The organism is Alcaligenes sp., from assembly GCF_050255915.1.
GTDB lineage: Bacteria > Pseudomonadota > Gammaproteobacteria > Burkholderiales > Burkholderiaceae_B > Alcaligenes > Alcaligenes aquatilis.
The window spans coordinates 169,966-285,308 of sequence record NZ_JBFWIQ010000005.1 but is presented as its reverse complement, the minus strand read 5'-3'; the positions used below and the strand labels follow the sequence as shown (position 1 = coordinate 285,308).

General features: G+C 56.2%; 92 protein-coding genes and 1 tRNA gene (2 of these 93 only partly in view). 33 read left to right on the top strand and 60 right to left on the bottom strand.

Going from position 1 to position 115,343, the window contains the following annotated elements:
• Both AB7E06_RS08785 and AB7E06_RS08780 read right to left on the bottom strand, forming a co-directional pair.
• Positions 1-1,223, bottom strand: partial view of a sensor domain-containing diguanylate cyclase gene (locus AB7E06_RS08785; protein ID WP_427956375.1) — the 5' portion only. The gene continues 226 nt to the left of window position 1, outside the view; only the first 1,223 of its 1,449 coding nucleotides appear in the window; the start codon lies at positions 1,221-1,223; its stop codon lies off the left edge, out of view.
• A 266-nt stretch (positions 1,224-1,489) separates the two neighbouring features.
• Entirely contained in the window at positions 1,490-2,233 is a 744-nt protein-coding gene (locus AB7E06_RS08780) for a class I SAM-dependent methyltransferase (protein WP_094198447.1), read from the bottom strand.
• 120 nt (positions 2,234-2,353) lie between these two features.
• On the opposite strand from AB7E06_RS08780, the gene AB7E06_RS08775 reads away from it, so the two are divergent.
• The 3 genes from AB7E06_RS08775 to AB7E06_RS08765 all read left to right on the top strand — a co-directional run bounded on the left by AB7E06_RS08775 (position 2,354) and on the right by AB7E06_RS08765 (position 4,390).
• Positions 2,354-3,118: a class I SAM-dependent methyltransferase gene (locus AB7E06_RS08775; protein WP_427956372.1), complete on the top strand. Its 765-nt coding sequence runs from the start codon at positions 2,354-2,356 to the stop codon at positions 3,116-3,118.
• A gap of 147 nt (positions 3,119-3,265) precedes the next feature.
• A complete protein-coding gene (gene sodC, locus AB7E06_RS08770; RefSeq protein WP_108728443.1) occupies positions 3,266-3,814 on the top strand; it encodes a superoxide dismutase family protein in 549 nt (182 codons plus the stop codon).
• A gap of 36 nt (positions 3,815-3,850) precedes the next feature.
• A complete protein-coding gene (locus tag AB7E06_RS08765) occupies positions 3,851-4,390 on the top strand; it encodes a pyridoxamine 5'-phosphate oxidase family protein (RefSeq protein WP_264672139.1) in 540 nt (179 codons plus the stop codon).
• A gap of 89 nt (positions 4,391-4,479) precedes the next feature.
• Here the strand turns inward: AB7E06_RS08765 and AB7E06_RS08760 are convergent, their stop codons facing one another.
• The 7 genes from AB7E06_RS08760 to AB7E06_RS08730 form a co-directional block, all read right to left on the bottom strand.
• The gene (locus AB7E06_RS08760) at positions 4,480-5,520 is read right to left on the bottom strand and encodes an AbrB family transcriptional regulator (protein WP_094197920.1); all 1,041 of its coding nucleotides are present in this window, start codon (positions 5,518-5,520) and stop codon (positions 4,480-4,482) included.
• Positions 5,521-5,597: 77 nt separating this feature from the next.
• A complete protein-coding gene (locus tag AB7E06_RS08755) occupies positions 5,598-7,121 on the bottom strand; it encodes a tripartite tricarboxylate transporter permease (RefSeq protein ID WP_108728442.1) in 1,524 nt (507 codons plus the stop codon).
• Complete coding sequence (locus AB7E06_RS08750; protein ID WP_094197922.1) at positions 7,118-7,561, bottom strand: tripartite tricarboxylate transporter TctB family protein; 444 nt, start codon at positions 7,559-7,561, stop codon at positions 7,118-7,120. Before AB7E06_RS08750 ends, AB7E06_RS08755 begins: the two co-directional genes overlap by 4 nt.
• An 86-nt stretch (positions 7,562-7,647) precedes the next feature.
• Complete coding sequence (locus tag AB7E06_RS08745) at positions 7,648-8,640, bottom strand: Bug family tripartite tricarboxylate transporter substrate binding protein (protein ID WP_427956367.1); 993 nt, start codon at positions 8,638-8,640, stop codon at positions 7,648-7,650.
• Positions 8,641-8,764: 124 nt separating this feature from the next.
• On the bottom strand, positions 8,765-10,171 hold the full coding sequence (locus AB7E06_RS08740; RefSeq protein ID WP_230019351.1) for a sensor histidine kinase: 1,407 nt from the start codon (positions 10,169-10,171) through the stop codon (positions 8,765-8,767).
• Between the two features lie 24 nt (positions 10,172-10,195).
• Positions 10,196-10,879 carry a response regulator gene (locus tag AB7E06_RS08735; RefSeq protein WP_108728440.1) on the bottom strand — a complete coding sequence of 228 codons (684 nt, stop codon included), beginning with the start codon at positions 10,877-10,879 and terminating at the stop codon, positions 10,196-10,198.
• Positions 10,880-10,945: 66 nt separating this feature from the next.
• The gene (locus AB7E06_RS08730) at positions 10,946-11,845 is read right to left on the bottom strand and encodes a LysR family transcriptional regulator (protein WP_249494441.1); all 900 of its coding nucleotides are present in this window, start codon (positions 11,843-11,845) and stop codon (positions 10,946-10,948) included.
• A gap of 136 nt (positions 11,846-11,981) precedes the next feature.
• On the opposite strand from AB7E06_RS08730, the gene AB7E06_RS08725 reads away from it, so the two are divergent.
• Together AB7E06_RS08725 and AB7E06_RS08720 are read left to right on the top strand one after the other, a co-directional pair.
• Entirely contained in the window at positions 11,982-13,304 is a 1,323-nt protein-coding gene (locus tag AB7E06_RS08725) for an MFS transporter (RefSeq protein WP_321268644.1), read from the top strand.
• Positions 13,305-13,324: 20 nt separating this feature from the next.
• On the top strand, positions 13,325-14,275 hold the full coding sequence (locus AB7E06_RS08720) for a carbon-nitrogen hydrolase family protein (RefSeq protein WP_108728439.1): 951 nt from the start codon (positions 13,325-13,327) through the stop codon (positions 14,273-14,275).
• Between the two features lie 142 nt (positions 14,276-14,417).
• Here AB7E06_RS08720 and AB7E06_RS08715 read toward each other — a convergent pair whose 3' ends face one another.
• The 7 genes from AB7E06_RS08715 to AB7E06_RS08685 all read right to left on the bottom strand — a co-directional run bounded on the left by AB7E06_RS08715 (position 14,418) and on the right by AB7E06_RS08685 (position 20,715).
• Positions 14,418-14,837 carry a helix-turn-helix domain-containing protein gene (locus tag AB7E06_RS08715; RefSeq protein WP_159063959.1) on the bottom strand — a complete coding sequence of 140 codons (420 nt, stop codon included), beginning with the start codon at positions 14,835-14,837 and terminating at the stop codon, positions 14,418-14,420.
• A gap of 69 nt (positions 14,838-14,906) precedes the next feature.
• Positions 14,907-15,119, bottom strand: a complete 213-nt coding sequence (locus tag AB7E06_RS08710) for a hypothetical protein (protein ID WP_427956361.1) — start codon at positions 15,117-15,119, stop codon at positions 14,907-14,909.
• Positions 15,120-15,560: 441 nt separating this feature from the next.
• Positions 15,561-17,669, bottom strand: coding sequence for a TonB-dependent receptor family protein (locus AB7E06_RS08705; RefSeq protein ID WP_427956358.1), 2,109 nt, complete (start codon positions 17,667-17,669; stop codon positions 15,561-15,563).
• A gap of 23 nt (positions 17,670-17,692) precedes the next feature.
• Complete coding sequence (locus AB7E06_RS08700; protein WP_094197930.1) at positions 17,693-18,136, bottom strand: CopD family copper resistance protein; 444 nt, start codon at positions 18,134-18,136, stop codon at positions 17,693-17,695.
• Positions 18,133-18,834 carry an ABC transporter ATP-binding protein gene (locus AB7E06_RS08695; RefSeq protein WP_427956355.1) on the bottom strand — a complete coding sequence of 234 codons (702 nt, stop codon included), beginning with the start codon at positions 18,832-18,834 and terminating at the stop codon, positions 18,133-18,135. The genes AB7E06_RS08700 and AB7E06_RS08695 overlap by 4 nt, the downstream gene beginning before the upstream one ends.
• Positions 18,827-19,606: an ABC transporter permease gene (locus AB7E06_RS08690; protein ID WP_427956352.1), complete on the bottom strand. Its 780-nt coding sequence runs from the start codon at positions 19,604-19,606 to the stop codon at positions 18,827-18,829. Before AB7E06_RS08690 ends, AB7E06_RS08695 begins: the two co-directional genes overlap by 8 nt.
• Positions 19,603-20,715, bottom strand: a complete 1,113-nt coding sequence (locus AB7E06_RS08685; protein WP_427956349.1) for an ABC transporter substrate-binding protein — start codon at positions 20,713-20,715, stop codon at positions 19,603-19,605. Before AB7E06_RS08685 ends, AB7E06_RS08690 begins: the two co-directional genes overlap by 4 nt.
• 229 nt (positions 20,716-20,944) lie before the next feature.
• Between AB7E06_RS08685 and AB7E06_RS08680 the strand changes: the two genes are divergently transcribed.
• The 9 genes from AB7E06_RS08680 (at position 20,945) to AB7E06_RS08640 (ending at position 32,041) form a co-directional block, all read left to right on the top strand.
• A complete protein-coding gene (locus AB7E06_RS08680) occupies positions 20,945-21,658 on the top strand; it encodes a Crp/Fnr family transcriptional regulator (protein WP_108728434.1) in 714 nt (237 codons plus the stop codon).
• Positions 21,659-21,889: 231 nt separating this feature from the next.
• Positions 21,890-22,564 (top strand): DUF1971 domain-containing protein, encoded by a 675-nt coding sequence (locus AB7E06_RS08675; protein WP_427956346.1) that lies wholly within the window; start codon positions 21,890-21,892, stop codon positions 22,562-22,564.
• A 234-nt stretch (positions 22,565-22,798) separates the two neighbouring features.
• Positions 22,799-25,873 carry a formate dehydrogenase-N subunit alpha gene (gene fdnG, locus AB7E06_RS08670; RefSeq protein WP_159063960.1) on the top strand — a complete coding sequence of 1,025 codons (3,075 nt, stop codon included), beginning with the start codon at positions 22,799-22,801 and terminating at the stop codon, positions 25,871-25,873.
• A gap of 3 nt (positions 25,874-25,876) precedes the next feature.
• Positions 25,877-26,794: a formate dehydrogenase subunit beta gene (gene fdxH / locus AB7E06_RS08665; protein WP_123050420.1), complete on the top strand. Its 918-nt coding sequence runs from the start codon at positions 25,877-25,879 to the stop codon at positions 26,792-26,794.
• Positions 26,787-27,440 (top strand): formate dehydrogenase subunit gamma, encoded by a 654-nt coding sequence (locus tag AB7E06_RS08660; protein ID WP_427956342.1) that lies wholly within the window; start codon positions 26,787-26,789, stop codon positions 27,438-27,440. Before fdxH ends, AB7E06_RS08660 begins: the two co-directional genes overlap by 8 nt.
• Before the next feature lie 77 nt (positions 27,441-27,517).
• Complete coding sequence (fdhE, locus tag AB7E06_RS08655; RefSeq protein ID WP_230019359.1) at positions 27,518-28,444, top strand: formate dehydrogenase accessory protein FdhE; 927 nt, start codon at positions 27,518-27,520, stop codon at positions 28,442-28,444.
• 79 nt (positions 28,445-28,523) lie between these two features.
• Positions 28,524-29,942 (top strand): L-seryl-tRNA(Sec) selenium transferase, encoded by a 1,419-nt coding sequence (gene selA, locus AB7E06_RS08650; protein WP_427956423.1) that lies wholly within the window; start codon positions 28,524-28,526, stop codon positions 29,940-29,942.
• On the top strand, positions 29,939-31,858 hold the full coding sequence (gene selB, locus AB7E06_RS08645) for a selenocysteine-specific translation elongation factor (protein ID WP_427956338.1): 1,920 nt from the start codon (positions 29,939-29,941) through the stop codon (positions 31,856-31,858). The genes selA and selB overlap by 4 nt, the downstream gene beginning before the upstream one ends.
• 87 nt (positions 31,859-31,945) lie before the next feature.
• Positions 31,946-32,041 (top strand) — tRNA-Sec (locus AB7E06_RS08640).
• Positions 32,042-32,080: 39 nt separating this feature from the next.
• Here the strand turns inward: AB7E06_RS08640 and AB7E06_RS08635 are convergent.
• The 4 genes from AB7E06_RS08635 to AB7E06_RS08620 all read right to left on the bottom strand — a co-directional run bounded on the left by AB7E06_RS08635 (position 32,081) and on the right by AB7E06_RS08620 (position 35,179).
• A complete protein-coding gene (locus AB7E06_RS08635) occupies positions 32,081-32,704 on the bottom strand; it encodes a helix-turn-helix domain-containing protein (protein WP_094197942.1) in 624 nt (207 codons plus the stop codon).
• A gap of 68 nt (positions 32,705-32,772) precedes the next feature.
• A complete protein-coding gene (locus tag AB7E06_RS08630; RefSeq protein WP_427956334.1) occupies positions 32,773-33,555 on the bottom strand; it encodes an aldolase in 783 nt (260 codons plus the stop codon).
• 30 nt (positions 33,556-33,585) lie between these two features.
• Complete coding sequence (locus tag AB7E06_RS08625; protein WP_108728429.1) at positions 33,586-34,197, bottom strand: glutathione S-transferase family protein; 612 nt, start codon at positions 34,195-34,197, stop codon at positions 33,586-33,588.
• A 10-nt stretch (positions 34,198-34,207) separates the two neighbouring features.
• The gene (locus AB7E06_RS08620) at positions 34,208-35,179 is read right to left on the bottom strand and encodes a Bug family tripartite tricarboxylate transporter substrate binding protein (RefSeq protein ID WP_427956331.1); all 972 of its coding nucleotides are present in this window, start codon (positions 35,177-35,179) and stop codon (positions 34,208-34,210) included.
• Between the two features lie 359 nt (positions 35,180-35,538).
• On the opposite strand from AB7E06_RS08620, the gene AB7E06_RS08615 reads away from it, so the two are divergent.
• Positions 35,539-37,797, top strand: coding sequence for a FepA family TonB-dependent siderophore receptor (locus AB7E06_RS08615; RefSeq protein ID WP_108728428.1), 2,259 nt, complete (start codon positions 35,539-35,541; stop codon positions 37,795-37,797).
• 208 nt (positions 37,798-38,005) lie between these two features.
• Positions 38,006-39,094 (top strand): hypothetical protein, encoded by a 1,089-nt coding sequence (locus tag AB7E06_RS08610; RefSeq protein WP_427956328.1) that lies wholly within the window; start codon positions 38,006-38,008, stop codon positions 39,092-39,094.
• Between the two features lie 33 nt (positions 39,095-39,127).
• Here AB7E06_RS08610 and AB7E06_RS08605 read toward each other — a convergent pair whose 3' ends face one another.
• Entirely contained in the window at positions 39,128-41,248 is a 2,121-nt protein-coding gene (locus AB7E06_RS08605) for a TonB-dependent siderophore receptor (protein ID WP_108728426.1), read from the bottom strand.
• Between the two features lie 240 nt (positions 41,249-41,488).
• Here AB7E06_RS08605 and selD point away from each other — a divergent pair, with 240 nt between their 5' ends.
• The 12 genes from selD to AB7E06_RS08545 all read left to right on the top strand — a co-directional run bounded on the left by selD (position 41,489) and on the right by AB7E06_RS08545 (position 55,120).
• Positions 41,489-42,523 (top strand): selenide, water dikinase SelD, encoded by a 1,035-nt coding sequence (gene selD / locus AB7E06_RS08600; RefSeq protein ID WP_094197948.1) that lies wholly within the window; start codon positions 41,489-41,491, stop codon positions 42,521-42,523.
• Positions 42,523-43,617: a tRNA 2-selenouridine(34) synthase MnmH gene (gene mnmH / locus AB7E06_RS08595; RefSeq protein ID WP_427956324.1), complete on the top strand. Its 1,095-nt coding sequence runs from the start codon at positions 42,523-42,525 to the stop codon at positions 43,615-43,617. The genes selD and mnmH overlap by 1 nt, the downstream gene beginning before the upstream one ends.
• Positions 43,618-43,788: 171 nt before the next feature.
• Positions 43,789-46,044 carry a NosR/NirI family protein gene (locus tag AB7E06_RS08590; protein WP_094197950.1) on the top strand — a complete coding sequence of 752 codons (2,256 nt, stop codon included), beginning with the start codon at positions 43,789-43,791 and terminating at the stop codon, positions 46,042-46,044.
• A gap of 62 nt (positions 46,045-46,106) precedes the next feature.
• Positions 46,107-48,011 (top strand): TAT-dependent nitrous-oxide reductase, encoded by a 1,905-nt coding sequence (gene nosZ / locus AB7E06_RS08585; RefSeq protein ID WP_230019367.1) that lies wholly within the window; start codon positions 46,107-46,109, stop codon positions 48,009-48,011.
• A 7-nt stretch (positions 48,012-48,018) separates the two neighbouring features.
• Entirely contained in the window at positions 48,019-49,362 is a 1,344-nt protein-coding gene (locus AB7E06_RS08580; RefSeq protein ID WP_238988606.1) for a nitrous oxide reductase family maturation protein NosD, read from the top strand.
• Positions 49,346-50,257: an ABC transporter ATP-binding protein gene (locus AB7E06_RS08575; RefSeq protein ID WP_427956319.1), complete on the top strand. Its 912-nt coding sequence runs from the start codon at positions 49,346-49,348 to the stop codon at positions 50,255-50,257. Before AB7E06_RS08580 ends, AB7E06_RS08575 begins: the two co-directional genes overlap by 17 nt.
• Before the next feature lie 3 nt (positions 50,258-50,260).
• A complete protein-coding gene (locus AB7E06_RS08570; RefSeq protein ID WP_108728422.1) occupies positions 50,261-51,091 on the top strand; it encodes an ABC transporter permease in 831 nt (276 codons plus the stop codon).
• Positions 51,088-51,603, top strand: a complete 516-nt coding sequence (locus AB7E06_RS08565) for a nitrous oxide reductase accessory protein NosL (protein ID WP_230019369.1) — start codon at positions 51,088-51,090, stop codon at positions 51,601-51,603. Before AB7E06_RS08570 ends, AB7E06_RS08565 begins: the two co-directional genes overlap by 4 nt.
• A gap of 32 nt (positions 51,604-51,635) precedes the next feature.
• Positions 51,636-52,643, top strand: a complete 1,008-nt coding sequence (locus tag AB7E06_RS08560; protein ID WP_427956313.1) for an FAD:protein FMN transferase — start codon at positions 51,636-51,638, stop codon at positions 52,641-52,643.
• A gap of 89 nt (positions 52,644-52,732) precedes the next feature.
• Positions 52,733-54,304, top strand: a complete 1,572-nt coding sequence (gene pgi / locus AB7E06_RS08555; protein WP_427956311.1) for a glucose-6-phosphate isomerase — start codon at positions 52,733-52,735, stop codon at positions 54,302-54,304.
• A 118-nt stretch (positions 54,305-54,422) separates the two neighbouring features.
• Entirely contained in the window at positions 54,423-54,734 is a 312-nt protein-coding gene (locus tag AB7E06_RS08550; RefSeq protein ID WP_094197957.1) for an antitoxin, read from the top strand.
• A gap of 5 nt (positions 54,735-54,739) precedes the next feature.
• Positions 54,740-55,120 carry a PIN domain-containing protein gene (locus AB7E06_RS08545; protein ID WP_157664317.1) on the top strand — a complete coding sequence of 127 codons (381 nt, stop codon included), beginning with the start codon at positions 54,740-54,742 and terminating at the stop codon, positions 55,118-55,120.
• A 40-nt stretch (positions 55,121-55,160) separates the two neighbouring features.
• Here AB7E06_RS08545 and AB7E06_RS08540 read toward each other — a convergent pair whose 3' ends face one another.
• The 19 genes from AB7E06_RS08540 to AB7E06_RS08450 form a co-directional block, all read right to left on the bottom strand.
• Positions 55,161-56,708 (bottom strand): LTA synthase family protein, encoded by a 1,548-nt coding sequence (locus tag AB7E06_RS08540; RefSeq protein WP_427956306.1) that lies wholly within the window; start codon positions 56,706-56,708, stop codon positions 55,161-55,163.
• On the bottom strand, positions 56,698-57,471 hold the full coding sequence (locus tag AB7E06_RS08535; RefSeq protein WP_108728417.1) for an SDR family NAD(P)-dependent oxidoreductase: 774 nt from the start codon (positions 57,469-57,471) through the stop codon (positions 56,698-56,700). The genes AB7E06_RS08540 and AB7E06_RS08535 overlap by 11 nt, the downstream gene beginning before the upstream one ends.
• Entirely contained in the window at positions 57,458-58,936 is a 1,479-nt protein-coding gene (locus AB7E06_RS08530; protein WP_427956301.1) for a glycosyltransferase, read from the bottom strand. Before AB7E06_RS08530 ends, AB7E06_RS08535 begins: the two co-directional genes overlap by 14 nt.
• 15 nt (positions 58,937-58,951) lie before the next feature.
• Positions 58,952-60,037 (bottom strand): CgeB family protein, encoded by a 1,086-nt coding sequence (locus AB7E06_RS08525; RefSeq protein ID WP_219235257.1) that lies wholly within the window; start codon positions 60,035-60,037, stop codon positions 58,952-58,954.
• On the bottom strand, positions 60,034-61,350 hold the full coding sequence (locus AB7E06_RS08520) for a glycosyltransferase (protein ID WP_427956298.1): 1,317 nt from the start codon (positions 61,348-61,350) through the stop codon (positions 60,034-60,036). The genes AB7E06_RS08525 and AB7E06_RS08520 overlap by 4 nt, the downstream gene beginning before the upstream one ends.
• Positions 61,351-61,354: 4 nt before the next feature.
• Positions 61,355-62,335, bottom strand: a complete 981-nt coding sequence (locus AB7E06_RS08515) for a polysaccharide deacetylase (RefSeq protein ID WP_427956296.1) — start codon at positions 62,333-62,335, stop codon at positions 61,355-61,357.
• Positions 62,332-63,291 carry a polysaccharide deacetylase gene (locus AB7E06_RS08510; protein WP_427956293.1) on the bottom strand — a complete coding sequence of 320 codons (960 nt, stop codon included), beginning with the start codon at positions 63,289-63,291 and terminating at the stop codon, positions 62,332-62,334. Before AB7E06_RS08510 ends, AB7E06_RS08515 begins: the two co-directional genes overlap by 4 nt.
• 76 nt (positions 63,292-63,367) lie before the next feature.
• On the bottom strand, positions 63,368-64,594 hold the full coding sequence (locus AB7E06_RS08505; protein ID WP_427956291.1) for a glycosyltransferase: 1,227 nt from the start codon (positions 64,592-64,594) through the stop codon (positions 63,368-63,370).
• A gap of 73 nt (positions 64,595-64,667) precedes the next feature.
• Complete coding sequence (locus AB7E06_RS08500; protein ID WP_427956288.1) at positions 64,668-66,806, bottom strand: glycosyltransferase family protein; 2,139 nt, start codon at positions 66,804-66,806, stop codon at positions 64,668-64,670.
• Between the two features lie 3 nt (positions 66,807-66,809).
• Complete coding sequence (locus AB7E06_RS08495; RefSeq protein ID WP_427956285.1) at positions 66,810-69,017, bottom strand: CgeB family protein; 2,208 nt, start codon at positions 69,015-69,017, stop codon at positions 66,810-66,812.
• A 94-nt stretch (positions 69,018-69,111) separates the two neighbouring features.
• On the bottom strand, positions 69,112-70,374 hold the full coding sequence (gene wecC / locus AB7E06_RS08490) for a UDP-N-acetyl-D-mannosamine dehydrogenase (protein WP_427956282.1): 1,263 nt from the start codon (positions 70,372-70,374) through the stop codon (positions 69,112-69,114).
• Positions 70,375-70,388: 14 nt separating this feature from the next.
• Positions 70,389-71,510 carry a non-hydrolyzing UDP-N-acetylglucosamine 2-epimerase gene (gene wecB, locus AB7E06_RS08485; protein WP_346548889.1) on the bottom strand — a complete coding sequence of 374 codons (1,122 nt, stop codon included), beginning with the start codon at positions 71,508-71,510 and terminating at the stop codon, positions 70,389-70,391.
• Between the two features lie 117 nt (positions 71,511-71,627).
• Positions 71,628-72,866, bottom strand: coding sequence for a hypothetical protein (locus AB7E06_RS08480; protein WP_427956277.1), 1,239 nt, complete (start codon positions 72,864-72,866; stop codon positions 71,628-71,630).
• Positions 72,867-72,890: 24 nt separating this feature from the next.
• Positions 72,891-74,081, bottom strand: coding sequence for a chain-length determining protein (locus AB7E06_RS08475; RefSeq protein WP_203226723.1), 1,191 nt, complete (start codon positions 74,079-74,081; stop codon positions 72,891-72,893).
• Positions 74,078-74,740, bottom strand: a complete 663-nt coding sequence (locus AB7E06_RS08470) for an ABC transporter ATP-binding protein (protein WP_108728406.1) — start codon at positions 74,738-74,740, stop codon at positions 74,078-74,080. The genes AB7E06_RS08475 and AB7E06_RS08470 overlap by 4 nt, the downstream gene beginning before the upstream one ends.
• Positions 74,737-75,525 carry an ABC transporter permease gene (locus AB7E06_RS08465; RefSeq protein WP_427956273.1) on the bottom strand — a complete coding sequence of 263 codons (789 nt, stop codon included), beginning with the start codon at positions 75,523-75,525 and terminating at the stop codon, positions 74,737-74,739. The genes AB7E06_RS08470 and AB7E06_RS08465 overlap by 4 nt, the downstream gene beginning before the upstream one ends.
• A 42-nt stretch (positions 75,526-75,567) precedes the next feature.
• Positions 75,568-76,767, bottom strand: a complete 1,200-nt coding sequence (locus AB7E06_RS08460; protein ID WP_427956270.1) for a polysaccharide biosynthesis/export family protein — start codon at positions 76,765-76,767, stop codon at positions 75,568-75,570.
• A 2-nt stretch (positions 76,768-76,769) separates the two neighbouring features.
• Complete coding sequence (locus AB7E06_RS08455) at positions 76,770-78,110, bottom strand: aminotransferase class I/II-fold pyridoxal phosphate-dependent enzyme (RefSeq protein WP_427956268.1); 1,341 nt, start codon at positions 78,108-78,110, stop codon at positions 76,770-76,772.
• On the bottom strand, positions 78,103-85,677 hold the full coding sequence (locus AB7E06_RS08450; RefSeq protein WP_427956265.1) for an SDR family NAD(P)-dependent oxidoreductase: 7,575 nt from the start codon (positions 85,675-85,677) through the stop codon (positions 78,103-78,105). The genes AB7E06_RS08455 and AB7E06_RS08450 overlap by 8 nt, the downstream gene beginning before the upstream one ends.
• 1,002 nt (positions 85,678-86,679) lie before the next feature.
• Here AB7E06_RS08450 and AB7E06_RS08445 point away from each other — a divergent pair.
• Positions 86,680-88,170 (top strand): nucleobase:cation symporter-2 family protein, encoded by a 1,491-nt coding sequence (locus AB7E06_RS08445; RefSeq protein WP_094197974.1) that lies wholly within the window; start codon positions 86,680-86,682, stop codon positions 88,168-88,170.
• Between the two features lie 216 nt (positions 88,171-88,386).
• Here the strand turns inward: AB7E06_RS08445 and AB7E06_RS08440 are convergent, their stop codons facing one another.
• On the bottom strand, positions 88,387-89,250 hold the full coding sequence (locus tag AB7E06_RS08440; protein WP_094197975.1) for a DMT family transporter: 864 nt from the start codon (positions 89,248-89,250) through the stop codon (positions 88,387-88,389).
• Between the two features lie 126 nt (positions 89,251-89,376).
• Here AB7E06_RS08440 and AB7E06_RS08435 point away from each other — a divergent pair, with 126 nt between their 5' ends.
• Together AB7E06_RS08435 and AB7E06_RS08430 are read left to right on the top strand one after the other, a co-directional pair.
• The gene (locus AB7E06_RS08435; RefSeq protein WP_427956261.1) at positions 89,377-90,768 is read left to right on the top strand and encodes a PLP-dependent aminotransferase family protein; all 1,392 of its coding nucleotides are present in this window, start codon (positions 89,377-89,379) and stop codon (positions 90,766-90,768) included.
• A 92-nt stretch (positions 90,769-90,860) separates the two neighbouring features.
• Complete coding sequence (locus AB7E06_RS08430; RefSeq protein WP_427956258.1) at positions 90,861-91,766, top strand: DMT family transporter; 906 nt, start codon at positions 90,861-90,863, stop codon at positions 91,764-91,766.
• A 52-nt stretch (positions 91,767-91,818) separates the two neighbouring features.
• On the opposite strand, the gene AB7E06_RS08425 is transcribed toward AB7E06_RS08430, so the two are convergent.
• Genes AB7E06_RS08425 through tssJ form a run of 6 tightly spaced genes read right to left on the bottom strand, consistent with a single transcriptional unit; the run spans position 91,819 to position 100,912 of the window.
• On the bottom strand, positions 91,819-93,441 hold the full coding sequence (locus AB7E06_RS08425) for a PEGA domain-containing protein (RefSeq protein ID WP_427956255.1): 1,623 nt from the start codon (positions 93,439-93,441) through the stop codon (positions 91,819-91,821).
• 8 nt (positions 93,442-93,449) lie between these two features.
• Positions 93,450-94,193, bottom strand: coding sequence for a type VI secretion system-associated protein TagF (tagF, locus tag AB7E06_RS08420; RefSeq protein ID WP_042485810.1), 744 nt, complete (start codon positions 94,191-94,193; stop codon positions 93,450-93,452).
• 1 nt (position 94,194) lies between these two features.
• Complete coding sequence (tssM, locus tag AB7E06_RS08415; protein ID WP_376912546.1) at positions 94,195-97,794, bottom strand: type VI secretion system membrane subunit TssM; 3,600 nt, start codon at positions 97,792-97,794, stop codon at positions 94,195-94,197.
• Complete coding sequence (locus AB7E06_RS08410; protein ID WP_042485803.1) at positions 97,791-99,047, bottom strand: DotU family type VI secretion system protein; 1,257 nt, start codon at positions 99,045-99,047, stop codon at positions 97,791-97,793. The genes tssM and AB7E06_RS08410 overlap by 4 nt, the downstream gene beginning before the upstream one ends.
• A gap of 14 nt (positions 99,048-99,061) precedes the next feature.
• Positions 99,062-100,384: a type VI secretion system baseplate subunit TssK gene (gene tssK / locus AB7E06_RS08405; protein WP_376912544.1), complete on the bottom strand. Its 1,323-nt coding sequence runs from the start codon at positions 100,382-100,384 to the stop codon at positions 99,062-99,064.
• 24 nt (positions 100,385-100,408) lie between these two features.
• Positions 100,409-100,912, bottom strand: coding sequence for a type VI secretion system lipoprotein TssJ (gene tssJ / locus AB7E06_RS08400; RefSeq protein WP_223253981.1), 504 nt, complete (start codon positions 100,910-100,912; stop codon positions 100,409-100,411).
• A 186-nt stretch (positions 100,913-101,098) separates the two neighbouring features.
• Here tssJ and AB7E06_RS08395 point away from each other — a divergent pair, with 186 nt between their 5' ends.
• Both AB7E06_RS08395 and AB7E06_RS08390 read left to right on the top strand, forming a co-directional pair.
• A complete protein-coding gene (locus AB7E06_RS08395) occupies positions 101,099-101,488 on the top strand; it encodes a TssQ family T6SS-associated lipoprotein (RefSeq protein WP_086061195.1) in 390 nt (129 codons plus the stop codon).
• Positions 101,485-102,075, top strand: coding sequence for a hypothetical protein (locus tag AB7E06_RS08390; protein ID WP_376912543.1), 591 nt, complete (start codon positions 101,485-101,487; stop codon positions 102,073-102,075). The genes AB7E06_RS08395 and AB7E06_RS08390 overlap by 4 nt, the downstream gene beginning before the upstream one ends.
• 3 nt (positions 102,076-102,078) lie before the next feature.
• Here the strand turns inward: AB7E06_RS08390 and tssG are convergent, their stop codons facing one another.
• The 13 genes from tssG to AB7E06_RS08325 form a co-directional block, all read right to left on the bottom strand.
• The gene (gene tssG, locus AB7E06_RS08385) at positions 102,079-103,122 is read right to left on the bottom strand and encodes a type VI secretion system baseplate subunit TssG (RefSeq protein WP_376912542.1); all 1,044 of its coding nucleotides are present in this window, start codon (positions 103,120-103,122) and stop codon (positions 102,079-102,081) included.
• Positions 103,119-105,005, bottom strand: a complete 1,887-nt coding sequence (gene tssF / locus AB7E06_RS08380) for a type VI secretion system baseplate subunit TssF (protein ID WP_372407820.1) — start codon at positions 105,003-105,005, stop codon at positions 103,119-103,121. Before tssF ends, tssG begins: the two co-directional genes overlap by 4 nt.
• Positions 105,002-105,544, bottom strand: coding sequence for a type VI secretion system baseplate subunit TssE (gene tssE, locus AB7E06_RS08375; RefSeq protein WP_045929477.1), 543 nt, complete (start codon positions 105,542-105,544; stop codon positions 105,002-105,004). Before tssE ends, tssF begins: the two co-directional genes overlap by 4 nt.
• A 29-nt stretch (positions 105,545-105,573) precedes the next feature.
• Positions 105,574-106,056, bottom strand: a complete 483-nt coding sequence (locus tag AB7E06_RS08370; protein WP_035270090.1) for an Hcp family type VI secretion system effector — start codon at positions 106,054-106,056, stop codon at positions 105,574-105,576.
• Positions 106,057-106,106: 50 nt separating this feature from the next.
• Entirely contained in the window at positions 106,107-107,600 is a 1,494-nt protein-coding gene (gene tssC, locus AB7E06_RS08365) for a type VI secretion system contractile sheath large subunit (RefSeq protein WP_009455530.1), read from the bottom strand.
• A 12-nt stretch (positions 107,601-107,612) separates the two neighbouring features.
• Complete coding sequence (gene tssB / locus AB7E06_RS08360) at positions 107,613-108,170, bottom strand: type VI secretion system contractile sheath small subunit (protein WP_427956242.1); 558 nt, start codon at positions 108,168-108,170, stop codon at positions 107,613-107,615.
• A 27-nt stretch (positions 108,171-108,197) separates the two neighbouring features.
• Positions 108,198-109,268, bottom strand: a complete 1,071-nt coding sequence (gene tssA, locus AB7E06_RS08355) for a type VI secretion system protein TssA (protein WP_427956239.1) — start codon at positions 109,266-109,268, stop codon at positions 108,198-108,200.
• A 187-nt stretch (positions 109,269-109,455) separates the two neighbouring features.
• Positions 109,456-109,908, bottom strand: coding sequence for a hypothetical protein (locus AB7E06_RS08350; RefSeq protein WP_247966304.1), 453 nt, complete (start codon positions 109,906-109,908; stop codon positions 109,456-109,458).
• On the bottom strand, positions 109,905-110,714 hold the full coding sequence (locus tag AB7E06_RS08345) for a DUF4150 domain-containing protein (protein WP_009455523.1): 810 nt from the start codon (positions 110,712-110,714) through the stop codon (positions 109,905-109,907). The genes AB7E06_RS08350 and AB7E06_RS08345 overlap by 4 nt, the downstream gene beginning before the upstream one ends.
• 9 nt (positions 110,715-110,723) lie before the next feature.
• Positions 110,724-111,785, bottom strand: a complete 1,062-nt coding sequence (locus AB7E06_RS08340; RefSeq protein ID WP_427956234.1) for a pentapeptide repeat-containing protein — start codon at positions 111,783-111,785, stop codon at positions 110,724-110,726.
• On the bottom strand, positions 111,785-114,307 hold the full coding sequence (locus AB7E06_RS08335) for a DUF2169 family type VI secretion system accessory protein (RefSeq protein ID WP_121739821.1): 2,523 nt from the start codon (positions 114,305-114,307) through the stop codon (positions 111,785-111,787). Before AB7E06_RS08335 ends, AB7E06_RS08340 begins: the two co-directional genes overlap by 1 nt.
• A gap of 119 nt (positions 114,308-114,426) precedes the next feature.
• Positions 114,427-114,915, bottom strand: a complete 489-nt coding sequence (locus AB7E06_RS08330; RefSeq protein WP_121739822.1) for a hypothetical protein — start codon at positions 114,913-114,915, stop codon at positions 114,427-114,429.
• Between the two features lie 14 nt (positions 114,916-114,929).
• A protein-coding gene (locus AB7E06_RS08325) for a type VI secretion system Vgr family protein (protein WP_121739823.1) crosses the window boundary here: on the bottom strand, positions 114,930-115,343 show its 3' portion. 1,938 nt of this gene lie beyond the right edge of the window; only the last 414 of its 2,352 coding nucleotides appear in the window; its start codon lies beyond the right edge, outside the window; the stop codon is at positions 114,930-114,932.

Below are 115,343 nucleotides of genomic sequence, written 5' to 3'. Positions count from 1 at the left end.
ACCACAAACTCTTCGCCTCCCAGGCGAGCCACGACGTCTTCCCGACGCGCTTGGGTCATAATCAACTCTGCAATCGCTTTAAGCACCTCGTCCCCAAGCGCATGGCCAAACCGATCATTGACCGCTTTGAAATGATCAACATCAATCATCACCACCGCTACGGACTGCTCGGCATCTGTCATTTCTTCCAAAGCGGCATCCAGACCGCGCCGATTCATCGTCCCAGTCAAGGGATCTGTTGCCCCCTGCTGGTACAGTTTGCGAATTCGACTGCCTATCGCAGAAAAGCTTTGCATCAAGCCCTGCCGAATCAGGGCAGCCTCAACATACCAACCCTTAACAAAGCGAATGCGTCGAAAATCAGCGTGATTATCCAGATTGGCCGCCGCAGTGGCCAACTGGCGCAATGGGCTGGCAATAAGCCCAGATAAATACCAAATTGCCAGCAGACTCAATGCAAATACTGGCAAAGCAAGCAAGAGCGTGCGCAACAACAGCTCACTCGTATTCGCGAACACACGCTCTGTGGGACGCTGTGCAATGACGAGCCAACCAGCGGCCGGAATCGCTGCCACACTGACCAGCTCCTGATCCGGATTGATCTCATCAGGCTCGGGCAATGACTGTCTGCCGGTGATCTGTGGCTGCTCGGTCACTGTCGCCACGTCCTGGGCCGTAGTTCCTATCTGACTTTGCTCCGGATGATAAATAATCGTCTGCGAGCCATCAACGATGCGAAAGTAAGTTCCTTCCTCATAGCTCAATTTATCAAGCGACTCTTGCAATGCACTGCGGCTTTGCAAGTACATACCCCCACCAATAAACCCCGCGTAGGCTCCATCAGGTGCGAAAACCGGAGTAGCAACCATCGTCATCCACCGCCCTTCCCCTCCCTGAAATGCGCTTGCAACCATTGGCTCTGGCACGGCCTTGCCCTGGAACAGTTCCGGCCACAAGGGCAATGCCACATTCCGAAATACAGCGCCTGGGCTGGCGGCCAGCACTGAGCCTGACACATCAACCAAGACAAGCGCATCGAACGCCTTGGTGACCTCCATCACTTGCTTGAACTCTTCCCGTATAACGGCTGCATCGAGTTGTCCTGCCGTGATATCCAAAGCAGCGCTTTTCAGTACCGCAGCCGATGAGCGAAGAAAATCATCACTGGCGTGCGCCAGCCTTTCCGCATAAGCCTGATTGACTCGTACACTTTGCTCGAGCAATAGCCCCTGCTGCACCCGATAAGCGGCATGCAAACTGCTAAACAAAACCAAAAAAACGAAAGACAGGCACAACCACAAGATCAGACTTCGCAAATTAACCGACCTGCGTAGTGTGAACATTCGTCTAAAGCGCGGGATTTTTATCATTGAGAATAGCGGCAGGGCGGTGGTGGATATCCATACTATTTTACGTAAGACCATCTGAAACATGCAGATTCCGACGTCAGTCCGCATTCACAAGTAACCCAGAACGCTTTACTCAGTGCCTAGCCCCGCTGATACTGCAAGCAGCGCCCCTTGTAAGGCAACTCCTTGCCCTCGGGCGTGAAGATAGGCCGGTCACGCAAACACACTTGCCGTACCAGCTCAAAGCCGTAGTGCTCCATTTCCTGGGTGAACTTATTGCGATGCCCCCGGTCCGGATCCACCAGCCAGACTTCGGCCTGCTCTTTCGCACGTTGATTGACCAGCTCTGCCAATTGAACGGGTGTATTGCCTTCATAAAGCAGGTCGCTACCCACGATCAGATCGTAACGCTGCTTGGCAGGTATCAGGCCCAAGGAAGCCAGCAAATCGGGGCAGGACTGCTCACCCCACTGCGCATGAACATACGGCAAATCGGACAAACCGTTCAACGCCTGATTCAACTTCAAGAAATGAGGCACCATAGGATGACAATCGCTGGCGTGAATGTTTGCGCCACGTTTATGCATCATCAAACTGGTCAGACCCAAACCGCAGCCCAACTCCAGAATGCTTTCACCCTCCCGAACCGGACGGTTTTTCAGTTTGCGCGCCAGTTGAATGCTGGATGGCCATAGCAAGCCGAACAAGGGCCAGACAGCCGAGCCTATCCCCAAAGATTGTGCGTGTCCCAACGGGTCGGCGTATTGCATGTGATCGGCCAAGGAACGAATACGTAACGATTCTCTGGACGAGATTCGTATATGCTGGATACGGGTTGTTAACTTGGCGGGCGTGGATGAGGTCGAGCCATATGAGTTTGACATAGACTCATAATCGTCCATATTCACGCAAAAAGCGAATTTTTAATTATTTTGTCGTCGTTTAAACTATAGATAGCAGAATTTAAACGAATTTCCGCTTAACGCCGCTGATAAGGACCGCTATTGTTCAAAGAACTGATTAACGACCTCAACGACCATTCCATCGTGGAACCTGACATCTTTCTGGACGTCCCCTTCGTCCCCAGCGATGACCAAGTCATCGACACCCTGCTGCAACTGGCTCAGACCGGGCACAAGGACATCTTGTATGACCTGGGCTGTGGCGATGGGCGTATTGTCATTGCCGCCGCCAAAAAATACCGCTGCACCAGCATCGGCATAGAACTGGACCCGCTGCGCGTTGCCGACGCCATGGAGCATGCTGGCCATGCAGGTGTGGAGTATCTGGTGGACTTTGTGGAAGAGGATCTGTTTACCGCAGACTTCAGCCAGGCCACCATCGTGACCTTGTACTTGATGGACACTATCAACGCCATCCTGCGCCCGCGCTTATTGCAAGAGCTGCGGCCCGGTGCGCGCATTGTGTCGCACGCCTTTGATATGGGCGATTGGGAAGCTGATGAGATCCTGCATGTGGGCGGCATCAAAATCTACAAATGGATTGTGCCGGCACAGGTTGCGGGTGAATGGGAGTGGGAAGGTCTGGACGGGACGGACTACCGCTTGCAGCTCAAGCAGCGTTATCAAAATGTCAGCGGGAAAATCTGGATGAATGGCAAGCCCGCGCTGCTGACCGATCTTTATCTGTCCGGCGATTGTCTGGAACTAAGCGCACAGGCCGGTGCGGCCTCCCCCGTCATCAGCTCCAACCTGTACTTCGACCATCAGGAACTGCTGTCCGTAGAAGAGGCACAAGAAGAAGCCTGATCCCGCAGGCCCCCTGCCGATGGCTCGTCCACTGCCTGCGCAGGCACTCACAGATTACTGACAAAGAGAAACGTCTCTTAACGGCATATCGCGCTGACAATGCTAGGCTGTTCTAACCCTTGTTTATCAAGCAAAGGAATCAGCCTTATGCGTTTTTCTTCCCTCAAAGCGCGATGCGCAATGGCCTTGGCCACCGTCAGCGCCACCCTTGCCTTGTCGGCCCCGTCACTGGCGGACGTCATTATTCCCATGAACCTGGCTACCGAAAGCGGTGCTGGCGAGCAAATCGGCCAGGTCAGCGTTCGGCAGACTGAACACGGTCTGGTTTTCACGCCAGATCTGAAAAATCTCAAACCCGGTGTACATGGTTTCCATATACATGAGAACGCCAGCTGCGCGCCCAGCGAGAAAGACGGCAAGGTAACGCCTGCCGGGGCAGCCGGTGGCCATCTGGACCCTAACAAGACCGGCAAGCACGGTTTCCCATGGGGCAATGGACACCTGGGTGATTTGCCCGCCCTGTATGTTCAGGCCGACGGCAGTGCCAGCACTCCCGTTCTGGCTCCGCGCCTGAAGTCCCTGGATCAGATCAAGGGCCGAGCCCTGATGATCCACGAAGGCGGTGACAACCACTCCGATCACCCTGCACCACTGGGCGGCGGTGCCGGACGTTTTGCTTGCGGAGTGATCAAGTAAGCGCCTTCATCCCTTTAACTTTTTCAAGGAGAGACCATGAACGAAACGATTGAATCTTCCTTTGAACAACTGCAAGAGATGATCAAGGACATTCGCTTTGCGATGTTCGTTACCCATTCGGAGGGCGGCCAGCTTCATGCCTGGCCCATGACCACGCAACAGGCCAAGATGGGTTCAAGACAGGAGGACGTTGAGCACGACAAGCTCTGGTTCTTCATGGCCAGGTCCAGCCAGGTGGTTCACAATCTGGTGGTCAACCCTCATGTCAACGTCAGCTACGCCGACCCCAAAACTGACACCTATGTGTCGGTTTCGGGCATGGCCAGCGTTGTGGACTCCATGAATCAAAAGGAGCGCTTCTGGAACACGCTGGTCGAGGCCTGGTTTGAAGAAGGCATTACCGATCCGGATGTTGCTTTGGTCTGCGTACAGATAGACAGTGCCGAGTACTGGAGCGTGCGTGAAGGCAAGCTGGCCCAGGCAGGCAAGATGCTCAAAGCAACCCTGATGGGTGAGCAACTGACAGAAATGGGGGAGCACGGCAAAATCAGCCCTGCCACCCAACCAGATCGTTGAATGTAGCCTGCTTGTTCACTGAAACCTGACGCCCGGCCTTGCGCCGGGCTTTTGCTGGCAGTCTGGGGGATGCAGGCGTTCCCCCTCGGTCAACGTCCTTCCAGAAGCCGGGCAATGCGCGTGTACAAAGGCCCGGTCAGCACCAGCACACATACCATGCGAGCAACTTGGAAAGAGGTCACCATAGGCGCGCCCAACTGCAGGACTTTGGCGGTGATGGCCATCTCTGCAATGCCGCCAGGGCTGACACCCAGCACCAAAGTCGGGTAGGCAATATCAGACAGCCGATACAGGCCGTAGGCAAAGCCAAATGCCAAGGCCAGGTTGATTATATTGCTGACGGCGGCAACGCCCAGATAACGGGGTGCCCGACGGAAAAAATCCGGGCCGAACTTATCACCCAAAGCCCAGCCAATGCACAACTGCCCCAGGTTGGAAATTTCTACCGGCAAGCCCGACAAAACAATATCCTTGTACGTCAGGATGGCCACCACCAGCAACGGCCCTAACACCCAGGGATTGGGCAGGCGCAACACTTGAAAGATAAACCCTGCGGCACTGCTCAAGAGCACCAAAAGAGCCAGACCGGGCAAGTTCAGAAAGTCGGGTCTGACCACCGCCCCGGCCTGCTCACCCGAAAAACCCAAGGCCTCGAATGCAAAGGGAATAATCACCACCACCATCAACACCCGCAGGCCATGTGCAGAGGCAACCAGATCCGGGCGTGCGCCGTAACGCTCCGCCAGCCCTGTCATCTCGCTGGCCCCCCCTACCGCGCTGGCAAACCAGGCCGTACGCAGGTCCGTACCGGCAAAGCGAGTCAACATGAAGGCACCCATACAGCACAAGATCAGCGCAAACACCATGCCCATCACAATGAACACGGCATTGCTGCCAATCAGGTGAACCATGGCGGGGGTGAAATAAAGCCCTAGAGAGGCCCCAATAACCCACTGCCCTGCGTTACGCGCCAGCGGCATGCAGGCGGCCGGACTACCGGCCATTTTTGTGGCCGCCGTCAGGATCAAGGCACCCAACATCCAGGGCAAGGGCATACTCAGCCAAGCAGCCACCCAGGCCCCTATCAAGGCCACGCCAAAACCTAGGGCAATTCGAAACCAGTTAGCCATAACAAACACGACAAGACCAGGCCGCAGCCTGGTTCTCCCTCCCAATATCCCCCACCCAACCGGTGGGGGCCACCTCATTATATTTTGTCGTGTCCTTGCTTGCGGGCCGTAATACGACGCAACACGATCGGACCTACGCTAACTAAAACAGCAGCGATCCACAAGCCAATGGAAATGTTGCTCTCGAACAGAATACCGATTTCGCCATTCGTAATAGAGAGCGCACGACGCAAATTCTGCTCCATCATATTGCCCAGAACCACGCCCAGCACCATGGGCGCCATAGGCACATTCATCTTACGCAGGAAATAGCCCAGGACACCGATACCGACGACCAACAGCAGATCAAACGTCGTGCCGTTGATGGCATAAACACCGATATAGCTAATCGCCAAAATACCCGGCACCAACAAGCGCGGAGGAATCGCCAGCATGGAAGCAAATACCCGCACCATAGGCACGTTCATCAGAAACAGCATGACGTTGGCGACCATCAAGGAGGCAATCAAGCCCCAGACAATCTGTGGCTGCGACTCAAACAGCGCTGGCCCCGGCGTGATGTTGTAAAGCGTCAAAGCCCCCATCATGACCGCTGTCGTGCCCGAGCCGGGCACACCCAGCGTCAACATGGGAATAAAGGAGCCGGTTGCCGCACTGTTATTGGCCGCTTCGGGCGCAGCCAGGCCTCGCAAATCGCCCTGCCCAAACATGGCATTGGGGTCCTTGCCTTCGATGTATTTTTTCTCGTTAGCATAGGTTACTGCTGAAGCCACACTGGCCCCGGCACCGGGCAAGATACCGATAAAAAAGCCCATCACGCCCCCGCGTATGGTGCTCCACCACGTCATGCGCAACTCTCGCCAATTAAAGAGCTTGCGTTTGCTTTTAGGCACCTCAATCGACACACCGCCCAGCAGGTTCTCCAGCATCTGCAGCATCTCGGCCACAGCAAACAAACCGATCACAACAACGACAAAATCAATACCGTCTGCCAGGTTCGGAATGTCAAAACTGTATCGGTACACCCCCGAGTTCGCATCCACCCCAATCGTAGAGATGAACAGGCCCACCATGGCTGCCAGGATACCTTTGACAGGCTCATCCCCCAACAAGCTGGTCAAGGCACAAAAGGCAAAGACCATCAGTACAAAATACTCGGCAGGACCGAATGCAACGGCCCAACCCGCCAGCATGGGGGCCAGCAGCACAATCCCGCAAATGGCAATCGTGGAACCGATAAAAGACGCAAAAGCGGACAAGGACAAGGCCACACTGGCCATGCCTTTACGTGCCAGCGGATAACCATCCAATGTCGTCATGACCGCGGCTGCTTCGCCCGGCACATTGATCAAGATGGATGTAATACGTCCACCGTATTCAGCACCCACGTACACGGCCGCCAATAAAATCAAGGCAGACTCGGGCGGCAATTTCATTGCAAACGCAATAGGCACCAGCATGGCGACACCGTTGATAGGCCCCAGCCCCGGCAAAACGCCCACAATGGTGCCAATAAAAGCACCAATAGCGGCCACCAGCAGATTCTGGGCAGAGAACGCAACACCAAAACCGACACTTAAATAGTCAAGAATAGAGCTCATAACCACTCTCCCAGGATGCCGTACGGCAGAACCACATCCAGGCCCAGGTCAAACAACAGAAACAAGCCCACGCCCATCGCCAGCCCGCCAATAAGGGCCTGCTTCCAGGAGCCGCCAAACAAACGCCCAACCAGTGTCGCCATAATCGTGGTGGCGACAATAAAGCCCAACCATTGAAAGAGCCAGGCATAGGCCGCCAGATACGCCACCATCATCAAAATGCGGCCGTTGGCACCCGGTGGATTGGCAGCCACTTGCCCTCCGCCCTTGATCATCAAGCGCAAGCCACACAGGGCGATAATCAGCGCCAGCAGCAAGGGAAAGGCTTTGGGCCCGACGGGCTCATAGGAAAAAGGGGGTTCTAGGTCGTAGCCAAAGGCGGTGATCAAGGCGGCAAGCACCAACGCACCCACGCCTAACACGCGATCATTTAGCGTCATGATGGAATCTCCGGATTCACCCGCCATGGACGGCGGGGCAAAAGGCGGTGTTCCCGATCCAAAAAACGGGGGAACACCGTACAGATTTACTTCTTGATCAGGCCGAAAGAATCAGCCAACTCGCGATACTGAACCACGCGTTGTTTGACATAGGCGTCCAGTTCGGAACCGGTCATGTTGAACGGGAACAAACCTTGCTGTGTTTGCAAGCGGGTAAATTCAGGCGTTTTCATCAGACGATCAAAGGCTTGAACCCACCATTGATACTGCTCGTCAGAGACTTTGGGACCAACGTAAAAACCGCGAATAATCGGCCATTCAATATCAAAGCCTTGCTCTTTGGCAGTAGGAACATCAGCCAAGGCACCCTCCAGTCGCTTGTCATTGAACACGGCCAATACGCGGATGGGAGCCCCCCCTTCCAACATCGTGTGTGCCTCGGCAGCGTCACCCATATAGGCCTGAACGTGACCACCTCGCAACGCTGTGATGGCTTCGCCACCGCCTTCAAACGCTACAAAACGCATTTTGCGAAAATCCACATCGGCGGCACGCGCTGTCAAGGCGGCTTTCATCCAATCCTGGCCGCCAACAGACCCGCCCGCCCCCAACACGATTTTGCTCGGGTCAGCCTTGAAGGCCTCCATCAAGGACTTCAGATCCTGATAGGGTGAGTCATTACGTACGATAGCAACACCGTAATCACTACCTATCGATGCCAGCCAGCGCACATCTTCTACCGAATACTTGCCAAACTTGCCCTGCGCCAGATTAAGCAAGGAGCCGCCGGAGAAGGCAGCAATCGCATTGCCGTCGCCTGGGCGCTGAGCCACGATGTGGTTATACGCGACCGCTCCCACACCACCGGGCATGTAAACGGTGCGCATGGCATTTTCCAGCAACTTGGTTTCCAGAAAACCGTTGACGGCCACGCGGCAGGTCAAATCAAAGCCGCCACCGGGTTGGGCCGGAGCAATACACTCAGGTTTGGACGGTTGCTGGGCATGTACACCGCTCAAACTGCTCAGGCCCAAAATGCTGCTCGCAAGCAGCACCCGTAGTTTCGTGTGAATAGTCATTGGATCGCCTCCTGGATGATCGTCGTCGTTGTAATGGTTGCGACCTTACCGGAGCGAAGCTTTCGCCTAGCTTTCAATTACCCTGAAAACCGCCAATCTCAAGGGTATACCCTAGATTAAAAGATCAATGCTTGAGCGTCTCAAACGCCAAACGCACGATCAAGCCGCGCTGCTGTGGCCCAGCCTGCAAGCTCATGCGAGCACCATGAATTTGAGCGATAGCCTGCACAATCGCCAAACCCAGCCCCGAACCCTGCAAAGCCTTGCCCGCCTCTCCCCGCCGAAAGCGATGGCCCGCCTTGGCCATATCGTCTGCACTCATGCCCGGGCCGTCATCCTCCACTTGCAGATAACACATTCCGCCCTCTTGCCTGACAGACACGGTAATGCGAGCACCCCGTGGGCAGTACTTGATGGCATTGCTGACGATATTGCTCAAGGCCTGCTGCAACAGCCAAGCCTCTCCCGCCACTCGCACCGGCTTTGAAGGGACATCCAGCCCCAGATCCTGACGACGCGATCGAGCCAGGCTCCACAGCTCGTCAACCACCAACCCTGCCTGCTGACACAGATCCACTGTTCCCAGGGCAGCACGGCTGCGCAACTGATCAGCCGCATCACGCACCCGCGACAGGGCCACCATTTGATGCGTCATCTGGGCCGTATTATTCAAACGCGACTGAATCGCCTCCAGCACCTCTTTCATTTCTTCTGTCTTGGCCAGGGTCAGGGCAAAATCCACCTGAGTCAGCAAAACGGCCAAAGGCGTTTTCAACTGGTGAGAAGCATCATCCAGAAATTGCTGCTGCTCGCGTGACTTACGCGCATAGCGATCCATATGCAAATTAATGGTCTGCACCAAGGGACGCACTTCTCGGGGCAGGCTGGCCTCGCTGATGGGCTCCAGATTATCGGGAGAGCGATACCGTACCTCTGCGCTCAGCTTGCGCAAAGGGCGCAACGCCAGCAAGGTCCCCACCAAAATCAGCACAGTAAAAAGGCTGAGAACCGCCACATCCTGAATCAGATTCTGAATAATGACTTTACGGATGAACTCGTCACGCTCGCTCAAATTCTCGCCCGCCTGGATCAAGACACGACTGTCCTGATACGTCTGCAGCCGCCCATCCGACTCCAGCGCCACCGCCGCAATACGTAAAGGCTCTCCCAAATAGTGCGCGTCATAAAAAACAGGCTGATTGCTCACCAGCCTGCCCGGCGGCAAAGGCATGCCAGTAAACCCTATTTCCGACAAACCATCTTCGGTGGCCACCCGGAAATACACCTGACTGCTGATGGTGTATTCCATGAACTCCATCATGTAGTAGGACTGCTCCATGGCCAGCCCACCACTAATCGTCATCAAATTGGCCGACATGGATTTCAACGCCCCCGCCAAGGCCCGATCAAACGCCGCATTGACCTGATCTTTCAGTGTCATGCTGGAAATGAACAGGGACACTGCCGAAGTCAGCAAGGCCGCCGGAATCAGCATGACCAACAAAGTGCGACGCAGACTGCTCAAGGCCATAGAGGCTCCTGCAAAGACATGAACTTACGGTTCATCTTCGCTGACCGGCTCCAGGCAATAGCCTATGCCGCGCAAGGTAATGATGTGGACATCCGAGGCCTGCAGCTTTTTGCGCAAACGATGCACCAGCACCTCGATAGCCTCGATATTGATTTCATCTTCATCTTTCTCATTGAGCCGGTCCAAAATGAACTGCTTGTTCACAGGCTCACCACTACGCTGCACCAGAATGCGCAATACCTCGGCCTCACGCGGTGACACGGACAAGAGCGCACCGTCCAGCGTAAAACGCTGTGTGGACAAGTCATAGACCAGGCTGGCACACGCCATACGGGGCTTGTCCTTGCCACGGCTACGACGAATCAAGGCGTTGACGCGGGCCACCAGCTCTTCAATACGAAACGGCTTGGGCAGAAAATCGTCGGCACCACACTCCAGCGCTTCTACCCGCTCCTGCAAAGAATCACGCGCCGTGAGAATCAACACAGGAGTACGGTTATCCTCCGAGCGCAAGCGGGCCAGCAAGGTGCGCCCATCCATGCCCGGCAAACCCAAGTCCAGAACCAGCGCATCAAATTCCTCGACCTGCAGACGGTGATAGGCCACCATCCCGTCGTTGGACCACTCAACCGAAAACCCTTTCTTTTGCAAGCTGCGGGTCAGCCACAGGGCCAAGTCAGGCTCGTCTTCAATCAATAAAATTCGCATGGCGGATAGTAAAAAAGAAAACAGAACAGAAGCAATAGTACGCCGCTGGACCTTATTGACCGCGCTTTACGCGCTAATGGGTTCGGTCAGCTCCAGTACAAAACGACGTAACCAGCGACTTTGCTCATCGTGCTCTTTGTTGATATCCCAAATCATGGACACCACAAACGACGGGACACGCAACGGGACGGGCGAGACAGCCAGGCGGCTATTGCACTCGGCAAAAGAGCGGGCGGCGTAATCAGGCATGGTCAGCACCAAAGGGCTGCCAATAATCGCGTTGATCGCGCCGGAAAAGTGAGTGAACGAGGCCTTGACCTTGCGCTGCAGACGCTCGGCATCAAATAGCTCATCCACAAAACCCCGCAAGCCATCAAAAGACACACGTCCATGATGGGCATGCAGATACTCCTGCTTGCTAATAGGCGTCGAAAACTGGATGGACTCCTTATCGTATATGCAGATATATGAGGCAGGAAACAGCACTTGAGACTTGTGCATGGTGCTCAGGAATTTGGGGCTGGAACAGATCGCCAGATCCGCCCCATGCTCTTGCATGCTTTGCGGCCATAAATAGCTGTTGGTTTGATAGAAAGAAAAGCCGATCGTCCAGCCCTGCTCGTCAGCCATGCGAATCATGCGTTTGGCCAGCATATTTTCCAGATCGTCAGACAAGGCAATACGAAAAACCCGACTGGAGCGTCGTGGATCAAACTCTTGATCGGAGGTGACCAGCGCCGAAATGCTTTTCAAGGCTTCGGATATCTGCGGGGCAATCTCCAAGGCACGATGCGTAGGCGTCATTCCGTGCGAGCCACGCGTGAACAACTCGTCGTTAAAGACCACCCGCAACTTGCGCAAGGACGCACTGACCGCACCCTGGGTCAGAAACAAGGCATTGGCGGCTTTGGTGACGCTGCGCTCGTTCATCAAGCACTGAAACACCAACAGCAGGTTCAAATCCACGCGCCTGATATTAGCAATATTAATTGAAGCCATTTTTCTAATTAGTTTGAATAATTATTTGGCTTGATTAGACTAAAAATCACTCACAACCACAATAAGGGTCAGGTATTTATCTGCCCCGCTCGAGGAGACCTCTATGGGCACTGCTACCATCGCCCCTTCACATGCCAATTCGGCCCCCCCAGGCCAGCCGGCCCTAAGTCGAAAACAAGTGCTTGCCGTGGGTATCGGCAACTTTATGGAATGGTTTGATTTCGCAATTTACGGCTACTTTGCAGCCGTTATCGGCAGCATTTACTTTCCCTCTGACGCCACGGGCGTCTCCCTCTTGTCGTCCTTGGCCGTGTTCGCGGTGGGCTTTGTCTCGCGTCCCTTTGGTGCCCTGATTCTGGGGCCCATTGGCGACCGTTTTGGCCGCAAGACCGTGCTGATGATTACCGTTTTTGGCATGGGCGTCTTTACCACCTTGATTGGTCTGCTGCCCGGCTATGCCACCATCGGCATTGCCGCTCCCATCCTGTTGATCATTCTGCGCTTTCTACAAGGGATGATGGTGGGCGGTGAGTGGTCGGCCGCCGGTATTTTCCTGGTGGAAAGCGCCCCCGCCAATCGTCGCGCCAGCGCCGCCAGCGTGGTGACCTTCACGGCCGGTATCGCCTTTCTGGTGGGAACTGCCACGGCCGCCGCCATCAACGCCAACCTGAGCCAAGAACAGGTCTACAACTGGGGCTGGCGTGTACCTTTCGTGTTGTCCATTGTGATGACCTTCATTGCGGTGTTTATTCGTCGCAAACTGAACGACACCCCTATCTACCACGAGCTGCAGGAAAAGAAAGCCAACAACACCCTGGAGCGCGTCTCGCCCAAGGACAAGTTCAACGCCTTTGTACTGTCCTTTGCTTTCTCCGCGCTGTTTCTGGTGTCGCTGTACTACTTCATCACCTACGCCAATAACCATCTGGTTTCCGTTCTGGGCATGAGCAAGACAAACGCTCTGTGGCTGTGCAGCGCCGCGTTAGTGGTGTATTGCATTTTGCACCCGCTGGTTGGCCGTTTCTCGGACCACTACGGTCGTCGCAAACTGGCCTTGTTCGCCGCCGCTGGCCTGACCATCATGGCCTACCCGATTTTTCTCATGATGAATACCGGCAAACCGGCTCTGATCCTGTTGAGCCTGACTATCCTGGCTTTTCTAGTCGCCATTTCCGCCGTCATGAACGTGGTGCTGCTGGTAGAGGTATTCCCGGCCTCGATCCGCTCCACAGGCGCTGCCCTGGGTCACAACGTCTCGTCGGCACTGCTGGCCGGCCCAGGCCCCTTCATTGCCGCTGCCCTGATCCAGTACACCGGTAACCCGAACGTACCGGCCTGGTACCTGGCTGCCGTATCCCTGGTGTGCTTCCTGATCCTGTATACCCGCCTGCCCGAAACCAAAAACGTGGACTTGTCCGCAGGCTGACTTTTAAAGGAGAGCTAGTTATGAGCAAAGTTGCTGTTATACAAGCGGCGTCCATCCCGTTTGACTCTGCCAGCAGTGTCGAAAAAGCCGCTGCCATCTTGCAGCGCGTGGCTGCCAACGGCGCCACCCTGGCTGTCTTTCCTGAAGCCTTTCTGGGGGGATACCCCAAAGGCATCAGCTTTGGCAGCGTCATCGGCAACCGTCGTCCCGAGGGCCGGGCCCTCTACCAGATGTATGTAGAAGGCGCCGTCACCCTGGGCGGCCCTGAGCTGGAAGCACTGGCCGATGCCGTCACTCAAACCGGTGTGTACACCGTGATGGGTGTGATCGAAAAAATGGGCCGTACCCTGTACTGCACCGCGCTGACACTGGCTCCCGGCCAAGGCGTGGTGGGTATCCACCGCAAACTGATGCCGACAGGCCAGGAGCGTCTGGTCTGGGGCTTTGGCGATGGCTCCACCCTGGGTACCGTCGATACTCCCATGGGTCGCATCGGCAAGGTGATCTGCTGGGAAAACTACATGCCGGCCCTGCGTCAGACCATGTATGCCCAAGGCACCGAGCTGTACTGCACTCCCACGGCAGACGACCGCCCCACCTGGGCCTCTTCCATGATTCACATCGCCGTTGAAGGCCGTGTATTTGTGCTGTCCGCCTGCCAGGCTATCCGCCTGAACAACTACCCCGAATCCTTCCAGAAAGAGTTTGCTCTACCCGGCGAATTTGCGCCAGACAGCTACGTCATGCACGGCGGCAGCATGATCGTCAGCCCCACCGGCGAAGTGCTGGCCGGCCCGGTGTTTGACGAAGAAACCGAACTGTACGCCGAGCTGGATATGGACCTACTCAAACAGGCCAATCTGGACTTTGACGTCTACGGCCACTACTCGCGCCCTGACATCTTCTCCCTGCATGTCGACACCCGCGCCAAACAGGTTGTGAAACTGCAAACCGAAGACTCGGGCGAATAAAACCACTGCATCTCGCCCCTCAAAAAAACCGGCCCCATCGCGCTTTTGACGTGATGGGGCCAGACCTGCTTCAGAGCCAAGTACAGCCTGCTCTCTGTGCCTACTCTTTCCTGTGACAGCTTTCTTCTTTATCCCGTTGGCTCTAGCTCAAGGCCAACGGGTCCAGCACGGGCTGATACGTAGACACCTGCAACTGCGTCTCGTCCAGACCCATTCCCTGCGCCAGAAGAGCCAACATAGCCTGGCTCAACGGAACAAGACCTTTCTCGATCACGTTATATTCCGCCACACTGATCCCCAGCCGGCCGGCCAGGCGTTCGCGCTTGATCTCCAGATACTCGCGCCAGGCTCGAATCAAAGTCCAGCGATGCGTGCGCATATCCTTGAGCACCGCATACGGAATCCCTTTATCCGAACGCACAAAACGCGGTGCGGCCACCAGCTTGCGCACACACTCGTCTTTCATGGCATCGCGTGTCAACAGATGGGCATACAACACAGCCTGCTCGGGCAATGTGCGAGGATCGGTATCTTCAGTGGTCAATAAATACGTGTTCATCATGGCTGACAAATCTAGGGATGTAAGGTGACGGTGAACCATGAACTTACCGACCCGCTCCAGCCCAGTCTGTCAGATAATTCTGAAAGTGCCCCCTGCCAGCCCTCCCGACTGACCCTGATCAACAAAATACGCCCACACAAACCATAAAAAATGCCCCTGAACACGTTCAGAGGCACTCGTCCAAAACACAGCACGGCGCATATCAACAACAACAACAACAACAACAACAACAACAACAACAACAACAACAACCAAACCACACGACACCACGTCTAGATACATGAAGGCCTAGGGCCACCCAAGCACAGCGCCATAAAGTCGTGAAGTCGTGAAGTCGTGAAGTCGTGAAGTCTCCAAAGCATCGCGCAATGAAAGCCCAAATCAAAAGCCCAGAGTCAGCCCTCCTAAGGCATGAATTCCCTGAGAGCCCCTCTGGCCTGCGCCGGGGCCTTGGGGCGATTCAGAGCGCTTGCCGCAGGCGGGAGATCAGGCAGGGGTACAAGCACCCAGTTGTTTGAACCCGACGCTTGCACTTGGTCCGGGGGACCAAGTACCGGGTGAGTTCTGGGTGCGCCCTGCCTGATCTCTGGCCAAGGGGACCGGTGCGCAGCACCGGCAAGTGCTCAAGCCCCCAGGCCCCGGCGCAGGCCAGAGGGGCGTCTTCACTGAGACAATTCCTACCTAATCGTTAAGCAATCCCCAAAAACCAAAACATCAAAACGATCAGAAGTTATATTTCACGCCACCAAAGAAACTCCTGCCATTGCCCGCCAGATACGTGGGCATCGCCTCCGAAGCCGAGCGACGAATCACATAACTGCTGGCGTAAGTCTTATCAAAAATGTTATCTGCCATCAGATACGCACTCCAATGCTTGTCATGCTGATAGGCAACTTTGAATCCCCAAATGGCATACGCATTTTGATGCGTGCCTTGCACATTCTGATGATTGGTCGGCGTATCCGAAGCCAGCCAGCGCACGTTCGGTCCGACACGCCAACCACCCCGTCGATACATCAGCTCTGCCCCCAGCAAATGCTTGGGCACCCCGGCAATGCGATTGCCCTCATACTCGCCCCCACGGAAACGGAAATCGCTGTAGGTATAGGACAGGCGATAGTCCCAACGTCCTGCCGCCGGAGCAGGCAAAGAACCGCTCAAACCCGCTTCCACCCCCTGGTGCCGTGTGCGATCGCCATAGTTGAACGTCACTGACGACGCCCCCGTCGCATCACTGACAGCCATCAGCTCATCTTTCACATTGCTGCGATACACGGCCAAGGACCAATCCACCGCCGATTCACCGCTGCCAAACCGCCCTGCCCCACCCAACTCAAAAGTCGTGGCCTTTTGCACATTCAATTCCGTCAGCCCCGTCACTGCCGAACGCACATTCATGGGCTGGGGCACTTGCGCACTGATGATCTCCCAATACGTAGGCGCCTCATGACTGCGGCTGACATTGGCAAACACCCGCAAATCCTCGGACGGCTGCCACACCACGCCCAGTTTCGGGCTGGCATACGACCATTTCTGATCCAAGGTCTCGCCACCCAAACGATTGCGCGCGTCACGAATCGCCTGGCTGTACTTCACATCCCCCACCACCGTCCACTGGGGTGCCACATTCCAGCTCAAGCCCAAGAGCGCATTGCGGTTTTCAGCACGCAGGCGATAGTCCCCAAAAAACAAGGCGCGGCTGCCATTGGCGGGATTAACCGCGTACAGCTCACGATCCATATCACTGCGCGCCCAGTCCAGCGCAAAGCGATAATCCAGGCTACCTTCACGGCCCGCTACCTGCCATTGCGCCCCATAGGTATGCCCTTTGGTGGGCGAGGACACCTGCGGATTCGTAAAAGTATCGTCCACGGTCTGCCAGTACAGGCCCACGGTCTGGTTGAACTCCTCCGTTCCCCAATAGCTGCGGTTAGCCAAGCGGAACTGCGTGGCTTTGCGATTCGGGTCACGCTTATAGACATTCGCCGCCCTGTCCTGCGGCGTGTCGTAATCACCCATCACACTGCGCGGATCGCTGTAGAGACGTTCACGCGGGACCACATTGGGAATATCAAACTTCAAATCCACATAAGACAGGTAGGTGCGGTTCTCGAGCTGCCCGCGTTTGAAGCCAATATTGCCCTGCACATTCGTACGCTCGGAGTCCGAGTGATGGCGATAGCCATCGGCCTTGTCATGGCTGACAGCCAAGCGCCCGTCGAATTCGTCCGTCTGAAAACCCTTGGCCGCATACAAACCCAGACGCCCAAAGCTGCCGCCTTCCACGCTGATGGTGTCGCCTTGCGTGCCGCTCATGGAGCGGAAATCCAGCTCACCACCCAAGGTGGTCGCACTGGCCGACAAGGCATTTGCACCTCGGCGCACACTGATCAGGGAACTGTTACGCGGTTCCAGAAAACCAATCACAAACGAGCCATCCGCCTCGTTCAAAGGCAGGCCATCTTGCAACAACAAAACACCTCGATTGACCGGATTACTTTGAATGCCCGAACCCCGGATATTGAGCCGTGGCTGATCAATGCCACCAAAAAAATCCTGCACCACCAGACCGGGCTGATAGTCCAGAGCATCGCGCAAGGTCACCAGACGCACTTCGTGCTGCGGCAGAATCAAGTTGGTGCCACCGGGCACGGCATCCAGACGGGCTTTCTCTTGTCGCAGATCAGCCTGCAGCACGCTTTGCCCAACAGGCGCCTTGATGACAATGGGAGACAAGGTGGAGGTAGACGGCTCGGCCCAGGCGGCGCCCGACCACAGCCCTCCCAGCGCCAGGCTGACCGTCAGCCGACGCAATACAGGAACGTGTGACATCGTATTCTCGATAGAAAGTGAAATTACCAGTGCAGATAAAACATGGTCTTGGCCAGGATCACGATCCCGACCATGTGACAGAACACGCTTAGGTGAATGCGCTTGAAATGGATGGACTTCATGCGTCCGGTGCGTCGCAAGGTCATAGCGGTCAGAAAGTGAGCAAAAACGCTCAACGCCAACAGAATCTTGATGGTCAGGAACAGACCCAAAGTGTTATCAAAAGGATGGGCCAGCGCCGCGCGGTGATGCCAGGCCAAACCTATCCCGGCGCTGTACAGAACCAACAGAACCCAGGGCATGATGCGGCGGGCGCGATCACCAATCGCAATCTCCAATGTACGCATGGCCTCTCGCGGAACGTGCTTGCGTATGCCTTCCAGCATCAGGACTTCAAAAAACACCGTGCCGATGAAAAACAAAGCGGCAAACAGATGGAACAGCAAAATCACGGGATAGGCAGTCATGGCGTTAAAGCCTCCTGAGACAAGAGTTGGGCATACAAAGAATCGGCCAGATGCTCACGGGCAGCGGCATCGCCAGGGCTGGCAGGCTCAAACAGTTGGCCCTGCCCTTTTTGCAGTAGCAGGCAAGAGTCGGCCACCCGCATCAGTTCGCGAGGTTGATGGCTGACATACAGCAGTGCCGCTCCGGTTTCTTCCAGACAACGCAGGCAGACTTGGGCCAGACTATGGCGCAAGGCCGGGTCCAGGGCACTGAACGGTTCGTCCAGCAGCAGAAGATCCGGCTGCAAGGCAAAGGCGCGGGCCAGTGCCACCCGCTGCGCCATGCCACCAGACAACTCCCCCGGCCAGCACTGGGCAACACTGGCCAGCTCTACCTGAGCCAACCAATACATGGCACGCTCGCGGGCTTGTACCGCCGACAGGCCCTGCGCCCGCAACGGAATCTGCACGTTGTCCAGCACGCTGCGCCAAGGCAGTAAACGAGGCTGCTGAAACACCAGCACGGGGTGACGAAACGGGTTCCAGATCTGGCCGCTATCGGGTTTGATCAGCCCCGCCACCAAACGCAGCAAGGTACTTTTGCCTTCACCACTAGGCCCCAGAACGCCCAGGCGCTGCCCGGCTTTCAAAGTGAAACTTAAATCCTGCAAAACCGGCTTTTGTCCAAACAGGACCTGGACATGGCGTAGCTCAAGCATGGCTGTCCTCCCGCCACTGTCCCAAGCGACACTGCAAGGGTTGCAGCAGAACAAATTCAATCGCGGCCACCAATCCCAGAATCAACACCACCCAGGCATACAGCTCGGCACTGTCAAAGGTGCTGCGCGCATTGGCCAAGGCATAGCCTGCACCACTTTCTGCGCCCAGCACTTCGGCCATCACCACCAGACGCACACCGCCGCAGCAGGCAATCAACAAGGCAGCCGTCAAGGGAGCCGTTAAAGAAGGCAGATACAGGTGACGCAGACGACGCCACCAGCCAAAGCGATAAACGTGGCTCATCTCGATCAAGTCGCGGTCCACCTGCAACATGCCTTTGACCGTGTTGACGTACATGCCCGGCACCATCATCAGCACCGTCATGAAAATCACCATGCCCGAGCCCAGACCAAACCACAGCATGGCCAGCACAACGACCACCACAGGCGGGATCGCCATCAGCAGCCAGCGCAAAGGCTCCAGCAGGCCACGCAGGCGCGGGCTATGTGCCGCCAGAATCCCCAGCGTAAAACCGATGGAGCAACCCACACTGACGCCGACTGCCACGCGCAAGAGGCTGGCTCCAGCGTCATTCAGAAAGTGGCCGGACATCATCAAACGCGGAATCGCGCGGGCGGTTTCTATAGGCGAGGCCATCAACAAAGGCCCCAGAAACAGGGCGCTGATCTGCCAGCACAGCAAGATCAGCAACACACCCACAACACCCCAGACGCGTGAGCTACGGGCCGTCAAATGAGGCTTGACCTTCATGGCCCATAAAACCCGGCAGCAGGCAGACCACCCCCCAAGGCTTGGGGGTGCTGATCCGCCAGCAATTGATACAGCGCTTCCAGTTGAGGGCGGATTTCACTGGCTGGATGACTATCCAGACGGGTCTTTTCAATCGCAGTTTGAATTGCCGGAACAGGGAACTGAGGCAAATAGCCATGAACCATTTGGGCGCACGCTTGCGGTTGCTGACTGCACCAACGGGCCGACTCGGCATACGCCCGCTCCACAGCCTGATTCAGCTCGGTGTCCTGAGCCACGGTGACGTTAGCCATGACACCGGCTTGGGGCAGTGCCTGTTGCGAAGGGAAAACCTCCGCCCAGGCTTGCTCCAGGCTTTGGCCGCGATGCAGATCTACCTTCTTCTGCTCTGCCTGCCACAAGAGCAAAGAAGCGGTAGGCTCCACCAGCAAGGCTTGATCCCCCTGCCCGGTCAGCATCAAAGCAATGGCATCCTGAGCATCGCGGGTACGGCGCAAGCGCACGGCATCCTTGCCCGGCTCGGCTTGCTTGGCCAGCAAGGTATCCAGCAGAACAGCAGGCAGATCACGCTGGAATGGCACCAGCAGCTCTTTACCAGCCAGATCGCTAAAGTCCTTGACCGCCGGATCTCGGCTGACCAGCCACAAAATCCCCCAGACCGAGATATTCAATTGCTTGACGGCTTGCCCCTTGTTGAACATCAAGGCGGACAAATTGCTGGGTGCGGCGCTGTAATCCACTTCTTTTTTGGCCAGCAAAACACGCAACTGATCCGGGTTTTGCCACAGACGAAATTCCAGCTTGTCCGTGTATTGGCTCAAGGCCTGGGTTTGCGCCATATGCATCAAGGGATAGGACACCACCGCAGCGGGGCCAGCCAGAGTCAGGGACTCGTAGCGGGGCGCGGCCTGGGCACCTGCGACACACAAGGCCAAGAGCAAACCAGCCCAAACACGCCCCGAGATGCGGCGGATGACTATGCCACGGCCATCTCTTTTGGAAATACCCAGCACCGTAGCGCTAAACCGCGCCAGAACCCGCTCCTTAACTGCATCAAAAACGTGAGGCTGTGCCCCGGTTTTTAGATCAGGTTCATCCAGACGGGGCATGGCAGCATGCTTACCCGATACGCCAGCATCGATTGCCCTGGGAACAGCCTGGTTTAAAGTCAGCCCACCCGCGTGGCAGGCTATCGCCTGCTGCCCTCTGTCTGAACGGGCATTTTTTGCCTGAGGAGCAGCCCAGCGGCAAAACCCTTGATAGCTATATGGCATGAAGATTCGTATAATGAGAACTATTATCAAATGGAAATTCTCCCATCTTCATCTCAGCGCCCAAATGACAAAAGTCAACATGCCCGGCCTGTGCCCCGCTTTGTTTGAATTACTGGCCCGCCACCGCCTCCTTCAAGGTTTGCCCATCGAGGCCATCGAACATTTGTGCCGTGACGCCTTGGCTCAACACGCCTATCCGGGACAGATCCTGTTCGATGAAGGAGACGAGGCCCGCTATTGCTTGCTGGTCGATAGCGGCCAGGTAGAAATCCTGCGCTATAGCCAAAATGGCGACGAACGTGTTTTTCACGTGTTCGATCCCGGTCAACTGGTGGCGGAAGCGGCCATGTTCATGCCCCACGGCCGCTACCCCATGTGCGCACGAGCAAGGGGGCCCGTGCATGTTTACAAGCTCTCACGCAGCAGTTTGCAAGAAGCCTGCCGTCGCTGGCCCGACCTGGCCATGAACATGATGGCCGGCCTGAGCAGTGCCTTATATGCACAGGTCAATAAAGTGGACTGGATTTCCGCCAGCTCAGCGGCCGAGCGCCTAGCCAACTACTTGCTGAATCTGCAAGCCCGCCAAGGGGAAAATATCCAGCTTCCCTTGAACCAGCGGCAACTGGCCTCCCATTTGGGCATACGGGCAGAAACCTTGAGCCGTTTGTTTACCGACTGGCAGGCGCGCGGCTATGTCAGTGGCAAACGCAGCGACTGGCAAGTACGCGACCAGGCGCATCTACGACGTTTAGCCAGCCCTGCACAACGCTCCTTTTAAGTAGCCTCAGGCCTATCAACGCAACATCGTCCAACTGAATCCATCAGCCCCTGACGCAGGGCCACAGGCCCCCTCTTTTTTAGTCGCTGCCTTAAAAACGGAGCAAGTGTTCATCGCTGCCTCAAACCAGAAGCAAATTCGCGCCGCCGCCATACCGTCATGACTTTTGTCATTGGAGGACCTTTCAAGCAGACCGAGAATGCCGGCTTTTAGCCCCTTTGCTTGATATCCATGACACACGCGCTGCCGCAGGCCGATTACACCGAAGCCGACATCCGCCAATTGGTGACCCAGTTCTACGCCCAGGTACGGCAAGATGCACAGCTAGGCCCGATTTTTGAACACACGGTGAAAAACTGGGACGAGCACCTGGATATGCTGTGCGATTTCTGGTCGGCCATTTTGCTGGGCACACGCCGCTTCAAGGGCGCCCCCATTGCGCGCCATGCGGCCCTGCCCACCTTATCCTGGCCCTTGTTTGAGCGCTGGCTGGCAATTTTCCACCAAACCACAGCGACGCTGGGCAAACCCGCCCTGCAAGAAAAGGCAGACGCCATGGCAGACCGCATTGCCGCCAAACTTTGGCAAACCTATCAGGCGCAAAGCAATCAAACACGCCTGCCCGACACCCTGCCCGAAGGGCTGGAACGCTACAGCCAATCCCCCGTTTTCACGCCAGACAATTTGCCCGAGGCCCTACGCCGCGCTCACAACACCAAAGTCGGCACCTGGGGGCTATTACGGGTCCAAACCGGCGTGCTGCGTTTTGCGCTGGACCAGGAGCCCTTTACCGAAGTGGTCCTGACCGCCGGGCAATGCGTGGCGATTGAGCCCCAGGTCCTGCATCACGTGGAATTCGAGCTGCCCGGCAGCTTCCAGATCGAGTTCTTCAAACAAGCCCGCTGAATTGAAAAAATCCCTTACAAATAGTAGGTGAATACCCGCATCACCGACTACACTTGCGGCTCTGGCGTGAAAACCTCAATAGAATCAAGATTATTCTTGGTCAATTAGACACGCCCATCAGGCCGGACCCTTACGTTCAACGCTTATACTGTTCAACTATAAACCAGGGGCACCGCTCACAAGGCGCCCCCTTCAGATTTCAAACACGAAAACACAATCCTATTGGAGAGCCGCATGGTGAACATGAATCGGCGTCAGTTCTTCAAAGTGACGGGGGCCTCGCTGGCCAGTTCCAGCATGGTTTTGCTGGGCGCTGCGCCCACCCCCGCCATGGCGGAAGTCAGGCAGTACAAACTGACCCGCATGACAGAGACGCGAAATACCTGTCCTTACTGTTCTGTAGCCTGTGGGGTGCTGCTGTACTCCCGTGGTGACGGTGCCATGAATGCCGAGCCCAGTGTGGTTCACATCGAAGGCGACGCGGATCACCCGGTCAACCGCGGCACACTCTGTCCCAAGGGCGCAGGCTTGGTGGATTTCATCAAGAGCCCTAACCGACTCAAATACCCCGAATACCGCGCCGCTGGCTCGGACAAATGGGAACGCATCTCCTGGGAAGACGCTTTCACGCGTATTGCCAAGCTGATGAAAGAAGACCGCGACGCCAACTTCCAGACCACGGCTGAAGACGGCACCGTCGTCAACCGTTGGCTGACCACGGGCATGCTGGCGGCGTCGGCAAGCAGTAACGAAGTGGGCTATATCACCCATAAAGTCATCCGCAGCATGGGTGTACTGGCGTTCGATAACCAAGCACGTGTCTGACACGGCCCGACGGTGGCAGGTCTTGCCCCGACGTTTGGCCGTGGAGCGATGACGAACCATTGGGTCGACATCAAGAACGCGGATATTGTGCTGATTATGGGCGGCAACGCAGCCGAGGCGCACCCCTGTGGGTTCAAATGGGTGACCGAGGCCAAAGCACACAACAATGCAAAACTGATCGTTGTGGATCCACGCTTTACGCGTTCGGCATCCGTGGCGGACTATTACGCACCGATACGTACCGGTAGTGACATCACCTTTCTGGGTGGCGTCATCAAATACCTGCTGGATAACGACAAGATCCAGCACGAATACGTGCGCAACTACACCGATATGCCCTTTATCGTGCGCGAAGACTTTGACTTCGAGCAGGGGCTGTATTCGGGCTACAACGAAGAAAAACGCAGCTACGACCGATCCTCCTGGGACTACGAGCTGGGCGAGGACGGCTATGTCAAAACCGACCCGACCTTGCAACACCCACGCTCGGTTTACCAACTGCTGCGCAAGCACTACGAGCGCTACACGCCCGAGATGGTGGAACGCGTCTGTGGCACGCCCAAGGACAAATTCCTGAAAGTCTGTGAAATGCTGGCCTCGACCGCTGAACCGGGTCGCGCGGGCACCATTTTGTATGCACTGGGCTGGACGCAACACACGATTGGCTCGCAGATCATCCGTACCGGCGCTATGGTGCAGTTGCTGCTGGGCAATATTGGTATTGCCGGCGGTGGCATGAACGCGCTGCGCGGACACTCCAATATTCAGGGTCTGACTGACCTGGGTTTGATGTCCAACCTGCTGCCCGGCTATCTGACCTTGCCCAACCAGGCCGAGCAAGAGTTTGACGGCTACATTGGCGCACGTGCCCTTCAACCGCTACGCCCTAACCAGCTGAGCTACTGGCGCAACTACAAGAAGTTCCACGTCAGCCTGATGAAGGCCTGGTTCGGTGATGCCGCCCAGGCCGAGAACAACTGGGCCTATCACTACCTGCCCAAGCTGGACAAGCTCTACGACATGCTGCAAGTGTTCGAGCTGATGGACGAAGGCAAGATGACGGGCTACATCTGTCAGGGCTTTAACCCCCTGGCGGCGGCACCGTACAAGGCCAAGCTGCTGCGTGGTTTCTCCAAGCTCAAGTACATGGTCATCATGGACCCGCTGGTCACGGAAACGTCAGAGTTCTGGAAGAACTATGGCGAACACAATGATGTCGATTCCGCTTCCATCCAGACCGAAGTGTTCCGTCTGCCCACTACCTGTTTCGCCGAGGAAGAAGGCGCACTGGTGAACTCGGGCCGCTGGTTGCAATGGCACTGGAAGGCCGCCAACCCTCCGGGCGAGGCCAAGAGCGACATTGAGATCATGAGTACGCTGTTCACGCATATTCGCTCGCTGTATCAGAAAGAAGGCGGCGCCTTCCCTGACCCGATCCTGAACCTGTCCTGGCCGTACTCCAACCCGGATGATCCAACCGCCGCTGAACTGGCCAAGGAATACTCGGGACGAGCACTGGTTGACCTGGTCGACCCCAAAGATCCGACCAAGATCATACGTAAAGCAGGCGAACAGCTCGATGGCTTTGCCCAATTGCGCGACGACGGCACCACGCTCAGTGGTTGCTGGATCTATGCCGGCGCCTGGACACAGCAAGGCAATATGATGGCTCGCCGAGACAATAGCGATCCAACCGGCATCGGCCAGACGCTGAACTGGGCCTGGGCCTGGCCAGCGAACCGTCGCGTGCTCTACAACCGTGCCTCCTGTGACCTGAACGGCAAACCCTTTGACCCACGCCGCAACCTGGTTCACTGGGACGGCAAGCGCTGGGGGGGTGCAGATGTCCCTGACTACAAAGCCGATGAAAACCCGGCCGATGGCATGGGACCGTTCATCATGAACCCCGAAGGGGTGGCCCGCTTCTTTGCCCGAAAAGGCATGGCAGAAGGCCCCTTCCCCGAGCACTACGAGCCCTTTGAAAGCCCGCTCAGCTACAACCCGCTCAGTCCTGACGAGCCCCGTGCCATTACCAACCCGGCCGCGCGTATCTTCAAGGACGACCTGGCCGCCATGGGTACGGTAGACAAGTTCCCTTATGTGGGCACAACCTACCGCCTGACCGAGCACTTCCACTACTGGACCAAACACGTGGAGCTGAACGCCATCGTGCAGCCTGAACAGTTTGTGGAAATTGGCGAGGAACTGGCCAAGGAAGTGGGCATCGTGCACGGTGACCGCGTCAAGGTGTCCTCCAACCGGGGCTATATCAAAGCCGTGGCGGTGGTGACCAAGCGCATCAAGGCCCTGAACGTGGATGGCAAAGTTGTCCACCAAGTGGGGATCCCGCTGCACTGGGGTTTTGTGGGTCTGGCCCGACCCGGTTTCCTGATCAATGCGCTGACACCGCCCGTCGGGGACGGCAACTCGCAAACGCCGGAAACCAAGGCCTTTCTGGTTCAACTTGAAAAGGTTAAGGAGTAAGCCATGGCCTTGCAATCACTCGATATCAAACGGCGCTCCGCAACCACCACCCCATCGCCCAGCGTGCGCGAGCCCGTGGGCGGGGAGGTGGCCAAGCTGATCGACACCAGTAAGTGCATTGGCTGTAAGGCCTGTCAGGTCGCCTGCATGGAATGGAACGATACGCGCGACAAAATCGGCCACAACGTCGGGGTGTATGACAACCCGGCCGACCTAACCGACAAGTCCTGGACCATCATGCGCTTTGCGGAGTATGAAAACCCCGCTGGCGATCTGGAATGGCTGATTCGCAAAGACGGCTGTATGCACTGCGAGGATCCGGGCTGTCTGAAGGCCTGTCCCTCGCCGGGCGCCATCGTGCAGTACACCAACGGCATTGTGGATTTCCACGAGGAAAACTGCATTGGCTGCGGCTACTGCGTGACCGGTTGTCCTTTCGATGTGCCCCGCATTTCGGAAAAGGACAAGAAAGCCTACAAGTGCACCTTGTGTTCAGACCGTGTCGCGGTCGGACAGGAACCGGCCTGTGCCAAGACCTGTCCGACCGGCGCGATTGTGTTCGGTACGAAAGAAGACATGCAGCACCACGCTGCGGAACGTATTGAAGACCTGAAATCGCGTGGCTTTGAAAACGCCGGTCTGTACGACCCGGCTGGAGTGGGTGGCACCCACGTCATGTATGTGCTGCATCATGCCGACAAGCCCGAGCTGTACAGCGATCTGCCCAAGGACCCGCAAATCAGCCCGATGGTCTCGCTCTGGAAGGGGGTAGCCAAACCGCTGGGGGTTGCGGCTATGGCACTGACCGCCCTGATTGGTTTCTTCCACTACATCCGAACCGGTCCTAACGAGACTGACGAGGAAGACGAGCGCCGCGCCGATGAGGACGCCCGCAAGATCCAGGAGGCTCACCATGACTGATCACAACCGCAAGGGCATGATTCAGCGCTACACCACCAGTCAGCGCATTAATCACTGGATCATTGCCATGAGCTTTGTGCTGCTGGCCTTGTCCGGGCTGGCGCTGTTTCATCCGTCAATGTACTGGCTGACCAATCTGTTTGGTGGCGGCCCGTGGACACGCATTCTTCACCCGTTTATTGGCGTGGTGATGTTTGTGTGCTTTTTCCTGTTTGCAGCGCGCATGGTACGGCACAATATGTTCTCCAAGGGTGACGCGGCCTGGCTGCGTCACTTCAAGGACGTACTGAACGCCAAGGACGAGCGCATCCCCGAAGTAGGCCGTTACAACGCCGGGCAAAAGATCCTGTTTTTTGCCCTGGTGATCTTCATGATCGGCCTGCTGGCAACCGGTGTGGTGATGTGGCGCGAATACTTTTCCGCCTTCTTCCCCATCTGGGCTATCCGCCTGGCCTCCGTGCTGCACGCGGTCTGCGCCCTGCTGATGATTTGCGCGATTATCGTGCACATCTACGCCGGTATCTGGGTAAAGGGTTCGGTCAAAGCCATGACCCGCGGTACGGTGACCCGTGCCTGGGCCTGGAAACACCACCGTGCCTGGTTCCGTGAAGAAATGGGAAAAGGTCCCAGCCGTCCTGCTGAATAAGCGGGGATCGGTTTTATCAGCAACCCGGCTGCCATGCGCCATTTCGGGCATGGCAGTCTTGTTTTCAGGAGTCTGTCTTGCAACGCATCCTTCCGCGCGGCGAAATCGAAAGTCTGGACCACACTTCCATCCCCCGACTGCGCCTGCCTGTGCGAGCCAGCGTCTTTGCAGACCGGGCAGCACGTCTGCGTCAATTGTCTGCCGACAATCCCGTCGGTGCCTACCTGCTCTTGCTGGCGCATCTGGTGGACGGGCAGCACAAGCAGCTCACTGCGCTTGCCCCTGCCGAACTGCCTGCTGATGTGCTGGAAACGGCACAACGCCACGGCATGCCGCCCTTGCTGGCCTCGGGCTGGAAGCGCGATCCGCAGTGGCTCAGTATTCTGAGCAGCCTGCTCAATCACATGATCCAGACCTCGGATGTGCCTGCTGCTGCCCAAGAAGTTTGCCAGGGTCTGCTTGAAAAGGCCCAGTCCGACCCGCAAAAGCTAGAAGATCTGGCTGACGCGATTCTGGCCGAGCAATTGCCTGAACAAGACGGTGCCGCCGCACCTTTTGTCATGGCCGCCTTGCAGGTCTACTGGACGCATCTGGCCTGCTCGCTGACCGAAGGCCAACTGTCGGTGACCAGCCCCTTTGGCGTATGTCCGTCCTGCGGCAGCCTGCCCGTATCCAGCGTGGTACGTGTGGGTGGTCGTGAAGATGGTTGCCGCTATATGTGCTGCCCACGCTGCAGCGTGGAATGGCATCTGGTACGTGTGACCTGCTCGCACTGCGAAAGCACGAAAAGCGTGGCTTACCACGCCATTGAAGATGGCCCGGAAGGCATCAAGGCCGAGTCCTGCGACAACTGCCATACCTACCGCAAAATCTTCTACCAGGAAAAGCAGTTGGGCATAGACCCGGTGGCGGACGACCTGGCCAGTCTGGCTCTGGACGTTTTGATGGGCGAAGAAGGCTATTCCCGCGCCAGCGGCAATCCGCTTCTTTGGCAGCAGTCTTAAGCTAAGATTCCCCTACGCCTTGTACGCAAGGCGTAGCTGACGGACCCTGCCCATAGACTCAAATGCCTGCCTTTGAATGATGAGCCCTACTCCTGAACTCTCCCCCGCCCATATCCCTTCCCTGGATCGCTTACTGCGCTCGCCAGAGTTCGAGCCTTTACTAAGCCAGTTCGGTCACACACGCCTCAGTCAAAGCACTCGCGCCCATTTGCAAGTACTGCGGGATACGTTGTTCAAGGGAGCACTACGTCCTCAGGACCTGGCGCCCGCCCAGCTCGCCCAAGCACTGCAGGCCAAGCTACAAGAAGAATCCCGACTGCAGCTGCGCCCGGTTTTCAATCTGACCGGCACCGTGCTGCACACCAATCTTGGGCGTGCGATGCTACCGGATGAAGCCATCCAGGCTGTCGTCCAGGCCATGCGTTCACCCGCCAATCTGGAATTTGACCTGCAAACCGGTGGCCGAGGCGACCGGGATGACCTGATCAACCCCTTGCTTTGCGAACTGACCGGTGCTGAAGCCGCCACGGTGGTCAACAATAACGCCGCCGCCGTGCTGCTGATGCTCAGCACCCTGAGTCCCCGGCGCGAAACCGTGGTGTCGCGCGGCGAACTGGTAGAAATTGGCGGTGCCTTCCGTATCCCTGACATCATGAAGCGCGCCGGTGCCCGCCTGCATGAAGTGGGCACCACCAACCGTACCCACGCAGCTGATTACGAGAACGCCATCAACGAGCGCACAGCCATGTTGATGAAGGTGCATTGCAGCAACTACGCCGTCAAAGGTTTCACCAAAAGCGTTTCAGTCGAAGAAGTGGCACAGATCGCCAGGAAACACGGCCTGCCCACCAGCGTGGATCTGGGCAGCGGCACCTTGGTGGATCTCAGCCAATGGGGCCTGCTGCCCGAACCCACCGTGCGTGAAACCATCGAAGCCGGGGCCGATATCGTGACCTTCAGCGGCGACAAACTGCTGGGTGGCCCCCAGGCCGGTCTGATCGTAGGCCGCGCAGACCTGATCGCCAAGATCAAGAAGAACCCGCTTAAACGCGCTTTGCGTGTAGGCAAAATCACACTGGCCGCGCTGGAACCGGTACTGGCCTTGTACCGTTCGCCCGAGCGCCTACCCGAACACCTGACCACCCTTCGTTTGCTGACCCGGCCATCGGCGCAGATGCGCGCCCAGGCGCTGCGTCTGGCACCTGTTTTGCAGCAATGGGTAGGAACACAATTTGCTGTCGAACCCACTGCCATGTTGAGCCAGATTGGCAGCGGTGCTCTGCCCGAGGATGTGCTGCCCAGCTTTGGATTGCGCTTCGCCTACAAAGGCACGGGCCGTGCTGGCCGCCATCTGACAGAGCTGGAAAAACGCCTACGCACTTTGCCCCAGCCCGTCATCGGGCACATTGCGCAAGATGCCTTTTGGCTGGACCTGCGCTGTTTGGAAGAACAATTTGAAGCTGACTTCAGCGTACAACTGATCTGCGAGCAAGCATGATTGTTGGTACTGCAGGACATATTGATCACGGCAAAACCACCTTGATCCGCGCCTTGACGGGTGTGGATACCGACCGTCTGGAAGAGGAAAAAAAGCGCGGTATCTCCATCCAGTTGGGCTATGCCTATACGCCTTTACCCGACGGGCAGATTCTGGGATTTATTGATGTTCCCGGCCACGAGCGTCTGGTACACACCATGGTCGCAGGTGCAACCGGCATTGATTTTGGCCTGCTGATCGTGGCCGTAGATGATGGCGTCATGCCGCAAACCCGCGAGCATTTGGCGGTGCTGCAACTACTGGGTTTAGACGCCGGAGCCATCGTGCTGAGCAAGGCGGATCGCGCCGATGCCGCTCGGATTGAAACCGTCAAAGCCCAGCTGCAAACACTTGTCCAAGGAAGTTTTCTGGACAATGCGCCCGTCTTCGTTGTCGATGCCCTGTCCGAGGACAAACCCGGTCTGGAAGCGTTACGCCAGCATCTGCACACACAGGCCATGCAATCCACCACACAGGATGGCCAAGGCTATTTCCGTCTGGCCATTGACCGTGTTTTCACCCTGCAAGGCCACGGCACGGTCGTGACCGGCACGGTGCACGATGGCGTACTGGATCTGGATGGCCCGGCGATGGACTTGCGCCTGATGCCACGCGGCACGCCGGTACGTGTGCGCAGTATTCATGCCCAGAACCAGGCTTCGCGCCAGGCCCGCGCCGGCCAGCGTTGTGCCCTGAACCTGGGTGGAATTGATGTACAGGATATCGAGCGTGGCGACTGGCTGGCCGACGCTCGCTGCTTCATCCCCTCCACACGTATCGACGTGGAGCTGAGCCTGCTGGATAAAGATATTCCCGCCCTACGCACCTGGTCGCCCTGGCATGTCCACATGGGGGCCGCTCACCTGACGGCCCATGCCGTGCCTTTGGATGGCGAATCCTTGCAGCCCGGCCAGACCGGCAAAGTCCAACTGGTCTTTGACCGTCCCATCTGCACCGTAACGGGCGAGCGCTTTATCGTGCGTAATGCCCAGGCCAGCGAAACAGTCGGCGGCGGGATTGTGCTGGACCCGAATGCTCCGGACCGCAAACGACGCTCTACGACACGTCTTGCCTGGCTGGACGCCTTGGCACAATGGACGCGCGGCGGACCATTGGAGGGCCTGCTGGCCCACGCGCCTTACGGTCTGGACGAAGCAACACTGCTGCGTCTGTCAGGAGGATCTCAACACGGCTTGAGCGCCCCTGCCAATGCCCGCTGGCGCACCGGATCTCGCCCACAAAGTCAGCCTATCTTGCTAAGTGATGCGCGCCTGGAAACGCTGTGTCAGCACATAGAAAGCGTGGTGCTGCAGTATCACGAGCGCAATCCGGACGAACCGGGCCTGTCCATCAGCCGCTTGCGACGCATGGCCGCCCCCACCATGCCCGACGCCATCTGGCAACTGCTGACCGAGCACCTGCTGGCGGAACATCGCTTGGCCCGCCAAGGGGCCTGGTTGCATACGCCGGGACACCGCGTCACCCTGAGTCCCGAAGATGAAGCCCTGGCTGCCGCCCTGCTGCCCTTGATCGAGGCAGGCCGCTTCGATCCTCCGTGGACACGCGATCTGGCCAAAGCAACCGAGTACCCGGAAGACCAGACTCGCAACGTGCTGCGCCGACTGGTGCGCCAAGGCGAACTGTTTCAGATCGTGCACGACCTGTTCTACCACCGTCGCCAAATCGCAGTCTTGGCCCATATCGTCAAGGAGCTGCACAGCGGCCAGGGCGTCAGCGCCGCGCAGTTCCGGGACGCAACGGGGTTGGGCCGCAAACGGGCCATTCAGATTCTGGAATTTTTTGATCGCGTCGGCTATACACGACGTGTACGTGATCGCCACGTCTTACGCGGCGAAGCCTGGGCGGCAGCGGATTGAAACAAGGGTGCGTTGCGAGTGCTAAAACAGGCAGCGCACTGATCGTTGAAGCGTAATCGGCCCTAACGTATGATAGGGCCTCTTGAAGGAAAGCATCCGTGCCCGGTGGCACGGCCGGGCTTCAAACCCGGTTGGGGGCGTCAGACGTTCCCAGGTAGGTTCGACTCCTGCTGCTTTCCGCCAATTTCTGCAGCGGCCTCCAGCACACTGGCAGGCCCTGAACTACGGTAACGTCTGTGTGGGCTCAGCCTGCGTCTCAGGCGTTGAACGACGCCCTGCTGTTGGCCCCGAGTCAGAGCACGTCACCGCCAGTACCTGCGCTTGTTGATCCCCCAAGCTAAGCACACTGTGGGGAAGCTCCGAGTCAAAGTAAACGGAATCGCCCGTCTCCAAGGTCATGCTGTGCTCTGCAATGGTCACTTGCACTTGCCCTTGAATCACAAACAAAAACTCTTCTCCCCCATGCGGGAAGGTTGGCGCAGGCTGCTGGTGATCATGCGGAGGGTAAATGACAAAGGGATCCATCAAACGAAAGCGTCGCCGCCCGGCCATGCTCTCGTAACGGTAAACGCTATGGCCGGCTACGCTGGGCAAGGGCATACGATCGTGCCGCCGCACGACACACACACTTTCGTCTTGATCCAGATCCGCCTCTCCGATCAACTGCGACACCCCCATGCCATACGCCTGAGCCAACTTGACCACAGTCGAGATGGACGGCGCACTGACGGCCCGCTCCAGCTTGGACAAATAACTTTTAGTCAGACCAGTACGCTGAGCCAATTGCTCCAGCGACAAGCCATGTTGGCGACGCAGAGCGCGCAAGCGAAAGGGAAGATGGGTCATGTGGGCTAAAAAGAGGTGTGGCGCCCGAGGCCAACCTCAGGGCGCGTAGAAAAAAGCAGCCTCTTATTCTACTCAAAAACATCCGTATGGCGTTTCAGCGCTTTACGGGCATAGTATTCAAAGCCGATCTCGGAGCGACGCGGCCTCAAAATCCAGTCATGAGCCTCCCGACCCAATTCCGGCGCAATAGGCTGAATCTTTCCGGCGGACATCGCCAACAGTTGCATGCGCGCAGTACGCTCAAATTGCAAAGCCAGAACACAAGCCTCTTCTACTGAGGCCGCTGCCACCAACATGCCATGGTGTGACAACAAAATGGCGCGTTTATCGCCTAAGGCCTCAGCAATGATCTGCCCTTCTTCATTGCCCACGGGCACACCAGGCCAATCTTTCAGGAATGCACAGTCCTCATACAAGGGGCAGTTGTCCATATGAGAGACCTCTAGCGGCACCTCCAGCATGGACAGGGCGGCCACATGCAGGGGGTGCGTATGAATGATGCAGTTCACATCGGGTCGAGCACGATACACCCAGGAGTGAAAGCGGTTTGCCGGATTAGGCATGCCGTACCCTTTCAACACGGTCAGGTCCTCGTCCACCAACAAAACATTCGTCGAGGTGATCTCATCAAAACCCAGGCCCAACTGCTGGGTAAAGTACGTGCCCTCCTGTTCCCCGCGTGCGGTGATCTGGCCAGCCAGCCCGGAGTCATGGCCACCATCAAAAAGAATACGGCAAGTCAGCGCGAGCTTTTCGGGGACACTGCGTTCAGGGATTTCAAAAACTGCCTGCATCTGACTTTGTGCCTGTTCAATCAGCACAGATTTAGACAAGCTCATGGTGTCACTCATAACCACTCCTTTTGTAAATGACAATCCTGCTCACAACAGCGGGACATAGCCCGCCAGGGCCTGCATACGTTCAAGCCAACGTCGGACCGATGGATAGCAGCGCAGCTCATAACCACCTTGCTGCGCCATACAGGTATAGGGAAACAAGGCAACATCCGCGATGCTGGGCCTGTCTCCAACAAAATAGCGATGTCGCTGCAAATGCGCCTCCATATGAGCCAGAGCCTTGTTGCCCTGTTCACGCCACGCCAACACCGCAGGAGCATCCACCGCCATCGTGCCGCGCAATGTCACCCACAGTCTTGGCTGGGCAAGGTTGGCCATATGCTGCGTCTGCTCAAAAGACAGCCACTGCAAAACCTGTGCCTGGGCCAGTGCATCGGCGGGCAAGAACGCCGTGCCCTGTGCCAAATACCACAAGATGGCGGCCGACTCCGCCAGCCAGGGTCCCTCCCGAGTCCGCAATACCGGCACCTGTCCCCAAGGGTTGATACGCCGAAACGCCTCGGTATCCAGATCCCCCTCCACGATGGACAGGCTGCGCCGCTGTAGCGCTATACCCAGATAGCCGCACAGCAGTCGTACCTTCCAGCCATTGCCGGTATAGATCGTGTCGATAAGCTCCAGTGCCGGTTGGTTCATCGTCTGCTCCTTACTCCAGACTGATGTCTGCGGTCTGCACAATACGCTGCCACTTGCTGCGCTCGGCCGCGATAAAGTGTTGGTACTCATCCTGGGTTCCGGTGTAGACCTGACTGCCTTGCTGCTCCAGATGAGCTTTGAACTGCGGGTCAGCCAGTGTCTTTTGCAATGCCGCCTCCAACACTGCAACGATCTGCGGTGGCGTACCGGGTGGAGCCAGCAACACGTTCCAGGAACTGATGCGCAGCTCAGGTGCACCCAACTCCGCGCTGGAAGGGACATCAGGAGCAGCCGGGGAACGCTGGCTATCAGCCAAGACCAGGGCGTGGAGCTTGCCCGCCTTCACTTGCGGCATGATCACTGGAATGGCATCCATCACCATGTCAGCATGGCGGCCCACCACCGCGCTGACCGCTTCCCCCCCACTCTTGAAGGGAATATGCCGCACATCAAGCTTCTCCGTTAGCTTGAACAGTTCAATCCCTAAATGTGGAGAACTCCCGACTCCGGCGGACCCAAAGTTCAGCAGACCCGGCTCCTGCCGGGCATGGCTGACCAGTTGGGCGTAGGTCTCTGTACCCAGATCCGAACGAACTGCCAGCACATACGGAGACCCCGTCACCATACCGATAGGCACAAAAGCGTGTGGGTCGTAGTTGATCTTGGAGGCCAGCAAGGGATTGACCACCTGTGTGCCTACGGTCCCCATGAACACGGTGTACCCGTCCGCCTTGGCATTTTGCGCGGCCTGAGCGGCGATCATGCCGCCAGCACCGGCCCTATTTTCAACAATCACGGTCTGATCCAACTCCTTGCCCAACTGCTGGGCAAGAAGGCGTGCCACCAGGTCTGTAATGCCTCCTGCGCCAAAGGGCACGATCAAACGCAGCGGCTGGGCGGGAAACGTCGTTGCCTGCGCCGACCCCGCAATCATCATCAAGGCCGCCCACCCGGCCATCGCTAAACCAAAAATCTTTTTCATGAAGTGTCTCCTGAACTTTTTAAGTTTGAATTGTTCAGGACACATTCTCATCAAAAATGACCCGACGTGTCAAATAAAGAAATTAATGTCCTTCAAGACTTCTATCAGGACCAAGAAAAGAGGCGACATGCTTATTTTCAGGACTCATACCGCTTTCCTAGGCATGACACCTTTCTGAAAAAAAACAGAATTTTTCCTATAGAACAACGATTGTCTAGAACACCATCGAAGGCGCGTCCGTGCAGCCCGTGTTTCTGACACCACACATTCGTCAGCTTTCTCGACAAGCAACACATTTTTAAACAAAATGCTGATTGCGAACAATTCTCATTATATTTATCGTTATCAGGGAAGAGATTATGAATGTATTGACGCTCCCGGCTCGCCGCCCGATCTTTGCATTAGGCCTGCTCGCCACGGCCTTGGCAGCCAGTTTCAATGCGCAGGCACAAACCTCCAGCGTGCGTGGTGGGGTCACCTCACTAGAAGAAATCCGTGTCTTGCCATCGGCAGAAGAAGCCGTCAAACAGGCTCCTGGCGTGTCCACTATCACCGCCGACGATATTGAAAAACGTCCTCCCGCCAACGATCTGTCCGAACTGATCCGCACCATGCCCGGTGTGAACCTGACCGGGAACAGCCCATCGGGCTCCTACGGCAATAGCCGCCAGATCGACTTACGCGGCATGGGTCCGGAAAACACCTTGATCCTGATTGACGGCAAGCCCGTGAGCTCTCGGGACTCCATTCGCATGGGGCGTAACGGGGAACGTAATACCCGTGGCGACAGTAACTGGGTCCCTGTCAACGCCATCGAACGCATTGAAGTGTTGCGTGGGCCGGCAGCCGCGCGCTACGGCTCCGGTGCCGCCGGTGGTGTGGTGAACATCATCACAAAAGCGCCTACCGACACCTTTTCCGGCTCGGTAACCGCCTATGGCTTAATCCCCGAGGACAGCGATTACGGCTCCACACGTCGCACCGGCTTTAACCTGTCTGGCCCCATCGCCGACAAACTGTCTTTCCGCGTCTACGGCAATATCGCCAAAACCGATGCAGACAAACCTGCCTTGAACGCTAAATCCTCCGGCATTAATGTCAGCGAAACAAACGTGCCTCCAGCAGGCCGCGAAGGTGTGCGTAACAAGGACATCAACGGCTTGGTCCGCCTAGATATCAACCGCGACCATCGCCTGGAACTGGAAGGCTCATTTAGTCGCCAAGGCAATATTTTTGCTGGCGAGCGTCTGTTCACCAACGGCAATGCCACCATCGCTTCACTGGCCGATGACGGGGCCGAAACCAACATCATGTATCGCCGCGCTGGATCGTTGAGCCACTATGGGGACTATGGCCAAGGCCGTCGTTCGCGGCTTACTTTTGCCTATGAAGGCACCACCAACTCCCGCTTGAATGAAGGGCTGGCCGGAGGTGGCGAAGGCAGTATCTCCAACCCTGGCGCAGGTTCCGTATCAGAGTTGCGTTCGTTGAACCTGTCCGGCGAATACAACACGCCCTTACAGATCGCCAACAAGCACGTGCTGATGACCGTGGGCTTTGAACACCGTGACCAACGCCTGGATGATGACTACGCCACCCGCTCTGGCCAGACCATCAACAAGAACGCTGACTCCAAAAGCAAGGCTCGCACCACTGCCGCCTATGTGGAAGGCAATATCGAGCTGACTGAAGCACTGACCGTCACCCCCGGTGTCCGCTTTGATCACCACAGCAAGTTTGGCGACAACTGGAGCCCCAGCCTGAACGCCTCCTACTTCCTGACCGACCATCTGACCCTGAAAGGCGGTATTGCCCGCGCTTTCAAAGCACCTAACCTGTACCAGTCCAACCCCAACTACCTGTACCAGACGCGCGGTAACGGTTGCCCGTACGACCCCGTAACAGGCCAACGCGTGAGCGGCCCTTGCTACATCTTCGGTAACGACGATCTGTCACCCGAGCGCAGCATCAACAAGGAAATTGGTCTGGCCTACGACAAGGCCGGCTGGGCAGCAGGGCTGACGTACTTTCAGAACGACTACAGCAACAAGATTGTGGCCGATATGGGCGACCAGACTATTCCGGATGCGGTGAACATTGGCGGCTCGCTGGTGCGTCCCTTCCAGTGGGTGAACTCCGGCAAGGCCGTGATCCGTGGTCTGGAAGGCAATCTGACCATCCCGATCCTGGGCGAGAACGGCGAGACACTGAGCCTGAGCAATAACCTGACTTACATGATCACCAACAAGTCCAAGGAAACGAATCAGCCTTTGACTGTCATTCCACGCTACACCCTGAACAGCACGCTGGATTGGCGCGTGAACGACAAGCTGTCCATGCTGGCAACCGCCACTCTGTATGGCAAGCAAAAGCCACGCTCACAGAACCTGTCCAATAACTCGACCGTAACAGGCGATGGTCTGCGTGAACGTGGTTCGTATGCCATCTTCGGCCTAAGCGGTGCTTATCAAGTGACCAAGTCCACCCATATCCGCCTGGGCGTCAACAACCTGTTCGACAAGCGCTTGTACCGTGAAGACTCCGGTAGCGGCCAAGGAGCCAACACCTATAACGAGCCTGGCCGTCAATACTACGCAACCTTGACGGCCAGCTTCTAAGGCGTCTGGCTGTACCCCGGACGCTTTCGGGAGTCCGGATGACTTCTTGTTGTATCAGCCCCTGCCCTTCACAACGGGAGCAGCGGGGGCTGCTTCTTGCCCCGCGTTAACCCAAGTCAGCTCTCCCCGGCCCGGCCCCAACAACGCTAGACTAAAGCCTTGTTGGCCATCCGTCCGGCTACAGAACCATCACATTCGGGAGCTGATCTTGTCATACATTGAACCGGATCTCGCGATCTACGCCGGGCCTCGTGCCTATCGTCACATTCAAAACCAGGGTTTGCATGCCAAAGATATCAGCACACTAATTGGCAGCGCGGGCGGGCCCAAGGCGTTGGCCTTGACCGGGCTGGATCAGTATCTGTTTGGGGACTGGCTCAACACACATGACGAACCGCTGTGGTTGTTTGGCAGCTCAGTGGCCTCCTGGCGTTTTGCCTGCGCGGCTCAACACGATCCGTACAAAGCTTTTACGGACTTTGCCCAGCTCTATATACACAGTCCCTTTTTACCCAACTCCACGGTCGCGGACATTACCCGGTCTACCCAGACTATGCTGAAAACGTTCCTCGGGGACGCCGACTCACAAGCAGCAATCCTGAACCACCCGCGCTATCGCTTCGCCATTACCGTGGCACGCAGCAAAGGCTGGGCAGGCTCCCGCAATCAAAAACAGCTTGGCGCAGCCCTGCTCGGCTGCATGGTCGGCAACTATGTGCACCCGGCCATCCCGCGCCTGTTCTTTGAGCGGGTCATCGTACATGACACCCGCAGCCCCTTGCCCATCCACGGCAAGCATCACGATCAGGCTCGCTACGCGGCACTGGATCAGCACAATCTGTTCCAAACCTTGGCCGCCAGCACCGCCATTCCAATGGTCATCGACGGTGTTGATGCCGCTCATAACTGGCCCGCCGGGCTCTACCGGGATGGGGGGCTGGTGGACTACAACTTTTGCGCACTGGATCTGGACGGCCCTGGCCTGACCTTGTTTCCCCATTTCACGCAAAAAATCAGTGCCAGTTGGTTCGACAAATACCTGCCACGCTGGCAGAAGGCCCGTCGTCCCCACAGCCTGGATAATCTGATTTTGTTATGCCCTACGCCCCACTTTTATCAGCGTCTGCAAGACCACAAAATCCCCGATCGTTCCGACTACAAGCGTCTGTCTGATGCAGATCGACGTCTGGCCTGGCAACACGCCGTTGAACAAAGCCAGCGCCTGGGCGAGCAGTTTGCACAGTGGGTCGCTGCGGACCAGCTTGCCCAGGTGGTGCGTCCCCTGCCCTTCCCATAACTGGCGCTTGCCAAGCCAAAAGGACAAGTCAGCTCAAAACTGATAGCGCAAGGACGCCATCACATTACGCGGGGCGCCGTAGGTATGACTGCTGTACGCCAGGCGATAGGTTTTGTCGAAAATATTATTGAAATTGACGGTCAGATCCGCCCGAGGCGTAATGGCATATCGCGCCATCAGATCCACCACCGCATAGGCTTTCTGTGTGTTGGTTTCACGGGCTACGCCGGTCAGTTGATTATCAAAGATCTTGCTTTGCCATTGCACAGAGCCTCCTACCGTCAACTTATGCCACGCACCGGGCAAGCGATAAGTCGTAAACAACTTGACCTGATCAGCCGGGATATCCGTCTTGATCTTCTCGCCATCAGCACCACGGAAGCGGTAATGGGTATAGCCGGCGCCCATTTGCCAGCCAGGGGCAAGCTCGCCATTGATCTCGAACTCAATCCCCTCAGAACGCGTATTGCTGGCAGCGGTGTACGCCTGGGCACCGCTAGGCGTCAGTTCTTTGCCATCGACGACAGCCAGATTGTCCTTGCGAGTCTGAAACACCGCCAACGATGCGGACGCCGCCTCCCCAGGGAACAAATACTTAACCCCTACCTCGTAGTTAGTACCTTGTTCAGGATCCAGATAATTACCGTCTCTGTCCTGGCTGGACTGAGGATTGAAGATTTTCGTATAGCTGGCATAGCTGGCCCACTGCTCATTCCAGTCGTAGACCAGACCGGCATACGGAGTAAACACACCATTCTCTTTGCGTAATCTCGCATTGGAGTGGTCCTTCCAGTTGGTGACTCGTCCACCCGCAATCAAGGCCAATTTGTCCGTCAAGCGCAGGCGCGTTGCGGCATAAGCCCCCCACTGTCGCGCACGCTGATTATCCGGTCCGGTAATTTTCAAGTCCGGGCGCGGCACGTTACGGTCAAAGTCTTTGATCTGCGCAATAGGGATACGCTGACGCGCATAAGCCGTGTCATGCCGGGAAAGCTCGTAGTAATTGGCGCCCAGCATAACGTCATGCCCTTGTCCCCACGCCTGAAACCGCCCTGTAATGGTTATGTCGGCCGTATCTTGAGTCGGTGTTTTTTCGTTGAAACCCGCCGTCATGGAACCGCGTCCCTGCGGGGTCGGTGCCGGAGCAGCCACACCATACAACTGCTCGTTATTCAGCCAAGAACGCCCCATCGCCATTTGAATGGACCAGTCGTCGTTGAATTCGTGTTCAAGTTGAGCAAACGCCATCGTTCGGCGCTGTTTGCTGTACGCCCATGCTGCCGTCGCAGAATCGCTGCGATCCCACTGCACCAGATTTCCGGCCGTATCCGAGACACTGAATGCGTGCATGCTGGATCCATCGTAACGATTATCCATGTGCTCAATGCCTAATCTGGCTACCGTTCGCGCCCCCAGATCCGCTTCGATCACACCATAGAAAACATCCCGTTTACCCTTGTAGCCTTCCTTCCAGGAACGAGACTGATCATAGGCTGCAACCAGGCGTCCCCGCACAGAACCACTCTCGTTGAGCGGACCTGAAAGATCCGCCATGCCCCGATACCGGTCCCAGGTCCCCACCCCTGCTGAAACCTGTCCTTGAAACTCCGCTGTTGGCCGTTTGCGCTGCATCATGATGGATGCCGACGGCTCTCCGGCCCCACTGAGCAGGCCGGTCGCACCACGCACAATGACGACATTGTCATAAATGGCAGTGTCCATGACACTGACCCCGCCATAACCTTGCAAGGCGGCAGCCGTCGTAGGCACCCCATCAATCACGTAATTCGTGATGTTGAAGCCACGCGCCTGAAACGAGGTGTAGCCTGCGCCGTCATCACCATATTGCTGGCGACTGACACCGGGACTTTGCTCCATGACCTGCCCCAAGGTATCCAAACCCTGGTCTTCGATACGTTGTCGCGTAATAACCGTTGCAGACTGAGGCAGCTCCTGTAGTGTCATTGGCAGCTTCAGAATCTGAGGAACGGCCTGCTGCTGATAGCTGCCTGTCCCCTCTGACTTCTCATTTTGAGCCCGCACTTTGATGGATGACAGGGTGGACACCTCTTGAGGCGTTTCCTGAGCCTGCGCCGCGCTCATCAAAAGCCCCAAAACCATAGAGTACCCGCCAGCCCAAACCACTACTTTCATGACTTCCCCTATTAATTAAATACGAATTATTCTCATTATTGTAATGCGAACAAATTACTTTTAAACACGCACATTCGTAAAAAACAGGAAGGTACTCAGACACGAAGCCACCTCGTTCTCAAGACACAACCACTCTCAGGAAACAAACCCGTCGGTCGGTCCATGACGTCCAGACCTCGCTTAAGTGCATTTATCGATTTACCATGACAAGTTCCGATCACAACCTCCCCCCCGAGCACTATGGATACTCCTATTCGTCTGACCCAATACAGTCATGGAGCCGGTTGCGGCTGCAAGATCTCTCCCAAGGTACTGGACATTATCCTGGCCGGCAGTGGTGCCCAAAACGTAGACCCGAATCTGTGGGTAGGCAATACCTCGCGTGATGACGCGGCTGTCTACGGTTTGAATGAGGAAACGGGCGTTGTCTCGACCACCGACTTTTTCATGCCCATCGTGGACGATCCCTATGACTTTGGCCGCATTGCCGCGACCAACGCCATCAGCGACATTTACGCTATGGGCGGCAAGCCCATTATGGCGATTGCCATTCTGGGCTGGCCCATCAATGTGCTGTCTCCCGAAGTTGCCCGTGAAGTGGTGCGTGGCGGTCGTGCTGCTTGCGATGCCGCTGGCATCACCCTGGCCGGTGGCCACTCCATTGACGCACCCGAGCCTATTTTTGGTCTGGCTGTAACCGGCGTGGTCAATAAAGGCCAGTTAAAGCGTAACGACACGGCCACCGAAGGGTGCCAGCTCTATTTGACCAAGCCGTTGGGCATTGGCGTGCTGACCACCGCCGAGAAAAAGGCCAAACTGCGTCCCGAAGATCAAAACCTGGCGCGCGACTGGATGTGTACGCTGAACAAACCTGGCAGCCGCTTTGCACAACTGTCTGGCGTCAAAGCCATGACGGATGTAACCGGCTTTGGTCTGCTGGGCCACCTGATCGAAATGGCAGACGGCAGTGGCCTGACGGCCCGTTTGAACCTGGACCGTGTGCCCCTGCTGCCCGGCATCGAATACTACCTGGAGCAAGGCTGCGTCCCCGGCGGCACACAACGTAACTTTGACAGCTACGGCCACCGCATCGCCCCCATTAGCCAGGAACAAATCAATATCCTGTGCGACCCGCAAACCAGCGGCGGCTTGCTGGTCGCGGTAGAACCTTCTGCCACCGCCGAATTTATAGCCACGGCTGCCGAACTAGGCCTGCAACTGCAAGCCATCGGGGAGTTCATCCCTGCCAAAACCCACGCCGTCGAAATCGCTTGATGCGCCCTGATACCCACCACTACCGCGAGCTGTTCCTGAATAATGCGCCTTTGATGGACGCTCGCGCTCCCATCGAGTTCAGTAAAGGGGCCTTTCCAGGCGCATTGAACCTGCCACTAATGAACGATGAAGAACGTCATCAAGTAGGTATCTGCTACAAGCAACATGGTCAGGAAGCGGCTATTGCACTGGGCAACAAGCTGGTCAGCGGCCAGATCAAGGAAGAACGCCTGCAAGCCTGGGCGCAGTTCACGCAAGCCCATCCCGACGGCTACTTGTATTGTTTTCGGGGAGGTCTACGCAGCCAGATCACACAAACTTGGCTACGCGAAGAAGCAGGCATTCGATACCCCCGTGTCGTAGGTGGCTACAAGGCCATGCGCGGCTTTTTGCTGAACAATCTGGAGCAGACTGTCAGCAGCGCCCGCTTTCAGATTCTGGGGGGCATGACAGGCACCGGCAAAACCGATGTGTTGCAGCAGCTTGATCACAGCCTGGACTTGGAAGGCTACGCCCACCATCGCGGCTCCAGCTTTGGTAAACATGCCACTGCTCAACCCAGTCAGATCGACTTTGAACACCACCTGTCCATTGCCATGCTCAAGAAAACAGCGCAAGGGCATCAAGGCTTTGTGCTGGAAGATGAAAGCCAGACCATAGGTCGCTGCAGCCTGCCGCTGAACCTGTACCGAGGGATGCAGCAGTGGCCCCTTATCTGGCTGGAAGACAGTCTGGAAAACCGCATTACCCGCATTGTGCGCGACTACGTCCAGAATCTGCACGCGGAATTCACACAGCAGTCCAACCCGCAAACCGGCTTTGCCCTGTTTGCCGAGCAACTGCGACAAAGCCTGTCCCGCATCACCAAGCGATTGGGTCATCAACGCTACCAGCAGTTGGCAGCCATCATGGATGCCGCCTTACAAGAACAGGAACGCAGTGGTGCGCTGGACGGCCACCGGGAGTGGATTGGAGACTTGCTGACGCAATACTACGACCCCATGTACAGCTACCAACGTGAACAAAAAGCCGATCGGGTCATTTTTCAAGGTGATGCCGACGCAGTCCTGAATTATTTGCGTCGCCACGGCTAAATCACACCTTAGGCCCAGCCCACCAGGCTTGCCATCATTTATCGCAGATCAGCGACAGACTGACACTGGCCCGCACCCACTCTTGTCAGAATCTGTCCTTGCTCTGACACAAAGAGCAAACAAAGGGTAACCCCTACCATCTCGCAAGAATCTTGTTGCAGGTGGTAAGAAATGACGTCCCTCAATCGCTTGGCCCGGCATGTCCAGTTGCGTACTATCTGGCTCCTGCTTTTCCTGCTGGCAGCCTGTCTAAGCAGCACTTCCGCACACTCCAGTTCGCGCATTGCCCACTTCCTGCCGGACATTGCCCTCAACGAGATCTTTCCCACTGCCACCCACACCAGCGAGCCCGCAGGCACGCTGCCTGTTGCCAAGGTGTTCAAGGATCAAGAACAGCTAGGGTATGTGTATGTAACGACCGATATCGTCAACACGCGCGGTTACTCCAGCTTCCCCATCGACACTCTGGTCGCCATGAGCATGGATGGCAGCATCGTCGCCGCCAAGCTGCTGGAACACCATGAACCCATTGTGTTGATCGGTATCCCGGAATCCCGGGTCGAAGCCTTTATTCAAGGCTATATCGGTCAGAACTACATCAAGAACCGTCCCAAGCCCGGCGCACCGCCACCCGTCGATATCATCAGCGGTGCCACGGTGACCTTGATGGTGGTGGGCGACAGCATCATGCGCTCCTCCCAATTGGTGGCCCGGCAAGAGGGCATAGGCCAGCCTGCCGCCCCCGCCACAGCACCCGTGGCAATCAAACGCAGCATCGATACCAGCAATCACACGATTTCCAGCTGGGACGAGCTGCTCCAAAACGGTGCCATCCAACGCCTGCACGTCAGCGTGGCCGACATCAACCAGGCTTTTATTGATAATGGCCGTACAGAAGCTGCCGCCCATCCGCAGGAAGGCGATCCGCAAGACACCTTTATTGATCTGTACGCCGCCTTGGTCAGCGTGCCTAGCATCGGGCAAAGTCTTTTGGGCGAGGCCGACTACAACTATCTGCAGCAAGAGCTAAAACCCGGCCAGCAAGCGATGCTGGTGTTGGGCAATGGGCTGTATTCCTTCAAGGGATCGGGCTATGTGCGCGGCGGGATTTTTGATCGCATCGAAATCATCCAGGATCTGGACAGCTTTCACTTCACTGACCTGGACCACCAACGCCTGCCCGGCGTAAAAGCAGCCAACGCGCCGGATTTCAAAGAAGCCGCCCTGTTCAAGATCCCGGCTACCGCCACCTTTGATCCTGTCCTGCCCTGGCGACTGCAACTGCTGGTACAGCGCGTCCTGAGCGTCAAAGACAAAGCCTTTGTCACGCTGAGCCTGAACTACCAGCTTCCTGATGCCTATTTGACGGCACCCCCTCCCGCTGCAGTTGCCCCGGAAGCCGCAGAGCACGATGAGCTGGAAACCGCCAACCAGCCTTTGTACAAGCAAATCTGGGCCGGCAAGAAAGTACAGATTGCCGTGCTGCTACTGTCCTTGCTGACCCTGGGTGGCGTCTTTTTCTTCCAGGACACGCTGACCAAACACGAAGTGTTCTACCAGCGCTTTCGCATCGGTTTTCTGCTGTTCTCCCTGGTATGGATTGGCTGGTACGCCTCGGCCCAGCTATCGGTAGTGAACGTACTGACGTTCTCCCACGCCCTACGCACCGATTTCCGCTGGGAATACTTCCTGATGGATCCACTGGTCTTCATCCTATGGATTGCCACCGCCATCTCTCTGATTTTCTGGAATCGGGGCGCTTTCTGTGGCTGGCTCTGTCCCTTTGGGGCGCTACAAGAACTGGCCAACAAGCTGGCCCGCTTCCTGCGCATTCCCCAGATCAAGGTGGCTTACAGCGCCCATAAACGCTTGGTTTCCATCAAGTACGTAATCTTCATTGTGCTGTTTGGCGTTGCCCTGTACGACATGGCCGTAGCCGAAAAGATGGCCGAAGTCGAACCCTTCAAGACCGCCATCATCCTGAAATTCATCCGCGACTGGCCCTTCACGATCTTTGCCGTACTGCTGCTGATTGCCAGCCTGTTTATCGAACGCTTTTACTGCCGCTACCTCTGTGCGCTAGGTGCAGCCTTGGCCATCCCCGCCCGCCTGCGCATTTTTGACTGGCTGCGGCGCTACCCCATGTGTGGCAATCCCTGCCAGCGTTGCGCGACCGACTGCCCCGTACAAGCCATCGAACCCGAAGGCCCGATCAATCCCAATGAATGCATCCAATGTCTGAACTGCCAGATGCTGTATCACCACGAGAAAAAATGCCCGCACCTGATTCAAAAGATCGCCAAACGCAAGCGAGATAAACCGGCTCCCGTCGCCGTTGCCAGCTCGCTGCAAGACGATGCTGCTGCCCGCCCTACCGTGCGTCCACGCAGCGTAGACAGTACTGATTCCACCCCCGCCACGCCGTGAGACGTCTGGGCGCGTCCCAGCGCCAAGTCGGTCACGTCATCACACACAAGGAAAATCACACCATGTCCGAGAACAAGCAGGATAAACAAGGTTTGAGCCGCCGCGCCTTTCTGGGCACCGCCGCCTTATCCGGCGCTGCTGTGGTCAGCGCCACCCACATTGGCAATGCCTTGGCCGATACCAAAAAAGCGCCGAACGGGCAAAATGCTCACATCGAGCCAGGCGAGCTGGACCAGTACTACGCCTTTAACTCCGGCGGTCAGTCTGGCGAGATCCGCATCATGGGTCTGCCCTCCATGCGCGAGCTGATGCGCATCCCGATCTTCAATATTTGTAGCGCCACCGGCTGGGGGATTACCAACGAAAGCCGCCAGATCATGCGCGCCAACCTGACGCCTGAAACCCTGGCGTTTGCCGATACCTTGGGCGGCATTCTGCCTAACGGCGATGCTCACCATCCCCATATGTCCTTTACCGACGGGACCTACGACGGGCGCTTCATCTTCATCAATGACAAGGCCAATAACCGCGTGGCTCGCGTGCGCTGCGATGTCATGAAGTGCGACAAAATTATTGAAATTCCCAATGCCGACGGTGTACACGGCCTGCGTCCCCAACGCTACCCCCGCACCGGCTATGTATTCTGCAATGGCGAGCACATCGTCCCTCTGCCCAATAACGGCACGATCTTTGGCAACCCCAAGGAAAACTACTTTTCTGTCTTTACCGCCATTGATGGCGACACCATGGAAATCGCCTGGCAGGTGATCGTAGACGGCAACCTGGACAACTGCGACGCCGACTATCAAGGCAAGTACGCCTTCTCCACCTGCTACAACTCCGAAAAAGGAGTGGATGTCGGCGAGATGAGTGCCAACGAGCAAGACTGGGCCGTGGTGTTCAACCTCAAGGCCATTGAAGACGGCGTCAAGAAAGGCGATTTCAAGGAGATCCAGGGCGTCAAAGTGCTGGATGGCCGCAAAGGCTCACGCTACACCCGCTATATCCCCGTGCCCAACTCCCCGCACGGTTGCAATGCCAGCCCCGACGGCATCCATGTGGTCTTTAACGGCAAACTCTCGCCCACTGTCACCATGATTGATGTGCGCCGCCTGGACGACCTGTTTGCCGACAAGATCACGGCACGCGACTGCGTCGTGGCAGAACCTCAACTGGGCCTGGGCCCGTTGCACACCGCCTATGATGGCCGTGGCAATGCCTACACCACCTTATTCATCGACAGCCAGATCGTAAAGTGGAACATTGCCAAGGCGATTGAAGCCTACCAGGGCAAGGACGTCGATCCCATCATCCAGAAGCTGGACGTGCACTACCAACCCGGTCACAACCACACCACCATGGGCGAGACCAAAGAGGCCGATGGCAAGTGGCTGGTGTCACTGAACAAGTTCTCCAAAGACCGCTTCCTGAACGTAGGTCCACTCAAACCAGAAAACGATCAACTGATCGATATTTCGGGCGACGAGATGAAGCTGGTTCACGACGGCCCAAGCTTTGCCGAACCGCACGACATGCTGCTGGTTGCCGCCGAGAAGGTACGACCCAAGCGCGTCTGGACCCGCGACGACCCTTGGTGGGACGGAGCGCGGAAAATGGCCGAGAAAGATGGTGTCACCCTGGAAGGTGCCTCCAAAGTCATCCGTGATGGCAACAAGGTACGGGTCTACATGACCGCCGTAGCGCCCGTGTTCTCCGTGCCCAGCTTCGAGGTCAATCAGGGCGATGAAGTCACCGTTGTCGTCACCAATATGGAAATGATCGAGGACTTGACCCACGGCTTCACCTTGTCCGGCTACGGCGTAGCCATGGAAATTGGACCGCAGCAAACCAGCTCGGTCACCTTCACGGCCTCCCGCCCCGGTGTGCATTGGTACTACTGCCAGTGGTTCTGCCACGCCTTGCACATGGAAATGTCCGGTCAGATGAATGTGAAACCCAAAGCCTGACGGTGACATGACGTCTTTTCACCTGCTCCCCACCCGTACACGGTGCTTGTGCCCAGCCTCTGGGCGCAAGCTGGCCTTCAAGCGGTTGACGGTCCTGGCCCTGGCGGCCAGTGCCCTGGCTGCCGTTCAAGCGGCCACCATTGAAGTGCCTGCCGATACCGCGCTGCAAACCGCCATCGATGCTGCCCAGCCCGGCGACATCCTGGTGTTGGCCCCCGGCACGTATCAGGGCAATATCATCGTGAACAAACCTTTAACGCTTCAAGGCCCCAGCAACCGGCAAGCCGTGTTGATGGGCGAACGTGAAGGCCGCACGGTGTGGGTGCAGGCGGAAGATGTGCAGATACGTCAGATTACCGTGCGTAATTCCGGCTTGAGTCTGCCCGACATGGATGCGGGCATCTTCCTGGATAAACCCGCCCATAACGCCCTGATCGAACACAACGACATTCTCGACAATCTGGTGGGGGTTTACGTTTGGGGGCCCCATAACGCACTGGTGCAACACAACACCATCGTGGGCAATAAAGAGCTGCGTTTGAACGAGCGCGGCAATGGCGTGACGGTCTGGAACTCCCCCGGCTCACGCATTTTGCACAACGATATCTCCTGGGGTCGCGACGGGATTTTTTCCAATGCCAGCCGCGACAATGTCTTTAGCCATAACCGCTTTACCCAACTGCGCTATGCGGTGCACTACATGTACACCAATAACAGCGAAGTCAGCAGCAATGTCTCCATCGGCAATGACATTGCTTATGCCCTGATGTTTTCGCAGTTTCTGACGGTACGTGAAAACATCAGCATCAATAGCACGCATCAGGGCTTGATGCTCAACGCCGCCCAACAATCGACCATTACCGACAATATCGTGGACGGGGCCGAAAAAGGCGTTTTTCTCTACAACGCCAACTTCAACAAAATCTCCGGCAACCTGGTTCAGAACACCCAGATCGGGGTGCACTACACCGCCGGTTCCGAAGGCAATGAAATCACGGAAAACGCCTTCATCCAGAATCAGAACCAGGTGAAGTATGTCGGCACCCGCTACCTGGAATGGTCCAGCAAGGACCGGGGCAATTACTGGAGCGATCACAGCGCCTTTGACCTGAACGGTGACGGCATCGGTGACACCGCTTATCGCCCCAATGGCCTTGTTGAACAACTGGTCTGGCGAGCTCCTTCGGCCCGCGTGCTTTTGAACAGCCCTGCCGTCTCTATTGTGCGCTGGGCGCAAACCCAATTTCCCGCCATTTTGCCCGGCGGCATCATCGATAGCGCACCACTGATGCGTGCACCCGACAATCCCGTCTGGGAGCGTTACAAGGCCAATCATGACTCCATCCAATAACGGTCCCGCTCCGGTCGCGCTGGCCAATGTCAGCAAGCTGTACGGCCAGCAGCGCGCCGCCAACGCGGTGAACTTCGAGCTTTATCCCGGCCAATGCACCGTGCTGGCTGGCCACAATGGTGCGGGCAAAAGTACCGTCATCAAGTTGATTTTGGGTCTGATCCGCGCCGATGAAGGCAAGGTCACTTTGCTGAACCACGACGCCAGCTCGTCCCAAGCTGCCCGGCTGCGAACCCATATCGGCTACTTGCCCGAAACCGTCGCCCTGCACCCTGCCTTGACCGGCACCGAAACCCTGGCGTTTTACGCCCGCCTGAAAGGGCTACCTACCCGTGACAACCAGGCTTTACTGGCCCGTGTCGGCATTGCCCAGGCTGCTCACAAGCGCGTGGGCACCTATTCCAAAGGCATGCGCCAACGACTGGCACTGGCCCAGACCTTGCTGGGCAAACCCCGTGTGCTCTTACTGGACGAACCTACAACAGGCCTGGACCCAGCCTCCCGCCTGCTGTTCTACGAAATCGTGCAAGAACTGCGCGATGCCGGTGCCACCATCCTGCTCAGCACTCACGCCCTAGCCGAAATGGAGCGTCTGGCAGACCGCATCATCGTGATGCAGCAGGGGAGCAAGATTGCCGATGGCACCTTGTCCGAACTGCGCCAACACGCGGGCTTGCCGGTACGTATTCGCCTAACTGTGGAACAAATCCACGATCCTGTTCCGCAACACTGGGATGTCATCGGTTCCCATCGCCTGGAACGTCACTGCACCGAAGCCGAAAAAATCCAGATCCTGCGCCAGGCCCATGCCATTGCAGGATTGACCGACCTGGAGCTGGAGTCCCCCGGTCTGGACGAGCTGTATGCGCACTTTTTAAAGCGCGAGGATTACTAAGCCATGAACCCTGTCCTGATCATCATCCAAAAGGAAGTGCGCGACGGACTGCGCAATCGTTGGGTGCTAGCGGTCACCCTCTTGTTGGCGGCACTGGCTTTGTCTCTGGGCTTTCTGGGCAGTGCCCCCACGGGCAGCGTCAAGGTAGACCCGCTTACGGTTACCGTGGTCAGCCTGTCCAGCCTGTCCATTTTCCTGATCCCGCTGATTGCCATGCTGCTGTCCTACGACGCCATTGTGGGCGAAATCGAACGCGGCACCATGTCCTTGTTGCTGAGCTACCCCGTCCATCGCTGGCAGGTTCTGGTCGGTAAATTTCTGGGCCATGTCCTGATCCTGAGCCTGTCTACCGTCGTGGGCTACGGTCTGGCAGGGGTCACGTTGCAGGTGGCGCATGGCGGCCTGGACTTCAGCGTCTGGACGCCCTTTCTGGCCATGATGGGCGCCAGCATTCTGCTTGGTGCCAGCTTCTTGTCCTTGGGGTATTTCATCAGCACCTTGGTCAGAGAGCGTGCCACTGCGGCCGGGTTGGCCATCGGTATCTGGCTGTTTTTTGTAGTGATTTATGACATGGCGCTACTGGGTATTCTGGTCGCTGACCAAGGTGCCATGATCACCGCCTCCTGGCTGAACATCATCCTGCTGTTCAACCCTACGGACGTGTACCGCTTGCTGAATCTGACCGGCTACGAAAATGTTGCCATGTTTGCCGGCATGGCCGGTTTAAGCGAACAGGCTCGCCTACCTGCCAGCGTCTTGATGAGCGTTCTGCTGCTGTGGATCGCCGTGCCTTTTAGTCTGGCCAGCCTGGCCTTCAACAAAAAAGCATTATGAAAAAACTGCACACCCTACTCTTGCTGTGTCTGGGCCTGATACTGGCTGCCTGCGGTCAGCCCGAGCCCATACAAGCCCCACCGCCACCCGTCGTTCAGATTCCCCAAACCGCCGTGGGCCACTACTGCGGCATGTACTTGTTCGAACATCAAGGCCCCAAAGGGCAGATTCTTCTGCGCGAACGCGAAGCGCCACTCTGGTTCACCACCATACGCGAGGTTTTCGCCTACACCTTATTGCCCGAAGAATCCAAAGCCATCGCCGCCACCTATGTCCAGGACATGGCCCAGCGCGATCAGGACGGCCTGTTTCCCGAACAAGCCTGGATACCGGCACAAGAGGCCTGGTATCTGATCTACAGCCGCTATACCGGCGGCATGGGCACTATCGATGCCCTGCCCTTTAGCCAGGAGCAGGCCGCCAAAGACTTCCAGCAACAACATGGCGGCCAACTGGTTCGCTTTGCCGACATGCCGGAGAACTACATCTTTGGTGCGGTCGCACTGCCCTGAAACACTTATCTTCCTGATCCCAGGTACTTGCCATGACTTCTACTCCTGTTTCCCGTCGTCGTTTTATCGGCATTGTGGCCGCGACCAGCGCCCTGACTGGTGTGCCATGGGCCGCCAAAGCGATGCAAGCGGCCACTACCCCGCTCAGTTCCTGGCAAGGTGTGGCTTTGGGTGCGGACGCACAACTGCATATCCATCACCCCGACCCCGCGTTTGCACAGTTGCTGATAGACCAGGCCCTGTCCGAAGTCCAACGTCTGGAGCGAATCTTCAGCCTGTATCAAAAGGACAGCGCCTTGCGCCGCTTGAACCGCGACGGCTATCTGAAGCACGCTCCCGGTGATCTGACACGACTGCTGCTGGAGTCAAAGCGCATTAGTGAACTCACGGATGGGGCCTTTGACCCGACCGTGCAGGTGCTTTGGGATCTGTATAGCCAAGCGGCTCAACGCAGCGACACGGCTTCCATTCCCGACGCTGCCCAGATCAAGCAAACGCTGCAGCAGGTTGACCACCAAGCCATTCACATTCAAGACGACACTATTGAGCTACAACGTCCTGGCATGGCCTTGACGCTGAACGGGATTGCCCAAGGCTACATTACCGATCGCATCACCGAGCAGTTGAAACAGGCAGGCCTGGAACACGCCCTGGTTGATATGGGCGAGATACGTGGCCTGGGTATGGCTCCGGGTAATCGTCCCTGGCGCGTCGGCCTGGCAGGCGATCAAACAGAGCCTGTCAGCTTGTTGCGACTGGATGTGCACAATCAGGCGGTCAGCACCTCGTCTGGATCAGGCACGGCACTTAGCCGCGATGGCACTGTTACTCATCTGCTCAACCCTGCCAATGGTCAGGCCCGACCTTTGTATCGCAGTGTCTCTGTCGTAGCGGGAAATGCCACCATTGCCGACGCCCTGTCCACGGCCTTCTCCTGGATGTCGCCACAAGAGATTACGCGGGTTCTGGCAAGCGACCCCGGTTTACGGGCATGGGTACTGCCCTACGATGGGAATCAACTGGTCGCCCTGCACTCGTAAACACCAAGACAAACCCGCTTACCGGCAGACGCTCAAGCCCGATAAAGCCTCGTACAATGGCGGTTTCGTCTACTGCAGGCTAAATCTCCATGTCCGTGAACTCTCCAAACCTTCCCTGTGCTGCCCCTTTACCCGGTCTGCCAGAATGGGCCGGTTTTTGCGAGGCAGCACGCCGGTCCGACCATTACGCGCTGGAACTGCATTGCCTGAAGGCAGCAGGTTTGCAAGTGGACTTGAGCGGGCAGCGGCACTCGCCGGAATTACAGGAAGCCGGGGCAGCCCTCTTGGCGGCCCGCCATTTCGACACGGCACGCCAACAACTGCTGAGCGGCGGTATCGTCAACCGTACCGAGCATCGCGCTGCCTGGCACAGCGCCCTGCGTGCGCCCGCCCCCACGGCGGAAGTCGCCAAAGAACGCGAGCGCATGAACGAATTCGTACGCGTAGCCGACTCCGAGCGCCGCTGGCGCAACATCATTCATATCGGTATTGGTGGCAGTGACTGGGGCGTGCGCCTGTCCCTGGCAGCCTTTGGCTATCGCCACAGCTGGCGCAACGTGCGTTTCCTGGCCAATATCGACGGCCACGCGCTGGAACATGCCTTATCAGGGATGGACCCTCACGACACCTTGATCGTGATCGCCTCCAAATCCTTCACCACCACCGAAACCCTCAAGAACGGCCAGCGCGCCCTGGAATGGCTGCAAGCCGCGGGCGTTGCCAACCCTTACGAGCAAATCGTTGCTGTCACGGCCCGTCCTGACACCGCCTCCAGCTGGGGCGTCCCACAAAAACAGATATTCCAGTTCTGGGATTGGGTCGGTGGACGTTTTTCACTATGGTCTGCCGTCAGTCTGACCACCGCCCTGGCCGTCAGCAGTGATGTTGTCGCTGGCATGCTATCGGGCGCTGCCGCCATGGACCAGCACTTTCAGGAAGCTCCCATCGCCACCAACGTGCCCGTACAAATGGCATTGGCCGGTGTGGTCAACCGCAGTGTACTGGGCTATGGCTCATTGAATATCTCGCCCTACGACTTCCGACTGGGCAATCTGGTGCCCTACATTCAACAACTGGATATGGAGTCCCTGGGCAAATCCGTCACCACCAGCGGCGAACCCGTTGGCTTAGCCACAGGCGCAGCCGTCTGGGGACTGGCTGGGACAGACGCACAACACACCTTCTACCAATGGCTGCACCAAGGCAGCGATGGCGCCCCAGTGGACTTTATTGTGTGCCAGCAGGCGGATCACAATCAGGCCGAGCACCATAACCTGCTGCTGGCCAACTGCCTGGCCCAACGCGAAGCTCTTATGCGCGGCAAAACCTACGAGCAAGCCCTGGCCGAATGCGAAAAGCAAGGCCTGGGTGAGCAAGCTGCCGAGCTGGCCCACCACCGCGTGCACTCGGGCGGACGCCCCAACACGCTGATCGTATTGCCCCGCCTGAACCCCTTCTCGTTAGGCGCCCTGCTGGCCTTGTATGAACACAAGATTTTTGTGCAGGCCTTGATCTGGGGGATCAACCCGTTCGACCAATGGGGTGTGGAGTACGGGAAAGTATTGGCGAACGGGATTTTGCAGGAGCTGTCGGGAGAGAAAGAAATGTCTGCTGAGCATGATGCGTCTACTCGGCATTGGATAGAGGCTTTCAAGAACTAAGGCTGTCCACTTAGCTGCCCCTGCCCAACCTCATTATCTATCAAAGACCTAGGGCACTATTTTCTCATCAGCCTCCACGTGTATACTATTCGTATATACCAAACCCATGGAGGTAACTATGCGTACAAACATAAAATTACCCGCCAAGAAAGCTCACCCTACCAGCAAGACAACAAGCGTATTCATGAGCGGAAATAGTCAGGCTGTGCGTTTACCAGAAGGTTTTCGCTTCGAGGGGAAAAGAGTCTTCATACGACGAGATCAAGAGTCTGGCGATGTCATTCTGTCCTCAAAACCAAGAGGCTGGGATCACTTCCTTAATGTTGCCGCTAATACTGACCCTGCTGAATTCGAAGGCTTCTTGGAAGACCTGGACAGAGACAAAGAGCTGGCTCCCGAAAAAGATCACTTCGCAGGGTGGGAAGAATGATCTACATGCTAGATACCAATGCAGTTTCGAATGCTGCCATGAACAGGGGCAAAGTAAGAGAAACCATGCTGGGACACAGTCCCAGCAATATTTTTGTCTCTAATATTGTGCTTGCTGAACTAATGTATGGGTTTGCCAAAAAGTCTAGACCTACCTTGCAAGCAACAACAGAAGCCCTGCTAAGCACGATGACTGTGCTGGATTGGGATGACTCCGTTTCTGATGTCTATCCAGCTTTCCGTGTAGGAATAGAAGCCAAAGGTCGCTCACTTTCGTATATGGACATGCTGATTGCAGCCCATGCCCATTCAATAGGAGCCATCTTGGTATCCAGCGATGCGGGAATGCATAACGCCCTGGCAGACAAGGCTGTCGATTGGTACTAAAACTCATAATAGATACCAGTGCCGCAATCGGAGAAAATGTCTACTTACCCATCAATCCACTAAAACACATCCACTCCCGCGCCAGATCATGAATCGCCGCATCCCGATGCGGCGTTTTTGTCTGATTGCCCGTCGAGCTCCAAATAAAGTAATCCACATCCCCACACGGCGTCCCCAGCGCTGCGTAGACCGAGGGCATGATGGGTACATGGTCGCCATACCAGCACAGGCTGGCAGGCCTGTCCGAAGAGCTCAAGGCTCCGCGCAAACGTGTCAGCATGGCATCGGCATTGCGGATGTGACGCAAGTAAATCGTCAGATCCTCGCAGCCTGGCGGGGGGGCTTGCTGATACAAGGCCTCGATATCCCCCGCTGCAACTTTTTCCAAGTGCAAAGGCCCGTGATTCTCCATCGTAATCACATGAATGAATACCGGCCCTGTGGCCTGCTCCAGCACACTGGCGACTTTATCCGCAACCGCCAGATCGCCGATATAAGGACCGGTACGCCCCACATCAGCAAAGGCCTTGATGTCCAGAAACTCGTCAAACCCAAACAGCGGAAATACACGGTTGCGCTGATAAAAGCTGGCGGGATAAGGGTGAATACAAATCGTGCGGTAACCCTGCTGCTTCAACCAGGAAGCCAAGGTCGCCACAGACCATCCTGCACATACCGCACGATACGGATTGAAGCGGTGCACACCCAAAGCACTGTTTTCAATACCGCTTAAGAAGGAAAACTCCGAGCGCACGGTGTTCGCACCCCAAGCCGGGACCTGCAAGTATCCGCTGGCAACCGCTTCGGCTTTGAAGCGGTCAAACTCCGCCAGAATCTCTGGCCGAATCCTGTCAGAAATCCGCCTGGCATCAAAGAAAGACTCGCTTTGCACGGAAACTAGATGAGGCAGATCGGCCAAGGAATCCGCAGTTGTCAGAACAGACGTGGTCTTCGGAACTGCATTTTCAAAAGGGGAAGACAAGCTTGGACGTTCTCGGCCTTGCTGCCAATAACGCCAGAAGCTAGCTAACAGCCCCAGGGCCTGCACATCCTGCTCCGGTGCAATCTGCACCATCAAACGCGCCCTATTGCCCCACAGCAACAAACCCAGACTAAGCGCAGCAAGCAACGCCAAGGCGCCCCATTGCCCGGTCCAGGCCGCCCGCAAGGCGGGCACGGCTTCCAGCCATAAACCAATCGTCAGGGCAGCAATAAAACCCGCTGCCGCCAAAAAGAATTTGCCCCATCCCAGAAAAGGAATATAAAGCCGAGGGTGACGGATCGCATCCGTAAAATATTCGTAATCCTGAAACACAAAGGCTTCACGCAATGCCTTGAACTTGGCATTGCTGACCACAACCAGCAGCAGGAAAAACGCGCACAGCAAGGCCGTGGCAAAGATAGGCCGCCCCAGCACAAAAACCAGTACGACATACGCCAGGCCATACAGCCCCATATGCAAAGCCCAGGCCGCTGCAGGACGACGCCAGCGGGCTGCCGTTTGCAAAAAGCGCTCCAGCCCCACTGTCAGAGCCAGCCCCGACAACGCAGCCAGGATTGCAGTCCAGAATCCCGGCTCAAGCGTCATAACCGATCTTGCTCAGAATAAAGACGGACACCCGGGCGGGCAGCACGGCCAGAAACCAGCAACCAAGATTCAATGGAAACGGAAAGCTGATGCGCGCTTTATTGGCTTTGAGACCACGGGCAATACGACGAGCCGCTTTGTTCGGAGTCCACAAGAACGGTTTAGGGCCCGGCATGGCATCGCACATGGGCGAGCTAACGTAGCCTGGCATCACCACATTGACCTTGATCCCCTCCGGCGCCAACCAGCCACGCAGGCCTTCGCCATAGGCTTTGACAGCCGCCTTGCTGGCGCTATAGGACGGTGTCGTTGGCAAACCAAAATAGGCCGCCAAGGAACTCATCAAGGCGATCTGTCCGCGCCCTCTCGCCCGCATGGCAGGCAGCACCGATTGCACCACTCGCAGCGAAGCCTTCACATTGATATCCAGCAGCAGCTCGGTATCTTCCCAGGCCTCCGGCTCGCCATTGGGGCCAACATGAATATTCATGCCCGCATTCACGATGACAAGATCAAACGCAGCACATTGCGACAAGCAGGCATGCAAGGCATCCAGATCACGCAAATCCAACTGATACGTCTTTACCTGCGCGCCCGCTAGCCGGCAGCGCTCGGCCAAAGGCTCCAGAATCGCAGCATTGCGACCATGCAAAGTCAGCTCTGTACCGGGCTTGGCATAGTGAAGCGCCAGCTCGCCACCAATAGCACTGGTAGCTCCGGTAATCAGAATTCGCTCCTGCCCTGCGGGTTCAGCTACGCCCACGCGCTCTCCTTTCTTGAAAGGACCAGTACAAAACCATGCCAAAACCGACACACACCGTCGCATTCAAGGGAACCAACAAGTAGTTGCCCATACGTATGGCCACATACAGAGCCAATGCGGAATACAGGAAGGTGAACACTTCACCAATCAGCAAATACAGATTGATGCGGGGCTGTCTTGCTGCCTTCTCGCCCTCGCCTTTGGGCGTGCGGTTAAATTCCCCGTAGACCTTGAAGGCGGCTCGGACGCCACCGACAAAATAATACCAAGCCATGGGCGGGAACATGGCGACATACAAGTAGGTATGCCACAGAGTGCCCAATACACCCGGCCTATCCTCAAAACGCGCCCCCTTGCGAGCCCCAAAGGCATTATTCAAGGCCCAGACAGCAACCAGCAAGAAGAACAGCGGCGCCCCCCACAGCAAGACCACATGGTCGAAATCCAGCAAATAATTCAGCGGCAGGCTCAACAAAATCAAGGCGTAAATAGACGCCAGCATGACCGATGAAAACATCATGGAGAAGGCATGCATGCGCTTCATCAAGGGCATATCCTGCTGCCACATCTGGCCCAGGTGCTTGAAGGCGCTGTGTATCAGCCCTCGCCCCCAACGCTCCCGCTGCACACGGAAGGCGCTGATGTTCTCGGGCAAGGTGGACATGGACACCACATCGCGCAGGTAGGCGTACTTCCAATCCCCAAACTGGGCCCGATAACCCAGGTCCACGTCCTCGGTAATGGTGGAGGCATTCCAGCCGCCCAGTGCCTCCACGCAAGCGCGCCGCCAGACACAGGAGCTGCCACTTAAAGAGGCCATATCCCCGTCTTCACTCAGCCCCACCGTCACATATTGCTGGTGACCCATTTCCATGGCCTGAAAGCGGGTCAGAAAAGAATGGTCGCGGTTTTCATAACCAATACCTGTCTGCAAAAAACCCAGCTTCTCGTCCTTGAAAGGCGGAATGGTTCTTTGCAAAAAATCAGCGGGCGGCAAAAAATCTGCATCGAAGATCGCAAAAAACTCGCCCTGGGAATGCTGAATGCCATGCACCAGATTCCCGGCCTTATAGCCCGTACGATCAGCACGCTGAATGCGGCGAATCGGCACACCCTGACTGGCCAGTTGATTCACCTTGTTTTGGGCCAACAGCGCCGTCTTATCTGTTGAGTCGTCCAGCACCAGAATTTCCAGCGCAGATACCGGGTAATCCAGACGACAAGCCGCATCGATCAGACGCTCGACAACGGCAGCCTCGTTATAAATCGGTAGTAGAACACTGACCTTGGGGTACCAGTCTTGCTGCACGGACGCAGACGTTTGCACCAGCTCACTTAGCTTGCGTCGTTCCACCCGGCGCGAGATCAACAGTACCCGTAGCTCCAAGACTACGTACAGGGCAAAGGCCCCGACAACCAGCAAGAACAGCGCCTGAATCAGGTACGCAAAAATGCTCACAATCATGGAAACAAGCGCACCCTAGAAGCCGACCACATCAGCCAACTCCTGGAGGCGATGCTCCCAGGTGTGGAACTGGCGCACATAAGCCGCCCCCGCCGCCGCACGCTCGCAGTCCTGTGCAGTGGGACCTTGGCGCAGACGAGCAAACAATTCACTGGCCTGCTCACGGGAATGCACCACGTGGCAGAAGTCACGGAAATAACGATCCACCGCGCGACCGGGGTTAGTGACCGCAATGCCTCCACTGGCCAGAATTTCCAGCAAGCGACGTGAGCACATGGTGTCCGAGTCTGTGACCGAATTCACGTTCAGGCACATCACGTGCTCTTTGTAGATACGCCCCGTTTCTCGGTGCGGCACCTGAGCATGCACCTGTAAATGGGTCGAACGAGGAAAACGGAACTCAAGATGCCGGGACAGCCTGTCATGATTTCTGTCGTAGGCATTCAGATGCAGTTGAGCATCCTCACACGCCCCAAAAATCATGTCCAGGAAACGGCGACGCTCACTGAGGATGCGGCGGTAATAACTGCCCGTAAAACACCCTTCCTTGCGGGTAAACTCAAAGCCCGTGAAATGATGAAACGCTGGCTGATACGGCATGCTCAAGGTATTCACAGGCACATCAGGGCTCAAGCGGGCGCGATAGCGCGGCAGGCAATCGCTGTCCGTGGTGAATACATAATCAAAGGCCTTGGCCACATCAATGAAGTGTTCAAAATACGCCCCGTCGTCCTTGTTCCAGAACACCGTGGGCACGCCCTGATCTTTAGCAAACTGCACCAGCTTGTAAATCGTGCGAGGCGTACGCAAACGGATCAGCCGCGACTGCTTGGCCAGCTCATACCGCCACGCGCCACCCAGCCCATGAAACACGGACTCCACAAAAAGCAGATCAGGCTTCCAGGAGGAGATGACCTCCTGATAATTGCGCGGGTTAAGAATACGAATAGAGCACTCGGCGGACAGGCAGTCTGCCGTAAAGTAGTCCGAAACCAAGGCTACTTTCAGTTGCCCAAACTGCCCTGCGGGCTTGCCGTCTTCACTGACGGTGGGGTGCGTATAAATACGAGCACCCAAAGCCCGGATTGCACGACCGATCATGAATTAGCCCCGGCCGGCAACGCATGCACCACAAAGTCCGCCCAACTACGACGCTGCGAGGCTTCTTCGCGCGCCAAGGCACCATCCTGCGCCAAGACTTCCGGCCCCGCCTGAAACGCCTCATCCAGCACACGGGCCAAGTCCTGCACATCACCCGCTTTAAAAAAGCGCACCGAACGACATGGGCCAACTTCATCCTGAAACACCGGCAAATCCGGCACCAGAACAGGCTTGCCCATCGCCATCGCCTCGACCAGCTTGATGGGAGGCACAATGCGGCATACTTCAAAAGGACGACGAGGAATACACACCAGCGCAGCCTTGGCTTGCAAGGCGCGGGCTTCTTCAGGCGAGACCCGACCCGCAAACAGCACGTGCTGCTCCATACCCAGACTTTGTACCTGGGCCTGCAACTGCACGCGCGCCTCCCCATCTCCAATAATGGTCAGGGTTACATCCTTGCCACGGCCCACCAGGTCCGCCACAGCGTCGATCAAAACATCCAGCCCCTCATAAACAATCAGGGAACCAGCGTAGACAATGGTATTGGGCTGCACATCCTGGGCATCGCCAGGAATAAAACGCGAGGGGTCCACGCAATTGGGCATCAGCCCCATACGTGCGGGATCCACGTTCCAGTGCTCGCAAGCGTATTGGCCCAACTGCTCGGAAATCACAAACAAACGGTCTGCTTGGCTGGCAACCAGACCTTCCAGCTCCAGCCCCTGCTTGAAACCTTGAGAGTCTCGAAACTCCGGCATGCGGGAAGCCCGGCTCAACTCCCACAGACCACGCATTTCATATTGAAACGGAATGCCCAACTGACGCGCAGCAATCAAGGCCGGCAAGGCATTGACGTGGTTGGAAGCAGCATGGATGACGGCGACGCGTTGCTTGATGGCTTCCTGGGCGATGGAAGTGGCGGCTTCGATGGCGAACTGCATGACGGGGCGATTATTGGCCGGACGCTGTACATGAACGTACTGGACCTGATCCACCACCGTTGTCTGCGCCGACGCATCAGCCAATCTATCCTTGCGGTCCCACGGATAACCAGGGCGAGTCAAGACACACACATCGCCACCGGCCTCCTGCAAAGCCTGAGCAATAGCATGCGTACGAGTGGTATAGCCGCTGATGTGATACGGCAAGACACTGGCCGCCACGTACAGCATGCGACCTTGTATCGGTTCATAAGGGGTTTGCACCGAGCCACGCTGCTGCGTCCTGCGACGCAACATACGTACGGTCAAAAACCGATTAAAGGCTAACCAGGGTTCACCCAGCAGCCTTTGTACAAATTTCAGCGCCATCGCCTTAAACCTTTGCCTTCTTGTTTTTTTTCGGTGGAGGCGTGTACTGCGCTAACGATAAATCCACGGACTGCGGCGTGGATATCTTGCCTCGAGCATGTAAATCCAAAAACTCTGCTGTCGTTATCACATCGTAATCCTTGGTCAGGCGCGACAACATCTTGCGATACCCTTCCAGGCGGCTATCGTCCCGATACTCACCCAGACCGTTCTCATCCCAATACAAAAGAGACCAGGAATGCAGTAAAAACACGGCAAAAGACGGGCTACCGCTAACAGCATTTAGCAACAAACTCCCCCACCATGGCCGGAAGCGAAAATAACGAGACTCTGGGTAAGTCAGGCGAACCCACCAATCAGGTTTGCCTAACTTGCCCAGAATCCGCTTCTCGGTCATGGGGACCTCAATGACACCATTAGACCAAACATAAGGATCATTGGTGGCCTCGCTATATATGCATTGACCATTGTGCACAGCACATACCGAGTTATTAAAAGACAGCGGAATACCCACTTCTTTCAATGCCCGGATCGTATCAGCATTCCAGCGAAATGAGCCTGCACGATGCGCCAGGACCGGCTTGCCCGTCTGCTCTGTCAACAAATCTGCAAAGTGTCGAAAAACAAACTCGGCCCGAGCCTGGTCCGTATACTGGTTCATGTACTGCGGACGGTTGGACAGGCCATGCTCTACCCAGAAGCTGTCTGGCAAGTATTCAGGGTGCGTATGCAACTGTACATCCTGCCCCTGCTCATCCAGCCAGCGCACGACTTCCTTCAGTTCGTCCAGGTAAGAGTAGGCACCACACAAGTCTGTAAAAAACACATGCTTGGCTCCGAACTCATCACCGATGCGACACATCTCGGCCACCCCAGCTGTACCCTTCGGAAATCGCCCCCAGATCAGACGATTGACGTGGTCCGCAGACGCGCGCTTGGGCAGCGCCTCCGTATCCACCGTAATCATTGCGTAGCGATCCCTCATACCTGTGCTTCTACCTGCTCTAAATTAACTGTTCGTGAAATATCGATTTTACCCTGCGCTTTTAGCTCCAAAAATTCTGCGGTCGTAATGACCTCACAATCCTTGACAAGGCGGCGCAGGAATTTGCGGTAACCCTCCAGCAATCGATCATCCCGATATACCGCGTGTCCTGCCTCATCGCGCTCAAGCAAAGACCATGAGTGTAAGAGCACCACAGTAACTGGTGCAGGCTTAGGTGCAAACGGATGTTTCCAAGCAGGGATGGGACGTGAGCCGAATTTGAAGTATGGGGACTCCGGGTAAGTCAGGCTAACCCAACGATCCGGACGGAAACCAGGAACACCAGGTACCCAACGCTCAGTGACAGGGACTTCGATGACGCCGTTGGACCAGGTGTAAGGAAGACAGTCAGGCTCACCGTATACGCCTCGACCACTTTCCAGGGCACGCATGGATTGGTTGAATGACAGGGGAATATTGAGTTCTTGTAAAGCACGTATGGTCAGGGCATTCCAGCGAAAGGAGCCTGCGCGGTGGGCCAGAATTGGTTTACCAGTGATATCGGTAATTAACTTGCTGAAATGACGCAATACGAAATCCGTTCGAGATTGAATCTCATACTCGTCCATATAACGCGGCGATGCCAATAAGGCATTGTCTTGCCAAAATGACTTAGGCAAAGTCTCTGGGTGAGTATGGAGCTGTACATCTTGACCATTCGCATCTAGCCGAGCGATGACCGCCAACATCTCTTGTAAAGATACATAGCAACCACAAAGATCCACAAAGAACACATGGTTCACGCCAAATTCCTGGCCTATAGCAGCCATTTCAATCACACCGGCTGTACCCGTCTCATGTCGTCCTAAAACTAAGCGCTGAACATGGGCCTCCGTGGCCCGCCTTGGCAAGGCCTCTACATCCACTGTGAGAAGAGCGTAGCGACTTTGACTCACAAAAACACCTATTACGCAAAAAAAAGACACCCATGTTTAGGAAAATCAAAAAATTAGATGAAGTAGATTCTCACTATCAATCATCACTCTCGGACGCCAGCCGCATGGAATTAATTTTAAAAGCAGGTTTTTTTGATTTCCATTTAATAAAATTCAAACCACATACATTAGACTTAAAACTCAGCGAAAACTCCACCCTTCCATTTGCCACACCATCCACAAAAGAAACATAAAAATACCAACCAATATCCGGATCAGTAGACCTATTAAGACCCAAAACCTCTAACCCCCCCTGAGAATCCAAAATATCAAAACCAATAATCAAATAACGATTATTAACCACTCCTTTATCGATGCCGTGCAAAAATGCCTCATCAACAATTGAATACTCCAAAACGTATTTACTCGACACCTTATGATTTAGGGTAGGAAATTTTACACGATCAACAGAAACCCTACTTTTTTCCAAAAATAAAATCTCTTCATTGTTCTCAAGAAGAAATTTCATTTCATTTTTTAAAGTTGGAAATCTTTTTTCATAATCCCGAATAGATGTAATTCTGCTATAGCCTTTAAGCCGTGAAGAGACCGCTCCAGCAACTCCTCCCGATCTGACCTTAGTATCTTGAAACTCATGGTGAGTCCAAATAAAAGCAGGAGTTCTTGAATCTACAATTGCGGGACTATGTCTATCAACGGTTTCATGTCCGTTATATCTAGGAAGCCAATACTCCTTTTTTTCCGCATTATAACCACCAATAAAAGCTAAACCTAAAGCCAAAAACCGTCGATAACATTGTCTAAAATCACGAAACACCCCATCCACATACGTGGCAACCAACCCACAACCGAAACTAACAATCATACCCTCGTAGTTTTCATTCACATAATTCTTCAATTCTGACAAATAATCAACAGAAAGAATATCATCGTCATCAACACGAAAATATGCAATTGTTCCTGAAGGCCGGTCAGCCAAAATTTCTTTTATAGTTGAAGATATGGGGTTTTCACCTGCCTCGCTCAAAACAATAAAATCATACTTAGCCGCTTCTTCAAAAAGTTTATTTTTCCATTTCTCAGGCATCACTGCAGAATATTGAATTACATGCTTATAGAAAAACCTCTTAGCCATATCCTCGTACAGAGGAACGGCTTTATTAAAAAAAATATCAAATCGCGCAGCCATTCTCGCATCAGAATAAAGCTGGCTAAGATAATTATCTTCTGAGACTTTTGATATATCCCACGCATTACTTCCTGGAATATACAAACTAAACCGCGTACAACCTATAAAGTACATATCTCGCCCCTACAATCAAAGCCATATAAAATCTATATTCTTGATAAGCCACCACACTACCAAGAGGTTAATTTTATTCAGTCAATAAACTTTCCCAAACTCGGGTGATATTTTTCGTACTATATTTCATCACCTTCCCCCTAAGAGCCTCAGCACTATATTTTCTAGAATTTAAAACCTTCTCTTTAGCCTCAGATAAGGCACCAACCACAAATTCCGCCCCCCAAATATCTTTTGCCCCCTCCCAATCCCAAACGATAGGAACCGACCCTGTTAGCATTGCCTCACCAACAGCCATATGAAATGACTCAAAATCAGAAGGGGATAACAGATAGCCAACCATACTTAGCCAATCATTAATATCATCACCTGGAGGATCAAAGACAATCTTATAACGTAGCTTCGAATTTTTATTAATTCTATAATATATAGATTTATAATAATTTAGCTCATAATCCCGCCTTAACAGCCAATCATAGCCTAAAGGATTTTTCCCTTTAACTCTTAAACAATATCGCCCATCCTCTTCCAACAAAACCTCTAACAAGTCAATTGCCCTATCAAGCCTCTTTAACGATGGAGACACACCAATCATCCCCAACGTATAACTAGCTTCACCAGTTTTTCTTAAAGCCGTGAATTTATTTTCATCTAGCAAATTGGGAACAACAGAAACCTTTCTTTCTGGAAAACCAAAAACTCTCTGCCCTTCTTTATATATCGACTCACTCACATAAGCGATATGGTCAATATTTTCCCAATTTGACTCAGCAACATATGGAAGCGATCGTTCTTGAGCATGAAACCTAGCTACTAATCGCTGGTGTGGTTTTTTATTGTTCGAGTACCACTTCAAATTACCAAGGCACCACTCACAAAAGATAATGTCTGCTTGCTCTAAAAGCTCCAGGCTCTTTCGTTCATCATGTTTATCGTGCCCAGCCCAAACATCCACTAAAAACTCAAATTTACCCGTAGACTCCAACGCCTCTTGTAATAAGGTAAAAAACTTCAAATCGTGTCCAGCCACCAGCACACGCACCTTACTATTAACGGCTTTGATCTCGGAAACTCCTTGCAGCCAAGTTTGAATCTCTTTAACCCTTTGCGAAAAAGTGTGGCGACGAGCCAGTTGAGTCAAGACATTAGCAGCAGCTTCAGCAACAACCGGCTCTTGAAACGCTCTGTACAACTGACGAGAGAACTCCTCTGCACTGTTAGCAAACAATGGGTAGTCGGTTCCTAGCAGATCCTCATGTAGCGCATTCCGGTTCAAGATGGCTGCGCAGCCCGCACCACCATACTCAAGAATCTTAGTCGAATACTCCACGGTATCGTTCATACTCTCTGCACGCCAAGACAAGCCCACTCTGGCGGATTGCAATTGGGCCTGCACCGACTCGCGAGACTGAGCACCTAACCACTGCAAACCAGCAGTACTCTCTAACGCTTGCTGCATGCGAGCCTTATATTCTGGCCAACCTGCCTCATGATGAATTTTGTCTCCAATCATGATCAGCTCACTACCGAGAACTTGCTGATGAATCTCTGGCCACTGCTCGGCCATCTCCAATGTCATCCAGTCGGCTTTAAACTTGCCTGCATAGATCGCTCTCATCGGCCTCTGACTCAATGGAACCAAGTTATCAGGCAAGTCGGGAATGACAGGCGTATACAGGCTGAATTTATCAAGACCAACATCAGGGACAAGTTCTTGCCACAGTTTTACAAAACCCTGCGTCTGGCACAAAAGGCGCTGGCAACCCATTGCCAGACGGCACATCTTTTCACGTAACTCTGCCGTGTACTCATCTAACTGCTGCGGTATATCTGTTAAATAAAGCCAGCATTTTTTCAGAACCGCTGGATGCTCCAGCAATGTCGCAGCAATATCAAAACCACGCACCACCACTACATCATAGGGGTTGGCCTGGTCCAACTTAATCGTTAACTCCGCCATCATTGGCAAAGATAATCGCTTAAAGCCTTTGCCATTCCAATAGCTTGGCGCTGTCCCATCCACAATAGTAAGCTGGTCAGCGCTTCTTAATGGTGCAAACAGCTCCTCTCTTTCCGGCTTACTCTTAGCAAGGAACTCTACCTCTGCCTGACCCGTCGCTGCAAAAGCCAAAGCAATGGTCTGAGCCCAGATAGAAGAGCCATCGATAAAGTTCAAGTCCGGGCTACCGCAGACCAATACGCGTTTACTCATTATTTACACTCCAACCGTTGCCTGCGAGGCCGCACCATCTAATACAAACTGATCGCTATCTACAAAATACAAGTCATTCCGACCTTCTCTAGCCCCTATCTCAACATGCATGTAGGTAGTCATGAATTCGGAGGCGCGCCACAAGGCAGAGCACAAGTCAGTCTGGCCACCTACACTAAAACGATCCTCCCCAATCGCCTTGGCCCAGCCAGCCAGCCCAGGCTCATAAAGGCTGGCGTTAGCCAAATCACGGAGATAATGAGGCCCATACCCGTGTTCACTCCCAACCCACCCCATGATGGGGTAAGCCGCGCCTTGCTGCTGTAGCCAAGACTTATGTTCTCCGGGCTTCAGAACCACAACATTATCGTCAATACCACTAAAACCAAGTGCCGTACCTGGCGAACACTCAATACCAAGTACAAATTGGCGGTATTCTTGCTCCTTGGCAAACCGCACTAAAGCTTCCATTTCCTTCGAATTGCTGGCTTTAGCGAATAGCATCACGGATGGGTCCGTGGGTAGGCGCGTCGCAACATTCAAGTGAGTAAAGATCGTGTTCAACCGATGAGCATAGGTATGTTTAGCAAATACCTCTCTGATTCCAGCCAAGCTCCGACGCCGCCACTCCACATCATCTGTCATTAATGTATGGATCGCTTCCTGAGCTTCTTCACGATTACGAACCAGCCAAACAGCATCGGACTCAAACAGGTTTTCAATACCCTTGGCATAAGTGCTCACAATAGGAGTACCGCAAGCCATCAGCTCAAAAACACGCCGCGAGAACATCGTAGGTGAGTCAACCACGGAATTCACATTCAGAAATACCCGATAGCGGTTGTATTCCTCACAAAGCTCTTTATAAGGCAAGCTTCCTTTAATTCCTTTCTGAAACTCATCAGGAAAAGGAAAAACACCTGTCCCATGATTTCGGTCATAGATGTCTAAATCGTATTGATTGGCCGTCTCTAACAGCCACCGCATCGACTGGCCCCGCTCTGCATGACGATTTCCATACCAACTACCCGCAAAACACAGTTTTTGCTTGCGCCCGGTTAACGGAGCAGGGCGATGCAACGCAGGTTGGGCTGCGAACGGAAGCGCATGGATATTGGGATTACCTGTTTTACGGAAATATGATTCTTTCATATTTGCATCAGTCGTAAATATGCCATCCACCAGCTTGGCACTGCACATGAATTTGTCGTGATGGACAGGGTCCTCTTTATTCCAAAATACAGTTGGAATACCTTTTTCACGAGCATATTTACAAAGCTGCGCAACCTCTTGACCGGGTTTATTGGAATACTCTGCAACTCTATATTGCCAACTTCCAAAATTACCCTTCCATGCACTTTCAATAAAAACCAACTCTGGTTTATATTTCTCCAAAAGAGCATACCAATTATCCGGTCTTGGCTGAATAAGATTCAAATCCTGCTCAAAACATCCTGTCGTAAATTCATCCATTACCCCCATTACATACGGCTTACCATTTTCGGGATAATCCGGCCATCCCAATATACTAATCTCAGCGGCCAAATCACTAGGAGCAATAAAATCATCTTGCTTATTTTTTATCTTTTTTTCTTTAACCTTAATGCTATCTACAAAAACTTTTTCATTTTTCTGAAGATTAAATCCACATAACCCTAAATGTATCTCCGCTACACCTTCCGGCACAATAAAGGTATGTACCTGCTGTTTTTTTCCGAAAGTAGCTGGAAGATATTTAAACCTCGCCTGCAAATGGCTGGATTTCGCCATTTTCCCGAAACTTTCATCTACCTCACTACCATCCTTATCAAAACCCTTTAATAAAAATACAGCCTTCCTATTTTTTTCATCCGTTTCAAAATAATCAACAGATACTTCTATCCTTAACTCGGCACCTGCCTGCACAGATAACATATACCAAACTGGATCTTTTCTTGAAAGCTCCATATGGCCTCGCCAATCTAGCGATCTAGGATTTTCTTTTTTCTTTTTCTTTTCAGTTACATTCCCACTAGCAATGCTTTTATCAGCAATAGCAGTAACGGCAACCCCGACCTCACTCGAACCCAGACGAGAACGACAAATCTCAATATTTGCCTTAAAGTACTGCTCACCAAGCAATGCACCCAGCTCATGATAAATCTTAATTGCAGCAGCGTAATCCGCTCGCAAAAATGCGTCTAAGGCTTTTTGGACATTTGCTGGATTCATAATAATCCATTACCCCAATTCAATTAACACCATAAATTAAATCGGCCTATACAGGCCGATTTAATTAATCCCAAAACCAAGAAAAGACTAACAATTAATTAAACAGCCCAACAACATCAATACACTGAGCATGCTTGCGGATTTCAGCAACTTGCTCAATGAATGGACGGTGTTTGACAAGAACGCAGACGACGTCAGCATCAGCCAGCGCGCTACCCAGAGCGGACAGCTCAATTCCAGTGCCTTGTAGCTTGGCGGGCAATTCTTTGATGTTGGGTTCTACGGCGTGTACTTTGCATCCCAGGCTGGCAATCTTCTTGGCAACACCAACAGCAGGGCTTTCGCGCAAGTCATCAATATCGGGTTTAAAGGCCAAGCCCAGGCATGCCACTTTAATGTCTGCCATGCGTGCGTCAGGACGCAGCGACAGCACTCCGGCAATAGCGGCTTTGACTTTCCCCACAACCCACTCAGGTTTGTAGTCGTTGATCTCGCGAGCCAAGCGAACAATGCGGGCCTCTTCAGGTGTTTTGTCCACGATGAACCAAGGGTCCACAGCGATGCAATGACCACCCACCCCGGCACCAGGCTGCAAAATATTAACGCGTGGGTGACGGTTAGCCAGGCTGATCAGTTCCCACACATTAATATTCAAGCGATCACAAATCAGGGACAGCTCGTTGGCAAATGCGATATTGACATCGCGGAAGCTGTTCTCGGTCAGTTTGCACATTTCAGCGGTACGGGCATTGGTTGGCACCAAAGCACCTTCCACAAAGATCCGGTACAGCTCGGTAGCCATCTCGGTGGCTTTTTGTGTCATGCCGCCAATGACGCGGTCGTTACTCACCAATTCATGAACAACACGACCTGGCAAAACACGCTCTGGGCAATAGGCCACCTGAATGTCAGCTTCCTCGCCTGCTTGCTGAGGGAAACTCAAATCAGGACGGGCCTCGGCCAGCCACTGGGCCAACTGCTCAGTCGTACCCACCGGGGAAGTGGACTCCAGAATGACCAGATTGCCTTTGGCCAACACGGGAGCAATGGCTTTGGCTGCATCGGCGATATAGCTCAGGTCAGGTTTGTTGCCTTCCAGGAACGGAGTGGGGACAGCAATCAAAAACGCGTCAGCGGGTTCTGGCGTCAGCGTAGCGCGCAAATAGCCACCGTGCACAGCAGCCTGCACCAGCATATCCAGTTCAGGCTCAACAATATGAATCCGGCCTTGATTAATCGTATCGACCGCGTAAGCATTCACATCAACGCCAATGACCTTTTTGCGGCGGGAGGCAAATAATGTGGCAGTAGGCAGGCCAATATAGCCCAGGCCGATCATGGAGAGAGTTTCAAACATGCTGGTTTTCCGAATCAAGAGATCAAAGTTTTTAAAATTTCGCTAATGCGGGTGGCGGCCTTGCCGTCCCCATAGGGGTTGTGCGCCCGCGCCATACGCTCATATTCCGCAGCGTCATCCAGCAACTGCGTGGCAGCGCTAACAATGGCGTGTGTTTCTGTTCCCACCAAACGCACCGTTCCTGCATCCACGGCTTCCGGGCGCTCGGTTGTGTCTCGCATCACCAATACCGGTTTGCCCAAAGAAGGCGCTTCTTCTTGAATGCCCCCGGAGTCAGTGACCAAAAGATCACAACGATCCATTAGGTAAACAAAGGGCAAATAATCCAATGGTTCGATCAAATGAACGTCGGAAACGTCGGATAAGATACGACGTACTGGTTCCTGAACATTTGGATTCAAGTGCACGGGATACACCACCTGCACATCGCCACGGGAGGCAATCTGGCGCAAAGCCAGGCAGATGTTTTCAAAACCAGAGCCAAAGTTCTCGCGACGATGCCCCGTCACCAGAACCAAGCGTTTGGCTGGATTGATAAAAGAGAACTGAGCCTCAAAGCGGCTACGTAGTTCCGAGTCCTGACGTACGCGCGCTGCTACATCCAACAGCGCATCAATGACGGTATTGCCTGTAATATGCACCGTCTTGGGATCAACACCCTCATGCAATAAATGAGACTGCGATTGCTCGGTTGGAGCAAAGTGCACATCAGCCAATACGCCCGCTTGGCGACGGTTCATTTCCTCTGGCCAAGGCGAGTACTTATTATGAGTACGCAGGCCAGCCTCTACGTGACCGACCTTGATCTTGGCGTAATAAGCTGACAACGCTGCAGCCATCGTAGTGGTCGTATCACCATGCACCAAAATCATGTCTGGTTGCCATTGCTTGTACACATCACGCATACCCAACAACACATTACTGGTGATGTCATACAGGTCCTGACCTGGCTTCATCAGGTTCAAGTCAAAATCAGGTTTGATAGAAAAAATATCCAGAACCTGATCCAGCATCTGGCGGTGCTGACCCGTGACACACACGCGCGCATCAAACGCTGAGTCGGCAGCCAATGCCTTAACCACCGGAGCCATTTTGATGGCCTCCGGTCGTGTGCCAAATACAGTCAAAATCTTCATTAATTACCCTTCTTTTCCCGAAAGTGATCCGATATCAAACAGAAAGCTCTGCCTGACCATCATTACATCCAAAGCCCCAATTCCACCCATAGCCCCACTCATCAGCTCAGGCACCTCTCACCGCTTCCTACCATGGCTCCGCTTTCTGCTTTTAGGCGTGGCATGCATACTCTGTTTTACAGCTAGCTCAGACAATTCCTTTCTCAACGCCTCTCGTTCGACTAGTCTCTCGGACGCCAAATTTGCCTGCTCGTTACGAGCCTGTGTCAACTCAGCCACTCCATACTGCAACGTTGTACATTGCTCAAACCACTGTTTAGCCAAGGATTTCTGCTCTTCTGCCTCTTTCTGCAAGGAAGACACTAAAGCCTGGGCACGTACGAGGGCCTGCCGCGTCTCCAGACCGGACAAATCCATTGCAGCCTTTTCTTGTTGCAGTTTGTTGACTGTCTGTTGAGCTACCATCAATTGCTTAGCCTGTAGCACACCTTGCACCGCTAGCTGATCACGCGATGCAGCCAAGTCCCGCCATTGTTGACGTAGCCTACTTTCATGATCGGTATGACCCAGGATTTTGCGAGCCTGACTAAGTCGCTCCTGCTTTGCCTCATCCTTCAATCGAGCCAGTTGACGCCCCTCCGACTCGCTAAAACTCACACCACTTGGAAGCAAGGCAGCCAAAGCCTCTGCCTGCACCAACTCTCCAGCCTCATGTAAGCGGAAAGCTAGCCATTTCTGCCTAAACGACCGTGGCTCCAAAGAAAAAGCCCGATGCGCAAACTTGGCTGCCACAGTCGCATGTGTCTGCATTTGCCCTCGAGCCACTGCAGTCCACGCACTAGCTTGAATTGCAGTAGAGACTGACGAACGAGCAAGCAGCGCTTCCACGGCCTCTTCCCCACCCTCCTTAAATGCATCCAACACTTTGCCAAACTGCTTGCCCCCTAGAGCCTTAGGGGGAATCTCATGTCGGTTCTGCTTCCAAACCTTCAGCAAACGGGTTGGCAAAGACAACATAGAACCTACAGAATGCGTACCCTGAATAAGGATCTCACCCAGCTGACTGGCCAAGGCATAGTGCGTCTGCAAAACATGAACTTCACCTTGGGCTTTAATTAAGGCCTCACAACGAAGAATCTCTGCCTGCTTCTCAACCAATACATTGTGAACCGGAGCGATGTGAATGATCGTAGAGGGCACAGTTTGTGCTTGCTCTTGATAATACAAACGCTCCAGCTCGGCTTGAACAATATGCAGTTGACTAAGCAGCAACTGATTTTCGTCCTGTAGTGCCTGCACACATCCATCGGCAGACACATCGCCAGGCTGATCTACCTGAACTGGCGAAATGGCCATTATTTACTTCCCCTAAAAGTATTCTTAATCCACATGGTCCAAGACAATGCTCTTGAGCAGCTTCAAAATCCCGGCCAGGATCAGCGCCAACAGCAAAGTCACCAAGGTGTTGTACAGACGACGCGGCTCCATCGGATACTCGGGCAAGGTAGCGGACTGCAGCACAGACACTTTCTCCAACATGCGAGTGGCATCAATCCTGCCTTTTTCCAAAGCAGTTAAAGAGGATTTGTAGAGCTCTTGTGTGAACTTCACATTCATATCCAAGCGATAAAACTCTTCTACATAGGCATTCAACGTGCCGCCGGACGGCGTCGCCAACTTCAGCTTTTCTTGCTTAATTTGCTCGTCCACTGCTTTCAAAGACTGTTTAAGCATCAGAATATTGGGATGGTCACGATCCAATGACTTGGGCAAAGAGGCCAATTGGGTCTGCAACTGAGCCCGCTGCCCTTCCAAAGCAGCCACAATCGCATTAATACTTTCTGCTGTGGCTTGAGGGGACAATAAGCCGGCTTCATTCTGGTAGTTCAGCAAGTCCTGGCTCGCTTGTTGAAAACGCTCCTGAGCCTGGTCAACCTGAGTAACCAAGAAATCGACCTGAACCTGGGCCATTTCATGGCCCAAGACGTTCATATAACGCTCGCCTTCCTTAACCAGCAGCTCCGTAATCGCCTGAGCCATCTCGGGGCTATAAGCTTGGACCTTGATGCGCAACACACCAGAGAAATCATCAAACTCCACTTCGACACGACGCAGGTAATGACGGTGAAACCACTCTAGCGACGCATCCTGGAACCACATCCGCGACACCAGATCATGATCCGAGGAGCTGTAATGCGTACGTAAATCCAAAGACTGATCGAGCTTTTTAAGCATGTCCACGGACAACAAGTAATCACGCAACAACAACTGGTTCGCGCGATCAACAGTAGCCACACCCGATACCAACATCCCTAAGTCAAAAGAGGGGGCTCCTACCGAGTCTGTCTTTCGGATAATGACGTTAGCCTCGGACACATAGCGGTTCGAGGCAAAGATCAACCAGTACGCCGACGTCAAAACAGCCAGGATCAGAATCACACGTACGGCGTAATCAAATAAGCGCAATGAAAACCACGAACGCAGGCGAGCTCCAAAGGTAGGTTTCTTTGAAACGGCTTGATTAGAAGCGGTGCTAGCCGCCTGCGTAGTGACTTGAGGTGTATCTGTCATTTTGGAAGCGAATCCTTGTAGGCATTGAGCGCATCGTCAATCTGGTCAAACCAGTGCGCTCGTCCTTGATGCAGCCAGACACCCGCCTGGCAAAATTGTTTTAAGGTTTTATTGTCGTGAGCCACCATGATCAAGCCCGCGCGATTGGTCATGGTTTTAAAGGCGTCCGCGGCTTTCTTACGGAATGCCGCATCACCCGCTGCCGTCACCTCGTCCGAGATGTACACATCGAAATTAAAGGCAAACGACAGCGCAAACTGAAGGCGGGAGCGCATTCCAGAGGAGTAGGTATAGACCGGCTCCTCAAAAGCTCGACCCAGTTCAGAAAAATCTTTAATAAAAGCCAGCCTATCTGCCAGATCTTCTTGATGACCATGCACTCTGCACACAAACTTGGCGTTTTGGCGGCCGGTCAAGGTGCCCTCCAACCCCCCGTTGCCCATGGGCCACGACACCCTGCACATACGCTGCACCGTTCCCTTATTGGGGTGATCCACCCCACCGATCAAGCGCAACAACGTAGATTTCCCAGCACCGTTAGAGCCAATCAAACCCACATTTACCTTGGGTGGGATTGTCAGGTTGACCCCTTCCAACACCCAACGGCCCACACCATGGGCGGTCTTGTAGCGCTTATAAACATCCTTGACGACGATCATTTCATCACCAACTGCTGTGTAAAGCGTCTATACAAAACCAGGCCCAGAAACAAGCTGACCACCCCCCATAGGTACAGGTACCCCATGCTGATACCGGACACCATGTGGTAGTAATCTGAAAAACCCTGGCGTACCAGCTCCAGACCATGCACCAAAGGATTGAACAAAAGCAGATCCCGATAAGGCTGGGGAACGGCTGAAATCGGCATGATGACCCCGGAAATCAAGTACAAAGGCATCATCATGAGTTGCAATATGTGCTCTGTCTCACGAACCAAGGCCATCAAAACAGAAGCCACCAAGCCATAGCCCATCCCAAAGAGCCATAGCCCAAACATCGTGACCAAAACCTGCAAGGGGTCATCAGGCCGTACGTCATGCCCAAACAAGGCTGCTCCCGTTAAGATAATGGCGGACACCAAGGTCATCAAAAAGGCTTCCAAAACGCCTCGTGCGACATACGTATCAAAGGGGTGCACCTGCCTGTAAGCAAACAAAGGCTTATTACTATCGGCAGCATGCATCACCTGCATCGCTGTACGACGAAACATAAAAAACGCCAACATTCCCACCACAATCCAGACAGTGACATCAATGCCGCCGACTGTACGCAAACGAATCACTGTGAAGATGAACGTGATGAAACTGATATGCAGCACCGGCTCCATCAAGAGCCAGAACCAGGCCGCACGCATGTCAAACAGACGATCCAGCGCTTCTCTCAAAACTAGCGCACGCCAGACCGACCAGGTGACGGCCATGGGGCTGCGCACCTGATTACTCATCTCGACCTCTATTAAGAAATTTGCGTTCAACCATGAGGCTCATCACTTCATCATGTTGTTCAAGGTCGTACTAGGCACGGCCACAGACACCACCAGACGCAGGAACTTCTGGAACTCTGCCGCTGGCGAGTTGGAGACGTAGATCACGTCCTTGTCCTGCACCGGGAAGTTCTGGGTGACAAAGAAAGAAGCCGGGTCACGCAGGTCGATCTCGTACACCACGGGTACGACGCCCTTCTCGTCCAACAGAGTCGATTCAGCGGCACCCTCCACCAGCGCAGCATCTTCAAAGCGGAAAACAAACACACCGCGAGCATCAGCACGTGAGGTATCCAGGCCGCCGGAACGGGCCAGGGCCTGCACCAAGGAGATACCTTGGGCTTCAAACGGAATTTCTTCGTTCTTGCCTGTTGCCCCCAAAATGGAGAAGCTTTGGTTCTGATACAGCGCCGTGATCACATCACCCGGCTTCAACATGATGTTCTGGTTCGGATTACGAATGATCGTATCCAAGGCCATCGTTGATGTGTTTTGCGCACGCGAGAGCTGAATGGCGATACTGTTTACCGCCTGTTTAACGCCACCACCGGCGGCCAAAGCATCGAGCAGGCGCTCACCTTTCGGTGTCAAGGGCATCAAAGTGCTTTTATTGACTTCACCCACCACCGTTACGTTGGAAGAGTTGTTCTGAGTGACACGCACCAACACTTGGGGGTTGTTGGCCTTGCCTTGCAAACGCTTGGCAATGCTTTCTTCAATCTGTTGGGTGTTGTGGCCCTGGACAGCAATACGGCCTGCAAAAGGCATGCTGATCATGCCATCTGAGGTCACCATTTGTGATGGGAAGGCAACGGCATTCGTCGTCGCTGCCGTCGCCTTGGGATCCAAGGAAATACTGCCAAACAACATGGCAGGCGGCGCTTCCCATACCGACACTTCCAGCACATCGCCGGGGCCAATCAGGTAATTGTTCGAGCCCGTGCTGGGAAATTGGGCGGCAAAATCGCCCATGCGTTTTTTAGCGGCCAGTTTCTTGGTCAGGGAGTCCGTCACATTGACCAGGGTGATGCCTTCGATACGGCCATCACGTCGTTCTTGCACTTGCTGGCGGCTGGGGCCATCGGCTGGCATCCAGTCGGGCATCGTGGCACATCCGGCCAGTACGGCGACCAGGGTGCTGGCCAGTACGGGCCGTCCTATTGCGGCGATCTTGCTAACTGCTGTGTGTAGTAATTGAGCCATGCTTATTTCTTCATGAGCGTATGAACGGTTTCACACGCCAGGTCTATGTCATCCTGGCTATGCGTGGAAGACAGAAAAAAGCGCAAACGTGCTGCTTTTTCTTCTACCGCAGGATGGATAATGGGTTGCACATTCAGACCGGCATCAAATAACTGGCCGGACAATTTGACTGCTTTAAGAGAGCTGCCGGTAATCGCAGGAATGACGGCGTAGCCTTGGGCAAAACCGGTATTGATCCCCAGTGAGCGCATCGAATTCAGAAACTGGCTGCCACGCTCTTGCAGGTTTTGTACACGTTCCGGTTCCCGACGCATGATCTGCAAGGCTTTGAGCGAAGCAGCCGCCAACACGGGAGAGATTCCCACGCTGTACACAAAACCGGAGGCGGCGTATTTAAGCAGTTCCACCAGCGCACGGTCGCCAGCGATATAGCCGCCGCAGCTTGCCAGGGTCTTGCTCAAGGTGCCCATCCAGATATCGACATCTCGACCCACCACACCAAAATGCTCGTGCGAGCCACGGCCTGTTTTGCCCAACACGCCCAAGGCGTGGGCTTCATCGACCATCAAAAACGCTTTATAGCGCCTTTTTATGTCAATAAATGCAGGCAGGTTCGGGATATCACCATCCATGCTGTACAAGCCTTCAATCACAATCAGCACACGCTCGAACTGGCCACGAATGTCAGCCAGAATGCGCTCCAGGGCGGCACTGTCGTTGTGAGGAAATGAACGGCGGGCGGCACCCGATAACTGGATGCCTTGCAAAATACTGTTGTGGATCAGGCTATCGTGAATTACCAGATCCTTGGGGCCAAACAAGTAACCAATGGTGCTGACGTTGGTGGCGTGTCCACTAACAAAAACCACGCAATCATCCACCTCGTAGTTCTGCGCCAGCTCCTCTTCAAGCTCACGCTGTACGCGACGCTCGCCCGCAACCAAACGGCTGGCCGAGGCCGATGTGCCGTACTGGTCCATCGCGGCTTTGGCGGCTGCATTCACTTCTGGGTGTGCGGACAGGCCCAGATAGTTGTAGTTGGCAAAGTTCAGATAGTCGCGCCCGTTGATACGGGTATGCGCAGCAGCTACACCGTCGTGGCTGCGGAAAAAGGGGTTGCGCACGCCCATACGATCGGCCATGGCCTTGGGCACCAGCATTTTCTCGTAACCGGGATGACGGTCAAAGCGGGTGTAGGACTCCGGGATGTGGCTGGCCGCACCCTGATGGGTTGCGGACTGCTCGGCCATGCGGCCATTGCTGGCCGCTTGCCCGGTTTTGCGTCCCAGAATGCGCTGAATCAGTTGTGCTTTACTGCCTGGTGCCAGATCGTTCTTACTCATGGATCAGTGATGTCCCTGTTTCTGCCAATCGCTGTACATCCTTGGCCAGTCCTTGCAAGTCCGTCTCGGACATCTCATCCCCGTGCTGACGTACGACATCGGCGACCAGATGCCCTGCGTCCTGCTCTGCCGAGTCCCCGCCACCAGCCGTCAGCTTGTCCACAATGCGGGCCGCTACGTTCCAGACAGTGGGAGAATCGTTCAGCACCATGGCGGGCAACTGCACGCCAAAGCGTTGCTCCAAGCCCAGGGCCAGTTCCACAGCCATCAAGGAGTCCATGCCCAGATCATGCAAGGAGCGTTGAGTTTCGATACGGTCTACTTCGGTACGCAAAATGTTGGCGACTTCTTGCGCCACCCATTCGGCCACCAAAGCGTGAATTTGCTCGGGCGTCTTGCCAACAATCAACGCGTGAATATCCTGGCCGTCGCTGCCAGAGTCGTGATCCTTGCGAGCCCGGTTCAAGATGGCAAAGCGTTCATTCTGGGCCGAGGCCAGCAAACGGGCCAAGGCACTCCAATCGAAGTTAGCCACAATGGACACTTCACCGTTAACAGCCAGCACGCGATCCAATTGATCCAATGCCTGATCGGATTGCAAAGGCGCTTTGCCCAGACGTTTACCCAAGCTGTCCTTCACGGTTTCATTGCGGGTCAGGTAACCTGCGTCACCAATCGGTCCCCAGGCAATGCAGGACGCCGCCAGACCTAGGTTCTGACGCAGGCGCGTCAGGCCTTCCAGGCCCGCGTTGGCGGCCACATAGTTCGCCTGTCCGGGGTTACCAATAGAGGTCGTCACAGACGAATACAGCACGAAGTGAGACAACTTCAAATCTTGAGTGGCCAAGTGCAGATTCCATGCCCCCACCAATTTGGTTTGCAGCACCTTGCTCAAGCTGTCCTGATCCATATTCGCGATCAAGCGATCATCAAACACGGCGGCAGCATGCAGCACGCCAGTCAGTGGGCTATCACTTGCCTGAATCTGGGTGACGACAGCTTGTACCGCTGCACAATCCGTGACATCACACGCCACGATTTGCACACGACAGCCTTGTGCCTGGAACTGCTCCAGCAGCGCTTGTGCACCCGGTGTCTCGGCACCACGGCGACCTGCCAGAACCAGAGAGCGCACGCCACGTTTGACCAGCCATTGGGCTGAAGCCAAACCGAAGCCAGACAAACCACCCGTTACCAACCACGTGCCCTGTGTGGACAAATCGATAGGAGCAGCGATTTGTTTTGCGGGCAGACGAGGCTGGGCGTCCTTCAAGGACACCACCAGCTTGCCGATATGACGAGCCTGCTGCATGGCGCGGAATGCATCCACCACATGCTCGGCACCGAAGCTACGGTAAGGCAGTGGGAACAGCGCGCCATCATGGAACAGCTCCATGACTTCTTTGAACAAACGTCCTGCCAGAGCGGGTCGGCCCGTCAGCAACTGGTCGGCATCAATACCGAAATAGCTGATATTGCTCTTGAAGGGGCGCAGGCCAATCGGTGTGTTCTCAAAGAAATCGCGCTTGCCCAGTTCCAGGAAGCGGCCAAATGGGCTCAAGACATCCAGGCTGCGGCGCATGGCTTCACCTGCCAGCGAGTTCAGCACCACGTCCACACCTTCACCGCCAGTGGCATCCATCACGTCTTGAGCAAAGCTCAGGCTGCGCGAATCGAACACATGGTCAGCGCCCAACAAGGAGGCGAACACACGTTTCTCGTCCGTGCCAGCGGTGGCATAAATCTCTGCGCCCAAATGGCGGGCGAGCTGGATTGCAGCAATTCCCACGCCGCCTGCAGCACCATGGATCAGCACTTTCTCGCCGGGCTGGATATGGGCCAGGTGCGTCAGCGCGTAGTACACGGTGAAGAACACGGTGGGAACGGTGGCGGCGGCTTCAAAATCCCAACCTTCAGGCATGGGAGCGATAGCATCCGCACGTGTCACCACATGACTGGCAAAGCAGGAGGAACCAAAACCCATTACCGGCTGGCCTACAGCCAAGTGGGTGACATCAGCACCAACCCGTGTGACCACACCCGAGAACTCCAGGCCCAGGCTCGCACCGGCGAACCCGTTTTCTACGGCTTCGTCCGGCAACAAGCCCATCAAGTACATCACGTCACGGAAGTTCAGGCCCGCTGCCATGGTGCGGACTTCGACCTGATCCGCAGCCAGAGTGGGCGCTTGAACAGCTTGCCATTCCAGATTGCGCAACTGTCCGGGCACGTGGAAGTCCAACTTAAAGCGTGCATCCTGGCCTAATTGAGCACTTACAAGCTGAGTGGCCTCCTGCAACACCAAGGTATGGCGTGCGTCTTGAGATAAGACAATTTCTGTCGCACCATCTGGCCACAGCAGCTCGCACTCCAGGCGCTGAGCGATGCTGCCGGCATTCAGATCGCCGGCCAGATCGATCAGAGTGCAGGACAAGGCAGGCAGCTCGTTCATGACGACGCGGCCAAAGCCCCACAAGGCCGACTGGGCAGGATTCACCGCCCAATCCAATTCTTCCGCCATCGCAGGCAATGCTCCGCCGTGCGTCACCAGGAACAAACGGCTTGCAGCAGCACGGGCGGACAAGCTTTGAGTCAGGTTAAGCAGTTGCGCACTGGTCTGACTGACAGCAGCGACGGTATCAGCCCAACCCAGCATCGGCACCACATTCAGCGTGTGCTCATCAGCCAAAGCGTCGGCACTGGGTGGCCAGGCTTGGGCGCAAACCGTCTGTCCGACTGCCTCCAAACGAGCTTGCAAAGAATGGGCATGCGTTTGGGAAGCCTCGTCAAACAACAGTAGCCACTGGGCTGTAGCGACGATCTCCGGATTCTGACCTGTCTGCTTTGTCGCGGCGCTGGCCAAAAGCAAATAAGCACCTTCGCTCAACGCCTGAGCGGCAGGCTCTGGTGCTGTTTGTACCTGCTCAAAACCCGCTTGCTCCAAAGCCCTGTGCCAGCCTTCAGGCGACAGCAAGGAAGAGGATTGCGACTCAGCGGCTGTATGCCACCAGCTTGGGTCCAGACCGGACAGAAAATCCGCATGCCAATCAGGGTGACACTCGGCCAGCAGCAAAACACCACCTGTAGCCAGCCACTGCTTGCTACGCAGCAAAGCAGGTGGAACATGCACGGTACGGTGCAGGCTGTGACGCAAAATCACGACATCAAACTGTGTGTCGTTGGACTGATCCAACTGCCACTCTTGCAAATCAAAACCGACAACTTGCACATTGGCTAGCGCATGATGTTGCGTCGCCTGACGTGCCTGCAAATCGACATCCGGCAAGGCCAACACATACTCAAACTGATCTTCAGACAAACAAGCCGCCAGCGTCTTGGGCAAATCGCTAGGGCCAACAACGACTTCCAGCACACGCAGCCGCTGGGAAACCGGCAAGTTCGCAGCCAGCTCTCGCAACTGGGCTTCCAGTGCCTGACGCACACCCAGATACATGGGGTCATCGTCATACAGCACTTCAACCACCGGGGAACGGCGCAAGGAAGCCAGCAGTTTTTCGCCTGAAAGATCACCACGTAACAAGGCGGGCAGTTGGCGGCCCACCGAACCAATCTGGGTCAACTGCGGCAGGCTGCTCGGGGAGTCCTGCAAAATCGTGCGCCACAAGTCCTGGGCAGAAGGCATATCCGCCTGCTCCGCCACTCGATAGCTTTCCCCATCTTGCAGCAGCGCTTCACTGCGCAACAGCTCACTCATCCAGCGACCATACGGACTATTCAATACCTCGGCACTGAGCTCGGCTGGTTTAACGTCCTGGAAGGCTTCATAAATAAAGGACAGACTCAAGGCATCCAGCAAAGGCAAAGTCTGCTGGAACCAGGTTTCGCGTTCTTGCTGCTGATCGACCAGTGCAGCCCAACCGCTTTGGGCCAGTTGTTCAGGCGAGAGCGTAACGGCGACTCGTTCATCATGAGGATGAGGACGCAGATACGGGGTAATTTGCCAGTTGGAGACCGCGTATCGGTCCTGACGCAAGAAATGTGCCGCGCGGAAACGACAAGCCTGGGCGCTGGCCAGCAAGCGGCCATCAGCACCATACAGCTCAAAGTCCGCCAGTACCGAACGGGCACTGCTGCGACGCAGATGCGCACGGAAATGCGTCACTTGCCCTTCGGTGGACAAGGTAAAGCGGCCTACTTTCACAGGCAATAAGGCAACGCCTTGGCCTGCTTCAATATCTTGTGCGAAGAAATCCACCAGAGACTGGTAGCACACGTCCATCAAGGCCGGGTGCAGCAGATAACCGTCTTGCTCCAGGCTGACGGGCATTTCCAGTTCCGCATGCAGGTACGTATCTTGCACCTGTGAGACCTTCAAACCCTGGAAGGCCGGACCGTAGTCCAAGCCCAAGGAATGCGCCAGACGATAGTGGCGATCACGATCAATCTGCCGTTCCGCCAAGCTTAGGGGCGAAAGCTCTGGCTTGGGCATGCGCTCATCCGAAGCCAGAATGCGGCCACTAGCGTGTACCACCCACTCGTCCTGGCTCAGGCGTTGGCGGCTCTTGATATAGAAACTACCATCGCGCGGGCTCAACACAAAACGCAGGCTGCGGGCATGCTCACCGTCAAAGACCAGCGGAGCCAGAATATCCAGCTCGTCCACCTGGATCAGTGCTTCGCACAACCACTCACGGGCTGCGGCCAAGGCCATCTCCAAATAAGCAGCGCCGGGGTACACCATGGCCCCACCCACTTTGTGATCAGCCAGCCAAGGCAAAATCACCGGGTCTAGTACGTTTTCCCAGCTGATATCGCTATCGGGCAGGCGCCAACCCAGCAAATCATGTACTCGTCGGCGCTCAATGGAGCGCATCCCTTCTGTGCTGGTCTTGTACCAATGACGCTCGCGCTGCCACGGATACACAGGCAGATCCACCGGATTGCCAGCCACGGGGAAACGGGCCTTCAACTGAGACGGCAGCAGAGCCAGGGTATGCAGGGCCGTATCGGCCAGACGCTGTGGGCCATCGTCATGCTTGCGCAGGCTGGACAGCACAACACCCTGAACATCGGCCTGAGTCAGGGTTTCACGGATGTAGCGCTGCAAAATGGCGTGCGGGCCAATTTCCAGAAAAACACGGCAGCCCTGCTTGGCCAGACAAGCAATGGCCTGCTCAAACTGCACGGGCTCGCGAATATTGCGCCACCAGTACTCCACATCCAGCTCGTATGGGGGCAACTCTTGACCGGTAACGGTCGAAACAAAACGCGCCTGTGGTTCCTGCTGGCCGGGCTGCAAGTCGCCCAGGCTCTTTTCCAGATGCGGCAACAAGCCATCCATATAGGGGCTGTGAAAGGCGTAATCCAGATCCAGCAAGCGGAAGAAAACACTTTGGTCTTCCAGGGCAGACTGAATGCGTTGCAAGCCTTCCAGGCTACCGGACAAGGTGATATTGGAAGGGCTGTTCACACCCGCCACATTCACGCCCAAGTCCGCACCCTGGCTTTCCAGCAAGGTGTTTACCGCTTCCAGCGATAGACCAATAACGGCCATCCGGCCTTGACCACGAGTCAGGCCTTGGGCCTGGCTACGGGCACAAATCACACGTATGGCTTGTTCCAGATCCAGAGCACCGGCGGCCCAGGCTGCAGCAATTTCGCCTACGCTATGTCCCGTGACGGCATCAGGCTGAACGCCATCTTCGCGCAGCATGCGCGTCACAATAACCTGCAGGGCAAACAATAGGGGCTGGGCAACGGTCGTGTCGTCCATACGGGAGGCAGCAGGCTCGGCCTGCAATTGCTCCAGTAACGAGAAACCCGCCAAGGGCTGCATCAAGGTGTCCAGCTCGGACAGCAGTGCGGCGAAACGAGGGGACTCGCGCAACAAGGTCACGCCCATCCCCAACCACTGCGCTCCGTTACCCGCATACACGAAGGCCAGTTGAGCTTCTTTATCCAGGGCATCTACCGTTTGCAGACCCTGCGGGTCTTGCCCTTGCGCGTAAGCACGCAATTGCGCCACGCCTTCTTCAACCGTTTCGGGCTGAATGATCAAAGCACGAGCCAAAGTCTGCCGACCGTGCGCTACCGCGTAACTGACATCGTAAAACGCTTGTGCCGTCTTGCCATCGAGCAAATCCGCATAATTACCAGCCTGTTCGCGCAGGGCGGCTTCTGTTTTGGCCGACAAGACTAAAGGCGGCAAAACCGAGTTCAGCGCAACAGTCGATTGACCAGCGCGTGCGACAGGGGCCTGTAGCAAAACGTGTGCGTTGGCACCACCAAAGCCAAAAGAATTAAGGCCCGCCACCAAAGGCTTGCCGTCGATACGGTGCAACTGACGGCCTTGCGGTAACAATTCCAGATTCAAGCCGTCAAAATCAATCGCGGGATTGGGGGTGTTCAAATGCAAAGCAGGCGGCAGGGCTTGATGCTGCAAAGCCAGCACCGTTTTGACCAAACCGGCCATGCCGGAGGCTGACTCCATATGCCCCAAATTCGCTTTGACTGAACTAATAGGCAAACGCTGTTCGCGCGTTTTTCCATACACCGCACTGATTGCGGTAGTTTCAATAGGGTCGCCTACTGCCGTACCGGTACCGTGGGCCTCGACAAAGTCCACATCACCCGCAGTCAGGCCGCTGCGCTCTAAAACGGAGCGCATTAACTCAATTTGTCCCTGGCAGCTAGGGATGGTGATGCCGGTCTTGCGAGCACCATCGGCATTCACGCCCGTAGCCAAAATGACAGCCTGTACCTGATCACCATCGGCTAATGCTTGCTCCAAAGGCTTGAGCATCAGTACCGCACCGCCCTCGGAACGGACATAGCCATTGCCGGCCTCATCAAACGCCTTGCAGCGTCCGTCTGCCGACAACATCGACGCTTTGGTAAAGCCGACAAAGGGATAGGGGTGCAGCAACAGATTGACGCCACCGACCAAAGCGGTCGAGGCCTCGCCATTACGCAGGCTTGAGCATGCTTGATGCAAAGCCACCAAGGATGACGAGCAGGCGGTATCCACCGCCATGGACGGTCCGTGCAAGTCGTAGATATAAGACAGACGGTTGGCCGCAATACTCATGGTATTGCCGGTCATCATATGGGCAGTCAGGCTGGCCAAATCATCCAGGCCGCGCATGCCGTAATCCAAACCGGAGATACCGACATAAACCGCACAGTCACTACCAGCCATGGCGGACGGCACAACACCCGCATTTTCCATGGCTTCCCAGGACAGCTCCAGCAACAGACGCTGTTGCGGGTCTAGCCAGGCGGCTTCGCGTGGGGAGATACCAAAAAAATCCGCATCGAACTGGTCGATACGCGACAGAACGCCAGCCGAAAACGTGATGCTGCGACCCGGCTCGGACCTTTTGTCGTGTTGCAATTCGGCAGTCGCCCAGCGATCAGCGGGAATTTCCGTGACCAGATCGCGCTTTTCAATTAAAGCATTCCAAAACTGGTCGGGCTGCGATAAATCGCCCGGGAAGCGAAACGCCATACCAATAATAGCGATTGCTCCAGACGCAGTATTGCTTTTATTAATGTCCGTACGGGATGCTTTTAACTCCTTAGCACCCTTTCCTGTATTTTGAGACACGCACCCTACCCTTTCGATCTTTACTGACTTGCCCTGTCATCGCGGAGCACGGAATAGTCATGTTTGATAAAACGCTATTTCGGACAACGACTCCTGACATAGCCGTGTCGCAGACAGCACACCAGTAAACAATGGCGAAAATTACACCTAGTTACTATGACTTACAAACTCCAATTACATGTAAATTACACAAACTCAATGCAATCAGATAATATTTATTTTCGATTTTTATTTAAGCAATGACGCAAAAATAAAAGATCAAAATTAAATACCCACTATTAATATTGTTCTATTTATTGTTTACAACAAAAAATGTGTGTTTGAAAAATGACAAAACCTTGGTCATATTCACCAAGGAAGTCCAATCAAGCCACTAGGCAAAACATCAACGCTGCTTTCATTTCGCTGCCACCTTGAGAAAAATGAAACTATTAACGTGATATTAAGCAAAGTCTTTTTCTCACCAAAAAACTTTTCCTACTGGTGCTAACCTGCTGCACTGCAAAAAGATTAGCAGCTCGGAATGTTACCATTACGCAGTTGTTCTAGTCCATAAAGAATTGAAATGAGACACAGGCGCACTGTAACAATCCGCTGCTGCGCGAATGCCTTTAAACAAGCTTCTTCAAGACTATCAGGCCACTTACAGGTCAGTCATAATTGACAATCAAGTGCGTTACAACAAGAGAAAAAAGACCAGGTAATCGCATCTAAAATCTCATTTTTGATACAAACAAGACAGACGCACGACCAGCGCAAAACCGTTACTGGCGCAGGTATACGACCCCCCCCCTTCTGGCCTACGCCCCCTGTACTACCAAAGCAGTGTTTTCCCTTAGCCGCATCAAAAACACCCGAATCAGGGCAGTTTTTTTGGGGGTTATCCCTCATCTATAGCTAGGCACACCTAGGCTCTATACGAATTGCCTTATGGCCCGGCTGTCGCACGCCGTTACATTGAAGTGGCTTGATCTAATAATTAATCCACTCTGGAGACATTTCATGGGTACGAACGCGACCACCGCACCCGTCGACGAACGATTACCAAACGGCCGACTGGCGGCGCTGGGCTTGCAGCACGTTTTGGTAATGTACGCCGGTGCTGTCGCGGTTCCACTAATTGTGGGCCGGGCATTGAACCTGACGTCTGAAGAAGTATCTATCTTGATTGCCGCTGACCTGTTTGTCTGCGGCATCGTGTCCATCATTCAGTCGATGGGCTTCACGCAGTACTTTGGCATCAAACTGCCCGTCATGATGGGCGTAACCTTTGCCGCTGTGGGCCCCATGGTGTCCATGGCACAGGCCAACCCTGGTCAGGAAGGGGCCCAATTGCTTTTTGGCACCGTGATTGGGGCGGGGATCATCACCATGATCATCGCCCCTGCCGTTAGCCGCATGCTGCGCTTTTTCCCGCCTGTGGTGACCGGCACCATTATTGCCATGATCGGCATTACGCTGATGCGCGTGGGGATCAACTGGATTTTCGGTAACCCTGTCGGCCCTACCGCCCCCACGGTCATTAACCCCGACCACTTGGCCTGGATTCAACACGCACAATCGGCTGCGGCCATGCCCGGCTCTGCCTTGCCCCCACCCCCAGAAGGTCTGGCCTTGAAAGCAACGGTACCCAACCCGCGCTATGCCAACCTGACCGGTCTGGGCATTGCCGCCATCGTGCTGACCTCGATTCTGCTGATCGCTAAATTTGCAAAAGGCTTTCTAGCTAACGTGGCGGTATTGCTGGGCATCGTCATTGGCGCGGTTGTGGCGTCGGCCATGGGCATCATGACTTACGAAAAAGTGGCCAACGCTGCCTGGGTGGATCTGGTCTTGCCTTTCCACTTCGGGATGCCTCGATTCAACCTCCTGCACATTGCGACCATGACGCTGGTCATGATTGTGGTGCTGATCGAATCGACCGGCATGTTCCTGGCGCTGAGCGACATGACAGGCAAGAAAGTAGATCAGAAAGATCTGGCACGCGGCCTACGTACCGACGGTCTGGGCACCTTGCTGGGCGGTATTTTCAATACCTTCCCCTACTCCAGCTTCTCGCAAAACGTGGGTCTGGTTGCCGTTACTGGCGTACGCAGCCGCTTTGTCTGCGTGGCCGGTGGCGTGATTCTGATCATTCTGGGCCTGCTGCCCAAGATGGCGGCCCTGGTTGAGTCCCTGCCCACCGTGGTTCTGGGCGGCGCCGGGATTGTGATGTTCGGTATGGTGACGGCCACTGGTATCCGCATTCTGTCCGGCGTGGATTACAAGACCAACCGCAATAACTCCATGATTGTGGCCATCTCCATTGGCGTGGGCATGATTCCTCTGGTGGCCCCCAACTACATGCAGTGGATGCCTCACGCCATTCACCCGCTGATCGAGTCGGGCATCTTGCTGACCTCGATTGCTGCCGTTCTGCTGAACTTGTTCTTTAATGGTGCTAAAGAAGATACGCATGCAGCGGTAGAAGCCGCCAAGCACGCTGAAGCCTGAAACGCTTGCCAAGCTTGTCGTGAAACCGGCCTGTCGAATCCATGACAGGCCGGTTTTTTATCGTCCGATACACCAAGCGAAAACGCCCCCTTCAGGAACTGCCAACTGAAAACGGCGTACAAGTTACTTGTCGCTGGGCTGTCCAAAGAGAAAGATCGCCTCCTTGCAGGGTATCAAACCAAAGGCGCAGCGCGTGGCTGCTCCCCTTTTCTGACATCACGAAGCAAAACGCCGTGCACCAGCCACACACAAGGCAGCGCCTAAAGTGACCCAGATCATGCTGGCATTGACGGACTCGCCCAATAAAGCGGCAGCCAGTCCCAAGCCCATAAAAGGTTGCAGCAACTGTAATTGCCCCACCGCAGCGATCCCGCCGTGTGCCAACCCTCGATACCAGAACACAAAACCCAGGAACATGCTGAATACTGATACATAGCCGAAACCTAACCAGGCGGCAGTGTTCACATGACTGAAGCTCTGGGGCCAGAACCACAGCATCATGACGAACATGAAAGGCAAGGAAAGCACCAAGGCCCAGCAAATCACTTGCCAGCCGCCCAGACGACGTGACAGGCGCCCGCCTTCGGCATAACCCAGGCCACACACCACAACGGCGGCCAGCATATACAGATCCCCTTGCCAGGCCGCATCCAGACCTTCTCGCGCGGCATAGGCCATCACGAGCAAGCAGCCTAAAACAGAGCACACCCAGAACACGGGTTTATGCCGTTCACCAGCCAAGACCACCCCAAAGAGCGCTGTGCACAAAGGCAACAAGGCGACGTACACAATGGAATGCGCCGAAGTGATGTACTGCAGGGCCAGCGCCGTCAGCAAGGGGAATCCCAGCACAACACCAAAACCAACCACGGCCAGGGGTAAGAGGTCCGATCGTTGTGGCCGTGCCACGCGCCCAATCACTAACCAGGCAGCCGCCAACAAAGCGGCGACCACCGCTCGCGCTCCGGTCAGGAAAAAAGGATCCATACCCAGCACAGCAACACGCGTCGCCGGTAAAGAACCGGCAAAGATTGCGACGCCCATAAAGCCGTTTAGCCAACTGACTGCTTTGCTATCCATCATTCGCTCCGACAAAGATGCTTGTCAGTACAACACAGCTATGCCAGCATACCTAGGCACAGTCCAGTACAGTTTTAAAAAACTGTTCTGCCCACTAGACCCATACACCGTGCCCAAGCCCGCCCCATGTCTGCCGTTACCCGTATAGACCACATCATGCAATCCGTGCGTGAACACATCGCGGCACGGACATATCCGCCCGGCACCCGCCTGCCTTCGATACGTGCCCAAGCCCAGGCAGCGGGGGTTTCCGTGTCCACCATTGTGGAAGCCTATGACAGGTTGGCGGCTGAAGGCCTGATCCAAGCTCGTGCAGGGTCCGGCTTTTACGTGACGGCTCCGTTGGCCCCGCTGAACTTGGCCGCCCTGGATCCGGCTTTGGAGCGGGATATTGACCCGTTATGGATCTCGCGCCAATCCTTGGAAGCAAATGCAGATGTCTTAATGCCGGGCTGTGGCTGGTTACCCTCGGACTGGATGTACGACCAGGGAGTGCGTCGGGGCCTGCGCAAGGCAGCGCGTAGCCACAGCTCAGACTTAACGGACTACGGTTCGCCACTCGGTCTGGAGGCGTTGCGTCAACGACTGGCCCGCCGTCTGGTGCTGTCCGAAATTGATGCGGCTCCTCATCAAATCATGCTGACCGACTCGGGCACACAGGCCATTGATCTGCTCTGTCGCTTTTTCCTGGAGCCTGGCGATACCGTCTTGGTCGATGACCCGTGCTACTTCAATTTCCACGCCTTATTGCGAGCGCACCGAGCCAAGGTCGTCGGTGTGCCCTACACGCATCAAGGCCCCGATCTGGCGGCTTTTGAGGCGGCATTGCAAGAGCACAAACCCCGCCTCTACATCACCAACTCTGGCATACACAACCCAACCGGCGCACGCCTGTCGGCCATGACGGCGCATAGCGTACTGGCCATGGCGCAACGTGCTGACCTCTATATTATTGAAGACGATATTTTCGGAGATCTGGAAACCCGCCCCGCAACCCGGCTAGCTGCACTGGATGGCCTGTCCCGCGTGGTGCAAATAGGCAGTTTCTCCAAAACACTATCGGCCTCGCTGCGTTGCGGATACATTGCTGCCCAGCCTGCCTGGATCGAAAGCTTGGTGGATTTGCGTACCGCAACCAGCTTTAGCAGCAACCGCCTATCCGCTCAGATTTTGAATAGCGCACTTAGCGACAGCGGCTATCGCAAGCATCTGGAACGCGTTCGATACCGGCTCTCCAAAGCAATGGATCACAGCCTGACCCAGCTAGAGCGGTTGGGCCTGACACCCTGGCTGCACCCCCGCGAGGGCATGTTTCTATGGTCACGGCTGCCCGCTGGACATGACGCCTTGAGTCTGGCCCGTGCCTGCCTGCCGCAGGGAGTGGTACTGGCCCCAGGCCCTGTGTTTAGCCAAGCTCCTGATGCCAAGCAGTTCCTGCGTTTCAACGCCGCACAATGCACGGACAAACGCGTCTTTAGCGTACTGAAACGCGCACTGGACAAAGAGCTGTCTGTCTAAAGCGCCCAGGAGCTTCAGCTCTCCTGCCGTCACGCCCATATCGGTGTCCCGGTTGCAAGCAGAGGATTACAATCTGCCCTGTTATGCGGCCCATGCGGACCGCCGCCACCGATCCCATTCCCATGTCCCCCAAAGACTTACGCGATTTATTCCTGCTGGCCGCCATCTGGGGCGGCTCGTTTTTATTTACGCTGCAAGCGGTCCCCGACTTTGGCCCCTTTCCCCTGACCGCCATACGGGTCGGTGTAAGCGCCCTGGCCTTGATGAGCTACATCACCGTCACCGGACGCTTACCCATCTTTCTGGCGAACTGGAAACCCATCTTTGCCCTGGGCATTCTGAATGCCGCCGTGCCCTTCTCCTTATACGCCTTCGCAGCCTTGCGACTGGAGTCGGGCTTGCTGGCCGTCCTGAATGCCATGGCTCCCTTGTTCGGTGCACTGGTTGCCCGCGTCTGGTTAAAAGAGCGCCTGACACCCAGCCGCATTCTGGGCCTGTGTTTGGGCTTCCTGGGCATTCTGATTCTGGTATACGACAAGCTCAGCTTCAATAAAGGGGCCGAGGGCTGGGCCGTGCTGGCGTCTTTGGTGGCCACGGTGTTTTACGGTATTGCCGCCAACTTTACCGCCCGCTATCTGCGTGGTGTACAGCCACAAGCCGTAGCGGCAGGCAGCATGGTCAGCGCAACATTGGTTCTATTGCCAGCAGCCATTTACTGGTGGCCCGCACAGTTTCCTGGCCTGCATGCCTGGGGGGCTGCGCTGTCCTTATCCCTGCTGTGCACGGCCGTCGCCTATCTGATTTTTTACCGTCTTCTGTCCAATGTCGGCCCCTCCAAAACCATTACGGTGACCTTTCTGGTGCCGCCTTTTGGGGTGCTGTGGGGCGCCTTGCTGCTGGACGAGGCCCTGACCGCACAGATGTTGATCGGCATGAGTACCGTTCTGTTTGGGACCTTGCTGGCCACGGGATTGATCGGCAAGCGCAAGGCGGCGTAAGTCAGCTACGCCGCCTTCGGGCTTCTGCGTCTTCGTTCTCGGTTCCCGCAGCCTATTTGAACTCGTGGCTGACGCTGGCCGTCTTTCCTGAGCGTACCCGTATTGTTGTGCTGAACTCCGGCAAGCCCGCATTTTTGATAACGATGCGGTGCGAGCCTGGAGCCAGGGACAAGGACTTCAAAGGCGGGCTGACACCTTGCTTGCGGCCATTCACATAGACCTCCCCCCAAGGGCGTACATCCAGGGCAACCGTGCCCTTAGCCGGTGGCGCGGGCTTGGCGGCGACGGGCTCCAGTTGTTCCACATGATCGACTTGCGCGGTAGGCTCTGAAGATTCGGTTTGTGTGCTTGCGGCCACTCCTGATGCAGTGGCCGAGGCAGTCTCGGTAAGTCCCATTGCTCCGGCACTTCCCGCAGCCCCGGTAGTTTCCTTAACTCCGGAGGCCTCTGCTGTTGCAGCCCCCCCTTCAGTAACTCCTGTAACTCCAACGGCTCCAGTTGTTCCGGCTGTTCCGACTGTTCCGACTGTTCCGACTGTTCCGACTGTTCCGACTGTTCCGACTGTTCCGGCAGCATGATCAGCCAAAGCCAGACGAGCTGCATCATCCGATGTGTTTTGTATTTGAACTGGCAAAGCAGGCTGCAAAGCTCCCGACTCGGACAGCAGTTTCAACTCCGGTGTTGTCGCGGCTTGTGAGCCCGAAGCCTGGGCTAATTGCTGCCCTGCCTCCGTGCCATTTTGCGTACCTGTCAGCCGCGACCCAAGCTGATCTGCTCCTGCCTCCAAAGACTGCCCCGATTGAGGTGCAGACACACCCCCTACACCCAAAGCAGCCACATCATTCGGCTTGGACTCTCCACCCACCACCAACCCTCCTGGCGGCTCCGACGTAGTTGGTCCCGGCCTTGTTGTGGACTCTTCAGGCGTGGCGCCCACCACCGCCGGACGATTGGCATCAGACGATGCCACAGCGGGCCCGGAAGTGTCACTATCACCGCTCCAATACGCCGCCCCCAGCCCTGCCAGAACGACTATTGCCAAGCCCGCCAGCCACAGTGGCAAGGAAGATCGGCGCTCAGGCGTAATCGGCCGCACCGCTTGCGCAGCGGGAGCATGTTCGGGCAAAGGCTCTGGCACTTGCCCCAATCGTTCCAGCCGTCGGTAAGAAGCCATGGATTGAGGCCGCTGTACCCAGTCAAGGGCCAGACCCTGCAACATGGCCTGCGTAGGACCATCTGCGTCCTCATCCATCACCACAGGATCTTTCAGTTGCCGCCAGGGAGCGGCCATCAGGGGAAGGCCGCTCGTCAACTGCCAGCGCAAGGCCGCATAACCGTAGACATCCGTCCAGGGGCCGGCAGGTCGCACCGGATCGTCCACATATTGCTCTGGAGCCGCACAAGGTTCATCAAATGCCACCCCCTGAGCACGCGCCTGCGCCAGACTGCGCTTGTGCAGGTTCTGTTCCAGCGGCAATAGCTGAACCAAACCTTCATCACTCAAGACCACCGTACCCAGCCCCAGCGCGCCATACCATTCCTGATGCTCATGCAGCTCGGCCAACTGTAAGGCCAATTGATCCAGAATCACCAGCCGCTGGTCCAGCGACAGGGAGTCCAGAATCTGCCCCAAAGGGCGGCCCTGAACATCCTTGGCAGAGTGTGTACGTTTCATGAGCGGTCTCACCATGGTTGATAAGCGCGGCTTTCTGCATCTGCCGCTGTGGCTGACACGAACAGACGCCGAAACAGGGCCAGACTTAACTCGCCGCTGTGCGTCACGCTGCGCCAGCTTGGATTATTCATGCCCAGACACCACCAGTAACTGCGGTGGGAACCGGGCTCCAGACAAGGCTGCAAGACAGCCCAGGGGTTTTGTGACACAGAGGGCGCTTGAGAGCCGTACAAGACATCCAGAATGTCCTGCCCCGCATCGCGCTGCTGGGACTTGGCGGCGACACTATCCGCCAGCAAACCGGCATAGGGCACGGCACTGCACAAGGTCTGGTCCAGCTGCGTTGCCGCCCAGCAAAAGCGCACACCTTGCTGCAAGGTCAGGCCCAATTGCTCAACCATACTGGCCAGCACAGGCAGGCGGACACGCTGAGACTGATCGGCATCCAGTGGCACCAAAGCGCACACCAGATACTCGCGCCCAACCCGGTCCTGACTGGGCATGACCGCCCCTGCTTGCACACCCCCTTGCGGCAAGGACATCAGAAATCCCCAGGCATGGACGGGCGAGCTGGGCATATTGGCTCCAGCCGTCTTGCTGGGCGAACGAATCTGGCTGACACCACTGCTGAACCAGCGCTCCCACGGCAACAAAATCGGCTCGGGCATACGTCTGCGCACAAAGTCCCCCATGGCCGGAATCTTGCCGTACCACATCACCACCGGGCTGGAATCGAAATCATCCTGGCGCATCTCAGTGGCTCCCCGGGCAGCTAAACCCTCTCATCTCCGCCAAACGCCACGGATTTTTGGAGCTATTGGCCACCACATCCACCACAAACTGGCGACCTCCCAAGGCAAAGGACAAGCGCTGGGCACCGGCAGACGCGCCCGATACAGGCTGTGCCTTGTCCAGCAAGCGCAGCAGCGCCCAGGCACCGGTCGCCCTCATCCCCGAGCCTTCGGACTGTGGCTGTGCCTCCAGACTGACCTGACGGCCCCCGCGCGGCCCCGGCCACTGCACCCCCATGGCAACCTGCGGGCCATGGGCATAACGCAGCACCTGGCCATCCACATCCAGCAGCACTTGTGACAGCTCGGCATCCAGCTGAACCGGCGTGAACGCCATATCGATACGCGGTTGATTACCGCCTGCCGGGAAGTACACATCCCGAATCACAGCCGCACGCTGAAACGCATCCAGATAACGGAAGTTGGCCGCCGCCTGTCCATCTATGCCCGGCTTGAAGCGCCAGCGTCCACCCGACATATCCACCTGATGCATCAGGTGCTCTTGGAAGAAGGCATCCATCAAACCACCCGGCGCAAACATGCGGGCAAAATCGTTAGGGGCCACATCCTGATTGGACTGAGCGGCGAAGGGATAGCGCCCTGCAATCGCACTACGACAAAACTGGCCAATGGTGGCATTCACCAACTGCCCCAGGCTGGCTTGAGTCCGCGACGCAATCTCGGCAGAAGCCCCCACTGAGAACTGATCCAGCGCATCACGCAAGGGGCCGGGCAGTCGGCCTGCTTCTGCTTGCAGCTTTGTCAGCACATTGGACTGTGGAGGAGTGCCCGCGCTACGCAAAGCCGCATCCGAGGAGGTCAAAAAGGCATAGAACTCATCCAGCAATTCCAGGGTGCCATCAATAGGCGCGGGTGCCCCGCCACTGCTGGAAGCCAAGCGGTGATAAGGCTCAAAGTGTTGATCCACAATCGCCTCTACCTGCTTGGCCTGAGGCTCATTACGACGACTCCCCTCCAAGCCGACCGGGCCAAACATCTGCTCCAGCGCCTGCCGGGTATCGTCCAGCCGCACTTTGGCTTGTGCCCCCAAGGAGGCCCCCTGCTGCGCATCCTCTCGCAGCAAACGAGTTTGCAAAGCCACCTGCTGGACCAACTGCTTCAAGGGAGAATCGGCCATGGACAAGGTGCGGGCCAGTTGAATGTTTTCCAGCAAGCTGCCGCCTTGTAGCAGGCGCAAATCAGCCAGATACTCATCCCATACCCGCACATAATCCAACAGATACAGGCGACGCAGTTCCTGGCTGGCCGCACGACGCGCTGCCTCGGACTGTCCGGCTCCCGTATCCAGCCCCAGAATCCAGCGATCGTCCTCACGCATCTGCTGCAACTCGCTGTCGATGCGTGGCTCAACCACGGTCCAGTAACCCTCGTAGGTGTACAGACCGTCTACCCCTTCGGTTAGCGGTTTACCGCTTTCACGCTTGAACACAGAGGCCGCGTACGGCCCGGCCATGCCTGCAACAGACATGGGCATCAGTCCAGGTGTGGCCGCCAAAATGCGGCGCATGCGGCTGTATGTGCGTTGCTCCAGGCTGATACGCGCCAGACGCTCCCGGCTTTGTTCAATCAGGGCTTCATTGCGCGGGAAGGGATTGAGCAGCAAGCCCGCCTGTGTCACGGCACGAACATGGCTCTCCAGCCTGTCGTATTGCGACTGGGTAAAGCCTGCCGGCAAGTCCTGCTTCAAACTGCCCAGCAGCCAGGTCTGCAAATGGGCAGCGTCATAGCGTCGCGTGTCGTACAGCATCAGATAGGCGCGCAGCGCCTCGTAGCCGTACTCCAGATCCTGCGCCTGCTCACTGCGCAACACGGTTTCGATACGACGCGCCAGCAAGGGGGCCAGCAGTTTTTCTAAGGCGCGTTGATAGACGGTATCGGCAGCGGCCTTCATCTTGTCGCCCTGATACAGGCCCATGCGCCGCTCCAGACCGGGCGCATCCAAGGGAAACTGATCGCTTTGCGGTAGCAGCGACAACATATCCAGCAAAGGCAGCAAGCCGACTGCCGGAGTGGTATCCAGCACCTGTGTCTGATCCGCCTGTTGCTGAGCCTGGGGGACACGTCCTTCAACCTGCTCCACATAGCTGCGGTTCAACAGGAAACTGCGACTCCAGGCCAGCCCCAGTAGCAGCACGCCCACCGCCACCAGACCGTAGACCAGAAAATGGCGCAAACGTACTCGACGCTCCCAACGCTCGTCCCGGCCTGCCACCCCAGCTTCCTGAAAAATCAGCTCTTTTAGCAGCTGCGTCAGAAAATAGCTGCGGCCCTGACCGGCCACCGGCTGCGCTTGATCCGCCTGCACATCTACTTCCAGATACTCGCGCATGGAGTCCCGCACCTGATCCAGGCGCACGCCCCCTTGCCGACCACTGGTGAAGTACACGCCACGCAGCAACAACGGAGCCTCAAAGCGGGACTGGCTAAACACCTGTTCCAGAAACTCCTCCAGCACCGGCCCCAGACGAGCAAACTGTTGAGGCAACAGATAGGCCTCGGCACGCACGCTTTCATTGGGCTGCTCGGCCATCACGGCCGCCAGGCCACGTTCCAGACGTTGATGCAAGGCTTCGTACTCGCGCCCATAGGTGTGCGACAAGGAGAATCCCGCTTCGCGCGAGCTTTCATAGGGCAAGGTGAAGCCCCAGACTTGCTCCAGCTCCTGACGATCACAATGGTCGAAATACTCCTGAAATCCCTGGAGCAAATCCATTTTGGTTACCAGCACATAGATAGGAAACTGAATCCCCAAACGCTCACGCAATTCGGCCAAACGCTGGCGCAAGACCTGCGCATGATCATGACGTTGCGCGGCCGTGCTGGACAATAAATCCGGCACACTGATGGTCAACAAGGTGCCATTAATCGGCTGCCTGCGGCGATAGCGTTTGAGCAAGCCCAGAAAACCACGCCATTCCTGTTCATCGCCTACCGGATCACTTTCATGTGTGGTGTAGCGGCCTGCCGTATCCAGCAAGACGGCTTCGTCGGTAAACCACCAATCGCAATTGCGCGTGCCACCCACGCCTCGCAACGACGTTTTTCCGTAGCGCTCCGACAAGGGAAACTGCAAGCCGGAATTGACCAGCGCCGTGGTTTTGCCCGCTCCAGGTGCGCCGATAAAGACATACCAGGGCAATTGATACACGTACTGACGCGACAGCAAGGAGCGCAGGCGGCCGCCCATATGCGAACCAAAGCGAATCCGCTTGAGCAGTTCGATGGCCTCATCAAACTGGCTTTGCAAAGGATGAGGCGTAGCCGTATTGCCCGGTGCTGCCGTCTTCTGTGCCGGGCGGCTTAATTGCCCCAGCAATTGCGCGTTCAAGCGGCCTTCCCGCCAACTGCGCCACAACAGGCGCAACAACCAGAACACCACCACAACCGCCATCGCAATCCAGCGCGACAGCTCGGTTTCCAGTGGCCGGGTTTGACCAATCGCCAACAAGGGTCCCAGCAACCAGATCAGCACCAGCAGGATCAGCACACCCACAAAGGTCCAGACGCTGCGGCTGAAGACCAGACTCAAAAGACGTGTCATTGCCCGGCCTCCTTGCTCAAGGGCACAATCGTGATCTCCACCCTACGGTTCTGTGCCCGACCTTGAGCAGTGCCGTTATCAGCCACTGGCGCGGCATCGGCCCGACCTTGGGCGCGTACACGTTCCGGCTGACTCAAGCGCTCCTGCAAGACGGCTTTAACCGAATCGGCACGTGCCTGCGAGAGATGGAAATTGGAAGGAAAGCGCACACTGCGTATGGGGACGTTATCGGTATAGCCATCCACCAGTACCAAGCCCGGTGCAGCTTCAACGGCATCCGCAATACGAGCAATGACAGGGAGTAGCGGCGCACGGACCTGGTCGGCTCCTGAGTCGAACAGACCGTCGCCTCGCAAGATAATGACGCTGCGATCGGCCTGATCTCGCACGGTCAGCAGACCCTCGGCCACTTCGGGGGCCAACAGCTCTGCCAAGGCCAAGGGTGCCTGCGGTGCGACGCCACTGGACGGCGGCTGGCCCTGTGTCTGCAAGGCCGGCAGGCGCAAAGCCACGATGTCCTCGAAAGCCCGATCAGACTGCCGGTTCAGCAACAGACTGGCACCCAGATACATCAACAAGCACAGCAGCAAGGCCACACAAACGGCCACCCAGATAGGCACAGGCAAAGGCTTGCCAACTTTCTGCGCCGGGTTGTCGCGCCAATGCGGGGACAGAGCGGCTGGCACCGTTTGCCCATACTGGCGCAAGCTCATGTACAGTCGTTGGCGCACGGTTTCCAGCTGGCTGGCGCCCTGCTCATGCACGCGATAGCGGCCTTGAAACCCCAAAGCCAGGCAGAAATACATCAGCTCCAGCAACTGCAAATGCGCCGCCGGACTTTGCATCAATTTATCCAGAAGCTGAAAGAACTTCTCCCCGCCCCAGGTCTCGTTGTGAAAGGTGACCAGCAAGGTGTGCGAGGACCAGACCCCGGCCTGCCCCCAAGGGGTGAGCGCAGCCGCCTCATCCAGGGTCGTACACAGGCAGTAGCGAGCCGCCAAAATGGTTTCATTGGCCACGGGAACGGCCTGGGCGCGCAATTCAAATTGACGGATTTCAGCGACCAGCTTGGCACGCAGACCCGCCGGGTCCGCATGTCGGGCGCTACGCCGTATATCGGACACCATCACCAGCAAAGGATTGGCGGCCTCCAGCAAGGGATTGGCCCCTTGCGCAACAAAACGCGGCGCATCTGCCCGCGATCGGCGCTCGTCCGGGACCGGGCCGTTATTCCAGGAAACTGTCTCGTTCATAGCCATGCTCCGGGTCAGCGGCGTATTGCCCAAAACTCAAGTTGCAGGCCGGGAAAGTCTCCGGCCAAATGCAGGGCCAATGCACCGTTCTGCTCCAGCTGACGCCACAGCTCGCCGCCTTTTTCCAGCTCGAAGTAGGTGAAGCCGGCGTGATACGGCAAGGCACGTGGCGCGACGGACAAGGGCTGCAAACCGATACCCGGCAATTGCAGATGAACCAGATCGCGGATGCGTTCTACCGGCCCCAACTTCACCTGTGCCGCAAAATGCTGCCGCACGGTTTGGGCGGGCAAATCGGCCTGTACGGCCAGCACAAACCCCGCCTGACGCAAGAGTGCGCGGTCCGCAATCTGGGCCAGCCGTACACCCTGCCCCTTGTCCTCCAGAGCAATCGACACGGCCTGCTGTTCCAGGACCACAGACAAGGCGCGGCGCAACTCCAGCACCAGCGGCAAAAAGGACTGGGCCAGATCGTCATGCTGATAGGAGGGCCAGACAAGCGGCTGACGTCCGTCCTGGGTGTAGGTGGCCAAGGCGCCATACAGCTCCATCCAGGTCTGATACAGCTCGCCAGGATGCACGTGTACGCGCTGCTCCATGGCCCACAAGGCAGCCCGATAGCGATTAACCAGCTCCAGCATCATGAAGTCGGCCACATCGCCCTGCCCGCGCCCTCCCGGCCCCAGGCGTTCTGTCAAAGCTTGTGCACGGGCCTGCAATAAAGCCTGCACATCCGCGCTTAAAACACTGAGGCGTGCATGAGCCTGAATGGACAGGATGGGGGGAATGAAATCCGGGTCCAACACCAGCGAGCGGTCGGGCCTGCGCTCCAGAATGCGGGCCACGGGCATGGCAATGCTGTCTTCATACACCTCGGATTCGGGCAACAAAACTGGCTGCAAACGCCCTAGTTGCGACAGGCACGGCTCAGGCGACAAACCACTGCTATCATACAAATCCTGTTCGCTGACCACATAGCGCGAACGACGCGAGCTGTGCCCCTCAAACTGAATCTCTGCCCGACCGGCCTGACGACGGGGCAGCACCAGCATCAGGCGCTCGGGACGCACCACTTCGGGGGCTGTCCAGGACACAACCTGCATCGCACCCGGCCGACAATCAAAGGGCGTGCCATCCGGCAGCAGGCCACACGCTTCGCGCAAGGCGACACTGCCCATGCTCAGGGCCTGCTCGTCCAGACTCAAGGTTTCAAAGCCCCAGCAAAATGGCTGCGCAGCCCGCCGTCCGGCGTGGGCATAGTGCTCCAGATAGCGCTCCATCTGCTGAAAATGCTGGGGTCGTAAAAACAGCCCTTCGGTCCAAATGACTTTATCCATTGAGATAATCCGTTCTACGCCCTGTCAATCAACAACATGAATGGCGTTTTTGCGTAATTGCAGGCTGACCTGGACGGCATCCGGGGCCGACTGCCAGAACTTGTAGATATTGGTGGTGCGCGACTCGGGCAGCGGCAACAGAACGCGCCACACGCTGGCATCCAGCTCGCGATACCCCACGACCACGCCCACAGCGGTGGCCTGCAAATCGCCTGGCCGCTTGAAGGTATGGGCTTGGCCGGGGCGCAGCACGATCTGCTCCACATTGAGCAGATCCGCCTGTAAGGCTTGTTGCGGGTCGGACTGCAGGGCAAAGAAGTCCCTGGATTCAAAGGTGCTGCCCGAGCGCAGCTCGAACACAAACACCTGTACCGGGGAAGGCCGACCCGTGGCATCCGGGTTGAGCTGTTCATCAGCAGTCAGAACAATCTCGTAGGGCACGGCCATGCGACTGGAGGTGGACGCGCATGAGGCCAGCAAACCCAGCATCAGCAGCGAACACACACGAAGCAATCGGCAAGCGGTCACGATGTCTCCTTGAATGGCAATGCGCCCCATCTAAAAGCATGAATGCGACAACTTTGTTAAAGACACGGGGTGTTTCGGTGCTTACCCTTGCGCAACAACTCTTACAAAAGCCTCCGCGTCATGTCATGTGGCTGTCTTTTTCCTTTCCTAGTCTTGAGGGCAAGTACAACTTTTCTTTTTCCTGCCATGTATTTACCTGCCCGCCTGATCGTTCCGGCCCTGGCCGTTTTACTGACAGCCTGCGCCCAAACACAGAACAAGCCGGTGGCTGTTTTCAGCCCGGCTGCCGAAGCTGAACTGGAGCAAATACGCTCTGCCTTCAATGAAGGCGACTACAGCACCGTGATCCGGCAAGTGGGCCGCTCCAGCACCCTGCCCGCTGCCGCGCCCAATCAATACAGCGAAGCCTTGAAACTGCAGGCCTTCAGCTTTTGCGTGCGCGAATACACCTTCTTGTGTGAGGAGCGTTTCAAGCAGGCACTGGCCGTAGACCCTGGCTTTGCCCTGGCCCAGGCCGAGCGCGGTCACCCCACCTGGGGGCCGGTTTATGAAAAAGTGACAGGAGCACAGCCATGAGCACCGCTGTAGATTGGCGCTTGCAAGCAGAGTCCGGCGGAGCCCCGCGCCCTGTGCCTGAACCCGGTCTGGTCTGCGGTTCCTGGACTCAGGCTGATCTGGTTTTGCCCGATAACAATCAGACCCCGCCCGTGCTGTCTTACCTGCGTCGTCAGCAAGATGTGCTGACAATTCAACGAGCTAGCGCAGACGGTCAAGTTGCCGTGAATGGCATCGAGTTGGTACTGGCACAGGTCAAGACTTTGCAGAACGGAGATCGCCTGACTTTGGGGGAAATGCACTACCGGGTGGAATCGGGAGTCAGCCCTGTCACACAAGATGAAACGCCTTTGGCAACTGCGCCGGCGGCCGATCCTTTTGCAGATCTGCATGTTCCCGGCATGGTCCCGGTGGGTGGTCCCATGCCTGATCCTTCGGACAAGCATCCCTTTGATACAACAGCTAAACCGGCCAGCTCGCCCAGCACCGACAGCACCATTCCGGCAGCCAGTTGGCAGCCCGAATTGGGGCGCGCACCGGAGTGGGTCAGCACCTTGTCCGACAAGGAAAACGAGTTCGATCTTTTGCAGGGAATGCGTCAGGCCTAGGCCTTAGCTGCGCGGATCTTGCCAATCTGGGCGGCTGTCCAGAAACAGGCACAGATCCGCTCTGTCCTGCGTGCCGGGCTGGCCCAGCCAGGTTTCCTGACCCAAACCCAAGCCTGTCCCCAAGCCCAGATCAGGCTGCTCGCTGGCTTGCAGCACCAGTTGCAACTGAACCGACCACTCCAGCCCCAGATACAGCGCCAGGCAATAGCGCAATTGCCGCCAGGCCGGACGACCCGGCAAGAAGCGCCCATAGTCCTGCCGACTCAAGGGGCCAATCCGTATCCGTATGGTTTGCTGCACGTCCAGAATACGTGCGCCAAGAACGGTATTTTTCCCAAGCCCCGAACAGCTGCAGCCCAGACAGACCTGGGTTTGATCATCCAGCGGCACCCACACTGGCACGTTCTGCTGAATATTCACGGGCAATTGAAAATAGCTGGCCAGAAGCGCTTGCAAGGCCGGTGCACTGCGGGTTTGAGACGCCAGCGCCGGTGCCTGGAAATGCACGGCATGGTCGCTCATGGGAGCCGATTCGCTCTGTCTCCCCACGCCGGCCAGACTGGCCAGCCAGCGCGTAAAACCGTCCTGATCATGCTCCAGATCACAGACTGCCTGCGCTTGTGCCCAGGCTCTGAAAAACAACAAAAACAGACGGTGATGAAACTGGTCCAGAAAGGCTACGCCAGCACGGTCTCCAAAGTTGCGGCTACGCTGGAAAAAGTACTCCGTCATGTGCAGTGGCAAAGGGCCATTAGGCCCCCACAAGCCAAAGCCCTGCACATCCAGATGCAGCTGTTCATCCTCCCAACGAGCGGTTTGCACGCTGGAGGCGGCAAAAGCCAAACTAGGCGGCTGGCCTACCCGCACTTCTTCCTGACGAGGCGTAGGCGCGGTTCCCAAACGGGGCTGGCCTTGGGCGGCCTGCAAGGCATCAATGGCCCGCAAGACCCGGAACAAATCATGACCAAAAGGCCATTGCTGAATAATCCGGCCCAGCTCTTCCAAAGAAGCTTGTGGCTTTAACTGCTCCTGCTCGGCCCGGTTCACAGCACTGCCCGCGTACCTGCTTGCGGTCCCCAGACGCCTAGCTCCACCCCTGTCTCGGAAAGAAACTGGGTAGACACAAAACTGTTCAGGCTGACATGGCGAGCCAGATAGCGACTAAGCACAGCGGCCAGCACAAAAGGGCGACCGCCGGGGAAACCGCTTTGGTCCAGCGTGACCTCAAAATGCACGCCACGCGCCATCACCAAGGGGCCTGGCCCCGGCATGGCCCGCTGCACAGGCCGCGCCTGCACGGACACAATGGACGCCAATTGACGCAAGGCACCGGCATCAGAGCTGTCCACATGCGGAGCCAACAAGGTACGCCAGCGACCGGCGGCCTGCGTAGGGTCTGACTGGGCCACCCCCAGTTGGGCCAGGCTCATCTGCGAGATCAAATCCCAGGCCTGACGACCACCTGTTGATGCCGCTCGCGGACGGGTCAAAGCCCCCAATAAACTGACGCCGGCTACAGGCGCCGAGACTTGCAGGCTGAAGTCAGACTCGGGCGAGCGCGGCAGCAGCAAGGGCAAATCCCGGTTGCTGCACCAGGCGGTGACACTAATCTGATTCATGCCGAAAAACTCGGACTGCTCATGCTGATTCACCAATGATAAATACACTTCGCTACCGCCGTAACTGCTGCGGCCACCCCAGCGCTTCTGAGTGTCAGATACCACGCGCGGTTCGCGGCGCAAGGTGTAGTAACTGCCATAGCGCCCTGCATCCTGGGCCGTGCTGGCATACAAGGGACGAAACAGCACATCATCAGAGCCCTGCCGGCTGTGCCCTTGCACCTGCTCCATCAAGCAGACTTCGAAATCCATGGGGCGCGTTCGGTCCATGACCACATGATGATCTGTTGCCTGTGGGCGCAAGGCCATACGTTCACTGCGACGACGAAACAGATTCACGACAGGCGTGCAATACAAACGCACATGGCCGGGGCCTACGCGTGCCGCCAGATCCGGCCAAACCTGTTTAAGCACAATGTGTAGGCTCCAGCGGCGGCTTTTCCGCTCCTGCGCGCGCCCTCTGGCAATAGCGGCTTGCAAACCACGCAGTCGCACAAAGGCAAAGCGCCCCGGCAAGGCGAAATATTCCCGCAGCAATCGATGACCGGAGAACTCGTGGGACACCATGGGCAAGATGGCTTGCTCATCTTCCAGGCCATCGTGCGTCAGACAATCAGACGTAGCCAGAAACTGTGGGGCTCCATCTTCCATTTGGATGAACACCCCCAGCGCTTGCCGCAGCAAGGCATCCAGCAACAAGCTGCTGTCAGATTCCGGGCCGTCCAGATGCAGGCTAAGCTCATCCAGGGCCAATTCTTCCAGTGTCAAACCGCCCTGTACCGTGAAGTCCAGTTTCAAAGCTGAACGGGCTTGTGCGGCCTGTCGGCTGCCCAATGCTGCCAAGGGCAGATCAGCCGCCACATCCCCCAAACGGACTTGCGACAAGCTCATAGGCCACAAATCCACCGCATGGCAGGTAGAAAATTCGCAGGCAGTTTGTTCACCCGCCGGAATACGGGAGCGCAAGGCAGTATGGCGCGGGAGGGTAAAGCCTTTGGCCAGAGCACCTTCGCTCATGCTGGGCCGAAACTGCACCAGCCCCATGCTGGGGGTGGGCATCAACCAGGAAGGTTGAATCACATCCAGCAATTGCTGGCTGAGACGGGGAAATTCCGCGTCCATCTTCATTTGAATGCGAGCCGTCAGAAAGCTGAAGCCCTCCAGCAAACGCTCGACATAGGGGTCAGCCACCGCCGTATCGTGCACACCCAGACGGGCTGCCACTTTGGGGTAGGCTTGCGCGAATTCGGCACCCAGCTCGCGCAGGTAAGCCAGTTCGCGGTTGTAGTAATGCAGCAGCTCCGGATTCATCCCGACGCGTAACTCTCTTCAAGGTCCAACTGCCCGCTTTCCAGATCAATACTGGTGCGCAGCAAGAATTCCTGCGGATACGGCTCGCACCAGACATGGCCCTGAATGCGCAGGCTCAAGACGTTATGCAAATCGCGCTGAGCGCTGTGATCCAGACAATGCACCTGCAAGGTATCGGGCAGGATGCGCGGCTCGAAATGCAAGATCGCGGTACGTAGTGCTTCTTCCACATCCAGCCATTCCACTTCGCTCATGGTCTTGCCCGCCAGCGGGCTCATGCCATAGTTCAGGCAGGAGCGACGCACATGGGCCAAGGCCTGCATCAAGGGGGTGGCCCCCTGATTGGGCGTGTTGAGCAAATGGCCCAGATCGCGCAGTACCGCCTGACGCATCTGGTACTGACTCATGGGCTGGGGTGGTTCCCAGGTTTGATCGGGCCGCTCGTCGGTCAACCTGTCCAGCAGACAAGGTTGCAAGCGATCCGCCTGACCGCGCATCAGCGCGGCCCCGCGGCGTCCCGGTAAGCGAAAGCGGTCCATAGCGGCCCTGCCTGAAAACCCAAACCCGATCAGGCTTCTTTGTTTTGCTTGATATCCCAGGCCACCAGCGTTTCAGCACCTTTGCTGCCACGGTCGGACTGTTCCCAGTACTGCTGTTTGACGCGTGCGGCCTGGAAGGAGTAATTGACCATTACGCTTTCCACATCGCGCTCGGCATTGAGCTGAACCGAAGTCACCAGCACTTCTTCCAGGGTGATTTTGGAGTATTCCACCTGCTCGCCACCGGCCTTGCACACCGACAGTTCCACCTTGCCCAGGTGCTTGCCGCTAGCGCAATGCTTCATCACCGCAGGGGCGGCCTTGTCGATCCGAGCGACCACATGCAGGTCGTTGAAATTGGCCTTGCCCTGGCCACCACCGCCGCCCGAGCTCATGCTGCCAGGTTGCGAAGCGCCCCATGAAAAGGACTGGATATCGGTCCAATCCTTATGGTTGGAATCTTTGGACTCGCCATTGGCGCCTTCAATCTTCATGAACATATCAACAGACACGCTTTTCTCCTTGGAGGTCGAATAAGGCCATCAAAAGGCCAGGGTGGGAATCAGTTCTGCTCGCCTTTCAGTGACGGCAAGCGGGACACCAGGCGCAAGGAAACCGTCAGACCTTCCAGCTGGTAGTGCGGGCGCAAGAAGAACTTGGCAGCGTAATAACCGGGGTTGTCCGGCACTTCCTGCACCGAGACTTCGGCGGCGGCCAGCGGCTTGCGTGCCTTGGTTTCCTGCGAAGAGTTGGTCGGGTCGCCATCCACGTAATTCATGATCCAGCTGTTTAGCCAACGCTCCATATCGTCGCGCTCACGAAAAGAGCCGATCTTGTCGCGCACAATGCACTTCAGGTAATGCGCGAAACGGCAGCAGGCAAACAGATATGGCAAGCGCGCAGCCAAACGGGCATTGGCGGTGGCATCTGCGTCGTAGTACTCCTGAGGCTTTTGCAAGGACTGGGCACCGATAAAGGCCGCAAAGTCCGAATTCTTGCGGTGCACCAAGGGCATGAATCCGTTCTTGGCCAGTTCGGCTTCGCGGCGATCACTGATGGCAATTTCCGTGGGGCATTTGATGTCCACACCGCCATCGTCCGTGGGGAAGGTATGGCAAGGCAGGTTCTCGACTGCACCGCCCGACTCCACACCGCGAATTGCCGTGCACCAACCAAAATGCTTGAAGGACCGGTTGATATTCACCGCCATGGCATAGGCCGAGTTAGCCCAGGTGTAGCGGTCGTGGCTAGCTCCGTCTGTGTCTTCCTCGAAGTCGAACTCATCAACCGGGTTGGTACGTGCACCGTAGGGCAAACGCGCCAGAAAACGCGGCATGGCCAGGCCCAGATAACGGGCATCGTCGGATTCACGCAGGCTTTGCCAGGCGGCGTACTCGGTATTGGAAAAAATCTTGGTCAGGTCACGCGGATTGGCCAACTCCTGCCAGGACTCCATTTGCATCACGGACGGCGCAGCACCGGCGATAAAGGGACTATGCGCGGCAGCACCGATACGAGCCAGCTCACCCAGCATTTCCACATCGGGTGGGCTGTGGTCGAAGTGATAATCCCCCACCAGGCAACCAAAGGGCTCACCACCAAACTGGCCGTATTCCTGTTCGTACACCTTCTTGAACAAGGGGCTTTGATCCCAGGCCACGCCTTTGTAGCGCTTCAGATTACGTGCCAGCTCTTTCTTGGTGGCAGGCATCACACGGATACGCAGCAGCTCGTCAGTTTCGGTATTGCTGACCAGATGATGCAAGCCACGCCAGGCCCCTTCCAGGCGCTGAAACTCCGGGTGGTGCAGGATGTGATTGATCTGCTCGGTCATCTTCTGATCGATCTGGGCAATCACCGCCTGAATGGTTTGATAGGCGTCGTCGCTCAAGGTCACGGACTGGTCCAAAGCCTGCTCGGCCAGCGTGGTGACGGCAAACTCAACCGCCTGCTGGGCCTGCTCGGTTTTGGGACGAAACTCCTGCTGCAACAGGCTGGACAGTTCGTCCAGCTGGGCCGTATCGCGGGTGGCGGTCAATGTCTGGGTGGAGGTCATGGGGTGGGCTCCTTATGCTTTGGGCTCGCTGTCCTGATCGGGCTGGGACTCGTCCATCGTCAGGGCCTGGGGTGGGCGGCCAGCCAGGGCACGCAAGAGTTCGGGCTGTTGAAGCAGCCGGGACAGCAATTCCTCTGCCCCGCTTTTGCCATCCATATAGGTCAGCAAATTCGCCAGTTGGGTACGGGCTTCCAGCAGGCGGGCCAAAGGTTCGATCTGGCGGGCCAGTTCAGCCGGGGAGAAGCTGTCCATGGAGTCAAAAGACACTTCTACACCCAGCACGCCATCGCCCTTCAGGCTGTTGGGAACCTGCATGTTCAGCTTGGGTGCGATGGACTTCATGCGGTCATCGAAGTTGTCCACGTCGATTTCCATAAACTTGCGCTCGCCCAACTCCGGCTGGCTCTCCGTGTTGTGCCCGGCCAGATCCGCCAGCACACCCATCACGAAAGGCAGTTGCACACGATGCTCGGCGCCGTACAGTTCAACGTCGTACTCAATTTGCACACGCGGAGCCCGATTGCGCCCAAGGAATTTCTGGCCGCTGCCAGAATTGGATTTCACAGACATCAGGTCTTCTCCAGTTGATTTATGGAATTAAGAAGCGGCTGTCGCCACTTCGGATCGAGGCATGAAAACCTGGATCTGATCCCAGGCACCGGGAGCCAGGTCACGAATCAGCTCGTGAAAACCCATGGGCACCAGTTGCTGGGCGCGACGCAGCAGCAAAGGGGCAGGATGGCTGGGTTCGTGCTGCTCGAAATACGCCACCAGCTTGTCCAGCAACAACACCACCTCTTCGCGGGATGAAACATGCAGGTTTTGCCAGCCCGCCAAGCCCATCACCGGCGGTACCTGACTGGCAGGCTGCGGCGACACAGAAATGGTGGAGTGACTTTCCTGCACAGGCTCGGGAGCAGAAGGGGTAGACAGTGAAGTCGCCGCATCCAGCACCGCGCAGGCAGCCTCCACGGTGTCCCAGGCTCCGTCCAAACGCACGGACCACTCGGCATCCAGATGGCGATGCACCAAGGCCTCCAGCTCCTGGCGGAACTGGCGCAAACGGCTCAAAGCCACGGTCTGGCTTTGGCCTGCGGCAAAGGCACGGCGCAGCTCTTCGACCAGACGGTCACGACCCGGCAGGCCGCTATCTTTCTGGCTACCATCCAGCACGTAACCAACTTCACGTAAATTCAGTTGACGATGCCCCAGGCTGACTACAGGTGCTTCACGCATCAGGCGGCCCAGGCCATCAATAGCCGACAGCCCAGCCAGCGCATTGACGCGCGGCAAGGGGTCCAACTCGCCATCGTCGTGCAGACGTGGATGAACGTGCTCCCAGCCTTGTTGCAAGGCGCTGAACAGCCAGTCGCACACTTCCACCAAAGCGGGCAGCCCACCTGTCTGCAAACGCGCCTGAGCCAGCACCACCAGCAAGCGAATATCTGCCGAGCGGTCCAGCAAGTCCTGCACCAGGCGGACGATACGCGTCCAGTCCGGCACCTGGGCCGGAATAATGGTTTGACCAAACTGCTGCTCGCCCTGTACTTGCAGGGCCTGCATCAAAGCCAGAAAGTCTGCTTCATATTCCAGGTTGTCGCCGTAGTGGGCATTTTCGGGAGCCAAAATCCAGGCTGGCTGCCACTGCTCCTGTATTCCTTCGACCATAGCTGTCGTCTCGGATAACTGATCACGGAGCCAGTCTAGGAACTGAAGGTGACACCTTTTTGACGAAAATCTTTCCTTACTTATTTTGCAAAATAGATGTATTTACGCTCTTTTTGAAGCAAATAAAGCAAAAGCGCCGCCCGCAGGCAGCGCTTTTCAAAGGAAGCAAATAGAGATCAGCCAGGTGCTAGTCGTCTAGCCCCTGCTCCTGTCGCCAGTACTGGTAGCGTTGCTCCAGAACCGGTCGCAAGGTTTCGTAGCTGTCCCAATCGTCAGGCACGTGATAGATGGATGGCAAAACCTCGTCGTCCAGCGTATCCACGTAATCATCCAGATACAGCTCGTCGTAATAGAAGTCGCTAAAGGCTTTGCCCTGCTCGGACATGTCTTCGCTGACCAGCACATCGTCGCAACACTCTTGCAGCAGTTGCGAGCCTTTGATCATGTGATCACGGCACTGACGCACCTCGTTGGGGTAGCGGTCCATAAAAGCATTGGCCAGCAAGCCTTTTTCCACCAGCCAGGCCAGATACATGCCGATGTGCGTACGACCGCCTTGCGGACCCAGATCAGAGGGGTAGTCCCCGCCCACATGCCAGTCCACAGCGTCATATTTAACGGGATCAGTGTGCGTTTTCAATGTCGTACCTCCGTAGGTATGCGTATGTTCTTGGGAAGTGGCTGCTTGGGTGCATTCTTGCCAATCAACTCTGCGCCCTTGCTCTCCATTGCCTTGTCCTTGGCCTTCTGGGTTGCGGAGCGGCGCGCTCCCCCGCTCTTGACTTCGACCGCCCGGATTTTGCCCGTGTTCTTGTCCTTGATCAGTATATCGATCACACGGCGGGTCAATGGTGTTTTTGCAGACACCTGCGTGCCCATGACCTCGTGGCCTTCCTGCTTCAGCTCGGCCTCGACCTCGCGCTCTCGCTGCGCACCCCGACGCCGGTTGCGTTTAAGCTGCGCCCGCTTGGCCTCACGTGCTGCCGCTTTACGAGCCGCGTCCGGCCCGCTGCCCGACACGCCCTTGCCGCCTTTACCAGCTCCGCCCCCGGCACCACCGCCACCCAGCAACAGCACCTTGAACTGGCTGGGCACGACCCGCATGCCCACCGTGTTGACGGTATTTTGCATGCTGAGACTGGTCAGGCGAGTCGCCGGAATCCCCTTCCACAGCACATTAGGCACGCAGGTAATGGAGCGCGAGCGCGACATCACGGTTTGCGAGATCAAACCCAAGGCCACGCCCGGATTGTCACCATTACTCAAGGGTATCGTCGTGAGCAGATTATGGGCAGGGCCGCCCTGCAACAGGATGTTCCAGGCATTGGGAATACCCATCAGGCCCGTTGCGAAATTGGGGTAAGGAATCGGCAACAGAGCCGGTGGTGTCTTGCAGATGTCGGGAAAGGCAATATCCATGCCACCCCGTTGGCAATTGGCAAACATCAGGGCTCCTTATTCAAGATTCATGTGACGCGCCGTCCAGCTTTCAGACTCGTGCAAGGCCGAGTCATTGGGCAGGCAGCCTGCGGCCTGTTCTTGCCCAGCCTTGTCCAGCAAGCAGCGATGAAACTGGGTGCGTTCAAAATGCGCGCCACCCCAACGAGCACGGCGGCAATCTGCATACGAGAAATCTGCATAGCGCAGTTGGCTATGCTCGAAACGGGCCTGCTCCAGCACCGCCTGCGCGAAGTAGGCTTGCTGCAAACAAGAGCCGCGAAAATCTGCCTCGGGAGCATGGGCTTGAGCCCACAGACTTTGTGTCAGATTCGCCTCCCGAATCTGCAACCCTTGGGCCTGCGCCTGAACGAATAAAGCTTGTTTGGCTTGGACCTTGTTCAGCACGGCCTGATTCAAGATCGCAGACTTGAAATTGGTGCCGCAAAGACGAGTGTGGCTTAGGTCCGCTTGAGTAAAGTCGGACTCCATCAAGACACTGCCACTGAAATCCAGCCCCGACAGGTCCATGCCTTGGAAATTGCAGGTTTTGGCCGTCACCCTGTGCCAGCGACTACCGGCCAGAGCGCTGCCCCGCCAGTCCATTTCGGTGACCACCACATCTTCCAGACGGGTCGACTGCAAGGACAAGCCCCCTGCACGGCAACCAGTCCAAGTGCAGCGCTGCAAAAGAGCTTGGTCGAAATTTCCCGACTGTAAAATGCATTGCGCCCAGTGGGTGTCGCTCCAGGCTCCGCATTGCCAGATAGCGCCCTGCAACTCACAGTCCTGCCACATCACCTCCTTGGCCTGGACATGCTTGCAGGACAAGCCAATCAGCACGCATTCCATAAAGGCGCAGCCATCCAGCACACTGGCATCCAGTACTGCTCCGCTCAAGTCACATTGATGGAAGCGGCTACCCGCCAGATTGACACCCAAGGCTTGCACACGCGGCAGGCGACAAGCGATGAACACCGCTCCTGAATAATCGCCCGGGGGCAAATACAGATCGCTGAAATCCAGCCCCAGCAAAGGCTCACCTTGCCGAATGCGCAAACGCAAAGCATGTGCGTCCATCAGGCTTGCCCCCCAGCAGGGTCGCGGCGTGCCGTGCGCAGATACAGATTACGGCTGCGGGTACGCGCATCCGTTTGCAAACCCATCAAATCAGCACGGAAGAAATTCACGGTATCCAGCCTCGTGCCTTGAACATTCGCACCCCCGGCCAGGCTATTGCTCATATCCACCTTGCTCAAGATGGCTTGGCTAAAGTCAGTCTCGATCAGAATGCAATCGCTTAGGCGGGCCTGCGTCCATTGCGAACCCTGAAGATTGGCACCGGATAAATCACAGCGAATCAACTGAGCCTGCTCAAAGCAGGATTGCGACAAATCCAGCCCACGCAAATTGCTTTCTTCCAAGCGGGCACCGCGCCAGTCCGACCCCGGCATAGCCAAGCCGGACACCACGCTTTGACGCCAGCGGCTGTCACGGCAATCGAGCCCACCGTCCAACAGACCCAGCAGCCAGGACGTGTCCTCCAGGCTGGAGCCCCTCAAGGACAGATCCCGCAGATCGCAGTCCAGCCAAGCGCATTGCTGCAACTGGCAATCCAGATAAGACAATTCGGACAAGCGCGAGCGCATCAAATACTGCACGCCATTTAATTGCGAGGTCTCGAAGGTACAACGCAGCAGGTCCACATCCAGCCACTCCTGCTCCTGAAGGTTTGACTGCTGGAACAAGACATCCTGCCAACTGGACTCGCGCGGCTGCCATCGGGCCGCCTGCACCTGACGAAACTGCACGGATTGCAGCACTGCCGCGCTGAAATCCACATCATCCAATTGGGACTGATTGAATTGAACCTGCTCCAATCGCGCCCGCACAAATGTGGCTCCAGAGCAGTCTGCTCCTGCAAACGTGCCTTGCTGTAAAACCGAATCGTTAAAGCAGGTGCCAACACAGCGCACCCCGGAGAAATCGAAGTCCTGCAAATGCAGTCCGCTCAAATCCAGACCAGACAGGTTACGGGTTCCGGCCAGAATCAACTCCACGCGCCTGCGCAAACGCTGCTGACGCAGATCAGAGGCAGCAGGCGGTGCAGGGGCATAAGCTTGCATCGCACGTCTGGCCTGCTCCATGGGTTTGGATAGCAAGCCGGACACAGGCGCTTGGTCGCTGGCCGCTGCATCCAGCTCATACAACATGCGCTGCGTATCGCGCGCCGTAACACGGGTGCTGGCCTGATCCTGAAATGGAGACTCACGCTGCAAATCCTGCACCTTCTCCATGCCCTCTTCCATCTGCTGGCGCGCATCCCATTGCTGGCGATTGGCTTGGCGCACTTCCTGCACCCAATCCGTCCGGTCCACATCCATAGGTTTGGGAGGTCCGGCCTGCGCCAAGGAAAACAGCTCGTTCTGCCAAGCGGGGTGTTCATGTGCTGCGTCCTGCGCCCATCGCTCCAGGCGCATCCGCATGGTCAGGGACAAGGGGTCATCTGAACTGCTCTGAACGTCATCCAAAGGGGCACAGCAGTCAGCAGGCAGTAAATCCTGGTCACGCAAGGCAAATAATCCAGCCTGATCACCTTCGCTACGCAAGCGCAGCACTTGCTCGTAATGGTCCTGACCACGCGGCTGCCCCAAGGGCTCCAGGGCAGGCATTAATAAGTTCACATCTTGCGCCTGCGCGTCCTGACCCGGCACGCTTCCTTGGTACAGCAACAGCATGTGGCCCAAATCAGGGAAAAACCAGACGGTGGTGTGCCGCAGCGCCAACTTTTGCAGACCGGGTAGACGACGATCCTGATACCAGCAGATCGCCTCCCACTGCGGCAAGCTACCGCTCCACCATGGTCGCTGGGCGTGCAGATGGTGCAGCTCCCAAGAACTGTCTGCGGGCCAATGACTTTGTTCACGCCACCACTGGTCCGGTTCAGCAGCATTGAAAAAATGTGGGTCCAGGCTGTCCAGCATCATGCCAGGATCACCTTGCTGCCAGGCGGGGTCATAACGGCCCGCCAAACGAAAGCGACGTGGTCGCAAAGGCGACACAGGCCCCAAACCCGCTGGACGGCCTTGCTGACCAGAACGGTGCAAACGCCCTTCCCAAGGCTCCACCTGTGGCAAGCAAAGCGGCCCGCCCGGACTGGCTGCTTCCATTCCCATGCCGGCAGGATTATCGGGATACTGCGCCCCGCCCCAGCTACGGCTGCCATCCAAAGGCACGCGGGTAAAAGGCTCTGCCTCGCCCGGTCTGCCTTGTCGCCACTGACGTTGCCCAAATACAGCCAGCTGCTTTTCTATCGGGCCAACACGCGCTTGTACGGCCAGTTGGGATACCGGCTCGCCTCCCGGTGCGCAGGCATGGCCAGAGACCAGAAACTCTGCACAAGGTTTGGGCAAGGCCAGATCCAGTACATCGTCGTCCTGCATCAAGCCAGCTACGCTCTGCCACATGCGTGCATCGGTGCTCAAGGCATGCGGTGCATCCATGGAGCACCAGGCCTGTACCGACACGCTTAGCGCATGCTGTCCGCGCCAGCTCCAGGGGCGCGCCAAAATACCCAGCCGCAAAGGTTTTACGATGCGCATGGGACTTGTCCTTTGGGAGAGCACGAGCAGGACTGGCTTGAGTCAAGAGCACTGCCTGACTGCCTCGGACCAGCGTGTGCATCATCCCTGTTCAACTGCAAAGCCAACGCCACCATCAATCAATCCCCATAGGAGTTGGCGGCGGGTTTCAACTGCAAGGTCACCTGTTCACGGTTCAGAGCACACAGCTGAGCATTGGCCGGATCACACAGTACGCTGACCCAATTACCCGGTTTGAATCGCTTGTTCAGTTCGGGCTGCACCAGCACATCCACATGGGTTTTCTGGCCATCTACGTCCAGGCCCAGGCGCACTAGCGGATAAGCAGATTTGAAAACTTCTGGCAGCAGCTCATCCTGAGATACGATCACGGCCTGTTGAGGTACGACCTCGGCACGATGCAGGCGCTGATACAAGAGTTCCTCAGGACGAGCACGCCAATAGCGCGTAAAACCCCGATACCCGGCGACAAAACCACCCACTGCGATCAGCATGGGCAAGATGACCAGATAAGGCAGCCAATCCCGCCACTCCAGGGCAATACCAATCGAAATCATGATGGCCCCCATCAAGGCGCTGAAAGCCATCCACATAAACTGTCCCAGCATCGTCGCGGACGTCCTTAAAAAAAGATGTGCAAGCCGGACTTGGCCAAACGCAGCGCCGAGCTGCCGACGCGTACCGCCTGCTTACCCAGATACACCGCACTGGTCTTGATCGCGGCGTAGGCTTTCTCGTCCTTGAAGGCCGAGTGGTCCATCTTCATGACGGCAGCCTGGAAATTGACCAGATAGCCCTGTGCCCGAATACCCCATGCATCCAGCGAGGAAATCGTGCCGTTCAGGCGGAACCCCGTCACTTTTTCGGTATGCGGGATCCACCACTTTTCAACACCCGTGACATTCACCTTCCAGCTAGGCGTAGTAATGTTCACGCCCGCTGAGGCGGTAATGTCCACAGGACCGGAAATGCTTTTGGTCAGATTGCCAGTCAGGGTGTCAGTGACATTGCCGGTGGTGGTCAGGTCCACATCACC

Coding starts and splice junctions, on each gene's coding strand:
- AB7E06_RS08720 (WP_108728439.1), top strand. CDS start 13,325: ATGAGCAAAGTTGCTGTTATACAAGCGGCGTCCATCCCGTTTGACTCT.
- AB7E06_RS08550 (WP_094197957.1), top strand. CDS start 54,423: ATGCGTACAAACATAAAATTACCCGCCAAGAAAGCTCACCCTACCAGC.
- AB7E06_RS08680 (WP_108728434.1), top strand. CDS start 20,945: ATGACAAAAGTCAACATGCCCGGCCTGTGCCCCGCTTTGTTTGAATTA.
- AB7E06_RS08480 (WP_427956277.1), bottom strand. CDS start 72,866: ATGGCCATTTCGCCAGTTCAGGTAGATCAGCCTGGCGATGTGTCTGCC.
- AB7E06_RS08710 (WP_427956361.1), bottom strand. CDS start 15,119: ATGTATCTAGACGTGGTGTCGTGTGGTTTGGTTGTTGTTGTTGTTGTT.
- AB7E06_RS08765 (WP_264672139.1), top strand. CDS start 3,851: ATGAACGAAACGATTGAATCTTCCTTTGAACAACTGCAAGAGATGATC.
- AB7E06_RS08725 (WP_321268644.1), top strand. CDS start 11,982: ATGGGCACTGCTACCATCGCCCCTTCACATGCCAATTCGGCCCCCCCA.
- AB7E06_RS08635 (WP_094197942.1), bottom strand. CDS start 32,704: ATGACCCATCTTCCCTTTCGCTTGCGCGCTCTGCGTCGCCAACATGGC.
- nosZ (WP_230019367.1), top strand. CDS start 46,107: ATGTCCGAGAACAAGCAGGATAAACAAGGTTTGAGCCGCCGCGCCTTT.
- AB7E06_RS08605 (WP_108728426.1), bottom strand. CDS start 41,248: ATGAAAGTAGTGGTTTGGGCTGGCGGGTACTCTATGGTTTTGGGGCTT.
- AB7E06_RS08675 (WP_427956346.1), top strand. CDS start 21,890: ATGACACACGCGCTGCCGCAGGCCGATTACACCGAAGCCGACATCCGC.
- AB7E06_RS08390 (WP_376912543.1), top strand. CDS start 101,485: ATGAGCACCGCTGTAGATTGGCGCTTGCAAGCAGAGTCCGGCGGAGCC.
- AB7E06_RS08570 (WP_108728422.1), top strand. CDS start 50,261: ATGAACCCTGTCCTGATCATCATCCAAAAGGAAGTGCGCGACGGACTG.
- AB7E06_RS08460 (WP_427956270.1), bottom strand. CDS start 76,767: ATGGCTCAATTACTACACACAGCAGTTAGCAAGATCGCCGCAATAGGA.
- tssE (WP_045929477.1), bottom strand. CDS start 105,544: ATGGACCGCTTTCGCTTACCGGGACGCCGCGGGGCCGCGCTGATGCGC.
- AB7E06_RS08515 (WP_427956296.1), bottom strand. CDS start 62,335: ATGAGGGATCGCTACGCAATGATTACGGTGGATACGGAGGCGCTGCCC.
- AB7E06_RS08440 (WP_094197975.1), bottom strand. CDS start 89,250: ATGGATAGCAAAGCAGTCAGTTGGCTAAACGGCTTTATGGGCGTCGCA.
- AB7E06_RS08470 (WP_108728406.1), bottom strand. CDS start 74,740: ATGATCGTCGTCAAGGATGTTTATAAGCGCTACAAGACCGCCCATGGT.
- AB7E06_RS08780 (WP_094198447.1), bottom strand. CDS start 2,233: ATGTCAAACTCATATGGCTCGACCTCATCCACGCCCGCCAAGTTAACA.
- AB7E06_RS08395 (WP_086061195.1), top strand. CDS start 101,099: ATGTATTTACCTGCCCGCCTGATCGTTCCGGCCCTGGCCGTTTTACTG.
- AB7E06_RS08545 (WP_157664317.1), top strand. CDS start 54,740: ATGCTAGATACCAATGCAGTTTCGAATGCTGCCATGAACAGGGGCAAA.
- AB7E06_RS08505 (WP_427956291.1), bottom strand. CDS start 64,594: ATGTACTTTATAGGTTGTACGCGGTTTAGTTTGTATATTCCAGGAAGT.
- AB7E06_RS08630 (WP_427956334.1), bottom strand. CDS start 33,555: ATGAGTGACACCATGAGCTTGTCTAAATCTGTGCTGATTGAACAGGCA.
- tssB (WP_427956242.1), bottom strand. CDS start 108,170: ATGTCTGTGAAATCCAATTCTGGCAGCGGCCAGAAATTCCTTGGGCGC.
- AB7E06_RS08425 (WP_427956255.1), bottom strand. CDS start 93,441: ATGAAACGTACACACTCTGCCAAGGATGTTCAGGGCCGCCCTTTGGGG.
- AB7E06_RS08430 (WP_427956258.1), top strand. CDS start 90,861: ATGCGGACCGCCGCCACCGATCCCATTCCCATGTCCCCCAAAGACTTA.
- AB7E06_RS08745 (WP_427956367.1), bottom strand. CDS start 8,640: ATGACTATTCACACGAAACTACGGGTGCTGCTTGCGAGCAGCATTTTG.
- tssA (WP_427956239.1), bottom strand. CDS start 109,268: ATGGTCGAAGGAATACAGGAGCAGTGGCAGCCAGCCTGGATTTTGGCT.
- tssM (WP_376912546.1), bottom strand. CDS start 97,794: ATGACACGTCTTTTGAGTCTGGTCTTCAGCCGCAGCGTCTGGACCTTT.
- mnmH (WP_427956324.1), top strand. CDS start 42,523: ATGCGCCCTGATACCCACCACTACCGCGAGCTGTTCCTGAATAATGCG.
- AB7E06_RS08660 (WP_427956342.1), top strand. CDS start 26,787: ATGACTGATCACAACCGCAAGGGCATGATTCAGCGCTACACCACCAGT.
- AB7E06_RS08340 (WP_427956234.1), bottom strand. CDS start 111,785: ATGGACGCACATGCTTTGCGTTTGCGCATTCGGCAAGGTGAGCCTTTG.
- AB7E06_RS08760 (WP_094197920.1), bottom strand. CDS start 5,520: ATGGCTAACTGGTTTCGAATTGCCCTAGGTTTTGGCGTGGCCTTGATA.
- AB7E06_RS08525 (WP_219235257.1), bottom strand. CDS start 60,037: ATGATCGGTCGTGCAATCCGGGCTTTGGGTGCTCGTATTTATACGCAC.
- AB7E06_RS08625 (WP_108728429.1), bottom strand. CDS start 34,197: ATGAACCAACCGGCACTGGAGCTTATCGACACGATCTATACCGGCAAT.
- AB7E06_RS08335 (WP_121739821.1), bottom strand. CDS start 114,307: ATGCGCATCGTAAAACCTTTGCGGCTGGGTATTTTGGCGCGCCCCTGG.
- AB7E06_RS08330 (WP_121739822.1), bottom strand. CDS start 114,915: ATGCTGGGACAGTTTATGTGGATGGCTTTCAGCGCCTTGATGGGGGCC.
- wecB (WP_346548889.1), bottom strand. CDS start 71,510: ATGAAGATTTTGACTGTATTTGGCACACGACCGGAGGCCATCAAAATG.
- fdxH (WP_123050420.1), top strand. CDS start 25,877: ATGGCCTTGCAATCACTCGATATCAAACGGCGCTCCGCAACCACCACC.
- AB7E06_RS08735 (WP_108728440.1), bottom strand. CDS start 10,879: ATGCGAATTTTATTGATTGAAGACGAGCCTGACTTGGCCCTGTGGCTG.
- AB7E06_RS08560 (WP_427956313.1), top strand. CDS start 51,636: ATGACTTCTACTCCTGTTTCCCGTCGTCGTTTTATCGGCATTGTGGCC.
- tssK (WP_376912544.1), bottom strand. CDS start 100,384: ATGGATAAAGTCATTTGGACCGAAGGGCTGTTTTTACGACCCCAGCAT.
- AB7E06_RS08705 (WP_427956358.1), bottom strand. CDS start 17,669: ATGTCACACGTTCCTGTATTGCGTCGGCTGACGGTCAGCCTGGCGCTG.
- AB7E06_RS08575 (WP_427956319.1), top strand. CDS start 49,346: ATGACTCCATCCAATAACGGTCCCGCTCCGGTCGCGCTGGCCAATGTC.
- AB7E06_RS08520 (WP_427956298.1), bottom strand. CDS start 61,350: ATGGCGCTGAAATTTGTACAAAGGCTGCTGGGTGAACCCTGGTTAGCC.
- AB7E06_RS08695 (WP_427956355.1), bottom strand. CDS start 18,834: ATGCTTGAGCTACGCCATGTCCAGGTCCTGTTTGGACAAAAGCCGGTT.
- AB7E06_RS08465 (WP_427956273.1), bottom strand. CDS start 75,525: ATGAGTAATCAGGTGCGCAGCCCCATGGCCGTCACCTGGTCGGTCTGG.
- AB7E06_RS08590 (WP_094197950.1), top strand. CDS start 43,789: ATGACGTCCCTCAATCGCTTGGCCCGGCATGTCCAGTTGCGTACTATC.
- AB7E06_RS08455 (WP_427956268.1), bottom strand. CDS start 78,110: ATGAGTAAGAACGATCTGGCACCAGGCAGTAAAGCACAACTGATTCAG.
- AB7E06_RS08580 (WP_238988606.1), top strand. CDS start 48,019: ATGACGTCTTTTCACCTGCTCCCCACCCGTACACGGTGCTTGTGCCCA.
- tssC (WP_009455530.1), bottom strand. CDS start 107,600: ATGACCTCCACCCAGACATTGACCGCCACCCGCGATACGGCCCAGCTG.
- tagF (WP_042485810.1), bottom strand. CDS start 94,193: ATGCGCCAGGATGATTTCGATTCCAGCCCGGTGGTGATGTGGTACGGC.
- AB7E06_RS08620 (WP_427956331.1), bottom strand. CDS start 35,179: ATGAAAAAGATTTTTGGTTTAGCGATGGCCGGGTGGGCGGCCTTGATG.
- selB (WP_427956338.1), top strand. CDS start 29,939: ATGATTGTTGGTACTGCAGGACATATTGATCACGGCAAAACCACCTTG.
- AB7E06_RS08445 (WP_094197974.1), top strand. CDS start 86,680: ATGGGTACGAACGCGACCACCGCACCCGTCGACGAACGATTACCAAAC.
- AB7E06_RS08715 (WP_159063959.1), bottom strand. CDS start 14,837: ATGATGAACACGTATTTATTGACCACTGAAGATACCGATCCTCGCACA.
- pgi (WP_427956311.1), top strand. CDS start 52,733: ATGTCCGTGAACTCTCCAAACCTTCCCTGTGCTGCCCCTTTACCCGGT.
- tssF (WP_372407820.1), bottom strand. CDS start 105,005: ATGAATCCGGAGCTGCTGCATTACTACAACCGCGAACTGGCTTACCTG.
- AB7E06_RS08530 (WP_427956301.1), bottom strand. CDS start 58,936: ATGATTGTGAGCATTTTTGCGTACCTGATTCAGGCGCTGTTCTTGCTG.
- AB7E06_RS08475 (WP_203226723.1), bottom strand. CDS start 74,081: ATGACAGATACACCTCAAGTCACTACGCAGGCGGCTAGCACCGCTTCT.
- AB7E06_RS08615 (WP_108728428.1), top strand. CDS start 35,539: ATGAATGTATTGACGCTCCCGGCTCGCCGCCCGATCTTTGCATTAGGC.
- wecC (WP_427956282.1), bottom strand. CDS start 70,374: ATGTTTGAAACTCTCTCCATGATCGGCCTGGGCTATATTGGCCTGCCT.
- AB7E06_RS08500 (WP_427956288.1), bottom strand. CDS start 66,806: ATGAGTAAACGCGTATTGGTCTGCGGTAGCCCGGACTTGAACTTTATC.
- AB7E06_RS08685 (WP_427956349.1), bottom strand. CDS start 20,715: ATGCCCCGTCTGGATGAACCTGATCTAAAAACCGGGGCACAGCCTCAC.
- AB7E06_RS08345 (WP_009455523.1), bottom strand. CDS start 110,714: ATGTTTGCCAATTGCCAACGGGGTGGCATGGATATTGCCTTTCCCGAC.
- AB7E06_RS08410 (WP_042485803.1), bottom strand. CDS start 99,047: ATGAACGAGACAGTTTCCTGGAATAACGGCCCGGTCCCGGACGAGCGC.
- AB7E06_RS08495 (WP_427956285.1), bottom strand. CDS start 69,017: ATGAATCCAGCAAATGTCCAAAAAGCCTTAGACGCATTTTTGCGAGCG.
- AB7E06_RS08565 (WP_230019369.1), top strand. CDS start 51,088: ATGAAAAAACTGCACACCCTACTCTTGCTGTGTCTGGGCCTGATACTG.
- AB7E06_RS08540 (WP_427956306.1), bottom strand. CDS start 56,708: ATGACGCTTGAGCCGGGATTCTGGACTGCAATCCTGGCTGCGTTGTCG.
- AB7E06_RS08750 (WP_094197922.1), bottom strand. CDS start 7,561: ATGACGCTAAATGATCGCGTGTTAGGCGTGGGTGCGTTGGTGCTTGCC.
- AB7E06_RS08740 (WP_230019351.1), bottom strand. CDS start 10,171: ATGGCCTTGAGCAGTCTGCGTCGCACTTTGTTGGTCATGCTGATTCCG.
- AB7E06_RS08700 (WP_094197930.1), bottom strand. CDS start 18,136: ATGACTGCCTATCCCGTGATTTTGCTGTTCCATCTGTTTGCCGCTTTG.
- selD (WP_094197948.1), top strand. CDS start 41,489: ATGGATACTCCTATTCGTCTGACCCAATACAGTCATGGAGCCGGTTGC.
- selA (WP_427956423.1), top strand. CDS start 28,524: ATGAGCCCTACTCCTGAACTCTCCCCCGCCCATATCCCTTCCCTGGAT.
- AB7E06_RS08690 (WP_427956352.1), bottom strand. CDS start 19,606: ATGAAGGTCAAGCCTCATTTGACGGCCCGTAGCTCACGCGTCTGGGGT.
- sodC (WP_108728443.1), top strand. CDS start 3,266: ATGCGTTTTTCTTCCCTCAAAGCGCGATGCGCAATGGCCTTGGCCACC.
- AB7E06_RS08755 (WP_108728442.1), bottom strand. CDS start 7,121: ATGAGCTCTATTCTTGACTATTTAAGTGTCGGTTTTGGTGTTGCGTTC.
- AB7E06_RS08435 (WP_427956261.1), top strand. CDS start 89,377: ATGTCTGCCGTTACCCGTATAGACCACATCATGCAATCCGTGCGTGAA.